This is a genomic window from Rhodococcus sp. NFXS4 (genome assembly GCF_058139645.1).
The window spans coordinates 2,649,716-2,765,058 of the sequence record NZ_CP192221.1 but is presented as its reverse complement, the minus strand read 5'-3'; the positions used below and the strand labels follow the sequence as shown (position 1 = coordinate 2,765,058).

Annotated in this window: 105 protein-coding genes (2 of these 105 running past the window's edge); 64 read left to right on the top strand and 41 right to left on the bottom strand. The window is 69.9% G+C overall.

Annotated features, from left to right (window positions below; genetic code table 11):
* The 11 genes from J4E04_RS12910 to J4E04_RS12860 form a co-directional block, all read right to left on the bottom strand.
* Positions 1-1,480, bottom strand: the 5' portion of a protein-coding gene (locus J4E04_RS12910; protein WP_490148732.1) for an acetyl/propionyl/methylcrotonyl-CoA carboxylase subunit alpha. Its footprint begins 314 nt before the window's first position; only the first 1,480 of its 1,794 coding nucleotides appear in the window; it begins with the start codon at positions 1,478-1,480; its stop codon lies off the left edge, out of view.
* 89 nt (positions 1,481-1,569) lie between these two features.
* The gene (locus J4E04_RS12905; RefSeq protein ID WP_490148731.1) at positions 1,570-3,027 is read right to left on the bottom strand and encodes a condensation domain-containing protein; all 1,458 of its coding nucleotides are present in this window, start codon (positions 3,025-3,027) and stop codon (positions 1,570-1,572) included.
* Between the two features lie 102 nt (positions 3,028-3,129).
* Positions 3,130-3,549: a SufE family protein gene (locus tag J4E04_RS12900; protein WP_037186768.1), complete on the bottom strand. Its 420-nt coding sequence runs from the start codon at positions 3,547-3,549 to the stop codon at positions 3,130-3,132.
* On the bottom strand, positions 3,546-4,433 hold the full coding sequence (locus tag J4E04_RS12895) for a sulfurtransferase (protein ID WP_222627152.1): 888 nt from the start codon (positions 4,431-4,433) through the stop codon (positions 3,546-3,548). Before J4E04_RS12895 ends, J4E04_RS12900 begins: the two co-directional genes overlap by 4 nt.
* A gap of 82 nt (positions 4,434-4,515) precedes the next feature.
* On the bottom strand, positions 4,516-5,196 hold the full coding sequence (locus tag J4E04_RS12890) for a Maf family protein (protein WP_222638696.1): 681 nt from the start codon (positions 5,194-5,196) through the stop codon (positions 4,516-4,518).
* Complete coding sequence (locus J4E04_RS12885; RefSeq protein ID WP_027506905.1) at positions 5,193-5,450, bottom strand: acyl-CoA carboxylase subunit epsilon; 258 nt, start codon at positions 5,448-5,450, stop codon at positions 5,193-5,195. Before J4E04_RS12885 ends, J4E04_RS12890 begins: the two co-directional genes overlap by 4 nt.
* Positions 5,451-5,486: 36 nt before the next feature.
* Entirely contained in the window at positions 5,487-6,875 is a 1,389-nt protein-coding gene (locus J4E04_RS12880) for a condensation domain-containing protein (RefSeq protein WP_490148730.1), read from the bottom strand.
* A complete protein-coding gene (locus J4E04_RS12875; protein ID WP_490148729.1) occupies positions 6,866-8,296 on the bottom strand; it encodes a condensation domain-containing protein in 1,431 nt (476 codons plus the stop codon). Before J4E04_RS12875 ends, J4E04_RS12880 begins: the two co-directional genes overlap by 10 nt.
* A complete protein-coding gene (locus J4E04_RS12870) occupies positions 8,293-9,753 on the bottom strand; it encodes a condensation domain-containing protein (protein WP_490148728.1) in 1,461 nt (486 codons plus the stop codon). Before J4E04_RS12870 ends, J4E04_RS12875 begins: the two co-directional genes overlap by 4 nt.
* 58 nt (positions 9,754-9,811) lie before the next feature.
* A complete protein-coding gene (locus J4E04_RS12865; protein WP_490148727.1) occupies positions 9,812-10,687 on the bottom strand; it encodes a glycosyltransferase family 2 protein in 876 nt (291 codons plus the stop codon).
* Positions 10,684-12,021, bottom strand: coding sequence for a glycosyltransferase (locus J4E04_RS12860; RefSeq protein ID WP_490148726.1), 1,338 nt, complete (start codon positions 12,019-12,021; stop codon positions 10,684-10,686). The genes J4E04_RS12865 and J4E04_RS12860 overlap by 4 nt, the downstream gene beginning before the upstream one ends.
* A gap of 443 nt (positions 12,022-12,464) precedes the next feature.
* On the opposite strand from J4E04_RS12860, the gene J4E04_RS12855 reads away from it, so the two are divergent.
* Genes J4E04_RS12855 through J4E04_RS12845 form a run of 3 tightly spaced genes read left to right on the top strand, consistent with a single transcriptional unit; the run spans position 12,465 to position 16,487 of the window.
* On the top strand, positions 12,465-13,760 hold the full coding sequence (locus tag J4E04_RS12855; protein WP_222638691.1) for a glycosyltransferase: 1,296 nt from the start codon (positions 12,465-12,467) through the stop codon (positions 13,758-13,760).
* On the top strand, positions 13,757-15,103 hold the full coding sequence (locus J4E04_RS12850) for a hypothetical protein (protein ID WP_490148725.1): 1,347 nt from the start codon (positions 13,757-13,759) through the stop codon (positions 15,101-15,103). The genes J4E04_RS12855 and J4E04_RS12850 overlap by 4 nt, the downstream gene beginning before the upstream one ends.
* On the top strand, positions 15,090-16,487 hold the full coding sequence (locus tag J4E04_RS12845; RefSeq protein WP_490148724.1) for a hypothetical protein: 1,398 nt from the start codon (positions 15,090-15,092) through the stop codon (positions 16,485-16,487). The genes J4E04_RS12850 and J4E04_RS12845 overlap by 14 nt, the downstream gene beginning before the upstream one ends.
* Positions 16,488-16,490: 3 nt before the next feature.
* Here the strand turns inward: J4E04_RS12845 and J4E04_RS12840 are convergent, their stop codons facing one another.
* On the bottom strand, positions 16,491-18,152 hold the full coding sequence (locus J4E04_RS12840; RefSeq protein ID WP_261769639.1) for an acyl-CoA carboxylase subunit beta: 1,662 nt from the start codon (positions 18,150-18,152) through the stop codon (positions 16,491-16,493).
* A gap of 77 nt (positions 18,153-18,229) precedes the next feature.
* On the opposite strand from J4E04_RS12840, the gene J4E04_RS12835 reads away from it, so the two are divergent.
* The 5 genes from J4E04_RS12835 to J4E04_RS12815 are packed head-to-tail and all read left to right on the top strand — an operon-like array spanning position 18,230 to position 22,269.
* Positions 18,230-19,084, top strand: a complete 855-nt coding sequence (locus J4E04_RS12835; RefSeq protein WP_056448034.1) for a biotin--[acetyl-CoA-carboxylase] ligase — start codon at positions 18,230-18,232, stop codon at positions 19,082-19,084.
* A 26-nt stretch (positions 19,085-19,110) separates the two neighbouring features.
* The gene (locus tag J4E04_RS12830; RefSeq protein WP_027506896.1) at positions 19,111-19,653 is read left to right on the top strand and encodes a PH domain-containing protein; all 543 of its coding nucleotides are present in this window, start codon (positions 19,111-19,113) and stop codon (positions 19,651-19,653) included.
* A 9-nt stretch (positions 19,654-19,662) separates the two neighbouring features.
* A complete protein-coding gene (locus J4E04_RS12825; RefSeq protein WP_027506895.1) occupies positions 19,663-20,346 on the top strand; it encodes a response regulator transcription factor in 684 nt (227 codons plus the stop codon).
* Between the two features lie 12 nt (positions 20,347-20,358).
* A complete protein-coding gene (locus J4E04_RS12820; protein ID WP_027506894.1) occupies positions 20,359-21,684 on the top strand; it encodes an ATP-binding protein in 1,326 nt (441 codons plus the stop codon).
* Between the two features lie 27 nt (positions 21,685-21,711).
* The gene (locus J4E04_RS12815) at positions 21,712-22,269 is read left to right on the top strand and encodes a TetR/AcrR family transcriptional regulator (RefSeq protein WP_222650405.1); all 558 of its coding nucleotides are present in this window, start codon (positions 21,712-21,714) and stop codon (positions 22,267-22,269) included.
* A gap of 33 nt (positions 22,270-22,302) precedes the next feature.
* Here the strand turns inward: J4E04_RS12815 and J4E04_RS12810 are convergent, their stop codons facing one another.
* Both J4E04_RS12810 and J4E04_RS12805 read right to left on the bottom strand, forming a co-directional pair.
* Entirely contained in the window at positions 22,303-24,744 is a 2,442-nt protein-coding gene (locus J4E04_RS12810; RefSeq protein WP_490148723.1) for a cytochrome P450/oxidoreductase, read from the bottom strand.
* Between the two features lie 165 nt (positions 24,745-24,909).
* Positions 24,910-25,500, bottom strand: a complete 591-nt coding sequence (locus tag J4E04_RS12805) for a GtrA family protein (protein ID WP_037186749.1) — start codon at positions 25,498-25,500, stop codon at positions 24,910-24,912.
* A gap of 54 nt (positions 25,501-25,554) precedes the next feature.
* Here J4E04_RS12805 and J4E04_RS12800 point away from each other — a divergent pair, with 54 nt between their 5' ends.
* Genes J4E04_RS12800 through J4E04_RS12780 form a run of 5 tightly spaced genes read left to right on the top strand, consistent with a single transcriptional unit; the run spans position 25,555 to position 28,588 of the window.
* A complete protein-coding gene (locus tag J4E04_RS12800) occupies positions 25,555-26,847 on the top strand; it encodes a 5-(carboxyamino)imidazole ribonucleotide synthase (protein ID WP_442972991.1) in 1,293 nt (430 codons plus the stop codon).
* Positions 26,840-27,358: a 5-(carboxyamino)imidazole ribonucleotide mutase gene (purE, locus tag J4E04_RS12795; protein ID WP_490148722.1), complete on the top strand. Its 519-nt coding sequence runs from the start codon at positions 26,840-26,842 to the stop codon at positions 27,356-27,358. Before J4E04_RS12800 ends, purE begins: the two co-directional genes overlap by 8 nt.
* On the top strand, positions 27,355-27,795 hold the full coding sequence (gene crcB / locus J4E04_RS12790) for a fluoride efflux transporter CrcB (RefSeq protein WP_222650409.1): 441 nt from the start codon (positions 27,355-27,357) through the stop codon (positions 27,793-27,795). Before purE ends, crcB (J4E04_RS12790) begins: the two co-directional genes overlap by 4 nt.
* Positions 27,792-28,178 carry a fluoride efflux transporter CrcB gene (crcB, locus tag J4E04_RS12785; RefSeq protein WP_027506888.1) on the top strand — a complete coding sequence of 129 codons (387 nt, stop codon included), beginning with the start codon at positions 27,792-27,794 and terminating at the stop codon, positions 28,176-28,178. Before crcB (J4E04_RS12790) ends, crcB (J4E04_RS12785) begins: the two co-directional genes overlap by 4 nt.
* The gene (locus J4E04_RS12780; protein ID WP_490148721.1) at positions 28,175-28,588 is read left to right on the top strand and encodes a hypothetical protein; all 414 of its coding nucleotides are present in this window, start codon (positions 28,175-28,177) and stop codon (positions 28,586-28,588) included. Before crcB (J4E04_RS12785) ends, J4E04_RS12780 begins: the two co-directional genes overlap by 4 nt.
* Here the strand turns inward: J4E04_RS12780 and J4E04_RS12775 are convergent.
* On the bottom strand, positions 28,569-29,282 hold the full coding sequence (locus tag J4E04_RS12775; RefSeq protein WP_307108964.1) for a TIGR03089 family protein: 714 nt from the start codon (positions 29,280-29,282) through the stop codon (positions 28,569-28,571). The genes J4E04_RS12780 and J4E04_RS12775 overlap by 20 nt on opposite strands.
* 27 nt (positions 29,283-29,309) lie before the next feature.
* A complete protein-coding gene (locus J4E04_RS12770; protein WP_027506885.1) occupies positions 29,310-30,746 on the bottom strand; it encodes an LCP family protein in 1,437 nt (478 codons plus the stop codon).
* A 267-nt stretch (positions 30,747-31,013) separates the two neighbouring features.
* Between J4E04_RS12770 and rfbD the strand changes: the two genes are divergently transcribed.
* Genes rfbD through manB form a run of 3 tightly spaced genes read left to right on the top strand, consistent with a single transcriptional unit; the run spans position 31,014 to position 33,926 of the window.
* A complete protein-coding gene (gene rfbD / locus J4E04_RS12765; RefSeq protein WP_285188816.1) occupies positions 31,014-31,922 on the top strand; it encodes a dTDP-4-dehydrorhamnose reductase in 909 nt (302 codons plus the stop codon).
* Positions 31,923-31,932: 10 nt separating this feature from the next.
* Positions 31,933-32,823: a glycosyltransferase family 2 protein gene (locus J4E04_RS12760; RefSeq protein ID WP_222638682.1), complete on the top strand. Its 891-nt coding sequence runs from the start codon at positions 31,933-31,935 to the stop codon at positions 32,821-32,823.
* A 26-nt stretch (positions 32,824-32,849) separates the two neighbouring features.
* On the top strand, positions 32,850-33,926 hold the full coding sequence (gene manB / locus J4E04_RS12755; protein WP_027506882.1) for a mannose-1-phosphate guanylyltransferase: 1,077 nt from the start codon (positions 32,850-32,852) through the stop codon (positions 33,924-33,926).
* A gap of 55 nt (positions 33,927-33,981) precedes the next feature.
* On the opposite strand, the gene J4E04_RS12750 is transcribed toward manB, so the two are convergent.
* The 3 genes from J4E04_RS12750 to cofD are packed head-to-tail and all read right to left on the bottom strand — an operon-like array spanning position 33,982 to position 36,861.
* The gene (locus J4E04_RS12750; RefSeq protein WP_056447758.1) at positions 33,982-34,539 is read right to left on the bottom strand and encodes an NUDIX hydrolase; all 558 of its coding nucleotides are present in this window, start codon (positions 34,537-34,539) and stop codon (positions 33,982-33,984) included.
* Between the two features lie 10 nt (positions 34,540-34,549).
* The gene (locus J4E04_RS12745) at positions 34,550-35,908 is read right to left on the bottom strand and encodes a coenzyme F420-0:L-glutamate ligase (protein WP_490148720.1); all 1,359 of its coding nucleotides are present in this window, start codon (positions 35,906-35,908) and stop codon (positions 34,550-34,552) included.
* Entirely contained in the window at positions 35,905-36,861 is a 957-nt protein-coding gene (gene cofD / locus J4E04_RS12740) for a 2-phospho-L-lactate transferase (protein ID WP_027506879.1), read from the bottom strand. The genes J4E04_RS12745 and cofD overlap by 4 nt, the downstream gene beginning before the upstream one ends.
* Positions 36,862-37,464: 603 nt before the next feature.
* Here cofD and J4E04_RS12735 point away from each other — a divergent pair.
* Positions 37,465-37,695 (top strand): WhiB family transcriptional regulator, encoded by a 231-nt coding sequence (locus tag J4E04_RS12735; RefSeq protein WP_197027846.1) that lies wholly within the window; start codon positions 37,465-37,467, stop codon positions 37,693-37,695.
* A 50-nt stretch (positions 37,696-37,745) separates the two neighbouring features.
* Here J4E04_RS12735 and J4E04_RS12730 read toward each other — a convergent pair whose 3' ends face one another.
* Positions 37,746-38,168 (bottom strand): metallopeptidase family protein, encoded by a 423-nt coding sequence (locus tag J4E04_RS12730; RefSeq protein ID WP_051613606.1) that lies wholly within the window; start codon positions 38,166-38,168, stop codon positions 37,746-37,748.
* Between the two features lie 167 nt (positions 38,169-38,335).
* Here J4E04_RS12730 and J4E04_RS12725 point away from each other — a divergent pair, with 167 nt between their 5' ends.
* From J4E04_RS12725 to secA, 14 genes are all read left to right on the top strand, one after another.
* On the top strand, positions 38,336-38,743 hold the full coding sequence (locus J4E04_RS12725) for a DUF3499 domain-containing protein (RefSeq protein ID WP_222638680.1): 408 nt from the start codon (positions 38,336-38,338) through the stop codon (positions 38,741-38,743).
* A 136-nt stretch (positions 38,744-38,879) separates the two neighbouring features.
* Entirely contained in the window at positions 38,880-40,250 is a 1,371-nt protein-coding gene (locus tag J4E04_RS12720; protein WP_490148719.1) for a phosphomannomutase/phosphoglucomutase, read from the top strand.
* Positions 40,251-40,306: 56 nt separating this feature from the next.
* Positions 40,307-41,461 carry a hypothetical protein gene (locus J4E04_RS12715; protein WP_027506874.1) on the top strand — a complete coding sequence of 385 codons (1,155 nt, stop codon included), beginning with the start codon at positions 40,307-40,309 and terminating at the stop codon, positions 41,459-41,461.
* 49 nt (positions 41,462-41,510) lie between these two features.
* Entirely contained in the window at positions 41,511-42,758 is a 1,248-nt protein-coding gene (gene manA / locus J4E04_RS12710; RefSeq protein WP_222627119.1) for a mannose-6-phosphate isomerase, class I, read from the top strand.
* Positions 42,759-42,936: 178 nt separating this feature from the next.
* Entirely contained in the window at positions 42,937-44,364 is a 1,428-nt protein-coding gene (locus J4E04_RS12705) for an amino acid permease (RefSeq protein WP_222628507.1), read from the top strand.
* 155 nt (positions 44,365-44,519) lie between these two features.
* Entirely contained in the window at positions 44,520-45,680 is a 1,161-nt protein-coding gene (locus J4E04_RS12700; protein WP_490148718.1) for an alkane 1-monooxygenase, read from the top strand.
* A gap of 114 nt (positions 45,681-45,794) precedes the next feature.
* A complete protein-coding gene (gene ahcY, locus J4E04_RS12695) occupies positions 45,795-47,306 on the top strand; it encodes an adenosylhomocysteinase (protein ID WP_037186733.1) in 1,512 nt (503 codons plus the stop codon).
* A gap of 40 nt (positions 47,307-47,346) precedes the next feature.
* Entirely contained in the window at positions 47,347-48,030 is a 684-nt protein-coding gene (locus tag J4E04_RS12690; protein ID WP_490148717.1) for a dTMP kinase, read from the top strand.
* 5 nt (positions 48,031-48,035) lie between these two features.
* Positions 48,036-48,713, top strand: coding sequence for an MtrAB system response regulator MtrA (gene mtrA, locus J4E04_RS12685; protein WP_027506869.1), 678 nt, complete (start codon positions 48,036-48,038; stop codon positions 48,711-48,713).
* 28 nt (positions 48,714-48,741) lie between these two features.
* Positions 48,742-50,427 (top strand): MtrAB system histidine kinase MtrB, encoded by a 1,686-nt coding sequence (gene mtrB, locus J4E04_RS12680; RefSeq protein ID WP_307108956.1) that lies wholly within the window; start codon positions 48,742-48,744, stop codon positions 50,425-50,427.
* Positions 50,424-52,208 carry an MtrAB system accessory lipoprotein LpqB gene (gene lpqB / locus J4E04_RS12675; protein ID WP_374197706.1) on the top strand — a complete coding sequence of 595 codons (1,785 nt, stop codon included), beginning with the start codon at positions 50,424-50,426 and terminating at the stop codon, positions 52,206-52,208. Before mtrB ends, lpqB begins: the two co-directional genes overlap by 4 nt.
* 42 nt (positions 52,209-52,250) lie before the next feature.
* Complete coding sequence (locus J4E04_RS12670; RefSeq protein ID WP_056447788.1) at positions 52,251-52,919, top strand: ComF family protein; 669 nt, start codon at positions 52,251-52,253, stop codon at positions 52,917-52,919.
* 446 nt (positions 52,920-53,365) lie between these two features.
* On the top strand, positions 53,366-53,953 hold the full coding sequence (gene hpf / locus J4E04_RS12665; RefSeq protein ID WP_027506865.1) for a ribosome hibernation-promoting factor, HPF/YfiA family: 588 nt from the start codon (positions 53,366-53,368) through the stop codon (positions 53,951-53,953).
* Between the two features lie 218 nt (positions 53,954-54,171).
* Positions 54,172-57,084 carry a preprotein translocase subunit SecA gene (secA, locus tag J4E04_RS12660; RefSeq protein ID WP_490148716.1) on the top strand — a complete coding sequence of 971 codons (2,913 nt, stop codon included), beginning with the start codon at positions 54,172-54,174 and terminating at the stop codon, positions 57,082-57,084.
* Between the two features lie 30 nt (positions 57,085-57,114).
* Here secA and J4E04_RS12655 read toward each other — a convergent pair whose 3' ends face one another.
* Positions 57,115-57,666 carry an Rv3235 family protein gene (locus J4E04_RS12655; protein WP_490148715.1) on the bottom strand — a complete coding sequence of 184 codons (552 nt, stop codon included), beginning with the start codon at positions 57,664-57,666 and terminating at the stop codon, positions 57,115-57,117.
* 253 nt (positions 57,667-57,919) lie between these two features.
* Here J4E04_RS12655 and J4E04_RS12650 point away from each other — a divergent pair, with 253 nt between their 5' ends.
* From J4E04_RS12650 to J4E04_RS12630, 5 genes are all read left to right on the top strand, one after another.
* Positions 57,920-59,344: a WS/DGAT/MGAT family O-acyltransferase gene (locus J4E04_RS12650; protein ID WP_027506863.1), complete on the top strand. Its 1,425-nt coding sequence runs from the start codon at positions 57,920-57,922 to the stop codon at positions 59,342-59,344.
* Between the two features lie 24 nt (positions 59,345-59,368).
* Positions 59,369-59,908: a DUF6912 family protein gene (locus J4E04_RS12645; protein WP_442972990.1), complete on the top strand. Its 540-nt coding sequence runs from the start codon at positions 59,369-59,371 to the stop codon at positions 59,906-59,908.
* A 100-nt stretch (positions 59,909-60,008) separates the two neighbouring features.
* Entirely contained in the window at positions 60,009-61,124 is a 1,116-nt protein-coding gene (locus J4E04_RS12640) for a ferredoxin reductase (RefSeq protein WP_328809918.1), read from the top strand.
* Between the two features lie 143 nt (positions 61,125-61,267).
* Positions 61,268-62,533 carry a fatty acid desaturase family protein gene (locus tag J4E04_RS12635; protein WP_056447798.1) on the top strand — a complete coding sequence of 422 codons (1,266 nt, stop codon included), beginning with the start codon at positions 61,268-61,270 and terminating at the stop codon, positions 62,531-62,533.
* A gap of 79 nt (positions 62,534-62,612) precedes the next feature.
* Positions 62,613-63,863, top strand: coding sequence for a fatty acid desaturase family protein (locus J4E04_RS12630; protein ID WP_490148714.1), 1,251 nt, complete (start codon positions 62,613-62,615; stop codon positions 63,861-63,863).
* Between the two features lie 19 nt (positions 63,864-63,882).
* Here J4E04_RS12630 and rsgA read toward each other — a convergent pair whose 3' ends face one another.
* Genes rsgA through J4E04_RS12610 form a run of 4 tightly spaced genes read right to left on the bottom strand, consistent with a single transcriptional unit; the run spans position 63,883 to position 66,822 of the window.
* Entirely contained in the window at positions 63,883-64,860 is a 978-nt protein-coding gene (gene rsgA / locus J4E04_RS12625) for a ribosome small subunit-dependent GTPase A (protein WP_155957112.1), read from the bottom strand.
* A gap of 8 nt (positions 64,861-64,868) precedes the next feature.
* Positions 64,869-66,155: a 3-phosphoshikimate 1-carboxyvinyltransferase gene (aroA, locus tag J4E04_RS12620; RefSeq protein WP_490148713.1), complete on the bottom strand. Its 1,287-nt coding sequence runs from the start codon at positions 66,153-66,155 to the stop codon at positions 64,869-64,871.
* A gap of 2 nt (positions 66,156-66,157) precedes the next feature.
* The gene (locus J4E04_RS12615; RefSeq protein ID WP_490148712.1) at positions 66,158-66,667 is read right to left on the bottom strand and encodes an aminoacyl-tRNA deacylase; all 510 of its coding nucleotides are present in this window, start codon (positions 66,665-66,667) and stop codon (positions 66,158-66,160) included.
* A gap of 26 nt (positions 66,668-66,693) precedes the next feature.
* A complete protein-coding gene (locus J4E04_RS12610; RefSeq protein ID WP_261781656.1) occupies positions 66,694-66,822 on the bottom strand; it encodes a hypothetical protein in 129 nt (42 codons plus the stop codon).
* Positions 66,823-67,110: 288 nt separating this feature from the next.
* On the opposite strand from J4E04_RS12610, the gene J4E04_RS12605 reads away from it, so the two are divergent.
* Both J4E04_RS12605 and rsrA read left to right on the top strand, forming a co-directional pair.
* The gene (locus tag J4E04_RS12605; protein WP_037186858.1) at positions 67,111-67,737 is read left to right on the top strand and encodes a sigma-70 family RNA polymerase sigma factor; all 627 of its coding nucleotides are present in this window, start codon (positions 67,111-67,113) and stop codon (positions 67,735-67,737) included.
* Complete coding sequence (gene rsrA, locus J4E04_RS12600; protein ID WP_027506855.1) at positions 67,734-68,006, top strand: mycothiol system anti-sigma-R factor; 273 nt, start codon at positions 67,734-67,736, stop codon at positions 68,004-68,006. Before J4E04_RS12605 ends, rsrA begins: the two co-directional genes overlap by 4 nt.
* Before the next feature lie 64 nt (positions 68,007-68,070).
* Here rsrA and J4E04_RS12595 read toward each other — a convergent pair whose 3' ends face one another.
* Positions 68,071-68,145 carry a 50S ribosomal protein bL37 gene (locus J4E04_RS12595; RefSeq protein ID WP_110293457.1) on the bottom strand — a complete coding sequence of 25 codons (75 nt, stop codon included), beginning with the start codon at positions 68,143-68,145 and terminating at the stop codon, positions 68,071-68,073.
* A 139-nt stretch (positions 68,146-68,284) separates the two neighbouring features.
* Between J4E04_RS12595 and J4E04_RS12590 the strand changes: the two genes are divergently transcribed.
* Together J4E04_RS12590 and J4E04_RS12585 are read left to right on the top strand one after the other, a co-directional pair.
* Positions 68,285-68,500, top strand: coding sequence for a biotin/lipoyl-binding carrier protein (locus tag J4E04_RS12590; protein ID WP_027506854.1), 216 nt, complete (start codon positions 68,285-68,287; stop codon positions 68,498-68,500).
* A gap of 52 nt (positions 68,501-68,552) precedes the next feature.
* Positions 68,553-70,067, top strand: coding sequence for a sensor histidine kinase (locus J4E04_RS12585; RefSeq protein WP_222627108.1), 1,515 nt, complete (start codon positions 68,553-68,555; stop codon positions 70,065-70,067).
* Positions 70,068-70,142: 75 nt separating this feature from the next.
* Here J4E04_RS12585 and J4E04_RS12580 read toward each other — a convergent pair whose 3' ends face one another.
* Both J4E04_RS12580 and J4E04_RS12575 read right to left on the bottom strand, forming a co-directional pair.
* Complete coding sequence (locus tag J4E04_RS12580; protein ID WP_027506852.1) at positions 70,143-70,397, bottom strand: WhiB family transcriptional regulator; 255 nt, start codon at positions 70,395-70,397, stop codon at positions 70,143-70,145.
* A gap of 259 nt (positions 70,398-70,656) precedes the next feature.
* A complete protein-coding gene (locus tag J4E04_RS12575; RefSeq protein ID WP_027506851.1) occupies positions 70,657-71,622 on the bottom strand; it encodes a diacylglycerol/lipid kinase family protein in 966 nt (321 codons plus the stop codon).
* A gap of 87 nt (positions 71,623-71,709) precedes the next feature.
* Between J4E04_RS12575 and J4E04_RS12570 the strand changes: the two genes are divergently transcribed.
* Positions 71,710-72,132, top strand: coding sequence for a hypothetical protein (locus J4E04_RS12570; RefSeq protein WP_490150550.1), 423 nt, complete (start codon positions 71,710-71,712; stop codon positions 72,130-72,132).
* A gap of 27 nt (positions 72,133-72,159) precedes the next feature.
* Here J4E04_RS12570 and J4E04_RS12565 read toward each other — a convergent pair whose 3' ends face one another.
* Positions 72,160-72,819, bottom strand: a complete 660-nt coding sequence (locus tag J4E04_RS12565) for an acid phosphatase (protein ID WP_081821426.1) — start codon at positions 72,817-72,819, stop codon at positions 72,160-72,162.
* Between the two features lie 172 nt (positions 72,820-72,991).
* Here J4E04_RS12565 and J4E04_RS12560 point away from each other — a divergent pair, with 172 nt between their 5' ends.
* Both J4E04_RS12560 and J4E04_RS12555 read left to right on the top strand, forming a co-directional pair.
* Positions 72,992-74,563 carry a DHA2 family efflux MFS transporter permease subunit gene (locus J4E04_RS12560; protein ID WP_081821425.1) on the top strand — a complete coding sequence of 524 codons (1,572 nt, stop codon included), beginning with the start codon at positions 72,992-72,994 and terminating at the stop codon, positions 74,561-74,563.
* Between the two features lie 96 nt (positions 74,564-74,659).
* Positions 74,660-75,454, top strand: coding sequence for a ParA family protein (locus J4E04_RS12555; RefSeq protein ID WP_222627106.1), 795 nt, complete (start codon positions 74,660-74,662; stop codon positions 75,452-75,454).
* A gap of 3 nt (positions 75,455-75,457) precedes the next feature.
* On the opposite strand, the gene J4E04_RS12550 is transcribed toward J4E04_RS12555, so the two are convergent.
* Complete coding sequence (locus tag J4E04_RS12550; RefSeq protein ID WP_490148711.1) at positions 75,458-76,690, bottom strand: Rv3212 family protein; 1,233 nt, start codon at positions 76,688-76,690, stop codon at positions 75,458-75,460.
* Between the two features lie 16 nt (positions 76,691-76,706).
* Positions 76,707-78,377, bottom strand: a complete 1,671-nt coding sequence (locus J4E04_RS12545; RefSeq protein WP_037186721.1) for a DEAD/DEAH box helicase — start codon at positions 78,375-78,377, stop codon at positions 76,707-76,709.
* A gap of 320 nt (positions 78,378-78,697) precedes the next feature.
* Between J4E04_RS12545 and J4E04_RS12540 the strand changes: the two genes are divergently transcribed.
* Together J4E04_RS12540 and J4E04_RS12535 are read left to right on the top strand one after the other, a co-directional pair.
* Complete coding sequence (locus tag J4E04_RS12540) at positions 78,698-79,429, top strand: ferritin-like fold-containing protein (protein WP_051613614.1); 732 nt, start codon at positions 78,698-78,700, stop codon at positions 79,427-79,429.
* A 109-nt stretch (positions 79,430-79,538) separates the two neighbouring features.
* Positions 79,539-79,772 (top strand): DUF3107 domain-containing protein, encoded by a 234-nt coding sequence (locus J4E04_RS12535; RefSeq protein ID WP_027506844.1) that lies wholly within the window; start codon positions 79,539-79,541, stop codon positions 79,770-79,772.
* An 82-nt stretch (positions 79,773-79,854) separates the two neighbouring features.
* Here J4E04_RS12535 and fasR read toward each other — a convergent pair whose 3' ends face one another.
* Complete coding sequence (fasR, locus tag J4E04_RS12530) at positions 79,855-80,505, bottom strand: HTH-type transcriptional activator FasR (protein ID WP_027506843.1); 651 nt, start codon at positions 80,503-80,505, stop codon at positions 79,855-79,857.
* Between the two features lie 149 nt (positions 80,506-80,654).
* On the opposite strand from fasR, the gene J4E04_RS12525 reads away from it, so the two are divergent.
* The 3 genes from J4E04_RS12525 to J4E04_RS12515 all read left to right on the top strand — a co-directional run bounded on the left by J4E04_RS12525 (position 80,655) and on the right by J4E04_RS12515 (position 83,803).
* A complete protein-coding gene (locus J4E04_RS12525) occupies positions 80,655-81,668 on the top strand; it encodes a DUF3152 domain-containing protein (protein ID WP_490148710.1) in 1,014 nt (337 codons plus the stop codon).
* Between the two features lie 19 nt (positions 81,669-81,687).
* The gene (gene moeB / locus J4E04_RS12520) at positions 81,688-82,866 is read left to right on the top strand and encodes a molybdopterin-synthase adenylyltransferase MoeB (RefSeq protein WP_222647036.1); all 1,179 of its coding nucleotides are present in this window, start codon (positions 81,688-81,690) and stop codon (positions 82,864-82,866) included.
* A gap of 82 nt (positions 82,867-82,948) precedes the next feature.
* Positions 82,949-83,803: a TIGR02569 family protein gene (locus J4E04_RS12515; protein WP_027506841.1), complete on the top strand. Its 855-nt coding sequence runs from the start codon at positions 82,949-82,951 to the stop codon at positions 83,801-83,803.
* On the opposite strand, the gene J4E04_RS12510 is transcribed toward J4E04_RS12515, so the two are convergent.
* Positions 83,800-84,495: a FadR/GntR family transcriptional regulator gene (locus tag J4E04_RS12510; protein ID WP_222650431.1), complete on the bottom strand. Its 696-nt coding sequence runs from the start codon at positions 84,493-84,495 to the stop codon at positions 83,800-83,802. The genes J4E04_RS12515 and J4E04_RS12510 overlap by 4 nt on opposite strands.
* Before the next feature lie 87 nt (positions 84,496-84,582).
* Between J4E04_RS12510 and J4E04_RS12505 the strand changes: the two genes are divergently transcribed.
* The 8 genes from J4E04_RS12505 (at position 84,583) to J4E04_RS12470 (ending at position 96,279) form a co-directional block, all read left to right on the top strand.
* Complete coding sequence (locus J4E04_RS12505; RefSeq protein ID WP_490148709.1) at positions 84,583-85,899, top strand: MFS transporter; 1,317 nt, start codon at positions 84,583-84,585, stop codon at positions 85,897-85,899.
* 134 nt (positions 85,900-86,033) lie between these two features.
* Positions 86,034-87,506 carry a nitrate/nitrite transporter gene (locus tag J4E04_RS12500; protein WP_373425225.1) on the top strand — a complete coding sequence of 491 codons (1,473 nt, stop codon included), beginning with the start codon at positions 86,034-86,036 and terminating at the stop codon, positions 87,504-87,506.
* Positions 87,503-89,668 carry a molybdopterin oxidoreductase family protein gene (locus J4E04_RS12495; RefSeq protein ID WP_490148708.1) on the top strand — a complete coding sequence of 722 codons (2,166 nt, stop codon included), beginning with the start codon at positions 87,503-87,505 and terminating at the stop codon, positions 89,666-89,668. The genes J4E04_RS12500 and J4E04_RS12495 overlap by 4 nt, the downstream gene beginning before the upstream one ends.
* The gene (locus J4E04_RS12490; RefSeq protein WP_490148707.1) at positions 89,665-91,200 is read left to right on the top strand and encodes an FAD-dependent oxidoreductase; all 1,536 of its coding nucleotides are present in this window, start codon (positions 89,665-89,667) and stop codon (positions 91,198-91,200) included. The genes J4E04_RS12495 and J4E04_RS12490 overlap by 4 nt, the downstream gene beginning before the upstream one ends.
* Positions 91,201-91,247: 47 nt before the next feature.
* Positions 91,248-93,761, top strand: coding sequence for a nitrite reductase large subunit NirB (gene nirB / locus J4E04_RS12485; protein WP_490148706.1), 2,514 nt, complete (start codon positions 91,248-91,250; stop codon positions 93,759-93,761).
* Positions 93,762-93,893: 132 nt separating this feature from the next.
* Complete coding sequence (nirD, locus tag J4E04_RS12480; protein ID WP_051613601.1) at positions 93,894-94,349, top strand: nitrite reductase small subunit NirD; 456 nt, start codon at positions 93,894-93,896, stop codon at positions 94,347-94,349.
* The gene (locus J4E04_RS12475; RefSeq protein WP_490150549.1) at positions 94,349-95,554 is read left to right on the top strand and encodes a uroporphyrinogen-III synthase; all 1,206 of its coding nucleotides are present in this window, start codon (positions 94,349-94,351) and stop codon (positions 95,552-95,554) included. The genes nirD and J4E04_RS12475 overlap by 1 nt, the downstream gene beginning before the upstream one ends.
* Entirely contained in the window at positions 95,551-96,279 is a 729-nt protein-coding gene (locus J4E04_RS12470) for a sirohydrochlorin chelatase (protein WP_082544648.1), read from the top strand. Before J4E04_RS12475 ends, J4E04_RS12470 begins: the two co-directional genes overlap by 4 nt.
* Here the strand turns inward: J4E04_RS12470 and J4E04_RS12465 are convergent.
* On the bottom strand, positions 96,221-98,017 hold the full coding sequence (locus J4E04_RS12465; protein ID WP_490148705.1) for an NTP transferase domain-containing protein: 1,797 nt from the start codon (positions 98,015-98,017) through the stop codon (positions 96,221-96,223). The genes J4E04_RS12470 and J4E04_RS12465 overlap by 59 nt on opposite strands.
* A 33-nt stretch (positions 98,018-98,050) precedes the next feature.
* Positions 98,051-98,185, bottom strand: coding sequence for a hypothetical protein (locus tag J4E04_RS12460; RefSeq protein WP_261769634.1), 135 nt, complete (start codon positions 98,183-98,185; stop codon positions 98,051-98,053).
* Positions 98,186-98,260: 75 nt separating this feature from the next.
* Here J4E04_RS12460 and J4E04_RS12455 point away from each other — a divergent pair, with 75 nt between their 5' ends.
* On the top strand, positions 98,261-99,742 hold the full coding sequence (locus J4E04_RS12455; RefSeq protein ID WP_490148704.1) for an aminotransferase-like domain-containing protein: 1,482 nt from the start codon (positions 98,261-98,263) through the stop codon (positions 99,740-99,742).
* 7 nt (positions 99,743-99,749) lie between these two features.
* Here J4E04_RS12455 and J4E04_RS12450 read toward each other — a convergent pair whose 3' ends face one another.
* The gene (locus J4E04_RS12450) at positions 99,750-100,052 is read right to left on the bottom strand and encodes an MGMT family protein (protein WP_222638660.1); all 303 of its coding nucleotides are present in this window, start codon (positions 100,050-100,052) and stop codon (positions 99,750-99,752) included.
* Positions 100,049-100,870: an alpha/beta fold hydrolase gene (locus J4E04_RS12445; RefSeq protein WP_490148703.1), complete on the bottom strand. Its 822-nt coding sequence runs from the start codon at positions 100,868-100,870 to the stop codon at positions 100,049-100,051. The genes J4E04_RS12450 and J4E04_RS12445 overlap by 4 nt, the downstream gene beginning before the upstream one ends.
* A gap of 112 nt (positions 100,871-100,982) precedes the next feature.
* On the opposite strand from J4E04_RS12445, the gene J4E04_RS12440 reads away from it, so the two are divergent.
* Together J4E04_RS12440 and J4E04_RS12435 are read left to right on the top strand one after the other, a co-directional pair.
* Positions 100,983-104,372, top strand: a complete 3,390-nt coding sequence (locus J4E04_RS12440) for an ATP-dependent helicase (protein ID WP_490148702.1) — start codon at positions 100,983-100,985, stop codon at positions 104,370-104,372.
* A complete protein-coding gene (locus J4E04_RS12435) occupies positions 104,369-107,725 on the top strand; it encodes an ATP-dependent helicase (RefSeq protein WP_490148701.1) in 3,357 nt (1,118 codons plus the stop codon). The genes J4E04_RS12440 and J4E04_RS12435 overlap by 4 nt, the downstream gene beginning before the upstream one ends.
* Here the strand turns inward: J4E04_RS12435 and J4E04_RS12430 are convergent, their stop codons facing one another.
* Entirely contained in the window at positions 107,726-108,157 is a 432-nt protein-coding gene (locus tag J4E04_RS12430) for a DoxX family protein (protein WP_285188878.1), read from the bottom strand.
* A 159-nt stretch (positions 108,158-108,316) separates the two neighbouring features.
* Here J4E04_RS12430 and J4E04_RS12425 point away from each other — a divergent pair, with 159 nt between their 5' ends.
* Both J4E04_RS12425 and nudC read left to right on the top strand, forming a co-directional pair.
* Positions 108,317-109,387, top strand: a complete 1,071-nt coding sequence (locus tag J4E04_RS12425; RefSeq protein WP_027506830.1) for a potassium channel family protein — start codon at positions 108,317-108,319, stop codon at positions 109,385-109,387.
* Between the two features lie 87 nt (positions 109,388-109,474).
* Positions 109,475-110,350: an NAD(+) diphosphatase gene (gene nudC / locus J4E04_RS12420; RefSeq protein WP_490150548.1), complete on the top strand. Its 876-nt coding sequence runs from the start codon at positions 109,475-109,477 to the stop codon at positions 110,348-110,350.
* 20 nt (positions 110,351-110,370) lie between these two features.
* Here the strand turns inward: nudC and J4E04_RS12415 are convergent, their stop codons facing one another.
* Positions 110,371-110,598, bottom strand: coding sequence for a mycoredoxin (locus J4E04_RS12415; RefSeq protein ID WP_037186837.1), 228 nt, complete (start codon positions 110,596-110,598; stop codon positions 110,371-110,373).
* 136 nt (positions 110,599-110,734) lie between these two features.
* Between J4E04_RS12415 and J4E04_RS12410 the strand changes: the two genes are divergently transcribed.
* The 3 genes from J4E04_RS12410 (at position 110,735) to J4E04_RS12400 (ending at position 113,707) form a co-directional block, all read left to right on the top strand.
* On the top strand, positions 110,735-112,864 hold the full coding sequence (locus J4E04_RS12410) for an ATP-dependent DNA helicase UvrD2 (RefSeq protein WP_490148700.1): 2,130 nt from the start codon (positions 110,735-110,737) through the stop codon (positions 112,862-112,864).
* An 89-nt stretch (positions 112,865-112,953) separates the two neighbouring features.
* A complete protein-coding gene (locus J4E04_RS12405; RefSeq protein WP_490148699.1) occupies positions 112,954-113,211 on the top strand; it encodes a hypothetical protein in 258 nt (85 codons plus the stop codon).
* 151 nt (positions 113,212-113,362) lie between these two features.
* Positions 113,363-113,707, top strand: coding sequence for a WhiB family transcriptional regulator (locus J4E04_RS12400; protein WP_156380535.1), 345 nt, complete (start codon positions 113,363-113,365; stop codon positions 113,705-113,707).
* Positions 113,708-113,730: 23 nt separating this feature from the next.
* Here the strand turns inward: J4E04_RS12400 and J4E04_RS12395 are convergent, their stop codons facing one another.
* Complete coding sequence (locus tag J4E04_RS12395) at positions 113,731-115,041, bottom strand: ABC1 kinase family protein (RefSeq protein ID WP_027506825.1); 1,311 nt, start codon at positions 115,039-115,041, stop codon at positions 113,731-113,733.
* 83 nt (positions 115,042-115,124) lie between these two features.
* A protein-coding gene (locus J4E04_RS12390) for a hypothetical protein (RefSeq protein ID WP_490148698.1) crosses the window boundary here: on the bottom strand, positions 115,125-115,343 show its end. 663 nt of this gene lie beyond the right edge of the window; 219 of the gene's 882 nt are visible here — the last part of the coding sequence; its start codon lies beyond the right edge, outside the window; it ends in the stop codon at positions 115,125-115,127.

Genomic DNA, 115,343 nt, shown 5'->3' with positions numbered 1-115,343 from the left:
CGGGCAGGGACACCTCGACACGGCGGCCGCCGACCTCGACGACGACGTTCTGGCGGGGTCCGTTCTCGTCGTCCTCGATGGGGGCGCCGGCGGTGAACGGTTCGACGGTGTTGTCCCACTCGGTCTCGATCCACCGGGTGTGGACGTCGAAGGACTGACCGTCGCCGATGAAGGCCGGGTCGGAGACGACGGCGCGGTGGAACGGGATGACGGTGGCGAGGCCCTCGACGCGGAACTCGGCGAGGGCGCGGCGGGAGCGGGCGAGGGCTTCCTCGCGGGTGGCGCCGGTGACGATGAGCTTGGCGAGCATGGAGTCGAACTGGCCGCCGATGACGGAGCCGGACTCGACACCGGAGTCGACGCGCACGCCGGGGCCCTCGGGGGCGATGAAGGTGGTGACCGGTCCGGGGGCGGGGAGGAAGCCGCGGCCGGCGTCCTCACCGTTGATGCGGAACTCGAAGGAGTGTCCGCGCGGTGCCGGGTCCTCGGTGATGGAGAGTTCGTCGCCGTTGGCGATGCGGAACTGCTGCAGCACCAGGTCGATGCCGGAGGTCTCCTCGGTGACGGGGTGTTCGACCTGCAGGCGGGTGTTGACCTCGAGGAAGGAGACGAGTCCGTCCTGGCCGACGAGGTACTCGACGGTGCCGGCGCCGTAGTAGCCGGCTTCCTTGCAGATGGCCTTGGCGGAGGCGTGGATCTCGGCGCGCTGGTCGTCGGTGAGGAACGGTGCGGGAGCTTCCTCGACGAGCTTCTGGAAGCGGCGCTGCAGGGAGCAGTCGCGGGTGCCGGCGACGACGACGTTGCCGTGCTGGTCGGCGATGACCTGCGCTTCGACGTGGCGGGGCTTGTCGAGGTAGCGCTCGACGAAGCACTCGCCGCGGCCGAAGGCGGAGACGGCTTCGCGGGTGGCGGAGTCGAAGAGCTCGGGGATCTCCTCGCGGGTGCGGGCGACCTTCATGCCGCGTCCGCCGCCGCCGAAGGCGGCCTTGATGGCGATGGGGAGGCCGTGCTCGTCGGCGAAGGCGAGGATCTCGTCGGCGTCCTTGACTGGCTCGGACGTGCCGGGCACGGAGGGGGCCTTCGCGCGGGTGGCGATGTGGCGGGCGGTGACCTTGTCGCCGAGGTCGCGGATGGACTGCGGGGACGGTCCGATCCAGATCAGGCCGGCGTCGAGGACGGCCTGGGCGAAGTCGGCGTTCTCGGAGAGGAAGCCGTAGCCGGGGTGGATCGCATCGGCGCCGGACTTGGCGGCGGCGTCGATGATCTTGTCGATCGCGAGGTAGGACTCGGCGGAGGTCTGACCGCCGAGGGCGAAGGCTTCGTCGGCGAGGCGGACGAAGGGCGCGTCGGCGTCGGGTTCGGCGTAGACCGCGACGGAGGTGTAGCCGGCGTCGGCCGCTGCGCGGATCACACGTACCGCTATCTCACCGCGGTTCGCGACGAGAACCTTGCTGATGCGGGCAGTGGCGTGGCTGGGCACGAAGCCTCCTGTGAGGTCGGGTGGGCCGTCGCGTGGTGTCGCTCCGGCGGACGAGCACGGGCCTTCGCCCGCGCCATCGGTTGGTCATCCTAGTTTCGGAGTGTAGGGGTGAGGTCACTCCGGGCCCGCACGAGGTGTGTCCCGGTGGTCACGACGTCGCTGAGCACGGTCCGCAGTTCTGCCACGAACCGGTGGACGGCAGCGGTGGCGACCTCGCTGCTGGGGAACCGGGCCGAGATGTTGACGCCCTGCGGAGTGCGATGCACCCACAGGTAGACGTCGTGGTCGTACTTCCTGCTCCGCAGTGCGCGCGCGTTGACGTCGGGCCACGTCCGCGCGTCGGGTGCGAAGCGCACGTCCATGAAGGAGACGACGAAACGCGGGGTGTCGTGCAGGTCGATCGCCTCGGCGACGAGATCGAGGGGGACGCGCGAGATCGGACGAGTGCGTGCGATCTCGGCTCCGGCGCGCACGACGACGTCTCCGAACGACTCGCCGTCCGCGACGTCGAACGCGAGGGGAGCCACGCCGACGAACCAGCCGAGGGACGCGGCCCACGACGGGTCGTGACGGGTGTGCATCGGGGTGACCGTGCGGAAGCGCCCGGCACCGGACACGGCAGCCGCCGCAGCGCCCATCGAGGCCATGAGGCCGGCGGAGAAGCCCGGACCGGCGCGGCGGCACGCCACGGTGAACGCGTCCGCCTCCTCGGGCGAGAGGATCCACGCGGACAGTCCGGCCTGCGGGATCGGCACCTCCGGGACAGGTCCGATGTCGAGCGGGAAGGACGGGAATCGTCCCCCGTCCTCGGCGAGGAAGTTCGCCCACTCCACGGCGGCGTCGTGCGTCCGGTCGACCCCGCTGCAGAGGGTGCGCTCGAGTTCGCCGAAATCGAGGTAACTGCCGGTGGGGAAGAGCCCTGCCGGGGCGCCGGTGGTCTCCTGCTCGTAGAGGCGGGTGAGTTCGTGCGCGATGAGCACGATGGACAGCCCGTCGATGATCGAGTGATCGGCGGCGAAGAACACGGTGAAGTGGTCCGGTGCCGCGTCGCCGCCGGAGTGTCCGGTGGGTTCGAGAGTGACGAACGCGTACGACGGCCACACCAGCGGCGACGTGTACTCGTCGAACAGGTGCTGAAGATGCTGGTACACCTCGCCGGCCTGCGTGCACGCGTCCTGCTGGATGACCCAGATGTCGGTGGCACCGACCGGGGCCGTCACGCGCGAGAGCAGGCCCGTGTCGGGGTCGACGGTGGCGTTGGACCGCATGCCCTCGTGCCGGTCGATCCACGCCAGCACCGCGCGCCGGAACGCGGCGGTGTCGAGCGGGCCCGCGATGTCGAACGCGGTGCCGAGCCACGACTCGCGACCGGCGGACGGCCGGGCCAGGGTGCGACGCAGGTGCGCCTCGTGCACGTAGGAGGTGGGCCGATCGTCGGGCAGCCACCCCGCGTCCTCCGGCGTCGATGCGTGCGGACCGACACTCGGGATCCATTCGGTGAGGGTGCCTGCCGGAATCGGGTAGTCGACCAGTTCGGTGAACTCCACGATTCGGCTGTCCTTCCACACCGGCGCGACGCCCCGTCCGGACGCCGCTCTCGGTACCTCAGTCTACCGCCGAGAGCGACATTGTCCGAACAAAGCGGCGAGTCAGGACCGCAGGTGCTGTTTGACGCGGCTGAGCATCGCCGACATCCCGCGCAGCCGTAGCGGACTCACGGCCGCCGCGAGTCCCAGCTCGGTGTAGAAGTCGTCCGGGACGTCGAGGATGTCGTCGGCGGGAAGACCGTCGAGCCCCTGCGCCAGGATCGACGCGAAGCCGCGCGTGGTCGGTGCCTCCGGCGGGGCGCTGAAGTACAGGCGCACCGCAGACCGGTCGGACGAGTCCACCGACAGGAACAGCGGTGACTGGCACTCCGGGACGGGCTCCATCGCGGCCTGCTCGAGACCTGCGGGCAAGGCCGGCAGCTCCTTGCTGAACTCGAGCAGCATCGTGATCTTGTCCTGGCCCTCGACGGCCGCGAAGTCGTCGACGATCTCGGCCAGCGGCGCGGGCAGTGTTCCGCTCATTGCAGGGCTCCGGGCTCCTCGCCGCGCGCGATCGGTGTGCGCACGGCGTTGCCCCACTCGGTCCAGGAACCGTCGTAGTTCCGGACGTTCTCGTAGCCGAGCAGATGCGTCAGCACGAACCACGTGTGCGACGACCGCTCGCCGATGCGGCAGTACGCGATGACGTCGGCGTCGGAGGACACGTCCCCGTAGACCTCGTCGAGCTCGGTGCGGGACTTGAACCGGCCGTCGGGTGCCGCGGCCTTCGCCCACGGGATGCTCAGCGCTGTCGGGATGTGTCCACCGCGCAGCGCGCCCTCGTCGGGGTAGTCGGGCATGTGGGTGCGCTCGCCGGTGTACTCGGCGGGGGACCGCACATCGACCAGCGGGCCGGATCCGAGGTGTGCGAGGACGTCGTCCTTGAACGCACGGATGGCTGCGTCGTCGCGCTCGACGACGGGGTAGTCCGCCCCGGAGATGTCGGGGACGTCGAGTGTGGTGTCGCGGTTCTCGGCGAGCCAGGCGTCGCGTCCACCGTCCAGCAGGCGCACGTCCTCGTGGCCGAACAGAGTGAAGACCCACAGCGCGTACGCGGCCCACCAGTTGCTCTTGTCGCCGTAGATGACGACGGTGTCGTCGCGCGAGATGCCCTTGCGGTTCATCAGGTCGGCGAACTTCTCGCCGTCGACGTAGTCGCGCGTGACGGGGTCGTTCAGGTCGAGATGCCAGTCGATCTTGACCGCGCCGGGGATGTGGCCGACGTCGTAGAGGAGCACGTCCTCGTCGGACTCGACGACCTTGAGTCCGGGTGTGCCGATGTTGGCGGAGAGCCACTGCGTCGTGACGAGTCGTTCGGGGTGCGCGAACGACGCGAAGGCGGGGTGGGGATCTGGCGCGACGGACACGTGCGTCTCCTGAGGTTGTCAGACGGGGGGTCGAACTGATTGTGCGTGACCACACGATCCTAGGGCGCGCGTCGGGACGGCGTCAGACGCTGGTGTCGTCGATCCCGTCACGATGCGCCGCGGCGCTCTCCCACAGATCGGCGATGCCGACACCCACCTCGGCGAGCAACCGGCGTACCAGCGGCAGCCCGATACCGATGACGGACGACGGGTCACCCTCGATGCCGTCGACGAACCAGCCACCGAGACCGTCGAGGGTGAACGCGCCCGCGACGGCGAGTGGCTCGCCCGAGCGAAGGTATGCCTCGAGGTCCCGCTCGGTCGGCGAGGAGAAGTGCACCGTGGTCCCGCAGTGGGCCGCGCCGCGTGCGGTCACCCGGCCGTCGTCGAGCCGTAGGACGCAGTGACCGGTGAGCAGGTCACCGCTCGCACCGGCCATCGCCGCCCAGCGTTCGCGAGCGACGGCGACGTCTCGTGGTTTGCCCACGAGGTCGCCGCCGATCGACAGCATGGAGTCGCAGCCCACGACGACGACGGTGCCGGTCGACAGCTCCGGATCGTGGGCGAGAGCCTCTGCGATCACGGCCGCCTTGGCCGCGGCCAGCTCGGTGACCACCACCTCGTGGGGGGAGTCGGAGGGCAGTGCTGCGGCGACCGCGTCCTCGTCGACGTCCGAGACTCGGACGATCGGATCCACCCCGGCTGCCCGCAACACGGACAGGCGGGCGGGCGAGCGCGACGCGAGTACGAACCGGACCGTCACCGCGGTCCGGTGACCCCGGTGGTGAACGAGTAGGGCGAGAAGGCCGTGCCCGCGCGGTGCATGGTGGACGGGCGACCCCAGTGATCGAGCACGGGGATCTCGGTCGGCCCGGCGTCGGCCGTGGCGGCGGACAGGACGGCCACGAGGGCGGCGATCTCCTCGTCGGTCGGGTTGCCCGACTCGACGCGCAGGAAGGGCGCCGAGGGAGCGGTCTCGTCCGTACCGGACTCGGTCCGGTCGTCGGCTGATGTCACGAAGCGTCTCCTCCAGGTGCAGGTGTTCCCCGAACTCTAGGGGACGGTGACCGACGCGTCGGCCGCGGTCCGGGTGTCCACCGCGAACCGTAGGGCGGCCTCGCACGGCTGGGCGACGAGTGCGAGGTGGTCCGTGACGGCGGCCACGAAGGCCTCGATCGTGGTGCGGGCGGTCGGGTTGTCGGGGAACCGGCTCCGCAGTGCGAGACCGTCCGCGGTGCGGGAGATCCAGAACTGCGCGTCGTCGGAGACGGTGACGTTGGAGATGTGGTGGGCGTCGATGCTGCGCAGCAGGTCGTGTCCGGGGGCCGACCGGTAGTCGACGTAGGACACCATGAAGACGTCCTTGCGCGGGCGCCGGAGTCCGCCCGCGGCCTCGACCACGCGGGCGATGGGCACCTCGCCCAGCGCGACCGCGCGTCGCACCGCCGGACCGGCCGAGCGGATCGTGGCCCTCAGGTCGCTCTCGGTGACCACCTCGAGCGGCGCGTTGGTGACGAACCAGCCGACGGACGACCGCCACGCCGCGGATCGACGGGTGTGCAGCGGGAACAGCAGGGGAACCGTGGCGCCACCACCGAGGTCGCGTACCGCGTGCGCCATGGCCGCGAGCACACCGGCGTAGAGGCTGGCCCCGTCGGCCCGGCACCCGGTCTCGGCCGCGTCGGCCTCCCGTGCGGTGAGCAGGGTGTCGACGCGGACCGCACAGCGGTCCGTGCGCCCGTGCGGGACTCCGAGATCGAGAGGGAACTGCGGCGGAGCGCCGGCGCCCGCGTGCAGGAAGTCGACCCACGTGCGGAGCCGGTCGTCCTCGAGGTCGATCGGCGTGCCCGCGGACTCGGCTGCGCAGTAGTCGACGAAGTCACCCGGATCCGGCGCGGTCTCCGGCTCGCCGAGATAGCCCCGACGGACGTCGTCGATGACGACCGCCAGCGAATACGCGTCGACGTGCGCGTGATCGAACCCGCACACCACCGTGGAGACGTCCGGACGATCGATGGCGAGGAAGGTGTAGGCCGGTGCGGAGAAGGGAGCGCACGCGGCGTCGAGCGCGCCGCGCACGACGCGGTGTGCCTCCGGGACGGACGGGACCGCGATGTCCGGTCGTCGTCGGAGGGTGAGCGCACCCTGCGGATGGTTCACGCGTGACGGACCGGAGTCGGACCGCACGAACCCGGTCCGGAGCGAACCGTGGCGTGCGACCAACCGCTCGAGAGAACGCTCCAGGGCATCGGTGTCCAGCGGCCCCGGGACGTCGAACGATGCTGCGAGCCACGTGCTGCCGTCGTCGACGTCGGCGAGGTGCGCACTCTGGTTGAACGACGGCGGGACCGTCGACGGGACGGGTTCGGCGTCGGAACGCACGAGCCACTGCAGGACGACGCCGGGGCGCGGGGCCCAGGCGTCCACTCCGATCACGTGCACGCGCCACCACCGACGACGCGGTTCCCGTCCCGCGCGACCGTCTGCAGGACCTCCCGCAGGTGCTGGTGGTATCGCGCCACCTGCCGCTGAGCCTTGGGCGTCGCGGGAGTCTGCGACCCGAGATAGAAGTGGCGATCGTCCCGGTTGAACCACATGGACGCGTTCGCGGTGCGGCCCTCGCCGGTGAACAGGATCGCGTCGTCGTCGGCCTCGGAGGCGTGTCCGGGGAACCAGCGGAAATCGATGTAGGACAACAGGTGCGGGCTCGATGCCAGTCCGGCGCCGCCGACGCCGGACTCGAAGAGCAGCTGCAGCACCTTCCCGATCGGCGCTGCCGCGGTGGCCTTCGTGCGGGCGTAGGCCTCGCTCGCTCGACCGACGAGGGTGCGGAAGTCGCCGACGCCCGCCACGGGGAACGTCACGGGCGCGAAGTTGCAGAACCAGCCCTGGGACAGGGCGAAGTCCCCGAGATGGCGGGTACCGAGCACGGTGATGCCGGCGTAGTCGTCGCGGCCCGCGAGCTCGTGATCGGTGATCGCGACCGCGGCGAACAGGCCCGTGACGAACTTCCCACCCGCCTCCCGGCACGCGGCGTCGAAGGCCGCGGTGTCGTCCGCGCCCAGCAGGTCCATCTCGATCGGTTCGACGGGAGCGGTCTCACCCGGTGCGAGTCCGAGGTCGAGCGGGAAGGACGGCATCGCGCCGCCGTGGGCTCGCACGACGTCGATCCACTCGGCCAGCTCGGGGGAGTCGGCGTCGACGGCCTCGGCCCTCTCGTTCTCGATCGCGACGTGCTCGAGGAAGCTTCCGGTCCACGCCGAGATGTCGGTGGGTGCACGGTTCGACTGCGCCGCGCGATAGAGATCGATCAGCTCCGCCAGGACCAGGACCTGAGAGGCGCCGTCGGAGAACGCGTGGTCCGCACCGTAATAGAGCGTGAATCCCCCCGGTCGCGCCACCGCCCCGAACGCCACGGCGGGCCAACTCAGGGGTGTGGCGTCCCGCGAGAGCCGATCGCGCACGTAGTCGAGGAACTGGTCGGGCGCCGAGCACTCGCCCGCGGAGACGGCCCGCAGGCGCGCGGCCGCCGGGGGAACGCGGCGCCGCACGACCGCGGCGCCGTCCGTCTCGAACCACGTCTGCAGTCCCTCGTGGCGCAGGAGGAACTGCTCGAAGGCGAGGGTCAACGCGGCGACGTCGAGATCTCCGGCGACCTCGGTCGCGGAGCCGAGGTACGCGGTGTGCGTGCCTCCCCGGTCCGCCACCGCGCGCACACCGCGAACATGGTTCTCCTGCAGGAACGACGGCGGGGTGGGATCGACCGGTGCGGACTCGACGAGCGGCCGTGCGTCGTCGACCGGATGCCACTCGAGCAGTTCGCCGGGTGCGGGTTTCCAGTTGCGCATCGCCGTGATGATCATGCGTGCACCGTCCTGTCCGCCCCGCTCTCGACGACGGCGCCGGCGGACTCGCGCAACACCTCCTGGAATCGGGCGAGGTAGGCGTGCACGTTGCGGACCGCCTCCTCGTGGCCGGGGAACCGGGCCGCGATGCTGAGGCCGAGCGGCGTGCGGAGAATCCAGAAGTAGACCTCGTCGCGGGAGGCGGTGGCACTGCGGAGTGTGCGCGTGTTCCACAGCGGCCACGACTCGGCATCGGGGGTGTGACGCAGATCGAGGTAGGACACCACGAACTGCGGCACCGAGTCCACGTTCAGCAGCCGCGCGACACGGGAGTACGGCTGGCGTGCATAGCCCTTGACGGCGTCCAGGCCGGCGGCGGCGCGGCGCACGGCGTCGTCCACGTCCGAGGCGGGGTCGACGTGGACGTCGACCGGCACCACTCCCACGTACCAGCCGACCGATTCGGCGTACTGGGGCTCGAAGCGCGTGTGCATGGGCATGGTCACTCGCAGTCGGCGTTCACCCGCGAGGTCGCGGGAGGTCAGTGCCAGCGCACCGACCACGGCCGCGGTCATGGACGCACCCCGCGCGCGGGTGTGTGCGGCGAGCGCGTCGGTGTCCGCCGCACTCAACAGGTACCGGGAGAGACTGCTCTGCCGCTCGGGACCGTGCTCGTCGTCGGCGCCGACCGGGAGGGGGAACGGGGGGAAGCTGCCGTCGGAGAGGAAGGACGACCAGGTGCGGACCACCTCGTGGTCCGGGGTCAGGCAGTCACCGGTCTCCCGGTCGACGACGCTGAAGTCGAGATGACTGCCGATCGCCGCCAGCCGTGGATCGCGCGCGTGGATCTCGAACTCGTACAGCCGGCGGAGTTCGCTGACGGCCAACAGCATCGAGTACGCGTCCATGACGGAGTGGTCGGCTCCGAAGACGAGCAGGAACCGGTCCGTCTCGTCGTCCTCCTCGGTCGACGAACCCGGGGCGATGTCCTCGACCGTGGCGACCACGCAGTGCGGCCACCGGAACGGCGACAGGGTGCGGGCGAAGAAGTCCGAGACGTCGGCGTGCACGTCGGATCCCGTGCGCCGACGCCCGAGTACACGCGGAACCACGTCCACCGCATCCTCCGGGACGGTGGAGCGGGCGAGACGGGCGCCGCCGTCGGCGTCGACGCCGTCCGTCGTGACCGTCGAGCGGAAGGTCTCGTGGCGAGAGGTCCAGGCGCGCAGAGCACGACGCAGCGCCTCGGCGTCGTACCGGTCGTGGATCTCGAACACCGCCCCGATCCAGGCTGCGCCGATCTCGTCCGAGGATCCCGTGGCAGCCTTGGCGAGGCTGTGACGGCAATGTTCCTCGTGCGTGTAGGCCAGTGGTCGGTCGTCCCGATACCAGCGGTCGGTCGCGGTGACGGTGGGGATCCACTCGGTCACCACGCCCCGGGGGAGCGGGTGATCGGCGAGCTCGGTGAATTCCATCTTCGGTCTCACGTCCGTTCGGGTCGAGATCGCAGGGTCGGGAAGTGGAGCGGTGCGCTCAGGGCATTCCGCGATCGGTGCGGGGGCGCAGGAGATGTCGCGCGGAGAAGGATCCGCTGTCGCTGTCGTAGGCGCGGATCATCACGAGTCGGCAGGCGTGGAGCACGGACACCCCCGGCACGTACAGCACGAGCGCTGCCGCCGCGAGCGCGTGGCGTCGATGCAGTCGTAGGGTTCGGGGGAGGCACGCCATGTAGCGGACGAATGACCGCATTCCCGATTCCATTCGGCGCGGCGACACTCCCACGGTGAGGGAGGGCAGAAAGGCGTTGCGCCCGCCCGACTCCTGGACGCAGAGCCCCATGTCGACGTCCTCGAAGACGTCGCGGCGCAGCGAGACGTCCTCGCGGATCAGCTTCCACGTCTCGCGGCGCAGGATCATGTTCGAGCCGTACAGGACCGGAACGTCGCGGACCTCCGGGGTGGACGGCGACCGCCGGGCGAGCGGTGACCACCGCGCCTTGATGCGGGCGGCCGCGTCGCCGTAGGGCAGCTCGTACGCCTCACCGCGTCCGCACGCGGCGGCCCAGTGCTGATGGACGTCGGCGGCGAAGAAGTCGAGAATCGTTGACGCCCAGTCATCGGGCACGCGGGTGTCGGCATCGATCCGGGCGACGAGATCCCCGGACGCCGCATCCATACCGGCGTTCCGGGCGAAGACGAGACCCTGCTGCTTCTCGGTCACCACGCGGATCTCGGGGTGGTCCGTGGCATGTCGTCGCACGATGTCACGGGTGCCGTCCGCGGAGTTGTTGTCCACGACGATGATCTCGGTGATGCAGTCGAGCTGGGTGCACAGCAGGTCCAGGCACGCGCCGATGCACTCCTCCTCGTCGAATGCCGGGACGACGACGGACAGGGACAGTCGGTTCATCGGGAGGTCTCCGTTCGCGAGGCGGTCGGGTGCAGCGGGGCCGTGCGGCGCTGCGCTGCCGCCTCGACGAGGTCGGCGCACCGCCGGACCGCATCGGTGGGCGAGACGAGGGAATTCGAGAGACGCTCTGCAGCAGAACGTGTCCGTGGGTGGAGCACCCGAGCCAGAGCGGCATCGAGCGAGGCGGAGGACGCCGATCGTGCGGCGACGCTCGCGCCGACTCGCGAGGCGACGACGCGTCGTCCCCACAGGGGTTGATCGGCACCGACGTGACACACGAGGGTGGGTCGACCGGCGCGCAGACCGGCGGCGGTGGACCCGGCGCCGCCGTGGTGGACGACGGCCTCGCACTGCGGGAGCACCGCGGTGTGGTCGACGGCCGACACCGAGAGGACATCGTGCCCGAACTCGCTGGAACCGGGGGCGTTCTCGCGCAGCAGCCGGTCGTCCCAGCCGCCGACGAGCAGAACGCGTCTCCCGGCACGCCGAACGGCAGCGACGAGTTCGTCGAGAAGAGCCGCGCCGCCGGGGACCGTCATGCTGCCGAACCCGATGTACACCGGTGGTGTGCCCGCGCGGAGCCAGGAATCGAGACCGTCGGTGACCGGGGCAGCTCGCTGCACCGCGGCGCGAGTGCGGGCGTCGGGATGCAGGAAACCGGTGAGAGGTCGCGCCGGGCCCCATTCCTCCGTGAGCCCGGGGAACAGCGCCGCGTCGTACGCCTGGATCTCGGTGACGCCGGAACGCGCCAGCGCCCCAGCGACACTGGATGTCATGGGCGGAAGTCCGAGTTCTGCTCGGAGGGTGGTGTGCGCACCACGGGAGGCGCGCCACAGTGTGGTGTCGAGCGCCCACCACGCCGCGCGGTGCACGAACCCCGGGAGGGCCGACGGTACCGGGACGACGGAGGCGACGCCGTTGCTGCGAACCGGGCAGAAGTGCAGGGGTACGTAGGGGATCGAGTGCACCTCGGCCACGTCGTACGCGCTCTCCTGACCGACGGACGACCCCACGAGGACATCGCTGCCGGCGGCCAGGTCGGTCAGCGCGGCTCGCGCGGCGCGACCTCCCGCGACGGTGACGGCCGTGACGGCTGCCAGCCGGCGGCGCGGGTTGCGCGAGGCCATGTCTCGGGTCACGAGGGGCGAGGTGAGCAGCTCCGCGGTGTCCACACCGCACGGGCGAGCATCGAGGCCGGCGGACGCGGCGAAGGCGACGAGGTTCGGCGGAACGGCGAGCACCACACGGTGTCCACGTCGTTCCAGCTCGGTGGCCAGGACGACGCCGGGCTGCACGTCGCCTCTACTTCCCTGAAATGCCAACGTGACCTGCATGTCTCACCCCCTCGAGCGTTGCTCCGCGACCCCCGCGCGCCGAGCGTCCGCAACTGATGACCTCCGCGAACTGTTCGTGGAACGACCATTGCAGACATGGTGGGACTCCGCCAATCGTGACGTCCTACGCCACACCGACACGCCAGGGTGACGAGTGTCTCGCTGTCCGAGTTGCGATCGGGCCCGTCGTGACATCCCACGCCGCTGCGCCGACCCGACCTCCTTGTTCGGCGTATTCGGCTGTCAGCCTTGACAAGTCGACTGCGACGCTGCTTGTGACCAGCGTGCGTTCCCGACCTCGAGGTCTGTCCGTGGTCCAGTTCTCGGATCGGCACCACGACATGCCGTCCCGTGCGTCGAATGGTACGAACAAGTGACACAAGCGGACGAGACGCCATTTCCGGCGCACTCCACATCAGGTATGTCCGAGGGGGAATCGAGTCGTGCGCATCGTCATGGCCGTCAGCGGAACGCGAGGCGACGTACAACCTGCCGTCGTCCTGGGTTCGGATCTGGCGGGCCGGGGCCACCACGTGGTCATGGCAGTTCCGCCCAACCTCGTGCACCTGGCCCGCGGGGTCGGACTCGAGACGGTGCCGTTCGGGTACGACACCCGCGAGCACATGAACTCGGACCTGGTCCGTCACGGCCTGTCCCGCGGGTCGGTCGCCGACCGTGCGCGGGCGCTCGCCGCACTGTGGAACTTCGGGTGGGACCAGATGGTGACGGAACTGCGCGACGTCGTCGACACCACGGCGCCGGACGTGCTGCTCACCGGCATCACCACCGAACAGATCGCGCTGCCCCTCGCCGAGGCGCGCGGGATCGGTCTCGTCGCGCTGCATCACGCGCCGGTGCGCTCCAACCCGCGGTATTCACCGGTGCCCGGCATCGACGGTGCGCCGGCTGCGGTCGTCGGACTTGCCTGGACCGTGCTGGACCATGTCCTGTGGACGGCGACCCGGCGGCGCGAGAACACGCTGCGCCGCTCCCTGGGCATCCCCACGGTGTCGTCACCGCTTCCCGGTCGCATGGCCCGTCGCCGGACCGTCGAGATCCAGGCCTACGACCGGGTGTTCTGCCCCGAACTCGCCGTCGACTGGGACGGCACGCGTCCCCTCACAGGTTTCCTCGAGGTGTCCCCGGAGCTGCGGGCACGGATGGATCCGCAGCCGTCCGACCCGTCCCTGGACGAGTGGATCGACGACGGCCCCCCGCCCGTCTACGTCGGCTTCGGATCCATGCCGGTGACGAACCCGGCGGCCGTCCTGGCCGCCGTCGCGGATGCCGCGGCGCGCGTGGGCGAACGGGTTCTGCTGTGCGCCGGCTGGAACGACGTCGACTCCGCAGACGCGCTCGGTGATCACGTCCGTGTGACCGGCGCCGTCGACCACGCCGCGGTCTTCCCCCGGTGCCGCGCCGTCGTGCACCACGGCGGCGCGGGGACCACCGCGGCGGGACTGCGGGCCGGACGGCCGACGGTGGTGTGCTCGGTGTCGTCCGATCAGCCCTTCTGGGGTCGGCGGGTCGTCGCCCTGTCGTGCGGCGCCGCGATGTCCGCCTCCGACATCACGGCGCAGTCGTTGGAGAAGGCGTTGCGCCTCGCTCTGACGCCCGAGGCGGCCGCGGGCGCAGCCGCCGTGGCCGCCGCCATGACGAGTCCCGCGGAGGCGGTCCGCCGCGCGTCCGACCTCGTGGAGTCGGCCCGCCCCGCACCGACGGACGCGGTGGTCGCATGACGGCGCGGCTTCAGGATCAGGACTTCACCTACTGGTTCCTCTCCGAGGCGTTCGGGTGGGACGTGATCCTGCAACTCGTGTGGCGCTTCGACGACGCGGTGCCGGACGCTGACGTGACGGCGATGGCGGTGGGACTCGCGCGCGGAGCACTGCATCGACGCATCGTGCGACCGTCGATTCCCGTCGCCCGCCCGGGCTGGGTCCGGTCCGACCGGGATCCCGCCTTTCGGCTCGATGACGAGTCTGTGACACCGGACGAGGTCCTCGACTGGGCGACGCGCGATCTCGAGACCGTCGACCTCGACGCCGAGGCGGGGCGCTGCTGGGCGCTGCGGTCCACCCGGACGACCACCGGTGGATCGGCGCTGTCTCTCACCTGCCTGCACCTCGTCGCGGACGGCCGAGCGATGACGGCGGCCGCTGTGGCCGCCGTCGCCGACACGGCCGGGGTGCGCGACGACATCGGCGCCGCGCCGACCGGGCCGTCCGCACTCGTCGGGGACGTCGGCGACGCAGCACGTCAGGTGGTCGGAGCCGTGGCCGGCGTGGCACGGACCGCCGTCGCGGTGGTGTCCGATCTCCGCTCGACCGACTCCGGCGTCGCACGTCCGGCCTCCGTCACCCCGCGCACCCCCGCACACACCCGTGCGCCGCTGGCTCGTCCGTCCTGGGCGACGGTCACGGTGCCGGTGGCGGAGTGGGACGCCGTCGCGCAGCGTCACGGCGGGACACGGAACTCGTTGTTCGTCGCGGTACTCGCCGGTGCGCTCGTCGCCACCGGCTACGCAGACGACGGGCTGCCCGTGAAGGTCGGCATCCCGATGAGTCTGCGCCGGGGTGACGACGATCAGCGCAGCAACGCCACCGGGGGTGTGTCGATCTCACTCGCCGAGCGCGTGGTTCCGGGCTCCGATCTGGGCGGTGTCCGCGCGCTGTGCCGGGACGCGTTCGCGGCGCTGTCCGCCGGACGCCGGCCGGCGATGATTCATCTGCAGCCACTGCTCCAGGTACTCCCGCTGTCCGTCGTGACGTCCGTGGTGACGGGCGGCGGGTCCGGTATGCCCGACGTGGTCGCGTCGAATCTCGGGTCCTTCGACGGTCTCCGCCGGGTCGGCGGCCGTACCGCCACGGACGTCGCCTTCCGGGGAACAGCGCACCACGTCGACCCCGCCGGCACGCAACGCTTCGGCGAGGGCGTGCAGTCCTGGTACCTGGAGACGGACGGTGCGGCGACCTTCGCCGTGGCCGGGTTCGACGAGACACGCGTGGGTTCCGCGCAGGCGCTGACGGCAGCCCTGTCCGCGGAGCTCACCGGATGGGATGTGCCGCATGAGTTCTGGTGACGTGACCACTGCTCAGGTCCGCCCGGCAGACCGCGTGGCGGGTGCCGACGAGTCGTACGCGTTGGCGGAGCGACTCTTCGGATGGACGGCGCCGATCCAGTACCTGTGGATCTTCCCGGCCGACCCAGGTGCGGACGCCGTCGCGACGCTCGCCGACCGGCTCGCGTCGGGATCGTTCGACCGCCGGGTGGTCCCCACCTCCGTGCCGTTCGGCCACGACCGATGGGTGCGGGCCGAGCGCCCCGCCACGGTGTACACCGAACCGGGCACCATCGCGGATGACGCGGTGGGGGACTGGGTCGATGCGCGGCTCCGTGCGGCCGATCTCGACCCGTCTGCCGGACGCGGGTTCACGCTCGAGTGCGCGCACACCGATACCGGGAGAACCGTTCTGGCACTGCTGGTCTCGCACATGATCGCCGATGGCCAGGCCGTGTACGCGGCGCTCGATGCGGCTCGCCGGGGGCCGACGCGCTCGGCACTGCCCACCGGGCGTGACGTCGCCGGGTGGGCCGGCGTGCGGGGCGATCTCCGTGACGCGGGGGCGCAGATTCCGGCGGTGGCGCGGGCTCTCGCGGTGATCGGGAAGGCGGCGGCGACGGCCGGCGCGACGGCGCTGCGGACGGCGATCACGCGATCCCACGAGACTGCCCCGACTGCCGCGCCGGTCGCGGCTCGCGCGGACGAACCCACTCCGACCGAGTCCGACACCACCCTCGCCGTGGTGGATCTCGATCGCCGCGAGTGGGTCGACCGCGCGGCCGAGCACGGTGGTACGCCGAACAGCCTCTTCACGGCCGTCATGGGCGGGGTTCTGCGTGCGTCCGGCCATCCGACGGGTCCCGAGGGCACGCGCATCTGCATCGCGGTGAGCAACCGCGCCGACGGCGACGACAGAGCGAATGCGTCCGGGGGCGTGTGGATCCGGGTGCCCGGGCCGATCGGACCCGAGGTGGGGCTCGGCGAGATCCGCGCGCTGAGCAAGGCGGCGTTCGCGAAGTACGCGACCACGGACGACGCGGTCACAGACCACCTGCAGGCGGTGGCCAGGTTGCTTCCGGACCGGGTGCTCGGGCGGATGATGACGTCCATCGCCGGGCCGGACACCACCGTGTCGAACCTGGGCGCCGCGCCGCAGAGCGCTCTCGAACTCGGTGATCAGGTCGCGGAGTCGTTCGGGATCCGCGCGATCATGCAGGGCCGCGACGCGGCCGCCCGGCGTCGACAGGGACCGGCGATCGCCGCGTGGTCGGTGGAGTACGGCGACAAGGTGACGGTCACCGTGTTCGGCATCCACCCCGAGTACGCGGGAGACACCGGCCGGCTCCGCGAGACGGTGTCCGCGGAGCTCGACCGGTGGTCACTCGAGCACTCGTTCTGGTGAGGTCTAGAGCGGGATGTTGCCGTGCTTCTTCGGAGGCAGGGTGACCATCTTGCGTTCGAGCAGGCGCAGTGCGGTGACGATCTGTCCGCGGGTGTGGCTCGGAGGGATCACCGCGTCGACGTAGCCGCGTTCGGCGGCGACGTACGGGTTGACGAGGGTGTCCTCGTACTCGTTCTGCAGCTCGAGGCGCAGTGCGTCGACGTCGTCACCGTTCTTGGCGGCCTCGAGGAGACGTTTGCGGTAGACGAAGCCGACGGCGCCGGAGGCGCCCATGACGGCGATCTGCGCGGTGGGCCACGCGAGGTTGAGATCGGCGCCCATGTGCTTGGACCCCATCACGTCGTATGCGCCGCCGTACGCCTTGCGGGTGATGACGGTGATCTTGCCGACGGTGGCCTCGCCGTAGGCGTAGAGCAGTTTCGCGCCGCGGCGGATGATGCCGTTGAACTCCTGATCGGTGCCGGGCAGGAAGCCGGGGACGTCGACGAGGGTGATGATCGGGATGTTGAAGCAGTCGCAGGTGCGCACGAACCGGGCGGCCTTCTCGGAGGCGTCGATGTCGAGGGTGCCGGCGAACGCGGTGGGCTGGTTGGCGACGATGCCGACGCTGCGCCCGTCGACGCGGCCGAACCCGACGATGATGTTGCGGGCGCGCCCTTCCTGCACCTCGAGGAACTCGTCGTCGTCGAGGATGCGGCGGATGACCTCGTGCATGTCGTACGGGGTGTTCGGCGAGTCCGGGATCAGGGTGTCGAGTTCCAGATCCTCGGCGGTGAGGGAGTCGGCGATGGCCCCGTCGATGGGGTCCGAGGGGGCAAGGCGGGGCGCGGTGGCCTGGTTGTTCGAGGGGAGGTAGCCCAGGAGTTCGCGGACGTAGTCGAGGGCGTCCTGCTCGCCGGAGGCGACGTAGTGGGCGACGCCGGACTTCTCCATGTGGGTGTGGGCGCCGCCGAGGTCCTCCATGGTGACGTTCTCGCCGGTGACGGTCTTGATGACGTCGGGTCCGGTGACGAACATCTGGGAGGTCTTGTCGACCATGACGACGAAGTCGGTGAGGGCGGGGGAGTAGACGTGTCCGCCGGCGGCGGGTCCCATGATCAGGGAGATCTGGGGGACGACGCCGGACATGCGGACGTTGCGGTGGAAGATCTCGCCGTAGAGGCCGAGGGAGACGACGCCTTCCTGGATGCGGGCGCCGGCGCCCTCGTTGATGCCGACGAGGGGGCGTCCGGTCTTGAGGGCGAGGTCCATGACCTTGACGATCTTCTCGCCGTAGATCTCGCCGAGGCTGCCGCCGAAGACGGTGGCGTCCTGGGAGAACACGCACACGTCGCGGCCGTCGACGGTGCCGTAGCCGGTGACGACGCCGTCGCCGAAGGGGCGGTTGTCGGCGAGGCCGAAGTTGACGGAGCGGTGGCGGGCGAGGGCGTCGAGTTCGACGAACGAGCCCTCGTCGAGGAGCGCGGTGATGCGTTCGCGGGCGGTGAGCTTGCCCTTGGCGTGCACCTTCTCCACGGCCGCCTCGCCCATGGGCTTTTCGGCCTGGGCCTGGCGGGCGGCGAGCTCGGCCAGCTTTCCGGCAGTGGTGTGGATGTCGGGTGCGGCAGCCCCCGTCTCTTCTCGAGCCACTGATTCCTGCGCGGACGCATCCTGAACACTCGTCATAGACCAGCACTGTATCGACGCCGCGCCGCCGGACGTGGCAGGGGTGGTGCGTCGGCCGCGTCTCTATGCTCGGCCCCATGTGGGAGAACCTGGACAGACCGCCGCTCGACGGGCGTGCGCTCACGCGCGCACTCGTCGAGGGACCCCGCGGATCGTGGTCGCGTGTCGACGTCGTGGCGCGGACCGGATCGACCAACGCGGACCTGTTGGCCGTCGCCGACACCGCCGGTGACCGCACCGCGCTGATCGCCGACGTCCAGGACGCGGGCCGCGGACGGCACTCGCGGTCGTTCACCGCTCCCGCGCGGTCGCAGGTCATCGTGTCGGCGCTGGTCAAGCTGCCCGGCGTGCCGCCCGGATCGGTGGGGTGGCTCCCGCTGCTCACCGGTGTCGCGGTGGTCGACGTGCTGCGCACCGTCACCGAGGTCGACGCGGTGCTCAAGTGGCCCAACGACGTCCTCATCCGCGGCGACGAGTCGTCCGGCTACGCCGGAGGCAAGGTGGCGGGCATCCTGGTGGAGGTGGCCTCGACCCATCCCGTCGTGACGGCGGTGTCCGGAGTCGGCATCAACGTCAGCCTCACCGAGGCGGAGCTGCCCGTCCCGACGGCGACGTCCCTGCAACTCGCCGGCGCGGCGGTGATCGATCGCGGCACCGTGGTGCGCGCCTTCCTGCGGGCCATGGGTTCGGCACTGGACGAGTGGCGGGAGTCGGGGTGGGACACCGCGCCGATCGCGGAGTTGTACCGCTCCCGGTGCGATACTCTCGGCCGCCGCGTGCGGGTCACGATGCCGGGCGACACCGAGCTGGTGGGCGTCGCGACCGACATCGACGAGCACGGTCGGGTGGTGATCGTGCCCGAGTCAGGGGACACCACGCCGGTCGCCGTCTCGGCGGGCGACGTCACTCACCTCCGCGCGCTCGACGCCTGACCGCCCCTTCCCCTCAGGAGAATCGCATGTCGTTTCCGCAGGACGCACTGGGGCACGAGGAGGACCTGATCCTGCATCGGCACCCGCACTGGAAGATGCTCGTGCTGCCGGTGCTGACGTTCCTCGTCGCGACACTTCTCGCGGGCTTCCTCGTGGGTCTGATCGGACGGTCGCTGGAGTCCACGGCGCGGTCCGCCGCGCTGATCGCCGTCGCGGTGGTGTGGGTCGGGCTGATCGCCTGGCGCACCGCTGTCCCCGTACTGCGGTGGCGGTCCACACATTTCGTCGTGACCGACCGACGCGTCCTCGTCCGCCAGGGTGTGCTGTCGCACTCGGGCATCGACATCCCGGTACGCCGGGTGTCCAACGTGCAGTTCCGTCACGGTCTTCTCGACCGGCTCCTGAAGACCGGCACCCTGGTGATCGTGGCGAGCTCCGACGACCCCCTCGAGTTCGACGACATCCCCGACGTCGAGCGGGTCCACTCCCTGCTGTACCACCAGGTCTTCGACTCCCAGAATCACGGCTGGGACGACGGAGACGATCTCGGTCCCGCGCGCACTACGTAGGGTGGTCCGGTGACCGAAGTCCTGCTCGCCGAAGACGATGAAGCCATCGCGACCCCGCTGTCCCGCGCACTCGGACGAGAGGGGTACACGGTGACGGTCGAGCAGACCGGTCCGGCAGCGCTCTCGCGCGCCCTGGAAGGCTCGTTCGATCTCCTGATCCTCGATCTCGGGCTCCCCGGGATGGACGGCCTCGAGGTGTGCCGGCAGATCCGCGCCACCAGGTCCGACCTCGCCGTCCTGATGCTCACCGCACGCACCGACGAGGTCGACTTCGTCGTCGGTCTCGACGCGGGAGCCGACGACTACGTGAGCAAGCCCTTCCGCGTCGCCGAGCTCATGGCGCGGGTCCGGGCCCTGCTCCGGCGCCGCGGCGCGGCCTCCGAGGACGGCACCATCGAGGTGGGCGGCCTGCGCCTCGAACCCGCCGCACGGCGCGTCCTGCTCGACGGCCACGAGATCCCCCTGGCCAACAAGGAGTACGAACTTCTCAAGATCCTGCTCGACCATGCCGGTCAGGTGGTCTCGCGCGAGACCATTCTGCGCGAGGTGTGGGGCGACGCCGAGCTGCGCGGCTCGAAGACGCTGGACATGCACATGTCCTGGCTGCGCCGCAAGATCGGCGACGAGGGCTCGGTGGCCGAACGACGCATCGCGACCGTGCGCGGCGTCGGCTTCCGGATCAACACGGACTGACCGGGCCACCGCATGAGGCGTCGGATCCTGCAGTCGATCCTCGCGGTCGTCATCCTCACCGGCATGCTGCTCGGCATCCCGTTGACCTACACCGCCTGGCTGTGGGTCGAGGACTTCACTCGCGGCGACCTGCGCACCCGGCTCGAGCGCATGGCGTCCGAGATCATCGATCAGGAGGGCGGGGACGGCCGCGTGGACGGCGGCCTCGACACCGCCTCGCTGCGTCTCGTCGTGCCCATGGGCGGGCGCCTCGTCGTCGTCTACCCCACCCCCGAGAACCCGGCGTCCCGGATGGACATCGGCGCACCGTCCGTCGAGGATCCGATCGAGGAGTCCCTCTCGATGGGCACCTCCGGGTCGCTGCTCCTCGAAGTGCCGTCCGACGAGATGCGCACCGCCCAGAAGCAGGCCGTCGGCGCGGTGGCGCTCGTCGTCCTGGCCTCGATCGCGGCCGGCACCGTCGTCGCCGTCCTCACGTCCCGTCGACTCTCCACGCCCCTGCAGCACGTCGCGGGGCGGGCCGCCCGGCTGGCCGAGGGCGATTTCCGCAAGGACCCCACCCGCCACGGCATTCCCGAACTCGACCGGGTGTCCGACGTGCTGGACTCCGCATCGGTGGAGATCGTGGGGCGCCTGCAACGCGAACACTCCCTCGTCGCGGACGTCTCCCACCAGTTGCGCAGCCGTCTCACCGCGGTGCGCCTGCGTCTCGACGAGCTGTCCGGCCACCCCGATCCCGAGGTGGTCACCGAGGCCAACGAGGCGATGGCCCAGGTGGACCGGCTCACCACCGCGATCGACGACCTCGTGCGATCGTCCCGCAGTGACGGCGCGGCCGACGCCTCGACCGTGCGCGTACGCGGCGAACTCGAACCCGTCATCGACGACTGGCGCGGGCCGTTCGCCGATGCCGGGCGCGACCTCGAGCTGCGCGGCGACTCGTCGGTCACCGCCCTGGTCACGGGTTCCCGGCTCCGCGAGGCGGTGTCGGTGCTGCTGCACAACGCGCTGGACCACGGCGGCGGGCGCTGCGTCGTCACGGTGCGCCTCGTGGGGGAGTCGCGTGCACCCGCGCAGGACGGACCACGGCCGCCCGTGGTCGTGGAGGTCTCCGACGAGGGAACCGGCGTCAGCGACGAACTCGCGCCGCACATCTTCGACCGCGGTTTCTCCGGCGCCGGATCCACCGGGGTGGGCCTCGCCCTCGCCCGCGCGCTGGTCGAGGCGGACGGGGGACGACTCGAACTGCAGCGCCGACGTCCGGCGCTCTTCGCGGTGTTCCTGCCCGCGGCACGCGTGGACCAGGTGATCCCGGCCGGGATGTCCGAACCGCGCTGACCGGCTCGGCTCACCTAGGCTCGCGACGTGACTGCGCCCGACTTCTATTCCGAACTGCGGACTCTGCGACTCGAGCGGGTGCTCGACGCCGGGGTGGAGATCATCGCCGACCGCGGGTGGGACGGCCTGAGCATGACCGAGGTCGCGAAGCGTTCCGGGGTGCCCCGGCAGAGCCTCTACAAGGAGGTGGGCACCAAGGACGACCTCGGTCGCGCCGTCGTGGACCGCGAGGTCGAGCGATTCCTGGAGCAGGTGCGCACCGGGCTGGCAGCGCATCCCGACAGCTTCGAGGACGGCATCTCCGCTGCCGTTCGGGGCGTGCTCGAACACGGTCGGGCCAATGTCGCTCTCGCAGCCGTTCTGCGGCCGGGGCACGATTCGGGTCTGCTCGCCCTGGTCACGGTCCACCCCGACGCCGTGTTGGGCCACGCGAACGGTGCCGTCGGTGCGTTGGTGGGCGAGAGAGCGCCGGACGCGTTGGTGGACTGCGTGGTTCGACTGACGCTGAGCCATCTGGTGCAACCGTCCGTGGACGTGGACGAGGCGGTGGATCGCATCGACCGGGTGGTCCGCGGGTTCGCCTGAGCGGACTCGGCTCGGTCCCACCGGCCCGGCGCACTACAGGTCGAGCACCAGCTTCGACGACAGCGATCGCGAGACACACATCATGACCGTGTCCCCGCGTTCGCGTTCGCGACGCGACAGCACGGAGTCGCGGTGGTCGGGAGTGCCGCTCAGGACGTCGGCCTCGCACGTCCCGCAGATGCCTTCCATGCACGACCCGATGACGTCGGCGCCGGCCTTCTCGACGGCGTCGAAGATCGACGTGCCGTCGGGGACGGTGACGGTCACCCCCGAGCGCGCGCACTCGACCTCGAACGAGTCGAGCGCGTCGTCGGGTGCCTCGACGGTCTCGGCCGCGAAACGCTCCAGGTGCAGGCTCCCGTCCGGCCACGCCGCGCACGCGTTCTCCACGGCATCGAGGAGTGGGCCGGGCCCGCAGCAGTAGACCAGGGTCTCGGGCCGGGGCTCACCCAGCACGGTGTCGAGATCGACACGCTCGCCGCGTTCGTCCTTGGCCCAGACCGTCACGCGGTCGTCGCCGTCGAACTCGTCGAGGAACGCCATCGACGAACGAGATCGACCGGCGTACACCAGGTTCCACTCGGCGCCGTCGGCTCGGGCAGCGGCGATCATGGCGCGGATCGGTGTGATGCCGATCCCGCCGGCGATGAAGAGGTAGCTCGGTGCGGGATCGAGTGCGAAGTGGTTGAGCGGCCCTCGTGCTCGCAGAGTGGCTCCCTCCGGCAGGTGGTCGTGCACGTGCGCCGAGCCGCCGCGGCCGTCCGGCTCACGCAGGACAGCGATCGTCCACGAGGACTCGTCGGCGGTGTCTCCACAGAGTGAGTAGTGCCTGACCAGGTCGGGGCGCAGCATCAGTTCGACGTGCGCGCCGGGCGTCCAGGACGGCAGCGATCCGCCGGCGGCATCGGTGAGGACGAGTTCGACGACGCCCTCCGCCGCGGTACGCCGGTGTGCGACCCGCACATCGAGCTGCGTCCGCTCTGCTCCGTCGCCGTCGCGGCGCTGCCAAGGGGGCGTGACGGTGGACGTGTCCACCACGGGAGCGGCGCCGGCGGCCTTCCGGTCGGTGCGGTAGGTGCCGTGCCGTCGACGCTCCCCGCCCTTCGGTGTCGTCGTCACCATCATGGAGCTGTAGCCACGAACGAAGTTGGACTGCACGCGCGTCGGCTCCGCGAGGACCTCGATGTCGTCGAAGCGCGTCAGCAGCTCCTCCCAGAGGATCCGCAGCTGCATCTCCGCGAGCCGACTGCCCATGCAGCGGTGGGTGCCGATGCCGAACGCGAGGTGATGCCGTGCGTTGCGCCGGTCGATCACGAAGCTGTCCGGGTCGTCGAACGTGCGCTCGTCGCGGTTGGCCGAGGCGTACCACATGACGACCTTGTCGCCCTCGCGGACGAACTGACCGTTCAGGACGGTGTCTCGAGTCGCGATGCGGCGCATGTAGGCGAGGGGCGTCTGCCACCGCAGGATCTCGTGGACCATCTTCGGTACCAGGCCCGGATCGGCGCGCAGGCGATCGAACTGCTCCGGGAACTGGTTCAGGGCCAGCAGTCCGCCCGTCATCGAATTGCGGGTGGTGTCGTTTCCGCCGACGACGAGCAGGACGATGTTGCCCAGGAACTCCATCGGGCGGTCGATCAGGTCCTTCGTGTCCTCGGAGAGCTGCATGAGGGTGATGAGGTCGTACCCGGGCTTCTCGCCGGCTGCGAGGCGCGCCGCCTTGTCGTGCCACAGCGCACTGAAACTGCGCGCTGCTTCCGCCGCGGCCCGATACGCCGCGTCCGTGTCGGTGGACCCGCCGGTGGCCGACGCGCTCGCGGCCACCAGATCGGTCCACTCGACCAACTTCCGTCGTTCCTCGTACGGGAAGTCGAGCAGCGTCGCGAGCATCCGCGAGGTCAACTCGATGCTGACCCGGTCGACCCAGTCGAAGGGCTCGCCCACCGGGAGCTCGTCGAGGACCTCCGCGACCCGCGAGCGGATGAGACCCTCCATCTCCTCCAGATTCCGAGGTGCGACGACGCCTTGCACCGCGGCGCGCTGCTGATCGTGGCGCGGCGGGTCCATCGCGATGAACATCTCGATGTCGAGGCCCTCCGGCGGTGTGCCCAGGATGATCTGCGGTTCCGCCGAGAACGTCTCGAAATCCCGGTCGACTGCGACGATGTCGTCGTAGCGCGTGACGGACCAGAACGGCCCGAACGCGCTGTCGGCCCGGAAGTGCACGGGCGACTCGTCTCGCAGTCTCCGGAAATATGCCTCCCACGATCCCTGCCGCCACAGGAACGGGTTGCTGACATCGATCTCGGTCAGATCCAGCTCCGCCACGTCGGGGATCGCGGACTCACGGAAGTGCGGCTGCCCGTCGCTCACCACGAGCCTCTTCGCGCGCTGCCACAGATGCAGTCCCTGGATCTGACGCTCCATCGGGACCAGTGCCTGTGTTCTCGTGATGATCGTGTCGCGAACGCTCATGACGACTACCGCCTCGGTGCTGGGATGGTTCTGACGAGTGGGATGACAGAACTAAACCATGTGTATCCGGAGATGACAATAGTCGGCGTATTGTCGCCGCTGAGCGGCAGCGCACCAGCGGGCCCGTCGCCGGGTGAGTGAGGAGAGGGGGCCTGACGCGTCGCGTCAGCTGTGACCCATGAACTGCGTCTGCTCGTCGTCCGGGTCGACGTCGGGATCGAGATCGGGGTCCGGCTCGTCCTCGATCAGCGGATTCGCGATGATCCCGCGGCCGTTCTCGTCCGGGAACGCGAAGCGACGCAGTGCCCAGAATCGGAAGACCATCTGCAGCAGATTGCCGATGACGTAGTTGAGGACGAAGTCGATGATGATCAACGCGGTGAGGGTTGTCTGTCCCTCGCGGATGTCGAAGACGTTGTTCGCGATCCAGAGCGGAGCGGCGGCGAGGATGACGCCGATGCCACTGATGGTGAAGAACAACAGTGCCTCGTGATGACGCTCGCGGCCACCACGGTTCTTGAACGACCACTCGCGGTTGAGGATGTAGCTGAGAATCGTCGCCATCACGCCGGAGAAGATCTTGGCGACGACGGGCTTCGACTCGAGCACGGTGAGGCTCAGTGAGTAGAAGATCGCGAGGTCGAACACCATCGTGGTCGCGCCGACGATCGCGAACTTGATCAGTTCGGAGTGGCGGAGGGCGATGCTTCGGAACGGCTGCGGGATACCGGCAACCACACGGTCGATCAGAGGCACGGTGACCCACTTTACGAAGAGCAGTGACCAAACACTAATCGGACTCGTGACACGATGAGCGACGTGACAGCAGGAGACACCGTGAATTCGGACATCCCCCAGCAGACCCCGCGCACCGACCCGCCGCGGCAGCGCACCTCGTCCCTGCCCGTCGTCGCGATGGTCGGCGGAGGACAGCTCGCACGGATGACCCACCAGGCCGCGATCGAGCTGGGTCAGACCCTGCGCGTGCTCGCGGCCGGGGAGAACGATCCGGCGGCTCGGGTGAGCGCCGACGTGGTGCTCGGCGAGCACACCGATCTCGCGGCACTGCGTGCGGTCGCCGCCGGTGCCGACGCGCTGACGTTCGATCACGAACACGTCCCCACCGAGCATCTCGACGTCCTCGTCGCCGAGGGCGTCAACGTCCAGCCGCCTCCCGAGGCGCTGATCTTCGCGCAGGACAAGCTGCGGATGCGCGTTCGCCTGCGGGAACTGGGACTACCGGTACCGGATTTCACGGAGGTGGCGTCCGTCGAGGACGTCGTCGCCTTCGGTGACGCCCACGACTGGCGCATCGTGATCAAGGCCGTGCGCGGCGGCTACGACGGTCGCGGCGTCTGGATGCCCGACGACGCCGACGAGGCGCGCACCGTGGTGTCCGACCAGCTCGCCGCCGGAGTGCCGCTGATGGCGGAACAGCGTGTCGACATGGCGCGCGAACTCTCGGCGATGGTCGCGCGGTCCCCGTTCGGGCAGGGAGCGACCTGGCCCGTCGTCGAGACCGTGCAGCGGTCCGGACAGTGCGCCGTCGTCATCGCACCCGCCCCCGGCCTGTCCGAGGACCTGGCTGCGGACGCCGAGCACATCGCGCTCCGCATCGCGTCCGAGCTGGGTGTGGTGGGAGTCATGGCCGTGGAGCTGTTCGAGAAGGTCGACGGCACCCTGTCGATCAACGAACTCGCCATGCGCCCGCACAACTCGGGCCACTGGACGCAGGACGGTGCCCGGACCTCGCAGTTCGAGCAGCACCTGCGCGCGGTGCTCGACTATCCCCTCGGTGACTGCGCGCCTCTCGCGCCGGTGTCCGTCATGGCCAACGTCCTCGGCGCCGAGGAGCAGCCGTCCTCGACCATGGACGAGCGGGTGCATCACCTGTTCGCGCGGATGCCCGACGCCAAGGTGCACCTCTACGACAAGGGTGAGCGCAAGGACCGCAAGATCGGCCACGTCAACATCGTGGGCCCGCGGAACGGCTCCGCGTCTGATGCCGAGCACGTCGCCGAGGTCCGGGAGCGTGCCGAGCGTGCCGCGCACTGGCTCTCGCACGGCGTCTGGACCGACGGATGGGATCCGCATCATGGATGAGAACAGCAACAGCACGGCCGTCCGGGTCGGCATCATCATGGGCAGCGACTCGGACTGGCCGGTGATGGAGGCCGCCGCCCTGGCGGTCGCCGAGTTCGGCGTCCGCTTCGAGGTGGGCGTGGTCTCCGCGCATCGGACGCCGCAGCGCATGCTCGACTACGCGCGGGACGCGGCGGACCGCGGAATCGAGGTGATCATCGCCGGCGCCGGCGGTGCCGCTCACCTGCCGGGCATGGTGGCCTCCGCGACGCCGCTCCCCGTCATCGGTGTCCCGGTTCCCCTGAAGTACCTCGACGGGATGGACTCGCTCCTGTCGATCGTCCAGATGCCGGCGGGGGTTCCCGTCGCGACGGTCTCCATCGGCGGCGCACGCAACGCCGGTCTGCTCGCCGTGCGCATTCTCGGTGCCGCCGATCCGCAGCTGCGTGGACGGATGGCCGAGTTCCAGCGCGGACTCGAGCAGATGGTGCTGGACAAGGACGAGGCGCTGCGTCGCAGTCTGCTGGGATGACCGCGTCCGCGGACTCGGTCCGTCCTCTGCACCGCACGCCCGCTGCCCTTGCCGCGGTCGTCGTCGGCGGTGCCGCGGGGACGGGTGCCCGCTACGCGGGGGAGTCCTGGGTGCCGCACTCCGGAACGGGATGGCCGTGGGCCACGTTCCTGATCAACCTGAGCGGTGCGTTCGTCCTCGGTCTGCTGCTGGAAGCGTTGGCGCGCTCGGGACCGGACGTCGGGCGGCGTCGGTGGGTGCGCCTGGTGGCGGGCACCGGCTTCTGTGGCGCGTTCACGACCTACAGCACGTTCGCCCTCGAGACGGTCGAGCTCGTCCGGGACGGCGCCCCGACGACTGCACTGACCTACGCCGCCGTCGGAGTCGTGGCGGGACTGATCTGTGCCTGGGCGGGCATCGTGACCGGTGGCACCCTCCATCGGAGGCCACGCACATGACGGTCGCCGCGGTGCTGCTCGCGGGTGCGCTCGGGGCGGTGGTCCGCTTCGTCGTCGACGGCGAGGTGACGGCTCGGTTCGGTCGGCCGTTCCCCCTGGGGACTCTGATCGTCAACGTCAGTGGGTCGTTCCTCCTCGGCATCCTGGCCGGGCTCGTGCTGTTCGCCGGCCGACCCGCCGAGTGGCAGGCCGTCGCCGGCACCGGGTTCTGCGGCGGGTACACCACGTTCAGCACCGCGAGCGTGCAGACGGTCCGACTCGTGCAGGAGGGTCGGCACCGGGCGGCCGCGGCGAACGCGGGGACCACCGTGATCGCCTCCGTCCTGGCCTGCGCCGGTGGACTGGCTCTCGTGTGGGCGGCGTCGGGTGGGAGCTCGGTGTGACGTCCTCCGGTCCGCGGGGGTCGAGCCCGCTGCGACGGGTGTCGCGCGGCAGCACCCAGTCGCTCGTCGTGACGGCCACGGCGCTCACCTGGGCTCGTCTGTGGCGCTCGCGGATCTCGTACGACGCGTCGTCGAACTTGATCGTGTGCGAGGCGATGCGAGGCGGATACGCCCGCGGCGGAACGTGTTTCGGCGGAGCGTTCCTCACCGGACACGCGCTCGTCGATCCCCGTCGACGGCGGGCGATGCTGCGCCACGAGTCCGTGCACGCCGACCAGTGGGCCCGCCACGGGTTCTCGTTCGCGATCCGGTACCTGGTGGAGGAGATGCGCCGGCCGGGCGCCGCCAACCGCTTCGAGGTGGAGGCCGGGCTCGGCGACGGGGGCTATCTCACTCGAGGACCGTCGTGACCTTCTCCGTGGCGACGCGGCGATCGAGTGCCGCCGGGTCCAGCGCGGTCACCTGAACCAGTGACGCGCCGGCCGCGAGCACCGCGACGAGACCGTCGAGCAGTCCGTCGGCGTCGTCCCACGACCCGGTCGCGAGAACCCGGTCCGTCGCCGACAGTCCGCGCGCTGCGGCGCGGCCCTGTGCATCGGTCAGGACGTCCTGGACGGAGCGACCCTCCAGGGCCGGCCCGGCGCCGACGGGAACGAACTGATCGCCGTGCACGCGAACCGACGTCGCGTAGTCGGTGACTCCGAGGGGGAGGTCGTCGACGGGCCGACCGAACGGGTCGAGCGACAGTGCGGCCACCTCACCGGCGTCGGCGGTCTCCACACCCGAGGCGGTCACCAGGGCGACCGCCGCGTCCGGATCGGGCCGGAGAGTCACCTCGGCGCCGGCCCACCACGCGCCGAGCAGCACCGAGGCGGTCTGCCAGTGCGCGGGGAGCACGACGCTGACGACGTCGCCGGGCGACACACCGAGCTCGTCTCTGAGGAAGTTGGCCGTCTTCGCGGCCCAGTTGGCCAGAGTCAGCGCGGACAACTCGATGCGCTCACCGGTCGAGTCGTCGTAGTAGGTGATGCGCGGTCCCGCCGCGTCCGCCGCGAGGATGGGTCCGAGAAGCGCGTCCGTGAGCGTCGTGCCACCTGAGGTCATCGACGACATTCTTCCGAACGGGCCCGATCAGTTGACGCACTGGGGGCCCGTGGACCCGGCGTCGATCGGGTCTGCGGCCGCAGGAGCCGGGGTGGCGGTGTCGCCTGCGGGCGAGACACCGGCCGGAAGCGATCCCGCCGCTGCGGGAGCGGAGTAGTCGGAGGCCAGCACGACGCGCACGGTCCCGGACGGCAGCGAGTCGTCGGTCTCGGTCCGGTCGGTGCCGACCCGCGCGGCGACGGCCGCCGCGGCGTCACCGTCCGACGACGCGGCGTACACGGTGGTCCGGTCGACGCTCGCGCCCTCGTTGTTGCCGACCTCGCCCGGAACGAAGCCCTCGCCCGACAGAGTGTCGGAGACCGAGGACGCCAGACCGTCGACGCCGCTGTCGTTCGCGACGTCCACGGTGACACTCGAGGCGTCGATGTCGGGAACGGTGGGCGTCGGCGTCACGCTCTCGGACGGCGCCGCGTCGCCGATGAGGCCTCGCACCCACGTCTGGACCTCGACGGGGTCGACCGCGACGATCGACTCGCCGTAGTCGGTGACGCCGTTGATGTCCGCGACGGGAATGGTGTCGAAGGTGACCGCGCCGCCGGCGACGTCCTGCAACTTCGTGGCGAAGTCGAGGACGTCCCAGTCGTCGTCGATGGTGACGGAGCGCTGCACGGCCGACCCGAGCTGCCCCAACGTGCCGGGGTTGCTGAGCGTGCGGGCGCTGAGCACCTTGCGGACCAGCGACGCCATGAACACCTGCTGACGGACGATGCGGTCGAGATCGCCACGGGGGAGATCGTGGCGCTGGCGCACGAAGCTGAGGGCGTCGGCACCCGAGAGCGTCTGCTGCCCGGCCGCGAAGCGCGCGCCCGAGAGGGGCTCGTCGACCGGCGCGTTCAGACACACGTCGACGCCGCCGACGGCATCGGTGAGCAGGACGAATCCGAGCAGCCCGACCTCGGCGTAGTGATCGACCGTCACGCCGGTGAGGCCCGCGACGGAGTCGATGAGCGCCTTGCGGCCCGCGAGCGTCGACTCGCTGTCGGCTTCGGCGTCGGGCACCCCGCTCTCGACGAGTTCGAGGCGCTTCTCTTCCTTGGTGGCTCCGTACGCGGCGTTGATCTTGCTGTCGCCGATGCCGGGCACGTTCACGTAGGCGTCGCGCGGGATCGAGATCGCCGACGCGGACGATCCGTCGTTGGGAACGCGGATCAGAATGATGGTGTCGGTGTTGTTGGCCACCTCGTCGCCGGCGCGGAGCGAGTCGAGCTCGTTCTGCGAGAGCGCGTTGCCGTGCGCGTCGGTCCTGCTGTCGGTGCCCACGAGCAGGATGTCGACCGCACCGTCGGCCCCGTCGCCGAGATCGAGGTTCGACACCGTCGCGAGGTTGCTGCGCAGCGAGTCGATGCTCTGCCATGCCACACCCGTCACCAGCAACGCGCCGGCGGAGAACAGTGCGACGGCGATCCGGCCGGCGTTGGAGTGCCCCGGTGTCCGCGAGGGGCGGTGGCTGGTCGGAGGTCGACGCCCCCGGTCGGAGCGGGTGGAGGAGCGCCGCGCACCCGGTTCCGACTCGCGAGAATCGGGTCGCCGCTGCGCACCGCGCTGTGTCCGAGGTCTGTACGGATCGCGCGGTGTCCCGGGGCCCGTCACAGAATCCGTCACGATCCCCAGGCTAACGGCAGGGTCGCCGTGCTCCGCGCAACCCGCCACGGCGTGCCACACTCTGTCGCTGTGACCACCGACGCAGAGCAGAGTTCGGACAGGACGATCGTGGTGACCGGAGCCGGAGGTCAGCTCGGTCGCCGACTCGTCGACCGCGCGCGGGACGGGTACCGCGGGGCCCGCGTGCTCGGCTTCGGATCGGCCGACCTCGACATCACGGATCCGGAGTCGATCGCCGCCGCCGTGGTGCCGGGCACCGTGGTGATCAACTGCGCAGCGCACACGGCGGTCGACGCGGCGGAGACCGAGGAGGACCGCGCCGCACTGCTGAACGAGGTGGGACCGCGCCTGCTCGCCGAGCGGTGCGCCGAGGTCGGTGCAGGTCTCGTGCACGTCTCGACCGACTACGTGTTCGCCGGAGACGCGCGGACCCCGTACGAACCCGACGATCCCACCGCGCCGGCGACCGCCTACGGGCGCACCAAGCTGGCAGGGGAACGGGCCGTCCTGGAGGCGTTGCCGTCCGCGACGATCGTGCGGACCGCGTGGGTCTACACCGGCACCGGCTCCGACTTCGTCGCCACGATGCTCCGGCTCGAGGCCGAGCGGGAGACCCTCGACGTCGTGAACGACCAGGTGGGTTCGCCGACGTACTCGGGTGATCTCGCGGACGCGCTCCTCGAGGCGGCGACGTCGCCGCGAGCGCTGCCGCAGATCCTGCACGCCACCAACGCCGGGACGGCGTCCTGGTTCGACCTCGCTCGGGCGACCTTCGAGACCGTGGGCGCCGATCCCGACCGTGTTCACCCGTGCGGCAGTGATCGCTACGTGCGGCCGGCGCCGCGTCCCGCCTACTCGGTGCTCTCGCCCGCGGCCTGGAAGGGTGCCGGGCTGACCCCGCTGCGGCCCTGGCGCGACGCGCTGACGGCCGCGCTGGCGGCTCGGGCGGTCGCGGACCCGCCCGGAGCCGCCCAGTAGGGTGACCGGCGTGAGTGCCCCCCTGGCCGTCGTGACGGTGACCTATTCGCCCGGCGAGCACCTCGACGCATTCCTCGAGTCCCTGCGGGATGCGACGACGCGGCCGGTGTCGGTGATTCTCGCGGACAACGGGTCCACCGACGGCGCGCCCGAGGCGGCCGAGGCCGCATACGACCACGTCCGACTGCTGCGCACCGGAGCGAACATCGGCTACGGCGGCGCCGCCAATCGCGCTGTCGCCGAGGTGGATCCGGCCACCGAGTTCGTCATGGTCGTCAATCCCGACGTCCAGTTCGGCCCCGGGTCGATCGACGAGCTGCTGGCGGCCGCCGAACGGCATCCGCGGGCCGGGTCGCTCGGGCCCCTCATCCTCGAGCCGGACGGTTCGCGCTACCCGTCAGCCCGCCGCGTTCCCGATCTCACGTCCGGGTCGCTGCACGCACTGCTCGGTTCGGTGTGGCCGTCGAATCCGTGGACGCAGCGCTACCGGCAGGACAACGACGAGGTCAGCGAGCGGTCGGTCGGGTGGCTGTCCGGCTCGTGTCTGTTGCTGCGCCGTGCCGCGTTCGACTCGGTGGACGGGTTCGATTCCCGGTATTTCATGTACATGGAGGACGTCGATCTCGGAGATCGCCTCGGACGAGCGGGCTGGACCAACATCTACGTGCCCACGGCCGTCGTGACGCACGCCAAAGGTCATGCCGCGGGGCGTCATCCGGAGTCGATGCTGCCGGCGCACCACCGCAGCGCCTATCGCTTCCAAGCTGATAGACACCCGCGGAGATGGCAAGCTCCTCTCCGGTGGACGTTGCGCGCCGGACTGGCGTTGCGGTCCAGGGTGGTCGTGACTGCCGCACTGCGGCAACGCGACGACACGGTGGGGTCAGGTTCGAGCACGTGAGAAGTTTCTGAGAAAGGCGATACGCGATGACTGCTCCGGCGACCGATGCCGTAGTTCTGGTCGGAGGAAAGGGCACGCGACTGCGTCCGCTCACGCTCTCCGCCCCCAAGCCGATGCTGCCCACGGCAGGTCTGCCGTTCCTCACCCATCTCCTGGCGCGCATCAAGGACGCCGGGATCGACCACGTCGTACTCGGCACGTCCTTCAAGTCGGAGGTGTTCGAGCAGCACTTCGGTGACGGCAGCGCACTCGGCCTCGAGCTCGAGTACGTGTTCGAGGAGGAGCCGATGGGCACCGGCGGTGGCATCCGCAACGTCCTGCCCCGGCTCCGCGCCGACAACGTCATGGTCTTCAACGGTGACGTGCTGGGCGGTACCGATCTGCGCGGCGTGCTCGACACCCACCGCACCACCGAGGCGGACGTCACCCTGCACCTCGTCCGCGTCGGTGACCCGCGTGCGTTCGGCTGCGTGCCCACCGACGAGTCCGGCCGCGTCACCGCGTTTCTCGAGAAGACCCAGGATCCGCCGACGGACCAGATCAACGCCGGCTGCTACGTGTTCAAGCGGGAGATCATCGAGAAGATCCCGTCCGATCGTCCGGTGTCCGTCGAGCGTGAGGTGTTCCCCGCACTGCTGGCCGAGGACAAGCGAGTCTTCGGACACGTCGACGCCGCCTACTGGCGCGACATGGGTACGCCGGAGGACTTCGTGAAGGGCTCCGCCGACCTCGTGCGCGGAATCGCACCGTCGCCTGCGCTGACGGGGACGCGGGGCGAGTCGCTGGTCCATCCCGGCGCGGGCGTCGCGCCCGGCGCGCTGCTGATCGGCGGCACGGTCGTCGGACGCGGCGCCGAGGTGGGAGCGGGCGCCCGTCTCGACGGTGCCGTCCTCTTCGACGGTGCCGTGGTCGAGGCCGGCGCGGTGGTCGAACGATCGATCCTCGGATTCGGCGCGCGCATCGGACCGCGGGCACTCGTGCGCGACGCCGTCATCGGCGACGGAGCCAACATCGGCGCGCGGTGCGAGCTGCTCCGCGGCGCCCGGGTGTGGCCCGGAGTGACGCTGCCCGACGGTGGAGTGCGCTTCTCGACCGACGTCTGAGGATCCAGGGCGTCCGAGAATCCAGGGCGTCCGAGAATCCAGGGCGCCCGAAGGCTCAGCGAGCCGCCGCGCGGGAGATCATGTCCTGCAACGCGTCTCGTTCGGCGCCCGCCTCCCCGTCGGGGAGGTCGTCGACGGGCCACCACCGCAGGTCGTTCGACTCCGCGCTGCGGACGATGTGTGCACCGTCCGCAGCGCGTACGACGAAGCGCAGGTCGAGATGGCGCGTCGGCTCGCCGAGCGAACACGTGATCGGGTGTGTGTGAACGGAGAGCAGCTCCGGCTCGAGAACCAGGTCGTCGATGCCGCTCTCCTCACGCGCCTCGCGGAGAGCCGCGTCCCGGACGGTCTCGTCGTCGACCTCGCAGTGTCCGCCCAGTTGGAGCCATCGTCCGACCCGCGGGTGCAGCGTCAGGAGCACGTGGCACCCACTCCGATCGAGCACCAGCGCCGACGCGGTGACGTGACCGGCCACGTTCTCGCGGAGACAGCCACGCGGCGCACTGTCGAGGAACGCCAGCATCGTGTGGCGCATCGAGTCGTCGTGCGGCTCGGTGGTCGACCAGGAACGGAGCAGTTCTCTCGCGGACTCGTGGAGGCTCTCGGCGCTCACGGACGGTTCCTCACAGTTCTCGGAACGCGGAGCCGGGCGGCGTCGGCGCGCGGGGCGACGGGGGAGTGAGCGGGTGTCCGACGGCGACGGCCCCGACGGGATGCCAGTCGGCGGGTAGATCGAGCGTCTCGCGCACGGTGTCGGCGGCGAAGATGGTCGACCCGACCCAGCAACTGCCGAGGCCGCGCGCCGCGAGGGACACCAGGAACGCCTGTACCGAAGCGCCGGCCGCCACCGTGAACATGACGGTCTCCGCGGACTGCCGTTCCGCGTCCGGATAGTCGTGCGCCTCGTCGAGCACCGCGAACGCCAGAATCAGTTCCGGCGCGGTGCGCAGCAGATCACCGCGTGCCAGACGGGCTTCGATCGAGTCCGCGGTCCGTCCGTCTCGCTCGAGATCGGCGCGCCACCGCGTTGCCATCGCATCGAGCAGTGCGGTGCGCACCGCCGGTGTCCGGACGGCGACGTAGCGCATCGGGTGGGAGTGATGGGGAGCCGGCGCGGTGACGGCGTCCGCCACGGCGGCCTCGACGACAGCGGGATCGACCGGGGCCGAGTCGAACTCGCGTACCGAGCGACGGGCGGGTACCGCGCCGAGTGCACCTCGTCGCAGCGCCTCCTGCGTTCCCAACCAGAAGAGGTCGTCCTCGCCCGGCCGCACCAGATCGCGGGCGGAGGAGCCGTCGTCGGCGTAGTGCAGACCCCGGACCACGGCGACGGGAACCGAGCCGAGCTTGCCCTTCACCAGATCCCCAGCGGACGCCAGCTCGTCCGCGAGCGCGACCTCGGTGACCATCAGCTCGTTGCCCTGCGCGTCGCGACCACCGGCGTACGCGTGCAGGACGGGCAACCCGGCTGATCCGATCGCGTTGTCCGTCTGGCCGTTCCGCCACGCGCGGCCCATCGTGTCGGTGACGACGACGGCGACGGCCACGCCCAGCGAACGGCGTACACCGTCGCGCAGTGCCCGGGCGGACGCGTCGGGATCCTCGGGGAGCAGGGCCAACTCGTCCGTCGACACGTTGGATCCGTCGATGCCGGACGCGGCCTGCACGATGCCGAGGCGGTTCTCGGTGATGAGCGTGCGACCGCGCTGGGCGAGGACGCGCACGGCCTCCTGCTCGACGAGGATGCGGCGCAGTGCGTCCCGCGCCTCCGGGTCGGTCGGCGCGGTCACCAGGCGTCCCTCGACCTTGGAGACGATCTTGCTCGTGACCACCAGGACGTCGCCGTCGGCGAGCCACGGTGCTGCCGTGACGACTGCTGCCACCAGGTCGTCGCCCGGCCGGAACTCGGGGAGTCCCGCGACGGGAATCACCTCGATCGAACCGCCCGGTGCATGATCGCCGGGACCGTCGGATCGGGTCACAGGACGCCCGCTGCCTCGAGCGCGGCGCGCGCCATCCGTGCGGTCACCGCGGGCTCGGTCATGAGCAGAGGTACCGCGCGCACGTCCACGCCGGGAACGTCGGCGGTGTCGGTCTCGTGGATCAGCCAGGCGTCGAGGATGCCCGCCGCCGAGCGGGCGCCGTAGTGGCGGCCGATGGCCTCGGCCGTCGTCTCCACACCGATGACGGACAGGCACTCGTCGGCCATGCCGCGCAACGGCTTGCCGTCGATGACGGGGGAGAGCCCGACGACCTTCGCGGGTGTGGTGCGCAGTGCGGAGCGGATGCCGGGCACCGCCAGGACGGCGCCGATGCTGACCACCGGGTTGGACGGTGCGAGCAGTACCGCGTCCGCGGTCTCGATCGCCTCGACGACGCCGTCCGCCGGGGTCGCCTTGTCCGCTCCGACGTACGCGAAACTGTGAGTCGTCACAGCAGCGCGGTAGCGCACCCACCACTCCTGGAAGTGAACGGCCTTGTCGGTGCCGTCGTCGGGATCGGTGATCACCACGTGGGTCTCGCTGCGGTCGTCCGTGACGGGCAGCAGGCGGACACCCGGAGACCACCTGTCGCACAGGGCCTCCACGACTGCGGACAGCGGGTACCCGGTGCGGAGCATGCGCGTCCGGATCAGATGCGTCGCGATGTCGCGGTCCCCGAGCCCGAACCAGTCCGGGTGGGCCCCGTACGCCGCGAGTTCCTCCTTGACGCTCCACGTCTCGTCGCGTCGACCCCACCCGCGCTCGGTGTCGATGCCGTCGCCGAGCGTGTACATGCAGGTGTCGAGGTCGGGTGTGATGCGCAGGCCGTGCATCCAGACGTCGTCACCGACGTTCACCACGGCCGTGACGTCGCCGTCCGGCCCCAGCAGTTCCCGAACCCCCTGGAGGAACCGCGCGCCACCGACGCCGCCCACCACCACAGTCACCTTCATGACCCTCGACCCTAGGCGGTCGCCGTCGGCGCGATCGGGCCGGTGGGCGCGAACCACGGCGTGTCCGACGCGAAACACCGGGGAAGTCTCGCCTTCCGGGAAAACCGGAGATCGGATGGTATTGCAAATCGAGCGGTCCGCTTGACCGCGACACACCGCGGCGTGTCTAATCACAGTCATGTCATTAACGGTTCGAACGGCGGAATCGCTTGTAGCGAACCACCGTTCGAACACGTGTTCCCATGAGTCGACACGAGTTCGCGCGCTGCGTTCCGCAGCGTCACGTCCCATGGTGACACGATGCTTCGCTCTTCGATCCGGCTTCGCGGTCGATCATCGACACAAGTGACCGACAACAACTGCGCTCGAACAGGTGAGGAGGCGGACGTGATGCCGGAACAACACCACGACCTCGGTCGACAGGAGTCCCCCGTCGGGGAACTCGACGACGTACGGCACGTGGATGCCGTGACGGAGGACGCCCCGGCGGACCCCGTGGACGGGATCGACCCGGAGGACGTCTCTGTCGACGACGTCGACCCGCCGCTCACGAGCCTCGGAATGCCTGCGCCCGCACTGCATCTGAGTCTGGTGCCGGGCGACATGGATCCGCTCGAGGATCAGTGGCAGGAGCGCGCTCTGTGCGCTCAGACCGATCCCGAGGCGTTCTTCCCGGAGAAGGGCGGCTCGACGCGCGAGGCCAAGCGTATCTGCCTCGGGTGCGAGGTGAAGGACGACTGCCTCGAGTACGCCTTGGCGCACGACGAGCGGTTCGGCATCTGGGGTGGGCTGTCCGAGCGCGAACGTCGCCGCCTCAAGCGCGGCATCATCTGACGCGTCGCGTCACCGCAGCCGCCGAACGACGCGCCGCAGGCGCCGGGGTGTCAGTCGTCCTCGGTGTCGGGGTCGACCACCTCGGGCGTGACCCCCAGGTAGGTCGCCACCTGCTCCACCAACACGTCGTGCACCAGGTCCGTCAGCTCCAGCGAGTCGTGTGCTCTCCGCTCGAGGGGCCGACGGAACAGCACGATCCGAGCCCGCGTCGTCGCTCCGCGCGTGTCCACTCCCGCCGGAACGAGTCTCGACAACGGCACCGGGCCCTCGGCCACGACCTCGGGTGGCCAGTTCACCGATTCCGGGTCCACCGCACGGATCTTCGGCACGTCGTCGACGGCGATGTCCAGTTTCGTCAGCCGGTCGTGCCACTTGCGGTCTATCTCGGCGAACGCGTCCAGCACCGCCGCATCGAACTTCTCGGCGCGAGACCTGCGTGCGGGCACCGTGTCGGGGAACAGGGTGCCGCGCATTCCGCGACCCCGCCGCGCCGCGGACCGCGAGCTGGACGCCCGATGTTCCCGTCCGGGACGGCCGCCGGCGCGGCCGCGGGGTTGAGAGGATCCGGTGAACGACACGCGCCCATGCTACGACCGTGTCCTGCGAGGCACGCCGGAGGACACGCGCTAGGGTTCGACCTGTGAGAGCTGTGCGGGGATGCTGCCGACCGGGATGCAAGAGACCGGCCGTCGCGACGTTGACGTACGTGTACTCCGACTCGACCGCCGTCGTCGGACCTCTCGCCACCGTGGACGAGCCCCATTCCTGGGATCTGTGCGAGGTGCACGGTTCGTCGATCACCGCCCCCAAGGGGTGGGAGATGGTGCGCTACGAGGGTGGGTTCTCCACGTCCAGCCCCGACGAGGACGATCTGACCGCACTCGCCGAGGCCGTCCGCGAGGCCGGTGCGCGTGAGCGTCCCGCTCCGTCCCTCGGTCGACGTGGTTCGTCGTCCGACACGCGCACCTCCGCCGACGTACCGGCCGCCGCGCCGACACGCACGGGTCGGCGCGGACATCTGCGCGTTCTGCCCGACCCCACCAGCTGAACGACTGTTCCTGCGCGCGGCGTCGGGCTGCAGGACTGCTCGCGCGTCGCCCCCGGGCACTAGGCTCCCAGCATGGTCTCGCCGACTCGTCGTCGTGCGTGATCCGTCCGGTTCGTCCCAGATGCAGGAGTGTGCAGTGGCCCGACCAGCTGACCTGGTTCACAGCGTCATCAAGGCGTACGACGTGCGCGGTGTCGTCGGAGAGCAGATCGACGAGGACTTCGTCGCCGACGTGGGGGCCGCCTTCGCGAGACTCGTACGCGGCGAGGGCGTCTCGCAGCGCGTCGTGGTCGGGCACGACATGCGCGACTCGTCTCCCGCACTGTCGGCCGCCTTCGCGCGAGGGGTGACCTCGCAGGGTCTCGACGTCGTTCTCATCGGCCTCGCGTCGACCGACCAGCTCTACTTCGCCTCCGGTCGGCTCGACTGCCCCGGTGCGATGTTCACCGCCAGCCACAACCCTGCGAAGTACAACGGGATCAAGCTGTGCCGGGCCGGCGCGAAGCCCGTCGGCCAGGACTCGGGACTCGCCACCATCTCGGCCGAGATCATCGACGGCGTCCCGACGTTCGACGGTGCGCCGGGCACGATCAGCGAGCAGGACGTGCTCGAGGACTACGCCACGTTCGTGCGCGACCTCGTGGACATCAGCGACATCCGTCCGCTGTCGGTCGCGGTGGACGCCGGCAACGGCATGGGCGGGCACACGGTGCCCGCGGTCCTGGACCCGACGTCGGTGACCGTGCACCCCCTGTACTTCGAACTCGACGGCACGTTCCCCAACCACGAGGCGAACCCGCTGGAGCCGGCGAACCTCGTCGATCTGCAGAAGTTCGTCACCGAGACGGGCGCGGACATCGGCCTCGCGTTCGACGGCGACGCGGACCGCTGCTTCGTGGTGGACGAACGCGGCGAGCCCGTCTCACCGTCCGCGATCACCGCGCTGGTGGCCGAGCGGGAGCTGGGCAAGCACCCCTCCTCGACCATCATCCACAACCTCATCACCTCACGGTCGGTGCCCGAGTTGGTGGAGCAGCTCGGCGGTACCGCCGTGCGCACCCGGGTCGGCCACTCGTTCATCAAGGCACTGATGGCCGAGACCGGCGCGGTGTTCGGCGGCGAGCACTCGGCGCACTACTACTTCCGCGACTTCTGGGGCGCCGATTCTGGCATGCTCGCAGCGCTGCACGTGCTCGCCGCGCTCGGGACACAGGACGAGCCGTTGTCCGCCCTGATGCGCAAGTACGAGGTGTACGCGGCATCGGGCGAGATCAACTCGACGGTGGCCGACGCTCGTGAGCGCACCGCCGCGGTGGTCGCGGCGTTCGCCGATCGCACCGTCTCCACCGACGAACTGGACGGTGTGACGGTCGATCTCGGTGACAGCGCGTGGTTCAACCTCCGCGCCTCCAACACCGAGCCCCTGCTCCGACTCAATGTCGAGGCACGCACCCCCGATGACGTGGACCGCCTGACGACGGAGATCCTGAGCATCGTCCGCGCGTGACGGTTGCGGACTGTCATAGTGGGGGATACGGAACGAGAGAGGCGGGTGAGGTGCCCATGACTGCTCCTTCGGCGTACGTCGATCTCGACGACGCGAGCGCGATACTGGCTGCGGACTCGTTGGGCGCACTGCACTCCGCCGCGCTGGCCGGCGCACAGATCCGCGCCACCGCGTCCGCCGTCCGCGAGGGCCTGCTGGCGCCGCTGGACGGTCTGCGTCCCCGCAGTGTCGTGCTCGTCGCCGCGTCCGGTCCCGCCCGGAGGGCGTCGGCGCTGGTCGCCGCGGTCCTCGCTCCGACCGCCGGCGTGCCGGTCGTCTCGCTCCCCGCGACCCCGCCGTGGGTCGGACCCCTGGACGTCGTGGTCGTGGCCGGCGACGACGCCGGCGATCCGGCCATCGCGGAGTCCGTCGCCGCCGGGGTACGTCGGCGTGCAGAGGTCGTGGTGGCCGTACCGGACGAGGGTCCTGTCGCGGACGCCGGCGCCGGCCGGGTGGTGTCCTTCCCGCCGCGAGTCCGTGTCCTCGATCGCAACTCCTACGCCCGGCACGTCGCGGTGATGGCCGCGGTGCTCGCTGCGGTGGACCCGGCGTCGTCGGTCGGTGATCTCGACGCGGTGGCCGATGCGGTGGACGCGGAGGCCATGCGACACCACGCGTCCGTCGAGGTGTTCCAGAATCCCGCGAAAGGTCTGGCGTCCCGAATGGCGGGTCGTCGGGTCCTCATGACCGGTGACGGCGTGGTGGCGACCGAGGTTGCCCGGCACGGAGCCGCGTCCCTGCTGCGTGCCGCAGGCGTCGTGGCGGCGGCCACCGAACTCTCCGATGCCGTCGGTGTGATCCACGACCTCGGCGCGATCGGTGGGGACTCCGCCGAGAGCGGCAGTGTCGACTACGACCCGCTGTTCCACGACGACCAACTCGACGGTCCACCCCCGGCCGATCCCGTTCGGGTGTTCACCGTGTCGACCGACCCCGACGACAGTCTGGTCCGCCGGCGGGTGGCCGTCCTGGGTGAGGTCGACGTGGTGCGCGCCGACGACGACGGTGGTCCCCGCACGGATCTGGAGGCGCCCGCGCCCGCCGCGGTGCCCGGTCCCACGACGCCGGTCGGGGCGTCGCTGCGCAGGGCGCTCGTCCTGGCGGTGCGGATCGAGGCCGCGGCGGCCTATCTCCAACTCTCGAATTCTCAGGCCTCGGGAGGCAGGGAGTGACCCCAGCCGTGTCCGGGTTCGCAGCGATGACGACGGCAGGTGGTGGTCGGTGAATCTCCTCGACGGAACAGCACGGTCCTACGCGTGGGGTTCGCGCACGGCTCTCGCCGAACTGCGCGGCGTGCCCGCACCCACCCGGCATCCCGAGGCGGAGATGTGGTTCGGTGCTCATCCGGGCGACCCGGCGCATCTCGTCACGCCGCGCGGTCGGGTCTCGCTGCTCGAGGCCATCGACTCCGACCCGACCGGACTGCTCGGAACCGGTGTGGTGGAGCGGCACGGTCCGCGCCTGCCGTTCCTCGTGAAGTTCCTGGCGGCCGAGGAGCCGCTGTCGCTGCAGGCTCACCCGTCCTCGGACCAGGCGCGCGAGGGTTTCCGACGGGAGAACGCCGCGGGCGTGCCCCTCGACGCCTCCGTCCGGAACTACAAGGACGCCAGCCACAAGCCCGAGCTCGTGGTCGCCCTGACGGAGTTCGACGCGCTCGCCGGGTTCCGCAGTCCCGCCGAGACGGTGGAGCTGTTCGGTCGGCTCGATGCGGACGAGCTGCGTCCCTACACCGAGATGCTTGCCGCGCAACCGGATTCGAGCGGCCTGCGCACCCTCTTCACCTCGTGGATCACTCTGCCGCAGCGGGCGTTGGACTCCGTGCTGCCGGCCGTTCTGGACGCGTGCGTCCGCGCCCTCGAACGTGCCGAGCAGACCGGGGACCGCACCTTCGTGCCGGAACTGCGCACCGCACTGGAACTGGGGGAGTACTACCCCGGCGATGCGGGCGTGCTCGCGGCGTTGCTGCTCAACCGGGTCACGCTGCAGCCGGGCGAAGCTCTGTACCTGGACGCCGGAAACCTCCACGCGTACCTGCGCGGAACCGCGGTGGAGATCATGGCCAACTCGGACAACGTGTTGCGTGGGGGACTCACGCCCAAGCACGTCGACGTCCCGGAACTGTTGCGGGTGCTCGACTTCGAGCCGCTCGACTCACCGGTCCTCGTCGCCGACACCAGCCGTCCGCACGTGGTGCGCTATCCCACGCCGGCACCGGAGTTCGCACTCGTCGGTGTCGAATTGTCCGCGGCGTCCAGCGACGGTGAGCCGTGGACGCTCGCGCACGACGGTGACGCCGCGCCGCGCATCGTCCTGTGTGTCGACGGTCGGGTACAGGTCTCCTCGGGTGAGTCCACCCTGGTCGTGGAGCGGGGAAGTGCCGTCTGGATCGCCGCGTCCGATCCGGACCCGCAGCTGTGTGCTCTCACCGACTCGGCTCGCGTGTTCGTGGCGGGCGTCGGCGGGATCTGACGGCCCCGACACGCTGGCGGATACGTCCCGCCGAGTTCACTGTTCGTGTGACGATGACCTCGGGCGGTCGACGGCCGCCCGGAGGACGTGAGGAGTTTCGACGGTGACCATCGACGGCAAGGACGCACCCGGTTCGCGCAACACCGGTCTGCGCAGAACGAAGTCCATCGAGCAGTCGATGCGCGACACGGACGAGCCGGACACGAAACTTCGCAAGAGCCTGTCATCGTGGGATCTCACCGTCTTCGGTGTCGCGGTCGCCGTGGGTGCGGGCATCTTCACCCTGACGGCGCGCACCGCCGGGAACGTCGCGGGCCCGTCCGTCTCGCTCGCCTTCGTGTTCGCCGCGATCGCGTGCGGACTCGCCGCGCTCTGCTACGCCGAGTTCGCCTCGACGGTGCCGGTCGCGGGCAGCGCGTACACGTTCTCGTACGCCACTTTCGGCGAGTTCGTCGCGTGGATCATCGGCTGGGACCTGATCCTGGAGTTCGCGCTCGCGTCGGCCGTCGTGGCGAAGGGCTGGTCCCTGTACCTCGGTGAGGTGCTCGGGACGTCGTCGCCCGTGGTGTCCATCGGCGGACTCGACGTCGACTGGGGTGCCCTGGTCATCGTCGCGGTGCTCACCGTCCTGCTCGCGACGGGTGTGAAGATCTCCTCGCGCGTCTCCCTCGTCATCACCGCGATCAAGGTGGGCGTCGTGCTGCTCATAGTCGTGGTCGGAGCGTTCTACATCAAGGCGGCGAACTACTCGCCCTACATCCCGCCCGCCGTCCCCGCCGAGAAGGAATCGGGCCTCACCCAGTCGCTGTTCTCCTTCGTCACCGGCGCCGAGGGCAGCAACTTCGGCTGGTACGGACTCCTGGCCGCCGCGAGTCTCGTGTTCTTCGCGTTCATCGGCTTCGACGTGGTGGCCACCACGGCCGAGGAGGCGTCCGATCCGCAGAAGGCCCTGCCGCGCGGAATCCTGGGCTCGCTCCTGATCGTCACGATCCTGTACGTCGCGGTCACCCTGGTGCTGACCGGAATGGTGAAGTACACCGAACTCGGTGGCGAGGGCGCGACCCTGGCCACGGCGTTCGAACTGAACGGCATCACCTGGGCGTCGAAGGTGATCTCCTTCGGTGCGCTGGCCGGACTCACGACCGTGGTCATGGTGCTCATGCTGGGACAGTCGCGCGTGCTCTTCGCCATGTCGCGCGACGGTCTGATGCCGCGCCGTCTCGCGAAGACGGGGAGCCGTGGCACCCCGGTGCGCATCACCGTGCTCGTCGGCATCGTGGTCGGCCTTCTCGCGGCGTTCTTCCCCATCGGGACGCTCGAGGAGATGGTCAACATCGGCACCCTGTTCGCCTTCGTCCTGGTCTCCATCGGTGTCGTCGTCCTGCGTCGAACCCGCCCCGACCTGAAGCGCGGCTTCCGCGTCCCCCTGGTTCCGCTGGTGCCGATCCTCGCCGTGCTGGCCTGCGTGTGGCTGATGCTGAACCTGTCGGTGGAGACGTGGCTGCGGTTCGTCGTCTGGATGGCGCTCGGAGTCGTGGTGTACTTCGGCTACAGCCGCCGCCACTCGGTGCTCGGAGCCCGGCAGCATGCGGACGACACCCACTAGTCACCATATTTCGCGCCGATAACGGACCGATCTCACCATTCGGATCGTCGAACCGTCGCGCTACTTGCTCTACACTCGAATTCGAGACCGGAAGTTTGTTTCTGCGGTGGGCACGAGTCCGCCACGGAGTCCACTCGATGTCGAGGAGTTGACGTATGGCGCGGCGGTGGCACGACCCGAAGAAGCTGCTCTGGCTACTGGGGATGCTGGCGCCCGCCTCGGCACTGCTGCCGTCCCAACTGGTTCTGCACACGGGGGTGTCGGCCTTCTGGTGGAGCGGCGCGATGCTGTTCTTCCTGGTCATCCCCGTGGTCGACGCGCTGGCGGGGGAGGACGGCAACAATCCGTCCGACGCGCAGGTGCAGGACCTGCAGCACGACCGTTTCTACCGGTGGTGCACGTTCCTGTTCCTTCCGGTGCAGTACGCGGGGCTCGGTGTCGCGTGCTACCTCGTCACCTTCGGCACCCTGTCCGCCGTCGACAAGATCGGGTACGCGGTCAGTGTCGGTCTCGTCGCCGGCATCGGGATCAACGCGGCGCACGAGCTCGGTCATCGGGTGGAGAGCACCGAGCGCTGGCTGGCCAAGATCGCTCTGGCGCAGAGCCTGTACGGCCATTTCCACGTCGAACACAACCGCGGACACCATGCGCGTGTCGCGACACCCGCCGACCCGGCCAGCGCGCGCATGGGCGAGTCCCTCTACCGGTTCCTGTCCCGCAGTGTCAGCGGCGGCCTCGTCTCCTCCTGGGAGCTGGAGAAGCAGCGTCTCGAGCGCAAGGGCAGCGGCGTGTGGACGATCCGCAACAACGTGCTCAACGCGTGGGCGATGTCCGCTGCACTCTTCGGTGTCCTGGTCGCCGTCTTCGGCGTCGGCATCCTGCCGTTCCTCGTGCTCCAGGCGGTGGTCGGCGTGATGACCCTCGAGTCCGTCAACTACATCGAGCACTACGGGCTGCTCCGGGGACGGACACCCGCGGGCCGGTACGAGCGGTGCGCGCCACGGCACAGCTGGAACAGCGATCGGATCGTCACCAACATCTTCCTGTACCACCTGCAACGGCACAGCGACCATCATGCGAACCCGGGCCGCCGGTTCCAGACGTTGCGCACCTTCGACGAGGCGCCGCAACTGCCGGCCGGCTACGCGACGATGGTCGTCCTCGCGGCCGTCCCACCCCTGTGGCGTCGCGTGATGGACCCCAGGGTCGTCGCGCACTACGACGGAGACGTCACCCGCGCGAACCTGCAGCCGAGCGCCCGCGCTCGACTGGAACGGCGCTGGGCGACCGTTCCCGAACGCACCGCCGCCGCCTGACCCGTCGGCGCGAGACGACGGAACCGGACACGTCGTGGCCCCGACCCACCCGCGGGCAGCCGTGAGCCGATAGCCTGGAAGCCGATCATCAGCCGACAGGAGTGGCATCACACAATGACGACATCGACATCCCCCGACATTTCGAGCACCGAGGCGCTGCAGGCGGACATCCGCGGCGGCATCGAGTTCAAGGTCGCGGATCTCTCGCTGGCTGAGTACGGCCGCAAGGAGATCGGCCTCGCGGAGCACGAGATGCCCGGCCTCATGTCCCTGCGTCGCGAGTACGCCGACGTGCAGCCGCTGAAGGGTGCACGGATCTCCGGGTCGCTGCACATGACGGTCCAGACCGCCGTCCTGATCGAGACGCTGGTCTCGCTCGGAGCCGAGGTGCGGTGGGCTTCGTGCAACATCTTCTCCACCCAGGACCACGCCGCCGCCGCGATCGTCGTCGGACCCCACGGCACGCCCGAGGATCCGCAGGGAATCCCGGTGTTCGCCTGGAAGGGCGAATCGCTGGCCGAGTACTGGTGGGCCGCCGAGAAGATGCTGACCTGGCCGGTCGCCGAGGACGGCACCCCCCGCCACGCCAACATGATCCTCGACGACGGCGGAGACGCCACGATGCTTGTGCTGCGCGGTGCGCAGTTCGAGAAGGCCGGCGTCGTGCCGCCCGTCGACGAGGACCGCGACTCCGACGAGTACAAGGTCTTCCTCGGACTGCTCCGCGAGTCGCTCGCGCAGGACGCCACCAAGTGGACGAGCATCGCCGAGTCGGTCAAGGGTGTCACCGAGGAGACCACCACCGGCGTGCTGCGCCTGTACCAATTCGCCGCGGCCGGCGAGCTGACCTTCCCGGCGATCAACGTCAACGACTCGGTCACCAAGAGCAAGTTCGACAACACCTACGGCACCCGCCACTCGCTGATCGACGGCATCAACCGCGGCACCGACGTGCTGATCGGTGGCAAGAAGGTCCTGATCTGCGGCTACGGCGACGTGGGCAAGGGCAGCGCCGAGTCGTTGGCCGGCCAGGGCGCGCGCGTCCAGGTCACCGAGGTCGACCCGATCAACGCGCTCCAGGCGCTCATGGACGGGTTCGACGTCGTCACGGTGGACGAGGCGATCGGCAAGGCCGACATCGTCATCACCGCGACGGGCAACAAGGACATCATCACGCTCGACCACATGCGGTCGATGAAGGACAAGGCCATCCTCGGCAACATCGGCCACTTCGACAACGAGATCGACATGGCCGGTCTCGAGCGGTCCGGTTCGACACGCATCAACATCAAGCCGCAGGTCGATCAGTGGATCTTCTCCAGCGGCAAGTCGATCGTCGTCCTCTCGGAGGGTCGTCTGCTGAACCTCGGCAACGCCACCGGTCACCCGTCGTTCGTCATGAGCAACAGCTTCTCCAACCAGGTCATCGCGCAGATCGAGCTGTGGACGAAGCCCGACGAGTACGACAACGAGGTCTACCGCCTGCCGAAGCACCTCGACGAGAAGGTCGCCAAGATCCACGTCGAGGCCCTCGGTGGCACGCTGACCAAGCTCAGCAAGGAGCAGGCCGAGTACATCGGTGTCGACGTCGAGGGCCCGTACAAGCCCGAGCACTACCGGTACTGACACTCGGTCCCGTAGTACTCGACAGGCAGGAGTGGAGTCGATGGGCACTCTCATCGCGATCGAGGGCGTCGACGGAGCAGGCAAGTTCACGCTCTCGTCCCGCCTCACGGACGCGTGGGAGGCCGCCGGGGTGGACGCCGTCCGCGTCGGCTTCCCCCGCTACGGGGAGTCGATCCACGCCGACCTGGCCGCCGAGGCGCTGGCCGGTGAGCACGGCGATCTCGCCGCCGGGGTGAATTCGATGGCAGTGCTGTTCGCCCTCGATCGTGCCGGTGCGGTGTCCGACCTCCGTCGGATGCTGCACCGGCACGACGTCGTTCTGCTCGATCGCTACGTCGCGTCCAACGCGGCGTACTCCGCCGCGCGGGTCCACCAGGACGCGGACGGTGCGATGGTCGAGTGGGTGCGCGCGCTCGAGTTCGATCGCCTCGTCCTGCCGCGTCCCTCCGCCCAGATTCTCCTCGACGTTCCGGTCGAGGTCGCGGAGCATCGCGCGCGTGGTCGGGAGCAGGAGGATCCGTCGCGGGCCCGCGACGCGTACGAGCGCGACGGTGGTCTCCAGGCCCGTACCGCGGCGGTCTACGCGGGACTCGCGGCCTCGTCGTGGATGTCGCCGTGGTTCGTCGTGAACGGCGCGCAGGCGGACGGTGAGCAGGTCGACGTGACGAGACTCGCCGCCGAACTTCTCAATCAGACTGCGGAGTACGACGGGATGACACGATAGTCGTCATGAAGCCACGAATTCTGGTCGTCGACGACGATACGGCTCTTGCCGAGATGCTCACCATCGTGTTGCGCGGTGAGGGATTCGAGCCGTTCGTGGTGGGAGACGGCACCCAGGCGCTGTCCGCTGTCCGGGAGAACCGACCGGATCTGGTGCTGCTCGACCTGATGCTCCCCGGTATGAACGGCATCGACGTCTGCCGCGTGCTGCGGGCGGACTCCGGTGTGCCGATCGTGATGCTCACCGCCAAGACCGACACGGTCGACGTCGTGCTGGGACTCGAGTCCGGCGCCGACGACTACATCATGAAGCCCTTCAAGCCGAAGGAGCTCGTGGCCCGCGTCCGCGCGCGCTTGCGACGCACCGAGGAGGAGCCGGCCGAGCTCCTGTCGATCGGCGACGTCGTCATCGATGTTCCGGCGCACAAGGTCACCCGCGACGGCTCGCTCATCTCGCTGACGCCGCTCGAGTTCGACCTGTTAGTGGCGCTGGCCCGCAAGCCTCGTCAGGTCTTCACCCGCGAGGTGCTGCTCGAACAGGTGTGGGGATACCGGCACGCCGCCGACACCCGCCTCGTGAACGTGCACGTCCAGCGACTGCGCGCCAAGGTGGAGACGGATCCGGAGAACCCCGAGGTGGTTCTCACCGTGCGCGGTGTCGGGTACAAGGCCGGCCCGCCGTGATCGGAGCCGATCGACTGCGGGACGGTCGGTGATCTTCACGTCCCGCTCCCGTCGACGCATCAACGGAACCTTCTCGCCTCTGGTGCGATGGTCCCGGTCCATGTGGGCTGCCGCCGGTCACGCGTGGCGTCGGTCGCTGCAGTTGCGCGTCGTCGTGTCGACGCTGACGCTCTCCCTCATCGTGATCACGATCCTCGGCGTCGTGCTCACGAGTCAGATCACGGATCGACTTCTCGACACCAAGATCGACGCCGCCACGAAGGAGCTCGATCGCGCGCGTGCGTCCGTCGAGAGCCAGTTGGCGGGCGACGACTCGACGTCGATCTCGAACCGTCTGGAGCTCGCTCGGTCCGGTCTGACGAGCCGGGACACCGAGAGCGGCGCGGACAGCACGTCCGCCGGCACGTTCGACCCCGTGCTCATCGTCCCCGGCGACGGAGCCCGCGACGAGCTGTTCACCGGTCCCGCCGACCAGATCCCGCAGACGTTGCGCTCGTTCGTCCAGGCCGGCCAGGTGAGCTACCAGTACGCGACCGTGTCGGAACCGGACGGCTACTCGGGTCCGGCCCTCATCGTCGGCAGTCCCACCGCGTCGGACCTCTCCACCCTCGAGCTGTACCTGGTGTTCCCCCTCGCGGGAGAGGATCGCAGCCTCGCCCTCGTCCGCGGAACCCTGCTCATCGGCGGTGCGGTCCTGCTGGTGCTGCTCGCGGCCATCTCGATGCTGGTCGCCCGGCAGGTGGTGGTCCCCATCAGATCGGCGTCGCGCATCGCGGTGCGCTTCGCGGACGGCCGGCTCAAGGAACGGATGCCGGTGCGCGGCGAGGACGACATCGCCCGGCTCGCCATGTCGTTCAACGAGATGGCCGAGAGCCTGTCGAAGCAGATCACCCAGCTCGAGGAGTTCGGAAACCTGCAGCGCCAGTTCACGTCCGACGTCTCGCACGAGCTGCGAACGCCGCTCACCACCGTCCGCATGGCCGCCGAGCTCATCCACGACGCCAGTGAGAGTCTCGATCCGCTGCTCAAGCGCTCGTCCGAGTTGCTGGTCGCCGAGCTGGACCGTTTCGAGACACTGCTCAACGATCTGCTCGAGATCTCCCGCCACGACGCGGGCGTCGCCGAACTGGCGTCCGAGCAACTCGATCTCCGTATGTGCGCCCGCGCCGCGGTGTCCACCGTGCGGCACCTCGCCCGCGAGACGGGCACCGAGCTGATCGTCGACATGCCCGACGAGCCGGTCAACGCCGAGGTGGATCCGCGCCGTGTCGAACGCGTGCTGCGCAACCTGTTGGCGAACGCTCTCGACCACGGGGAGGGCAAGCCCGTCCTGCTGCGCCTGCGCGCGGACGACGACGCCGCCGCCTTCGTCGTGCGGGACCAGGGTGTGGGACTGCGCCCCGGTGAGGAGAAGCTCGTGTTCAACCGCTTCTGGCGGTCGGATCCGTCCCGCGTCCGACGTTCGGGCGGTACGGGCCTGGGGCTCGCCATCAGTCTCGAGGACGCCCGCCTGCACGACGGCAAGCTCGAGGCCTGGGGCGAACCGGGCCAGGGCGCCTGGTTCCGCTTCACGCTGCCGCGCGTGCGTGGTCGCAAGGTCGTGTCCAGCCCCCTGCCGCTGCGACCCGCGGGCCGCAGGTACGCACAGGGACAGCCGCTTCCGGCGGCGCGCCCGACGAGTGTCGGCGCCGCGGCGGGGGAGCAGCGACCGTGAGAGACCGCACTGTGCCGCGGCGACGAGCCGCCCTCGTGGCGTGCGTGGCCGCGCTCGCGCTCGTCGCGTCCGGATGCGCGTCGTTGCCCGCGTCGTCTGCGCCGCAGGCCATCGGCACCGTCGCGCGCGGGCCCGTCGAGCAGGAACTACCCGTTCCCGCCGCGGGTCGTGAACCCAATCTTCTCGTCCGCGACTTCGTCAAGGCCAGCACCGATCCGGCGGACGACCACGCGGGTGCACGTCAGTTCCTGACGGCGAACGCCGCCTCGGAGTGGAACGACGGCGCCAGCGCGATCGTCGTGGACAAGGTGGACGTCCTCGAGGACTCCCGGTCGAGTGACGCCGCGCAGTACACGATCCGAGCCAACCGGGTGGGGCAGCTCGATCAGGGTGGGCAGTACCGCGCCGAGCAGGGATCGTTCGAGACCCAGGTGACGCTGGCCCGCGAGGACGGCGAGTGGCGGATCGACGAGCTGCCGTCCGGAGTCGTCATGGACCGCACCCAGTTCCTCACCTCGTACCAGCGCAAGTCGCTGTACTTCGTCGATCCCACCGGCACCGAACTGGTGCCCGATCAGCGTTGGGTGAACACCACGCAGGACCGGATGACAGAGACCCTGACGGCACTGCTGCAGGCGGGTCCGCGACTGTCGCTGGAGCCGGCGGTGCGCAACGTGTTCAACGGTGTCACCACGGCCGGTCCCATCACGAAGGCCGACGGGCGTACCTCGGCCGTCGGCATCGGTCTCGGCGGTGTCCGCATCGACTTCCGGGGTGCCGGTGCGCTGGACCGCGCGACCCGCGAACTACTTGCCGCGCAGATCATCTGGACGCTGGCCGAGGCCGAGGTGTCGGGTCCCTACGTCCTGCTCTCGGACGGCGCGCCGTTGGACCCGAACTATCCGGACGGCTGGACCACCGCCGAGGTCGCAGAATTCGATCCGTTGGCGGTGACGGGTGCCGACGTGGGCCTGCACGCACTGCGCAACGGCGGGCTCGTCCGCATCGGAACCGACGGCGTGACACCGGTTCCCGGCTACTTCGGCACCGTCAACAACATGCGGTCCATCTCGTTGTCCAGCGACGGAACGCTCGTGGCGGCCGTGTCGGACACCGGTCGTGCGGCGCCGCAGCCGCCCGACGCGCTGCTCATCGGCTCCTACGGCGGCAACGCCTTCCCGGTCGCGGAGGGTGGCTCGATCACCCGGCCCACCTGGGGTCCCGACCGCGACGCCGTGTGGGCCGTCGTGGACGGCACCGTGGTCAAGCGCGCCGTCCGCGACCCGGCCACCGGACAGGTGTCGGTGGTGGACGTCGATTCCGCCGACATCGCCGAGCTCGGCGGCCAGATCACCGAACTGCGGCTCTCCCGCGACGGGGTGCGAGCGGCTCTCATCGTGGACGGCGCCGTCTACGTGGCGGTGGTGGTGCGGCGCGCCGACGGCACCTACGCACTCCGCGAGCCCGAGGCGGTGGCCAACGGTCTGGCGAGCGCGGCGCTGTCCCTGGACTGGAGCACCGGCGACACGGTGGTCGTGGCCCGAGCGGCGACCGACATCCCGATCGTGCAGGTGGCCGTCGACGGCTCACGTCTCGACGGGCTGCCCAGCCGCAACCTCACCGCTCCCGTCGTGTCCGTCGACGCCTCCGCGTCGAGCACCTACGTGGCCGATTCGCGCGCCGTGTTCCAGATCGACGACAGCGACCCGGCGAGTGACCGCTACTGGCGCGAGGTGCCCGGCCTGACCGGCACGAAGTCCGTGCCTGTCCTGCCGGGCTGACGAGCGGCGAACTCTGTCGGAGCCCCGCGACACAGTGTGCCGGTGCCGACGACCCTGCTGGACCTCATCCTGCCCCGCGAGTGCGGCGGCTGCGCCCGTGTCGACGCGTCGTGGTGCCCCGCCTGCGCCTGCGCGCTCGACGCGGCGCCGGGGTCGGTGCGGCCGCGTGTCGATCCCGGGGTGCCGTGCTGGGCGCTCGGCCCGTACGCCGGCCCGCACCGTGCGTCGATCCTGGCGATGAAGGAACGCGGTCGGCGGGATCTCGCGGCACCGCTCGGGGTCGCACTCGCCGCCGCCGTGACGCGCCTGCGCGACGCCGGGGAGATCGATCCACCCGAGCTGTCGCCCCTCGTGCTGGTCCCGGCCCCGTCCCGACGCCGCGCGGCACGGGCGCGCGGTGGTGATCCGATCCTGCGTACCTGCCGCCGTGTCGCGCGGGTGCTCGCACCGGAGGACGTGCGCGTCGTGTCGGTTCTGCGGGTGGACGCGCAGGTGCGTGACTCCGTCGGTCTCACCGCCGACGAGCGTGCGGACAACCTGCGGGGGCGGGTCCGTGTCCGGAGCGGGGGCATCGCCGCGATCGGTCGCGGACCGGTGCTGCTCGTCGACGACGTGGTGACCACCGGAACCACCGCCGCGGAGTCGGTGGCGGCTCTGCGACGGTCCGGTGTCGGTGTCGACGCGGTGCTCGTTCTCGCCGCCGTGCGCTGACGTCGCAGTGCCTGTCCCGGTGCCGGAAAGGGAGCCTGAAAAGGTCCCGTGAATATCCCGTGAACAGTGGCAGACCATCCGGGGAGCGACTACGGTCAGGGCCACGATCGATCCTCGCTACCGGGTCTGGAGGTGATGCCTCACCACCGAAGGCGCCGGGCGGTCCGCGCTCCGGTGTCACCGTTCTTCCGCTGCGCCAGAAGCGATCTCGGCGCGGCCTCTATCGGGAGGTACGTATGACGACAACGTCACCAGTGACGACTGCACACACGAGCACCCACCGGGTGCACGCGCATCCCCGCGAAGCTCACGCCCATGGTCCGGAGCAGAACGACTCCACCGCCCCCGACTCGACCGACACCACTGCGGATTCCGTCTACTTCGACGATGCACCCAGTGCCGTCCCGGCCGACGACAGCTCGAGCGCCGAACCCGCCGCCGAGGTCGTGGTCAAGGGTCGCAACGTCGAGATACCCGACCACTTCCGCCTGTACGTCTCCGAGAAGCTCGCTCGCCTCGAGCGCTTCGATCCCACCATCCACCTGTTCGACGTCGAGCTGTTCCACGAACGCAACCGTCGTCAGTCCAAGAGTTGCCAGCGAGTCGAGATCACCGTGCGGGGCAAGGGGCCCGTCGCGCGTGCCGAGGCCTGCGCGGACAGTTTCTACGCCGCCCTCGAGTCGGCGACCACCAAGCTCGAGAGCCGTCTCCGACGGACGAAGGACCGCCGCAAGGTCCACTACGGGGAGAAGCGGCCCGTGTCGGTGGCCGAGGCGACCGCCGCACTCGTCGAGGAGGCCGTCACTGCCCCCGTCGAGGAGGCGCCCGCCGTCGACGACCACGCCACCGAGGGCCCGGGCACCGTGGTGCGCGTCAAGGAACACCCGGCCGTGCCGATGACCGTCGACGACGCCCTGTACGAGATGGAGCTCGTGGGCCACGACTTCTTCCTGTTCCACGACAAGGAGTCCGACCGGCCGTCGGTCGTCTATCGCCGCCACGCGTTCGACTACGGACTGCTGCGTCTGTCCTGACGCTCGCACCGCCGCGCCGACCACATCGGGCGTCCGCTCCGGCGGGCGCCCGGTGTCGTGCGCGGAACATCCGGTGTGCCTCACAGCGCGCTGTCAGGCTCGACGCCTACGATGGTTCCGCCGGGAGACCGACGAGGTCTCTTCGCATCGAACTGCGCCCCCCGTGTGGACGGGCTCGGTTCACGCCCCACGTACCCGATATTGAGGACGAATAGCCCGTGCCGACGTTGTCGTTGTCCAAGTTGCTCCGTGTCGGTGAAGGTCGCATGGTCAAGCGGCTGAAGCACATCGCCGACCACGTGTCGTCCCTGTCGCCGGACGTCGAAGCCCTGTCGGACGCCGAACTGCGTGCGAAGACCGACGAGTTCACGAAGCGGCACCAGGACGGCGAGAGCCTCGACGAACTGCTGCCCGAGGCGTTCGCGGTCGCCCGCGAGGCGTCCAAGCGGGTGCTGTCCCAGCGCCACTTCGACGTCCAGGTCATGGGCGGCGCCGCGCTGCACTTCGGCAACGTCGCCGAGATGAAGACCGGTGAGGGCAAGACCCTCACCTGCGTCCTCCCGGCGTACCTCAACGCGCTGTCCGGTGACGGCGTCCACGTCGTCACGGTCAACGACTACCTGGCCAAGCGTGACTCGGAGTGGATGGGCCGCGTTCACCGCTTCCTCGGACTGAGCGTGGACGTGATCCTCTCGGGCATGACGCCCGCCGAGCGGCGCGCCGCCTACGCGGCCGACATCACGTACGGCACCAACAACGAGTTCGGTTTCGACTACCTCCGCGACAACATGACGCACTCGCTGGACGACCTGGTCCAGCGCGGACACAACTTCGCCGTGGTGGACGAGGTGGACTCGATCCTCATCGACGAGGCCCGTACCCCGCTGATCATCTCGGGCCCCGCGGACGCGTCGTCGAAGTGGTACCCCGAGTTCGCCCGCATCGCCCCCATGATGAAGAAGGACGTCCACTACGAGGTGGACATCAAGAAGCGCACGGTGGGTGTGCACGAGGCGGGCGTCGAGTTCGTCGAGGACCAGCTGGGCATCGACAACCTGTACGAGGCCGCCAACTCGCCGCTGGTTAGCTACCTGAACAACGCCATCAAGGCGAAGGAGCTCTACCAACGCGACAAGGACTACATCGTCCGAGACGGCGACGTCATCATCGTCGACGAGTTCACCGGCCGCATCCTGGTGGGGCGCCGCTACAACGAAGGCATGCACCAGGCCATCGAGGCCAAGGAGAAGGTGGAGATCAAGGCCGAGAACCAGACCCTCGCCACGATCACGCTGCAGAACTACTTCCGTCTGTACGACAAGCTCTCCGGCATGACCGGTACCGCCGAGACCGAGGCGGCCGAGCTGCACCAGACGTACTCGCTCGGTGTCATCCCCATTCCCACCAACCGCCCGATGGTGCGTGTGGACAACGGCGACCTCATCTACAAGAGCGAGGAAGCCAAGTTCAGTGCCGTCGTCGACGACGTCGTCGAGCGGCACGAGAAGGGTCAGCCGGTTCTGATCGGTACCACCAGTGTCGAGCGCTCGGAGTACCTGTCCAAGCAGTTCACCAAGCGCGGTGTCGCGCACAACGTGCTCAACGCCAAGTTCCACGAGCAGGAGGCGACCATCATCGCCGAGGCCGGCCGGTCCGGCGCGGTGACGGTGGCCACCAACATGGCGGGTCGAGGAACCGACGTGGTGCTCGGCGGCAACCCGGACATCATCGCGGACCTCGCGCTGCGCGGGCAGGGGCTCGATCCCGTCGAGTCGCCGGAGGAGTACGAGGCGGCGTGGGAGCCCACGCTGGAGAAGGTCAAGGACCAGGTCCGCGAGGATGCGGACAAGGTCCGCGACGCGGGCGGTCTCTACGTCCTCGGTACCGAGCGGCACGACTCGCGCCGTATCGACAACCAGTTGCGCGGACGCTCGGGTCGACAGGGCGACCCGGGGGAGAGCCGGTTCTACCTGTCGCTCGGCGACGAGCTGATGCGCCGATTCAACGGTGCCGCTCTCGAGTCGATCATGACGCGACTCAACCTCCCGGACGACGTCCCGATCGAGGCCAAGATGGTCTCCAAGGCCATCAAGAGCGCGCAGACGCAGGTCGAGCAGCAGAACTTCGAGATCCGCAAGAACGTCCTCAAGTACGACGAGGTGATGAACCAGCAGCGCACCGTCATCTACGAGGAGCGTCGCCGCATCCTCCGCGGAGAGGACATGGAGGGCCAGGTCGAGCAGATGATCACCGACGTGGTCACCGCGTACGTCGACGGCGCCACCTCGGAGGGCTACGTCGAGGACTGGGACCTCGAACAGCTGTGGACCGCGCTGAAGACGCTCTACCCGGTGGGCGTGCAGCACACCGACCTCGCAGCGGAGAACGAGTTCGGCGAGAAGGGCGACCTGTCGCGGGACGACCTGCGCGAGGCGCTGCTCGAGGACGCCCGCGCGGCCTACGCCACGCGTGAGGCGGAGATCAACGAGATCGCGGGCGAGGGCGGTATGCGCGAGCTCGAACGACGGGTGCTGCTGTCCGTGCTCGACCGCAAGTGGCGTGAGCACCTCTACGAGATGGACTACCTCAAGGAGGGCATCGGTCTGCGCGCGATGGCGCAGCGCGATCCCCTCGTCGAGTACCAGCGCGAGGGCTACGACATGTTCACCGGCATGCTCGACGGGTTGAAGGAGGAGTCCGTCGGGTTCCTCTTCAACCTGCAGGTCGAGGCGGCGGCGCCGAGCCCCGCGGCCTCCGCGGGCCTGCAGGTGGGCGCGGGACTGCAGTCGCCCGTCGCAGCCCGACCGGCGCCGGCAGCGCAGGCCGCCCCCGCAGCGCAGGCCGCCCCCGCGGCGCCGGCGCAGCGTCGACCCGAACCCACGCCGGAATCGGCGCCCGAACCGCGGCCCGCCGCACCTGCCGCGCTGCGCGCCAAGGGGTTGGACGACGAGTCGACCGGTCGCCTGACGTATTCCGGTCCCGACGAGACGGGCGGCACCTCGGTCCGCCGCGCCGGGTCGGGGTCGCCGACGGGCGAGTCGAGCTCCGGCACCCGACGCGAGCGCCGCGAGGCGGCTCGGGCCGGGGTCAAGCCGGTCAAGCGCGCACCGAAGGCCAAGCGGCGCAAGTGATCTGCTCGTCCGGGGGCGGCGACCGCCGCCTCAGGACAGGCGCAGGCTCGTGAGCACCCAGGCCGGACCGGTGGTGTTGCGCCGTGCCGTCAGTCGTGCCGCGACGGCGAACACGCGGTCACCACGCGAGTAGGTGCCGAAGACCTCGACGTCGCCGTGCCCGGCGCCGTCGGGCACCGGACCGGCGGCGCGCACGTGCACGGTCCGGACGACGGCGACACCGAGTGTTCGGCCCGGCACGGCCGCCGTCGACAGGGCCGTCGCCATTCCGACCATGGCCGGTGACAGCACCGCGCGCAGGGACGCCGCGGGTCGGCGGCGGTCCACCACCTCGAGTGTCAGACGCAGGACGCGATCGGCGACGTGCCGCGCCGCGGCGGCGGTGCGCGCGTCGGCCTCCGACGGTCCGACGACGGGCCGGGTCGGTCGCGAGGTCGATCGTCCCGAGTGCGGGCCGGGGCGCGGCGACGAGAGCGCTCGGCCCGCGGACCGGGTCGTCGGGCGTGCACGCGTGGGAGTCGCGCCGACCTCGGGTGGCTCGGATCTCGGCAACCGCGCCACGTGAACGACCTGCGATGTCATGCGTTCCCCTCCATGCTCGTACCTGTGCGGCCACGGCCGGTGTGCGGCGAGTGTCGCACGCACGGACGCGGTTCCGGCCCGTCGAGGCAGACGCGGGGCGTCGTCACACCGCAGCCCGTCAGGGTCGGTGAATTCCGACGAGGACGACGGGGAACCGACACGGCGCGGACCACCAGGACGATCGTGAGCGTGGTCGGTCTCATCTGTCGTGCGAGACTGGGACCCGTCACACTCGACCGAGGGGATTCGCGCGTTGGCCACCAGACTCACCACTCAGGACGCGTCCTTCTACTTCCTGGAGGCCAGTACGACTCCCATGCACGTGGGGTCGCTCGCCATCTTCCGGCTCCCGCGCGGGGGCTTCAGTTACGACGAACTGCTCACCCTCGTCGAGAGCCGGCTCGCTCTCGTTCCGCGCTATCGCCAGAAGGTGCGCGAGGTGGCCTTCGGCCTGGCTCGCCCCGTGTGGGTCGACGACCGCGACTTCGACATCACGTACCACATCCGGCGTTCCGCGCTGCCCAAGCCGGGATCCACCGAACAGCTGCACGACCTGGTCGCGCGACTCACCTCACGCCCTCTCGATCGCACGCGTCCGCTGTGGGAGATGTACCTGGTCGAGGGTCTGGCACGGAACCGGTTCGCGATCTTCACCAAGTCGCACTCGTCGATCGTGGACGGCGACAAGGCGCTCGAGATCAGTCAGGTCATCCTGGACGCCACCAAGGCTCCGACTCCGATGGCCGAGGAGCTGTGGATGCCCGCGCGGGAACCGTCGGAGAAGGCGCTCGTCGCCGGGGCGCTCGCCGAGATGGTGTCGCGGCCGGGGGAGGGCGTGGAGGCGGTGCGCGGAGCCGTCGGTGACGTCACCCGCGCCGCCGGCGAGGCGGTACGCGCCGTGGGCAAGTTCGCGGCGGTGGTCCGCACCGCGGCGCAGACGGCACCGACGAGTCCACTGAACACGACCATCTCCCGCAACCGCCGGTACTCGGTGGCCAAGACCGATCTCGACGACTACCGGATGGTGCGGTCGAAGTTCGGGGGGACGGTCAACGACGTCGTGCTGACGGTCGTGTCCGGTGCTCTGCGGAACTGGTTGCTCTCGCGCGGTGAGCCCATCGGCCCGTACACGACGGTGCGCGCGATGGTGCCCCTGTCGGTGCACGCGGCCGCCACGGGGACGGGCGACGAGGGCGACGTGCCGCCCAACGAGGTCGAGTCCTTCCTCATCGATCTGCCCGTGGGCGAACCGAACGCCGTGGTGCGGTTGTCCCACGTGTCGCACGCGACGGAGGCTCACCTGGGACAGAGTCGCGGTGTGACGGCGTCGACCCTCATCACGCTGTCCGGGTTCGCGCCGGCCACGCTGCACGCGATGGGTGCGCGCGTCGGGTCGAGCCTGTCGCAGCGCATGTTCAACATCATCGTCACCAACGCCCCCGGCCCCCAGTTCCCGCTCTACGCGGGCGGTGCACGCATGCTCGAGATGTATCCGGTGCCGCCGCTCGTGCGCAATCAGGCGCTCAGCATCGGCCTGACGTCGTACGACGGCAACGTCTACTACGGTGTGAACGCGGACCGGGCAGCGATGCCGGACATCGACGTGATCACCACGTTGCTGCACGAGGCACTCGAGGAACTGGTCGACGCGGCGCGCGACGACAAGAACGTCCGCTGACGACGGTGAGGGAATGAGGCGCAGGTGAGGGTGTTCGTTCCGGCGACCATGCGGATGTTGCAGACACTGGTGGACGAGGGTGAGTTCTCGCCTATCAGTCGGACGGCCTTCGCCGTGACGCCGACGTTGCGGGAGGCGTACGTCGCCGGTGACGACGACGAGTTGGCCGACGTCGCGCTGCGGGAGGCCGCGCGGGCGTCGCTGCGCCTGATCGGCGGTGAGCCGGAACTCGACTCCGACGATGACGGGGACGCCGACGAGGTCGCCGACGCCACTCCGAGCTTCCGCCGCGTCGTCATCGCCGCCGACGTCGATCCGGTGACTCTGCGTCCCGATCTCGACGACGCCGTGGTCCGCCTGCCGGCGCCGCTCTCCCTGACGGAGGTGGCGGCGGTCCACGTCGATCTCGCGGCGGCCGAGTCCGCCGTGAGCGCCGCTGTCGCCGCGGTGGACGCGGCCGACCTGGGGGATCCCGACGCCGAGTTCGTGCTGGGCGACGTCGAGGATCATGAACTCGCCTGGTACGCACCGCAGGAGATACCGTTTCTCCTGGAACTGCTCTGACACCGGAACTGCTCTGACACCGGAACCGCTCCGACACCGCCCTGTTTCGTCGCAGTCGTCGACTGCGTCCGTGGTGGCCGCTCGACCGAGGAGATGTGACATGGGAATCAAGGACTGGCTCGAAGCCCCGGCCGCGAGTGTGTCGTCCCCGCGGCGCCCGTCGCTGAACGTGGTGCGCGGTGCGTTCGCGCGCATCACCACGCCGTTGATTCCCGACGACTACCTGCACCTGGCCAATCCGCTGTGGTCCGCGCGCGAGTTGCGCGGCCGCATCGTGCGAATCGAGAAGGTGACCGGCGATGCCGCGACCATCGTCATCAAGCCCGGATGGGGCTTCGACTTCGACTACCGGCCGGGGCAGTACATCGGCATCGGCCTCCACGTCGACGGTCGGTGGCACTGGCGGTCGTACTCCCTGACGTCGCCGCCCGACTGGAAGGACAAGCAGATCTCCATCGCCGTCAAGGCAATGCCGGAAGGTTTCCTGTCGTCGCATCTCGTCGGCGGTGTGCCGTCGGGCACGATCGTGCGGCTCGCCGCGCCGAAGGGGAACTTCGCCCTTCCGGAGCCGCCACCCGCCAAGATCATGTTCGTCACGGCCGGCAGCGGCATCACACCGGTGATCGGCATGCTGCGCAGTCTCGACTCGCGCGGCCACATGCCCGACGTGGTGCACGTGCACTCGGCTCCCACGGCGGACGACGTGATGTTCGCCTCGGAGTTGGCGGCGCTCGACGCGAAGTACGACTCGGTCGTGTCCCACGTGCAGCACACCCGCTCGGACGGCAAGTTCGATCTGGGCTCGCTCGACGAGCACTACCCGGACTGGCGCGAGCGGCAGACGTGGGCGTGCGGTCCGGCGGCGATGCTCGACGACATCGAGAGGGTGTGGCGGGAGGCAGGCATCTCGGAGAACCTGCACACCGAGCGTTTCGAGATCGTGCGCACCGGCGCGCCGAGCGACGGCGGCACGGTCACGTTCTCCGTCTCCGACCGCACGGTGGCGGTGGACGGCGCCACCACGTTGTTGGAGGCCGGTGAGAAGGCAGGTGTGCGAATGCCTTTCGGCTGCCGCATGGGTATCTGCCAGACGTGCGTGGTGCCGCTGACCGACGGTCACGTCCGAGATCTGCGCTCGGGCAAGGAGCATGCGCACGGCGAGCGGATCCAGACGTGCATCTCCGCGGCTGCCGGGGACTGCACGCTCGAACTCTGACTTCGTCGGCCCCGGGTCGCGCCGCAGGGGTGATCGCACACACACCCTGCGCACAGGCTCGTCCGCTATTCTCGGAAAGGCCTGCCCGCCGATACCGAATCGGTGCGAGGAACGGCATACCGCGATCCGGGGAGTAGACCAGCATGGCCATCACGGACATCTTGGAGTTCGCACATCTGACCGACGAGGACATCGAGTCCCTCGGTCGTGAACTCGATGCCATCCGTCGGGACGTCGAGGACACCCGAGGACGCAAGGACGCGGAGTACATCCGCCGCACCATCGCGCTGCAGCGCGCGCTCGAGGTCGGCGGACGGCTCGCGATCATGGGTTCCCGCTGGCGCTCGGCCGCGCTGGTGGGCGCAGGTCTGCTGGCGGCCAGCAAGATCATCGAGAACATGGAGTTGGGCCACAACGTCTCTCACGGTCAGTGGGACTGGATGAACGATCCGGAGATCCACTCCACCTCGTGGGAGTGGGACCAGACCGGTCCGTCCGCGCACTGGAAGCGTGCGCACAACTACTCGCATCACACGTACACCAACATCGTCGGCATGGACCACGACGTGGGCTTCGGGATCCTCCGGATGACCCGCGACGAGAAGTGGCGGCCACGCAACCTGGTGCAGCCCCTGGGCAACCTGGTGCTGGCACTGACGTTCGAGTGGGGCATCGCTCTGCACGACCTGGACGCGGCGAAGCTCGAGGCCGGTGTTCCCGCGACGCAGCTGCTCTCGGAGCCGAACAAGGAGTTCGCTCGGAAGGTCGCGTCGCAGGTCGGCAAGGATTTCGTGCTCTTCCCGCTGCTCGCGGGTCCGGCGTGGCGTCGTGCACTCGGGGCGAACCTCACCGCCAACGTGGTGCGGAACCTGTGGGCGTACGCCGTGATCTTCTGCGGTCACTTCCCGGACGGCGCCGAGAAGTTCACGATGGGCCAGTTCGAGACGGAGACCCACGAGGAGTGGTACCTCCGGCAGATGCTCGGCAGCGCCAACTTCACGGCCGGCCCCACGATGGCGTTCATGAGCGGCAACCTCTGCTACCAGATCGAGCATCACCTGTTCCCGGACCTGCCGAGCAACCGGTACGCCGAGGTGGCCGTCCGGGTGCGCGCCCTGTGCGACAAGTACGACCTGCCGTACACCACCGGCAACCTGGCGACCCAGTACTGGAAGGCGCTGCGCACCATCTTCAAGCTGTCGCTGCCCGACCAGCTGCTTCGTCGCACGTCGGACGATGCGCCGGAGACCAGTTCGGAGCGCCGTTTCCAGAGCTCCGGCTCCTCCGTCGTGGACCGGGTGCGGTTCGATCCGGTCACCGGTCGCAAGCGCGGACTGCGGTCGGCCCTGCACGAGGCGCGGCTCGAGGCGCGTCAGGCAGTGAAGCGGGTCACAGATACGACGGCGTAACCTACGGGTGCGTAACTTCCGGTAGAGTAACCACGGTCAGGCCCACACGGGCATCGACCACCTGCCGAGGAGTGACCACATGGCGATTTCCGACGTCAAGGAATATGCCCACCTCACCGAGGCCGACGTCGAGGCGCTGGGCCATGAACTCAACGCGTTGCGTCGGGAGATCGAAGAGTCGCGCGGCGAGAAGGATGCGCGGTACATCCGCAACACCATCCGTTTCCAGCGCTCCCTCGAGGCCCTCGGCCGCACCACGATGCTCGCCAGCAACCACCGCGCCGCGTGGTGGGCCGGTAGCGCGATGCTCGGTGTCTCGAAGATCGTCGAGAACATGGAGCTCGGCCACAACGTCATGCACGGCCAGTGGGACTGGATGAACGACCCGGAAATCCATTCCACCTCGTGGGAATGGGACAACACCGGTCCGTCCGAGCACTGGAAGCAGACCCACAACTACATCCATCACAAGTACACCAACGTGCTGGGCATGGACGACGACGTGGGCTACGGCCTCATCCGCGTCACGCGTGACCGCAAGTGGGTCCCGTTCAACGCCGGCAACCTCGTCTACAACACGCTGCTGATGCTCCTGTTCGAGTACGGCGTGGCGGTACAGCATCTCGAGCTGGGCAAGGCCGTGAAAGGCCGTGTGCCCAAGGAGGAGACGCGACGCAAGCTGAAGGAGGTCGGCGACAAGGTCGGCCGCCAGATGCTGAAGGACTACGCGATCACGCCGGCCATCACGTCCCTGTCGCCCGCCGCGTCCTACCGTAAGACGTTGACCGCCAACATCATGGCGAACGTCATCCGTAACATCTGGACGAACGCCGTCATCTTCTGCGGTCACTTCCCGGACGGTGCGGAGAAGTTCACGCGCCACGACCTTCAGGACGAGACGCAGGGGCAGTGGTACCTCCGACAGATGTTGGGCAGCGCCAACTTCCACGCCGGACCGACCCTCGCCTTCATGTCGGGCAATCTCTGCTACCAGATCGAGCACCACGTGTTTCCCGATCTGCCGAGCAACCGGCTCGCCGCGATCAGTGTGCGGGTCCGCGAACTGTGCGAGAAGTACGACCTGCCTTACACCACAGGGCCTTTCCTCGCCCAGTACGGCAAGTCCTGGCGCACCATCGCGAAGCTGTCGCTTCCCGACAAGTACCTCAAGGCCACGGCGGACGACGCACCGGAGACGGCATCCGAGCGCAAGTTCGGCGGCCAGGTCACGTCCACCGTCGATCCGGTCACCGGGCGCCGTGCCGGTCTGCTGACCGCGATCAAGGAATCCAAGCGCGGCACGGGACTGCGAAAGCTGCTCTCGCGCTGATCGATCGGTCGGAGCTCCGTCAGTAGGAGTCGTTCGACATCACGGCCACCAACAGCAGGCGAACCGCGGCGACGCGGTTCGCCTGCTGTCCTGTCAGGGTGTCCAGAGCGCACTCCGGGTCGGCCGGCGGCCCGAGGTGTGTGCAGCCGCGCGGGCAGTCCTCGATGGTGACGGCGAGGTCCGAGAACGCCGCGACGACATCCTCCGGCGAGATGTGGGCCAGCCCGAAGGACCGGATACCGGGAGTGTCGATGACCCAGCCTCCACCCGGAAGATGCAGCGACACCGACTGAGTCGACGTGTGCCGTCCCTTGCCGACGCCGGAGACGATGCCGACGGCGCGATGTGCTTCCGGCACCAGCCGGTTCACCAGGGTCGACTTGCCCACCCCCGAGTGGCCGATCAGCGCGGACGACTTCCCGGTGATCATCGCCAGGAGCTCGTCCAGCGGACGGTCCCGGCCCACCAGCACCACCGGCACGTCGAGGTCGGCGAAGACGGCGGCGAACTCGTCGGACGACGCCAAGTCGTCCTTCGTCAGACACAGCACGGGTCGGAGACCACCCACGAACGCTGCCACCATCGCGCGCTCGACGAAGCCCGAGCGGGGTGGCGGGTCGGCCAACGCCACCACGATCAGCAGCTGGTCCGCGTTGGCCACCACGACACGCTCGTACGGATCCGTGTCGTCGGCGGTGCGCCGCAGCACCGTTCGTCGTTCGTCCACGCGGACGATGCGGGCCAGGGCGTCGACGCGTCCCGAGACGTCGCCGACGATGCCCACCGCGTCACCGACGACGATCGGGGTCCGGCCCAGCTCGCGCGCTCGCATGGCGACCACGAGGCGCTCTGGATCATTGTCGATCACGCAGCCCCACCGGCCGCGATCCACCGACACCACCATCGCGTCCGAGGCGTCGGCGTGGGTGGGCCGGGTCTTCGTTCGTGGGCGCGTGCCCTTGCCCGGCCGGACGCGGACGTCCGACTCGTCGTACACCCGCCGGATCAGCGTGCACCACCTCCGGCCAGCATGGCGCTCCAGAGGGTCGCGAACCCCGGCAGCGTCTTGGCGGTGGAGTCGATGTCGTCGACCTCGACGCTCGGGACGACCAGACCGATCACGGCGCCCGCCGTGGCCATGCGATGGTCGGCGTACGCCCGCCAGGGTCCGCCGCGCAGCGGCGCCGGCTCGATGATCAGGCCGTCCTCGGTCTCCTCGACACCGCAGCCCAGAGCACCGAGTTCCGCCGTGAGTGCGGCGAGCCGATCCGTCTCGTGCCCGCGCAGATGGGCGATCCCGCGCAGGCGCGAGGGGGACCCGGCCAGGGCCGCCATCGCCGCGACCGTGGGGGTCAGCTCGCCGATGTCGTGCAGGTCCACGTCGACGCCCTCGAGCTTCTCGGGCCCCCGCGCCGTGAGCGACTCGGCAGTGAGCAACACCTCGGCCCCCATCGACGTGAGGATGTCGCGGAACGCGTCACCGGGCTGCGTCGTCCGGGCAGGCCACCGGGGCACGGTCACCTCACCGCCCGTGACGGCCGCCGCGGCGAGGAACGGGGTCGCGTTGGACAGGTCCGGTTCCACGACACGGTCGACCGGAGCCACAGCGCCGGGATGCACGCGCCACCGGTTCGGAACGCCCGAGTCCTCTAGAGTCTCCACCTCGATCCCGCTCTCGCGCAGCATCTCCACCGTCATGTCGATGTGAGGCATCGACGGCACCGGGGGACCGACGTGCTCGACGACGAGGCCCTCGTCGAACCGCGCCGCCGAGAGCAGGAGCCCCGACACGAACTGGGACGACCCGGACGCGTCCAGTCGAACCGTGCCCCCGCGGACCCGGCCCGTGCCGTCGACGACGAACGGCAACCGGTCCCCGCTCACGGGAACACCGAGGGCGCGGAGCGCGTCGAGAATGGTCTGCTGCGGGCGCGAGCGGGCGTGCTCGTCGCCGTCGAAGCGCGAGCGACCGGTGGCCAGCGCGGCCACGGGGGGAACGAAGCGCATGACGGTGCCCGCCAGCCCGCAGTCCACGTCGCCGCCGCGGCCGGGTCCGGGGGTGACCCGCACCGTCGTCCCGTCGTCGTCGGGGGACTGCACGACAGCACCCAGGGTGCGCAGCGCATCGATCATCAGATCGGTGTCACGGCTGCGCAGAGCGCCGGTCACCGTCGACGGTCCGTCCGCGAGCGCCGCGAGGATCAGGGCGCGATTGGTGATCGACTTCGACCCCGGGAGGTCGACGGTCGCACGGACGGGCTGCGGGGCGAGGGGCGCGATCCAGGACGTCACGGTCACAGTCTCTCACTGGCGGACGCGCGTCGGATGTCCGCGACGGTCGCGGCGGTGGCCCGGACGAGATCCTGTGCGGAGAGTTCGATCTCCAGACCGCGCCGACCGCCGCTGCAGAAGAGGGTCGAGTGCCCGAGTGCCGACGTGTCGACGACCGTGGGCAGGGGCGTGCGCTGACCGAGCGGGGAGACGCCCCCCGGGACGTAGCCCGTCGACCGGCGCACGGCTGCGGGATCGGCCATCGACACCTTGCTCGCCCCGAGGGCGGCGGCGACGGACTTCAGGGCGAGCATGTCCGGAACGGGAAGAACCGCGACCGCCAACGAGGAGCCCGTCGACACGACCAGGGTCTTGAACACCCGATCCGCCGACACACCGAGGCCGGCGGACAGTGCGCCGACCGCCTCGTCGCCGTACTGCTCGGTGCCGCGGTCGTGCTCGTAGGTGTGGACGGTGAACTCGATTCCGAGCCGCGTCAGCATCGTCGTCGCGGGAGTAGCCGATCCGGCCATGGCGTCGTGGTCCCTTCCCACCGTGATCACCCGCCCCGCGAGTACGTCGAGAACGTCGTGATCGGCTGCTGGTACACGACATTCTGGCCGTACTCGCGGAGACGGTCCGGCAGCGGGGGGAACACGACGGCGGCCACGGCTGTTACACGCAGCATCAGGACGGCGCGCACTGTGCGCCGCCGCTCGACGGAGGAGGGCGTGTGAACGTCGTTGCACCGGAGCGCTCCGGAGCCGAGGGGCTCTCGGCGACGCTGACGAATGTGGTGGTGATCCCATCGGTAAAGTGGAGTCCGGACGACCACGGTGAGCTCACCGGTTCCCGGACGTCCGAGGTCGACACCTCGGAGGACGGGGCGGTCGCCGCGGGGCACACGAGAGGGGCCAGCGTGACGGATCAGCCACAGACCGAGACCGGCACCACGACGGGCGCCGTCGATCCTGCGATCCTCGAGACAGAGGACGGCATCCGCTCGCGGGAGAACGCTGCGGATCTGACGGCGCGGTTCGAGCGTGACGCGCTCCCGCTGCTCGACCAGCTGTACGGCGCGGCCCTGCGGATGACGCGGAACCCGTCCGATGCCGAGGACCTGGTCCAGGAGACGTACGTCAAGGCGTACACGGCGTTCAAGAGCTTCCGCGAGGGCACGAACCTCAAGGCGTGGCTCTACCGGATCCTGACCAACACCTACATCAACTCGTACCGGAAGAAGCAACGTCAGCCGGCGCAGTACCCGACGGACGAGATAACCGACTGGCAGCTCGCGGCCACCGCTGAGCACTCGTCCACCGGTCTACGGTCGGCCGAGGTCGAGGCGCTGGACGCCCTGCCCGACGACGACATCAAGGCGGCGCTGCAGGCGTTGCCCGAGGAGTTCCGCATGGCGGTGTACTACGCCGACGTCGAGGGCTTCCCGTACAAGGAGATCGCCGAGATCATGGGCACGCCCATCGGCACCGTGATGTCGCGGTTGCACCGCGGCCGCAAGCAACTGCGCAACGAACTGGCGGAGGTCGCTCGCGACCGTGGATTCAACCGGTCCGCCGCGGCGACCGAGGAGGTAGCACGATGAGCGGCAACGAGTTCGAGGACCTGGACTGCTCGGCCGTCATCGCCGACGTGTGGACGTTGCTCGACAACGAGTGCGACGAGGCCAGCAGGCAGCGCGTGCAGCGTCACCTCGACAGTTGTGGTTCGTGCCTCGCGCAGTACGGCATCGAGGAGAAGATCAAGTCTCTCGTCGGCCGCAAGTGCGGCGGCGAGCGGGCTCCGGAAGGCCTGCGGGAGCGCCTGACGCTGGAGATCCGGCGGTCGGTGACCATCACCGCCACCGAGGACTGACCGCCTACACGACGAAGGGCCGGGACGCTGTGCGTCCCGGCCCTTCGTCGTGTGGTGCTCGTGATCAGCTGTTGGGGCGCTTGCCGTGGTTGGCTGCATTTCCCTTACGGCTGCGCTTCTTGCGTCCTCGCTTGCCCATGGTGGATCTCCTTCCTGTTCCACCCAGTTTCTCACGTGTGGTTGGCTGTACGACGAGCGGCCGTGCCTCCGGCGTGGTCCGTTCACCGAACGAGTCGACACGCGCGTGCAGACGAGCGGAACGGAACAGGGGGACCGTGATGGCCGAGGACGTCCGAGCCGAGATGGTGTCGACGGTGTTCCAGATCGTCGTCGCCGAGGGTGATCACGTGAACGAGGGCGACGCCGTGGTGGTGCTCGAGTCGATGAAGATGGAGATTCCCGTGCTCGCCGAGTCCGCGGGCACCGTGACGTCCATCGGAGTCGCCGTGGGCGACGTCATCCAGCAGGGCGACCTGATCGCCGTCATCTCCTGATCCGGTCACCACTCTGATCAGCCGACGCCGCACCGGGACAGGGTGATTCGTCGTGTCCACGCTGTCCGAGATGCTCGCCGAGCACACCGACCTGCCGGGTACGGCGGTCGATCATCTGCAACGCGTCGTGGGGGAGTGGCAGATTCTCGCGGACATCTCCTTCGCGGACCTGCTGCTCTGGGTGCCCGTCGACCATCCCGGATCGCGTGCGGTGACGTCGTCGGACACGGCGACGGTGGTGTGCGTCGCGCAGTGTCGTCCGACGACGGCCCCCACGGTGATTCCGTCGGACACGGTCGGTGCGGTGGTCGGGGAGACCGAACATCCCGAGGTCGCGGAGTGCCTGCGCACGGCGTCGATCGTGCGCGGCGGAGGTCGCCTCCCCGACGATCAGGGGCCACCCCACGACGCCGTTCCCGTGCGCGTCGACGGCCGCGTGGTCGCCGTGCTGACGCGTGACTCCGCGCCGGTCTCCGGCCGACCGCCGAGCTTGCTGGAGGCCGCGTACCGCGACTGCGCCCACCACCTCTCCGACATGATCGCGGAGGGGTCGTTCCCCTCGCCGTCCGAGAAGACGGACGTCAACTCGAGCCCACGCGTCGGCGACGGGTTCATCCGCCTCGACACCGCCGGCATGGTCACCTACGCGAGCCCCAACGCGGTGTCCGCCTACCACCGGATGGGGTTGACGGCAGATCTCCCCGGCCACGACCTCGCTGCGTCGACCCGGTCGCTCGTCACCGATCCCTTCGACGCGGAGGAGATCGCCGCCACCATCGGAGCGGCCGTCACGTCCGCCGGGGGACGACGGATGGAGGTGGACGCTCGCGGTGCCACCGTGCTGCTGCGCACGGTTCCGCTGCGCCCGGCCGGCACGTCCGTGGGCGCTCTGGTACTGGTCCGGGACGTCACCGAGGTGAAGCGTCGCGATCGCGCGCTGCTGAGCAAGGACGCGACCATCCGCGAGATCCATCACCGGGTCAAGAACAACCTGCAGACCGTCGCTGCTCTCCTGCGTCTGCAAGCTCGCCGGACCGACAACGACGAGGCCAAGGTCGCGCTGAGCGAATCGGTCCGCCGGGTCACCTCCATCGCCCTCGTCCACGACGTGCTGTCGACGTCGGTGGACGAGGTCGTCGACCTGGACGAGGTGGTCGACCGCCTGGTTCCCGTCATGGTCGACATCGGCTCGCTGTCCGCGGACGTCACCGTCGGTCGCGAGGGCAGCCTGGGCGTGTTCCCGGCCGAACGGGCGACCCCGCTGGTCATGGTGCTCACCGAGCTGGTCCAGAACTCGCTCGAGCACGGGTTCGATCCGGGTGCGCGAGGCCGTGTGACCATCGAGTCCCGACGGTCCTCACGCATGCTGGAGGTCACCGTGCGCGACGACGGCCGTGGAGTCTCCGACGACTTCGACGCGTCGGCGTCCGACCGGCTGGGACTGCAGATCGTCTCGACACTCGTCACGGTGGAGTTGGGCGGCACCATCAGCGTCGCGGCCGGGCCGGACGGGGGCACCGCTGCCGAGCTCCGCGTCCCGCTCGGACGCCGAGAACCACGCGGCTGACACGGCTGCCCCGTCGGACACACAAAAGGCCCGGCACCATGCGGTGCCGGGCCTGCGTGCGTCTTGCGAGCTGTGTCAGACCGCCGAGCGTGCGCGGGTACGCGCGTTACGACGCTTCAGCGCGCGACGCTCGTCCTCGCTCATGCCGCCCCAGACACCCGCGTCCTGACCGGACTCGAGAGCCCAGGACAGGCAGTCCGCGGTGACGGGGCACCGGTTGCACACGACCTTGGCATCAGCGATCTGTGCGAGTGCCGGGCCGCTGTTTCCCACCGGGAAGAACAGTTCCGGGTCCTCGTCGCGACAGATAGCCTTGTGGCGCCAATCCATCCTCTTACTCCTCACTGAGCGCACGACGGCGCTGTCGAATAATTGATCCTGGACTCTCGTCCGGATCGTGGGCTTGTTGTCCTGCAGTTCGCGAGCGCGGCAACCAATGTTTCCGCACTGTTACTTGTGAATGCTTTCACGAACCAAGCAGAAGTCAAGAGATGACGCGGTGCGGGTGGCCAAGCTCACTGGACCCGATTTGGTTTCACACCCGACGTCTGGTACCCGGATCGGGAGATGTGAAACACAGTAGCTTGGCCTACGGGGTATCGCCAGGTAAAGGCGCCACGACGGCGAGGGCGTCCGGTGCGGACGCGAATTCGACCTCGGTGCGTTCTCCCAGGTAGTCGCCGTCGACCTGCAGGCCGGTCGGTTCCACCGAACGCACGCGAATCCATTTCACGTCGTCCTCTCGGAGAAGCGCCCGAGAATGCGGACCGGACGTTCCGGACAGCATTTGCACGACCACTCGCAACGTCGTGAACACCTTCGTGGATCGCATTGCGAATATGCCGAGTCCGCTGTCGAACGAGGTGCCGGGGTTCGTCCGGACCGGACGTGCGTCGAGGAACGTCCACGGATCGGAGTTGGTCACGAACGCGAAGTGAACGCCCGTCACGGCCTCGCCGGTGTCGGTCTCCACGGTGAGGTGCGGGTCGCGGCGCTTGCGGCGGAAGAACGTGGTGACCGCGGTCCGGACGTAGCGCGAGGGCGTGACCGCCTCGCCGCCCTTGCGGCCTCGATCGATCGCGTCGCACACGTCCGCGTCCCATCCGAGGCCGGCGTTGAACAGGAACCATGTCTTGTCGCAGTGCCCCAGGCCGATGCGCCTGCTCGTTCCCGACTCCAGCAGATCGATGAGCTGGTTGGTGGCCTCGACCGGGTCCCTCGCGATGCCCAGCGAGCGAGCGAACACGTTGGCGGATCCGCCCGGGACGACCGCCAGCAGCGGCACGGGTCCCACGGTGACCGACTGCATGGAGGTCGGGGCAGGAACACCGAGAAGTCCGTTCACCACCTCGTTGACCGTTCCGTCGCCGCCGTGCACGATCACCAGATCGATACCGGCCCGGCGGGCCTCGGTCGCGAGTTCGCTCGCGTGTCCACGGTGCGTGGTGTGGAGCACTCTGAGCGACACCCTGCTCGCGAGCGCATGCGCCACCAGGTCTCGGCCGGCAGCCGTGGTGGACGTGGCGTTCGGGTTGACGATGAGGATGGCTCGCACGATCACTCAGAGTAGACGCGAGCGGCGGCGGCTCACGACCACCGGCGCGTGACCGTCGGCCACCTCGCGCGTGTGCTCTAGGGTGGCCTGGTGCGTCCGAAGCTGCCCGATTCCGGTGTTCCGGCACCGGTGCGCGCCGCGGGCCTGTTGGTGTCCGTGCAGGGCGCCACGGCGGTCGTGGTGGCACTCGTCCTGGTGATCCGCGGCGCCGCCGGCGCCGACGCGAGCGTCATCAACGGTTTCGGCACCGCGATCTGGTTCGCCGCACTCGGGGGCGCCGTGCTCACCGGTGGCATCGCCCTGATCCTCGGGCACCGCTGGGGCCGCGCCATCGCGATCGTCGCGCAGCTGTTGTTGCTCCCGGTGGTCTGGTCGCTCCTCACCGATTCCGGGCGGCCCGTGCTGGGCTCGTTGCTCGGCATCGTCGTCATCGGCGTCCTGGTCTGTCTGTTCAGCGGCCCCGCCACGCGGTGGCTCGCCGACGACTACGTCGAGACCGACGACGCCTGAGCGGCTCTCCGACCGACGCCGGGCAGCTCAGGAACCGAGGCGAGGATCCACGTTGTGGGTGTGGATCTGCCGGTACTCGTGCTCGTACCCCAGCACGGTGAAGCCGGCGGGCGCCAGCGCGAAGCGCTTTCCCTCGGTCACCGGTTGCTCGACCCACCGCGCGATGACCGACCTGGAGAAGTGGCCGTGTCCGACGAGCACGACGTCGCGCTCGGCGAGGGTGGGAACGACGACGGACAGGACGAGATCGGCCCGTGCGGACACGGCGTCGATGGTCTCGCCGGACGGCGACGGATGCGTCCAGACGGTCCAGTGCGGCGCGGTCTCCCGGATCTGCGGAGTGGTCAGGCCCTCGTAGTCGCCGTAGTCCCACTCGACCAGCGCGTCCCACACCCGATCGACGGTCAGTCCGGCCAGCTCCGCCGTCCGCAGCGCCCGCGATCGGGGGCTGCTGACCACCAGGGGACGTTCGAGCCCGAGCGCCGCGATGCGGTCCCCGGCGGCGCGGGCCTGGTCCTCCCCGTCGGCGGTGAGAGCGATGTCCGTCCGTCCGGTGTGTCGACCGCTCGCCGCCCACTCCGTCTGACCGTGACGGATCAACACCAGTCTGGCGTCGGAGCGCCGCGGCGACGTCCCGGACCCTCCGGACGATGCGGGTGCCGGGTCACGGGGGTCGGGGTCTGCCATGGCTCGATCATGCTCCCGGGTCGCGCCGCGTCGATGACGGAGGTCGTCCCGGTGACGGAGGTCTCGTGAAATCCGCTGGTGATCGCCGCCGGTGGGGTGTTTACTTCCTTGGTCCGATCACGCGACACCCGGCCTCGATGCCGGCGGATACAGATCAGCCAGGAGACTCCGCATGACCGATCAGAGCACCGAGAAGGGCGCGCAGGGGTCCCCGAACACCCCCGGGCAGGGTGGTGTCGACACCGGTCAGGGGCTGGACGCGGCCGTCCTCAAGATCGCCGCCGTCATCGTCATCGGCGCCATCATGTCGATCCTCGACGTGACCGTCGTGAGCGTGGCGCTGCCGACCTTCGCCTTCGAGTTCCAGACGTCCTACGCCAACGTCGCCTGGACCATGACCGGCTACACCCTCGCTCTCGCGACCGTCATCCCGCTGACCGGCTGGGCCGCGGACCGGTTCGGTACCAAACGCCTCTACATCCTGGCGCTGATCCTGTTCGTCGCCGGATCGATGCTGTGCAGCGTCGCGTGGGACATCACGTCGCTGATCGTGTTCCGCGTCCTGCAGGGCTTCGGCGGCGGCATGCTCATGCCGCTCGGCATGACGATCCTGACCCGCGCCGCCGGTCCCGAGCGCATCGGTCGTGTCATGGCCGTCCTGGGCGTACCGATGCTGCTCGGTCCGATCGCGGGCCCGATCCTCGGCGGGTGGCTCATCGACGCGGCGAGCTGGCACTGGATCTTCCTGATCAACGTGCCCATCGGCGCCGTGGCGCTGGTGGCCGCGTGGGTCATCCTCCCGAAGGACGCACCCGAGCCCTCGCAGTCCTTCGACTTCGTCGGCATGCTGCTGCTGTCGCCGGGCCTCGCGCTCTTCCTGTTCGGCGTCTCCTCGATCCCCGAGACCGGAACGGTGATGTCGGCTCGCGTACTGGTCTCCGCCGTCGTGGGGCTCGTCCTGGTCGCGGCGTTCGTGCGCCACGCCCTGCGGACCGAGCACCCGCTGATCGACCTGCGGCTGTTCGCCAACCGTCACCTGTCCGTCGCGGTGATCGCGATGAGCCTGTTCGCCATCGCGTTCTTCGGCGCGGGCCTGATCTTCCCGAGCTACTTCCTGCAGGTCCGCGGGGAGACCACGCTCATGGCCGGCCTGCTGCTCGCCCCGCAGGGACTCGGGGCGATGGTGTCGATGCCCATCGCCGGACAGCTCGCCGACAAGATCGGGCCGGGCAAGATCGTGATCACCGGCATGGTGTTCGTGACGCTGGGCATGGCCGTCTTCACGCAGGTGGGATCCTCGACCTCGTACGTCGTCCTGCTCGGCGCCCTGTTCGTCATGGGGTTGGGACTCGGCGCGACGATGATGCCGATCATGACCGCCGCGCTCCAGACGTTGGACGACGCGTCCGTCGCCCGCGGTTCGTCGCTGATGAACATCATCCAGCAGTCGGCCGGGTCGATCGGTACGGCCGTGATCTCGGTGGTGCTCACCAACCAGCTGCTCGACCGGGCGGCTGCGGGACCCGCCATCGCGGCACAGCGTGACCCGGCGATCGCCGAGCAGATCGGGCCGAATGCCGTGCAGGCCGGACTGGCGCAGGCAGCCGACGCGTTCGGCGGCACCTTCCTGGTGGCCACGATCATCGTCGCGTTCACCTTCGTGCCCGCACTCCTGTTGCCGCGCAAGAAGTTCCAGCGTGCAGACCAGGGTGACGCCGTCGCGCGCGGTGCGATGCTGCACTGAGCTCGGCCTCCGTTCCACCCCGTTCGGCCCGGTGCGGCATCACGCCACGCCGGGCCGAACGTCGCTCGACACACCGAGTGATGCCAAGATCGTGCTGTGACGACGATCCTGGCAGTGGCCAACCAGAAGGGTGGCGTCGCCAAGACGACCACCGTGGCATCGCTGGGAGCGGCGCTCGTCGCTCTGGGCCGACGAGTACTCGTGGTGGACCTCGACCCGCAGGGAAGTCTGACCTTCTCGCTGGGGCACAACCCCGACAAGCTGGAGACCTCGATCCACGAGGTCCTCACCGCCGGGGTTCCCGTGGGCGACGCCGTGCTCGGCACGGACGAGGGTGTGGACCTGCTCCCGGCGACCATCGACCTGGCCGGCGCCGAGGCGCTGTTGCTCATGCGTCCAGGCCGCGAGTACACCCTCAAACGCGCCCTCGCGCCCCTCCTCGAGAACTACGACGTCATCGTGCTGGACTGCCCGCCCTCACTGGGCGTGCTCACCCTGAACGGGCTGACGGCCGCGACGAGCGTGCTGATCCCGCTGCAGTGCGAGACGCTCGCTCACCGCGGTGTGGGTCAGCTGTTGCGCACCGTCAGTGAGGTCCAGCAGATCACCAACCCCGATCTGACACTCCTGGGCGCTCTCGCGACCCTGTACGACGCCCGCACCACGCACAGCCGTGACGTCCTCGCGGACGTGTCCGGTCGGTACGACATCCCGGTGCTCGCGCCGCCGATCCCGCGCACCGTGCGGTTCGCGGAAGCGTCGGCGTCCGGCACCTCGGTGATCGCGGGACGTAAGAACAAGGGCGCTCAGGCGTACCGCGACCTCGCCGACAACCTGGCCGCGCACTGGACCGAGGGCGCACCCCTGGCCACGTACGACGCCGACGCCTGAGGCTCAGCCCAGGGCGACGGTCTCGGCACCGCGGCGCTCGAACACGCTGGTGCCGAGGACGGACAGTGCGACCGGTCCGGTGTACTCGCCGCGGTCCACTTCGATCGTGCGGGAGGCGACGCCGTTCTCCGGATCCACCACCGCGATACCGCCGGGAACCGGGACGAGGAGCTGACCGGCCATCACAGCACCCGCGCCGAGAGTTCCGGCGAGAACCCAGCGCTGTGACAGATCGGACTGCGTGAAGCCGACGGTGTCGGCGCCCGTCCACCAGGAGACGACGGAACCGGTACGCACGATGTCGGATGCGAGGGCGTCGGCGGACGGTGTGGTGACGTCGGCAGTCACGGCCTGCGCGGAGACGAAGTTGGCGGACCCGTCGAAGAGTGCCACCCGGGCGACCTCGCTCCCGGCCGGGGGGAGGTAGACCGCGAGGCGATCCCCGACCACCGCGAGGACGCGTGCTGACGCTTCGTCCGCGGGGACGTCGGCCAGGATGGTCGAGCCGTACACGTCGGGCACCGTGTTGTCCTTCGGTGCGGGGTTCATCGACGTCAGGCGCAGGCCTTCCTCACCGGGACACCGTTCCAGCACGGCGAGGCGGGTGCTCGCGGACGCGCTCGACACGAGGTCGCATCCGGTGCGGGGTTGGCTGCGCGGGTTGACCGGGGCGTCGACACGCCCGTACTCGAGTGTGCGCACGAGGTCGGAGCGCCAGAGTTCGAGGCGCGTGGCGCCGAGTTCGGTCACGTACGTGCCGTCGAACGACAACCGGACCGGGTCGTCGGCGTCGTTGGTGCGCTGGTCCTCGCGCGCTCCGGTGGACCCGTCGAGCTCGGTGACCTGGCCGCATCCCCGGCCGTCCCGGAACACCGCCACCGCCGCGTCCCACGCCCCCACGACCGAGCAGAGGGCCCGGTCACGCGTGTAGGACCAGGACGGCGAGCCGGTGGCGGGATCGAGTCCGGTCACCGCGTCGCCGGTGGAGACGACGACGGCTCCGCCGACGGTGGTCGGTGCCCCGGTTCCGGTGTCGTCGGCGCGCCAGATCTCCGAGAACGACTCGGGCACCGACAATGCCGACGCCGGGGCGGTGAGAGGCACGTCGGCGACCACGGACGTGGTGCCGCGAGCGTCGCTGCGGAACCAGATCACCGAGGCGCCCACCAGGACGACCACGACGATCACCACAGCGGCGATCACGTCGACGCGGGTGCGCCGTTCGGGAGCGAGCACGTCAGGTACGTGACGGTCAGTCGGACGTACCGGCGGACGACGAGGCCTCCGCCGACGCGCCGTTCTCACCGGCGTGCGCCGCGGACCCGGCGGACGACCGGCGTCGACGGCGACGACGGGGCTTGTCCGACGTGGATCCGTCACCGGACGCCTCGGCGGGACCTGTCGTGGCCGAACTGTCCGCGGTGGCGGCAGCGTCGGCGTGGCCCCCGCCGCGGGTGCGGCGACGTGACCGGCTCCGGCGCGACGTGGTGGTGGCCTCGCCGTCCGACGCCTGGTCCGAGTTCTCGCTCCGGCTCGAGCGGGTGTCCGTCTTCTCGGCGGCGGGAGTCTCGGCGCGCCGCTTCGCGATGCTGCCCGTGGTGCCGTGCGGGATGTTCAGCTCCGCGTACAGGTGCTCGGAGCTGGAGTACGTCTCCACCGGGTCGGGGATGTCGAGGCCGAGGGCCTTGTCGATCAGCTGCCAGCGGGGGATGTCGTCCCAGTCGACCAGCGTGACGGCGATACCGGTGCGGCCCGCACGACCCGTACGTCCGATGCGGTGGACGTACGTCTTCTCGTCCTCGGGGCACTGGTAGTTGATGACGTGGGTGACGTCGTCGATGTCGATACCGCGCGCCGCGACGTCGGTGGCGACGAGCACGTCGATCTTGCCGGAGCGGAACGCCGCGAGCGACTTCTCGCGGGCGACCTGCCCGAGATCACCGTGGACGGCGCCGACGGAGAATCCGCGCTCGGCCAGATCGTCGGCGACCTTCTGGGCAGTGCGCTTGGTGCGCGTGAAGATCATCGTGGCGCCGCGGCCCTCGGCCTGCAGCACCCGCGCGACCATCTCCGCCTTGTCCAGTGCGTGTGCCCGGTAGACGTGCTGGGCGGTGCGCTCGTGGATCGCGGAGGACTCGGCCTCCTCGGCGCGGATGTGCGTCGGCCGAGTGAGGAACGTGCGGGCGAGCGTGATGATCGGCCCGGGCATGGTCGCCGAGAACAGCATGGTCTGACGCTTCTCCGGCACCATGCTCATGAGGCGCTCGATGTCGGGGAGGAAGCCCAGGTCCAGCATCTCGTCGGCCTCGTCGAGCACCAGGACGCCGACCTTGCCCAGGACGAGGTGGCCCTGCTTGGCCAGGTCGAGAAGTCGTCCGGGGGTGCCGACGACGACGTCGACGCCGGTCCGCAGGGTCTCGATCTGGGCCTCGTAGGGCCGTCCGCCGTAGATCGACATGACCTTCACGCGACCGTTGGCCGAGTGCAGGTGCTTCGACGCGTTCTCCAGGTCGGAGGTGACCTGGACGCACAGCTCGCGCGTGGGAACGATGATCAGCGCACGCGGGGTGCCGTCCAGGACCGTGGTGCCCGAGCCGTCGGCCGGACCGGTGGCGAGACGGTGCAGCAGCGGGACGCCGAAGCCGAACGTCTTGCCCATGCCGGTGCGGGCCTGGCCGATGAGGTCGTCGCCCGCGAGTGCCAGGGGAAGCGTGAGTTCCTGGATCGCGAACGTGCGCTCGATGCCGATGTCGGTCAACCCACGGACGATCTCGGGGTGAACGCCCAGCTCGGCGAAGGTCGGGGGAGTGTGGGTGGTGTCCAGGGTGGCCGAGACGGTGGTCTCCGCCACGTCGTCGGTCTCGTGGTCCACAGTGATCTTGCTCAGTGTTTCGGCCTTTCTCGTCTCTCGCCTCGCACGCACGACGAGGGCCAGGCCGCTCCGCGGCCGGTGTCGAAACCCTCGATTCGTCGACAGGCGCGATCGGGGTCGGCCGCAGATGCGGCGACACGATCGGCGGCAGACACGAATCAGGTGCGCGCACAATGTCGTGAGCACGGCTCCCGGTGCTCGCCGCGATCGCCTCCGACGGAGGTGACCACGGTGCGTCGAGCCGGCGTGCGGACCGTCTCGGTCCCTGCTGCCGGCACCGGTGGAGCGTGCTCGCGACCTATTCTACCTGGTCGGCACCCGACTCCGCGGTTCCGCTCACGCGAGCCGTGTCGACGGTAGTCTCGGCAGCCATGCGAACAGATTCGGATCCACAGCACGGCGGGTCCACTCCGAACGTCCCGTCCGGGTCCGACGAGGGCCTTGCGACCGGGGGAACCGTGCCGGGTGATCACCCCGGAATCATCAGTCTCCTGGGCGTTCTCGCGTACGGCGAGATCTCGGCGTTCTACCGGTTGGTCGACGACGCTCGGATGGCCCCGACGCTCGGCGACCGCATCGCCATGGCGAGCATGGCAGCCGCCGAGATGAACCACTTCGAGGTGCTCGAGGCGGCCCTCGCGGAGCGCGGGCGGGACGTCCTGTCGGTCACCGAGCCTTTCGCCGCCGCTCTCGACGCCTACCATGCCTCGACGCTGCCCTCGACGTGGATGGAGGTGCTCGTCAAGACCTACGTCGCAGACGGCCTCGCCGCCGATTTCTACCGCGAGATCGCGCACAGCCTCCCGGACGACATCGCCGCCACCGTGCGCGAGGTGCTCGCCGAGACGGGCCACTCGGAGTTCGTCGTCACCGAGGTGGTGGCGCGTGTCGCGGCGAGTGCCGCGGACAAGGACCGGTTGATGCTCTGGGGACGCCGCCTGCTCGGGGAGGCCATCACCCAGGCGCAGTTCGTCCTGGCGCAGCGCGAGGAGCTGACCGAACTGGTCATGACGGCGTCGGGCGATTTCAACGGCATCGTGGCGCTGTTCGACCGCATGCAGGTCCGGCATTCCGAGCGGATGGCGATTCTCGGCCTCGTCTGACTCGTGTCGGTGTTCGCTGTGGGCGTGTGCGTCACGCACTCACCGGCGGCCGGTGCTGCTCTAACCTGAAGTGGACAGCAGGTTCGCGACAACGTTTCGGAGGTCGGCCGTGGAGGTCAAGATCGGAATTTCGGACAGCCCACGGGAATTGGTCATCAACAGCGCGCAGACGCCCGACGAGGTGGAGACCCTGGTCTCGAAGGCCTTCGGCGGCGAGGGTGTGCTGTCGTTGGTGGACGAGAAGGGCCGCAAGTTCCTGGTGCCCGCGGGCAAGCTCGCGTACGTGGAGATCGGTCCGTCCGACAGTCGTCGGGTCGGTTTCGCGTCGTCCGGCACCGCCTGACCGACGCGCCCACCGCGCACGAGGAACGGCCCCGCACCTGCTGGTGCGGGGCCGTCGTGGTCGTGAGACCGGGGTGCGTCGCCTACTGGGACTGCAGGGGGACGTGCGAGAGACCACCCCAGGCGAGGGTGACGGTGGTGTCCACCGCTTCCTCCTTGGTGATGGGACGATCCGCCTCGAGCCAGTAGCGGGCGGTGAACTGGCTCGCGCCCACGAGGCCGACGGCGAGGATGCGGGCACGGTGCGGGTCGAGTCCGGAGTCGTGGCTGACGAGGTCGAACACGGCGTCGACGCAGGCCTCGGTGGCCTGATCGACGCGGCTCTGCACCTGAGGATCGCCCATGAGGTCCGACTCGAACACCAGGCGGAATCCCTGGCTGTCGTTGTCGACGAAATCGTAGAACGCGAGCACGGCGGCCCGGACGCGCTTGTGGTTGTCCGTCGTCGACCGCAGCGCCTGGCGCAGACCCGAGATGAGGCTGTCGACGTAGTTCTGCAGCACCGCGACGTAGAGGTCGAGCTTGCCGGGGAAGTGCTGGTACAGAACAGGTTTGCTGACGCCCGCGCATTCCGCGATCTCGTCCATCCCCGCGGCGTGGTACCCGCGGGCGACGAAGATCTCCCCGGCAGCGGCGAGGAGTTGGGCGCGGCGTGCATCACGGGGCAGTCGAGCACTGCGCCGGCCACTCCCGGTCCCGCCCACGGAGGAGCTTCGGTCGGCGACGTCTGTCATGTGTTTCGTGTGTCCCATCCGCCGCGACACCGGTGGACGAGGATCACTCAGACATCGGAACTACGCGGCATGAAAGTTCTTCCGGATCGTGACGACGATACCCCGGCGCGCCGACCGGAGGCCGCAGACGCGTGTGAGAACCTGGATCGGTGAGTGACCGACGGCAACCGCAGAGAGAGCCTGCGACGCGTGACGACCGTGCGCGACGCTCGCATCAGCCTCTGCGCGCCCAGTGGGATCCCACCGCGGTCGATCCCGGACGCACACGCGCCGCACGGCCGGAGCGCAGCGCCCGGAAGCAGAGCCGGCTGGGGCGGTTCACGTCGACCTACGGTTGGCGCGCCTACGCGATCCCGATCCTCGCGGTCGTGACGGTGCTCGTGGTCGTCGACGCGATACGCGATCCCGGAACCGCGTCCACGACGGACTCGGCACCCGGATTCCCCGCGCTGAGCAACACGACCGACGACACCGGCATCATCGGTGTCCCGCCGCAGGCCGACGGGAACTTCGCCGAGACGGTGTCCAGCGGTCAGCTGCCCGACGGCGGTCAGTTCGCGGTGCAGGGCGCAGGCACGTGGCGCGTGGTGTCGGGAGTCACCGACCAGGTGGGCCAGGGCACCGAACGCACGTTCACCTACACCGTCGAGATCGAGGACGGCGTGGACACGACGGGCTTCGGAGGCGACGAGTCGTTCGGTCGCCTCGTCGACCAGACTCTCGCCAATCCCAAGAGCTGGACGAACGATCAGCGTTTCGCGTTCCGCCGCGTCGACACCGGTGATCCGGACTTCCGGGTCTCGCTGACGTCGCAGATGACCATCCGCGACGCGTGTGGGTACGACATCCAGCTCGAGGTGTCCTGCTACAACCCCGGTATCGGCAGGGTGGTGCTCAACGAGCCGCGCTGGGTGCGCGGCGCCGTGGCGTTCCAGGGCGACATCGGGTCGTATCGGCAGTACCAGATCAACCACGAGGTGGGCCACGCGATCGGGTACCAGGCGCACCAGCCCTGCGAGACCGACGGTGGCCTGGCCCCGATCATGATGCAGCAGACCTTCGGCACGGCGAACGACGACATCGCGGTACTCGATCCTGCGGGCGTGGTGCCGATGGACGGCAAGACCTGTCGCTTCAACCCCTGGCCGTACCCCAGGGCCTGACCGGGGAGGTACGAGGAGCATGACGATCGTCGACCCGGTGGTGGAACCGGGCCCGGAGCTGAGCCGCGAGCAGGTCGCTCGGTACAGCAGACACCTGCTGCTACCCGACGTCGGAGTGCTGGGCCAGCGGCGTCTGCGCAACGCGAGAATCCTGGTGATCGGTGCGGGCGGCTTGGGTTCGCCCGTGTTGCTGTATCTCGCCTCGGCGGGCGTGGGCACCCTCGGCATCGTCGAGTTCGACGACGTGGACGCCTCCAACCTGCAGCGACAGATCATCCACGGCGAGGCCGACATCGGTCGGCCGAAGTCGGTCAGCGCCCGCGAGTCGATCCGGGCTGTGGACTCCACCATCGAGGTCCGGCTGCACCAGGTCCGGCTCGAGCCCCGCAACGCGGTGAACCTCTTCCGCCAGTACGACCTGGTGGTGGACGGCACCGACAACTTCGCGACGCGGTACCTCGTCAACGACGCGGCCGCCGTCGCCGGCATTCCCTACGTGTGGGGATCCATCTATCGCTTCGACGGGCAGGTGTCCGTGTTCTGGGACGCCGCACCCGGCGGTCTCGGCGTCGACTACCGGGACCTCTACCCGGATCCGCCCGCGCCGGGCACTGTGCCGTCGTGTTCGGAGGCCGGCGTGCTGGGCGTGCTCTGCGGGGTCGTGGGCTCGATCATGGCGACCGAGGCCGTCAAGCTGGTGACGGGCATGGGCGACACGCTGCTCGGGCGTCTGCTGGTCTACGACGCGCGCACCATGACCTTCCGCACGGTCACCCTGCGCCGGGACCCCGGTCGCGTGCGGGTGTCCGAGGTGGAGGAGGACTACGAGGTGTCCTGCGGTGTGGCCTCGCCCCTGCCGTCGGTGGACTCGGTGGACGGCGACCTCGATCCGGCGGCCGTGCGCGCGCTGCTGGACGGCGGTGCCCCGGTGGCACTGATCGACGTGCGGGATCCGGTCGAGTGGGACATCGTGCACCTCGACGGCGCAACGCTGATGCCTCTGCCGACGGTGGTGGCCGGTGACGCGGTCGCGTCGCTGCCGACGGACCGGCCGGTGGTGCTCTACTGCAAGACGGGTGTCCGCTCGGCCGAGGCACTCGCGGTCCTGCGGTCCGCCGGCATGGCCGACGTCCACCACCTGCGCGGCGGACTCGAGGCGTGGGCGCGCGACGTCGACCCCACCGTCCCGACGTACTGACACCGGGTTCGGTCACGCGTGCCGGGACACGCGCTCACCGGGGTCTGCGGACTCGCACCGTGGCGGCGGTACGGTGGCCGTCATGACATCGGCGGAACCTCCCCAGCACGTCATCGGCACGTTCGGGCTCCGAGACGTCGCGCCGGTGGCTCTGGGAGCGGACTGGGACGGCGGTTGGCGTCTCGGTGACGTCGTCCTGTCCCCGGTGGCCGATCACGCCCGCGGTGCCTGGTCGGCGAAGGTGCGCGAAACCCTTGCGGTGGAGGGGGTTCGGCTCGCACGGCCGGTGCGGTCGACCGACGGCCGCTACGTCGTGTCCGGATGGCGCGCGGACACGTACATCGAGGGGGTTCCCGAACCCCGCCACGACGAGGTCGTCTCGCTGGCGACCCGGCTGCACGTCGCGACGTCGCAGCTCGAGAAACCGCGGTTCCTGACGCAGACGCCGGTCGCGCCGTGGAGTGACGTGGACGTGTTCGTCGCCGCTGATCGTGCTGCGTGGGAACAGGTTCCGTTCCGCTCCGCCCGTGCCGGGGGAGCGGTGGAGCCGACGTCGCCGGACGGTGTGCGCAGTGTCGAGGTGATCGGTCAGCTGGCCACCCTGCGTCGGCCGGTGCGCGAGCCCGACCAGTTGGTGCACGGAGATCTGTTCGGCACGGTGCTGTTCGACGGCGTGCAGGCTCCCGGTATCACCGACATCACCCCGTACTGGCGCCCCGCATCGTGGGCCGCGGCCGTGGTGGTCGTCGACGCGCTCTCCTGGGGCGGCGCGGACGACGGGCTCATCGGCCGCTGGGAGGACCTCCCCGAGTGGCCGCAGATGTTGTTGCGGGCGGTGATGTTCCGCCTCGCGGTGCACGCTCTGCATCCGCGCTCGACCGCCGAGGCGTTTCCCGGTCTGGCCCGTACCGCCGATCTGGTGCGCCTGATCCTCTAGTCGGTCGGCAGTGCGTCGGTGTCCCGATCATCGGCACCGTCCGCGGCGAGCTCGGTGAAGAAGCAGCGTGCGGCGGTGGCCGCCGCGTCGGCGTCCCCGGACACGACCGCTCGAACCAGGGCCGCGTGCTCCTCGTGGAACGCACGGTCGGAATCGGCGTCGTGGTCGAGGATGGTCTCCTCGATACTGGGGAGCAGGAAGTCGTAGACCTCCAGGTAGATGCTGTTGTGGCTGGCCGCGACGATGGCACGGTGCAGGGACACGTCGAGATGCAGGGCCCGGGTGCGGTCGACGTCCCACAGTGCGGTCCGATGCGCCAGGGTGTCCTCGAGCATCCGGACGTCCTCGTCGGTCCGCCGCTCGGCGGCCAGTGTGGCCGCGGTGATGTCGAGCGCCCGCCGCAGCTCCAGGACGTCGCGTCGCCGCGCGGACGAGAAGTACTTGCCGAGGGCCGACGGCATCTCCGACGACGCGAGCACGTAGGTGCCCGATCCCTGGCGCCGCTCGAGCATGCCCGCGTGCACCAGCGCCTGGACGGCCTCGCGAACGGTGTTGCGTCCCGTGCCGGTCAGCTCGGTCAACTCCGGTTCTGTGGGTATCCGCGTACCGACGGCCCACGTCCCGGACTCGATCTCGCCTCGTAACTGGTCGGTGACCTGCCCGATGAGGCTCTGTCGGCGTACGGGTTGCACGTCAGTGTCTTTCTCTCGTGTGGTGTCGGTCTCGGCCAGTCTAATAGTCCTTTGCCAGACAGGTCGGATCATCCTATGATTCGTCCCATGACTGCGACCGCCACCACTGCCGAGCCCGAGTCACGCTCGACACTGCAGGGACGGCTGTTGGTGTTCGCGGCACTCATCTTGTCCGCGTTCACACTTCGGGCAGCGGTCACCTCGGTGTCGCCGCTGTTCCCCCGGATCGGCGACGACCTCGGGTTCGGCGCCGGCGCCATCGGGCTCCTCGGGATGCTCCCGACCGCGATGTTCGCGCTGTTCGGCGTGCTCACCCCGGTCATCGCGACTCGTCTCGGACTCGAACGGACGGCACTCGCCGCGGCGGCTCTGACCGGTGTCGGCATCTTCGCGCGGGCGTTCGCCCCCGGGCTCGGGTCGCTGGCGCTGCTCTCGGCGGTCGCCCTGGCCGGTATGGGTATCGGCAACGTGGTCATCCCGCCGCTGGTCAAGCGCTACTTCTCCGACCGGCTCGCCATGATGAGCACCGTCTACATCTGCCTCCTGCAGCTGGGCACCATCGTCCCGTCGCTCACGGCGGTCCCCGTCGCCGACGCGGTCGGGTGGCGCTGGTCGCTCGCGATGTGGGGTGTGGCCGCCGTCGCCGCCGTGGTGCCGTGGACGGCCATCGTGCTGACGCGACGCACTCGCCCCGCCGCCCCCGCGGTGCGCGGTGCGGAGTCTCCGGCGCAGGACGCCGCCGTGGAGGCCGAGCTCGACGGGCCGCTCACCGAGCCGTCGGCCCAGCCGGTGGCGCCGCCCGTCCCGGTCTGGCGCACCTCGCTCGGCTGGGGGATGGCCGGCATGTTCGCGATGACGTCCATGGTCACGTACTCGATGCTGACGTGGCTGCCCTCCCTCCTGGTCGAGGCCGGCATCAGCGAGGGTGCCGCCGGTGCCTCGCTCGGGGTGTTCGCCGCGGTCGGTCTCGCGGGTTCCCTGCTCGCGCCGTCCTTCACCAGTCGGATGATCGACCCCTATCCCATCGTCATCGGCTGCGCGGTCTGCTATCTCGCAGGCTTCGCCGGCCTGCTGTGGGCGCCCGCGACGGGCACGGTGCTGTGGCTGGTGTTGGTCGGTGCAGGTCCGACGACGTTCCCGATGTCGCTCACGCTCATCAATCTGCGCACGCGCACGGCCGTCGGCTCGGCATCCCTGTCCGGCTTCACGCAGGGAGTCGGGTACACGATCGCCTGCGCCGGCCCCATTCTCTTCGGTGTGCTGCACGAGAACACCGGGGGCTGGGAGTGGTCGTTCGCGTTCCTCACGTGCGGCATCGCCGTGCTGCTGGTCGCCGCCAAGGCCGCCTGCCGTCCGCGCGTCCTCGAGGACGGGCCCGTCCGCCAGGCTCAGTCGCGACCCTGACCCTCACGAACCAGACCCTCACCGACCCGGAAACACGGACGTGAGGTCAAGTTCACGCACGGGTCACAGCGTGCAGCGCCCCCGCAACATGGTTTTCCTATCTTTGGGCTTCCCCAGAGATCAGGAGGCCACTCGTGACCAGCTTGTCGGATACCGGCGCTGCCACGGCGCCCACCGGTGCCCCCGGTGCAGTCGCTCGTAAGCACCACATCACGAACTGGGACGCGGAGGACGTCGAGGCCTGGGAGGCCGGCGGCAAGCACATCGCCCGCCGCAACCTGATCTGGTCCGTCGTCGCGGAGCACGTCGGCTTCTCCATCTGGTCCATCTGGTCCGTGATGGTGCTCTTCATGCCGATGGCGCAGTACGGCATCGACCCGGCCGGGAAGTTCTTCCTGGTGGCCGTGCCGACATTGGTCGGCGCCATCCTGCGGATCCCGTACACGTTCGCCACCGCGAAGTTCGGCGGCCGTAACTGGACGATCTTCAGCGCCCTCGTGCTGCTGATCCCGACCGTTCTGACGCTGTACTTCATGATGAATCCCGCCTCGTACACGACGTATCTCGTCGTGGCCGCGTTCGCGGGACTGGGCGGCGGCAACTTCGCCTCCTCGATGACCAACATCAACGCCTTCTATCCCCAGCGTGAGAAGGGGTGGGCCCTCGGACTGAACGCAGGCGGCGGCAACATCGGTGTCCCCGTCATCCAACTCATCGGGCTCCTCGTCATCGCGACGGTGGGCAACACCGCACCCGAGATCGTGTGCGCCGTCTACCTCGTCCTGATCGCGGTCGCCGCCGTGGGCGCGGCCCTGTACATGGACAACCTGGACAACCAGAAGACCAACGGCCGCTCCATGATCGACGTGCTGCGCTTCTCCGACTCGTGGTGGATCGCGTTCCTCTACATCGGTACGTTCGGGTCGTTCATCGGTTACAGCTTCGCGTTCGGGCAGATCCTGCAGATCAACTTCCTCGCCGGTCTGGCCGACGGGGGTGCGGTCACCCCGGCCATGCAGGCACAGGCCTCCCTGCACGCCGCTCAGATCGCGTTCATCGGCCCGCTCCTCGGTTCCCTGTCCCGACCGATCGGCGGCAAGTTCGCCGACCGCGTCGGCGGCGGCCGCATCACGATGTACACCTTCGTCGCGATGATCTTCTCCGCCGGCATCCTCGTCGCGACGTCGATGACGGACGACGCCACGGCCGGAGCGGCGACCGGATCGATGATGGTGTTCTACGTCGTCGGCTTCATCCTGCTGTTCGTGCTCTCGGGGCTCGGTAACGGCTCCGTCTACAAGATGATCCCGGCGATCTTCGCGTCGAAGTCGACGTTGCTGGTGGGGATGTCGGCCACCGAGCAGGCCGCGTGGTCCCGCCGGATGTCCGGTGCGCTCATCGGTATCGCCGGTGCGATCGGCGCGCTCGGTGGAGTGGGCATCAACCTGGTCCTGCGCGCGTCGTACTCGGGCGCGGAGAAGTCGGCGACGTCCGCCTTCTGGGTCTTCCTCGTCTTCTACGTCCTCTGCGCCGCGGCCACGTGGGCCGTGTACCTCCGCCGATCCGGCGCGCGTACCGCGAACGAGCAGGACGTGGTCACCGTATGACCGTCGCTGCATCCGTGCCGGAGACCCTTCGGCCACCGGCCATCCGAGCAGGAACGGCGACGCACTGCCCGTACTGCGGGCTGCAGTGCGCGATGACCGTCACCGGCACGGATGCAGCGAGCGCCGGGATCGAGGCCCGCCAGTTCCCGACCAACAAGGGTGGTCTCTGCCAGAAGGGGTGGACCGCCGCCGAGGTGCTGCGAGTGCCCGGCAGGCTCACCACACCACTGGTGCGTGTCGACGGGGAACTCGTCCCGACGACCTGGGACGCCGCACTCGACGCGGTGGCCACGACGCTTCGACGCGTCCGGGCCGAGCACGGCGCCGACGCGGTCGGGATCTTCGGGGCGGGCGGGCTGACCAACGAGAAGTCTTACATGCTCGGCAAGTTCGCCCGTGTCGCGCTGGGCACGTCGAACATCGACTACAACGGGCGGTTCTGCATGTCGTCGGCCGCGGCCGCCGGCAACAAGTCGTTCGGAATCGACCGAGGACTGCCGTTCCCGTTGGCGGACATCGGTTCCGCGCGGGCCGTGCTGGTGCTGGGCGGCAACGTCGCGGAGACGATGCCCCCCTTCGTGCAGCATCTCCGGACCGCCGCCGACGCGGGCGGGCTCATCGTCGCCGACCCACGGCGCACCGCGACGGTGGACCGGGCGGTGTCCGCCGGCGGAGTGCACCTGCAACTGTCGCCGGGCACCGACCTGGCGCTCGCACTGGGCCTGGTGCACCTGGCAGTGGTCGAGGGGTACGCCGATCGCGACTACATCGACTCACGCACCGAGGGTTTCGACGAGTTCTGGACGGCGGCGGCGCAGTGGTGGCCGGAGCGGACCGAGCGCGTCACCGGCGTTCCCGTCGCTCGCCTGCGGGAGACGGTGCGGTTGCTGGCGCAGTCACGGGACGCGGGTACGGGCGCCTACGTGCTCACCGCCCGTGGAGCCGAACAGCACGCGTCCGGAACCGACACGGTCTCGGCCGTCATCGGACTCTCTCTCGTGCTGGGGCTGTGCGGACGACACGGAACCGGATACGGCTGCATCACCGGCCAGGGCAACGGACAGGGCGGACGCGAGCACGGGCAGAAGGCGGACCAGCTTCCCGGATACCGCAAGATCACCGATCCCGCAGCGCGTGAACACATCTCCGCCCTCTGGGGTATCGAGGAGTCCGCACTCCCGGGTGCGGGACTGAGCGCCTATGAACTGCTCGACGCCCTCGGCACCCCCGGTGGTCCCCGCGCGCTCATGGTGCACGGCTCGAACATCGCCGTCTCGGCCCCGTGGGCCGGTCACGTCGTCGATCGGCTCGCCTCACTCGAGATGCTCGTCGTCACCGATTTCGTGCTCTCCGAGACTGCCGCGATGGCCGACGTGGTGCTGCCGACGCTGCAGTGGGCCGAGGAGGAGGGCACCATGACCTCTCTCGAGGGCCGCATCCTGCGCCGGCGCAGGGCCGTGGACGCTCCCGAGGGCGCGCGCGGGGAGCTCGACATCCTCGCCGATCTCGCCGTTCGCCTGGGCCAGCCCGCCGACCGCTTCCCCCGCGACGCACGGACGGTGTTCGAGGAGTTGCGCCGAGCGTCCCGCGGTGGCATCGCCGACTACTCGGGCGTGACCTACGAGCGTCTCGACGCCGGGGAGGCGCTGCACTGGCCGGTACCGTCGGAGACGCACGGCGGCACACCGAGACTGTTCCTCGATTGTTTCGAGACACCTACCGGGCGAGCACGTTTCGTCACGGTCGACCAGGTCGGGCCCGCAGAACCCACCGACGCCGACTTTCCTCTCCTCGCGACGACGGGGCGGGTGCTCACGCACTACCAGTCCGGTGCGCAGACCCGGCGCGTGCCGTCCCTGTCGGAGGCGGCAGGCCCGATGTTCGTCCAGGTCCACCCGGACACCGCCGGTCGCGCGGGGCTCGAGGACGGCGACGACGCGGACGTCGTCTCGCGCCGCGGAACGGTCGTCGCCCGCGTGCGGTGCGACGCGTCGATGCGGCTCGACACGGTGTTCCTGCCGTTCCACTTCGCCGATGCGGCGCGCGCCAACCTCGTGACCAACCCGGCACTCGATCCCACCAGCCGGATGCCCGAGTTCAAGGTCTGCGCGGTGCGCATCGCCGCGCACGTGGTCGGCGCGACGGACGGGGAGACCGCATGAGTGCACCTCATCGCGTGGTCGTGGTCGGGAACGGCCTCGCCGGTGCCCGGTTGCAGGAGGAGATCCACCGACGCGACGCGGATGCGGCCCGCGTCCAGGTGGTCGTCTACGGCGACGAGAATCACGCCGCGTACAACCGCATCCTGCTCTCCAACGTGGTCGCCGGGCACCTGACCCCGAGGGACACTCGAATCAAGCCCGAGAACTGGTGCGAGCGCAACGGTCTGGAGACGCACATCGGGGTCGCGGTCACGTCGATCGATCGCGAGCGCCGCACGATCACGCGCTCGGACGGGTCCACGGACACCTACGACACGCTCGTCCTCGCCACCGGGTCGCGGTCCTTCCTGCCGCCCGCGCCCGGCATGACCGACGCGGACGGTCACCCCGCGGACGGTGTGGTGGCGTTCCGCACTCTCGCCGACTGCGACGCCATCACCGCAGCAACGGGACCCGGTTCCCGCGTCGTCGTGATCGGCGCCGGGCTTCTCGGCATCGAAGCCGCACGCGGCGCCCTCATGCGCGGATCGGACGTCACCATCGTCCACCCCCGCGCGTATCCGATGGAGAAGCAGATGGACGCCGGTGGCGGCGCCGTACTGACCCGAGTGTTGCGAGAGCTGGGGATGGACGTGGCGCTGGGCGCTCGGGCCGAGGCTCTGCGTACCGCGCCCGACGGCGCGCGCGAACTCGTGTTGTCCGACGGCAGCGCGTTGCCCGCCGACCTGGTCGTCGTCGCGGCCGGGATCCGTCCGAACATCGACCTCGCCGTCGCGGCCGGGCTCGACGTCGACCGCGCTGTCGTCGTCGACGACGACCTGCGCACCTCCGACCCGCACATCCGCGCGATCGGCGAGTGCGCCCAGCACCGCGGTGAGGTCTACGGCCTGGTCCAGCCCGCCTGGGAGATGGCCGGGGTGGTCGCGGACCAGCTGTGCGGCAGCGCGTCCCGCGCCGAGTACCACGGCACCGCGCAGATCACCCGCCTCAAGGCGCACGACGTCGACCTCGCCTCGATGGGCGAGATCGACGTCGACCCGAACGACACCGAGTCCGAGGTCCTGGTCATGAGCGACCCCACCCGCGGCCGGTACGCGAAGGTCGTCGTCCGCAAGGACCGCCTGGTCGGCGCGGTGATGCTCGGCAACCCGGAAGTCGTCGGAACGCTCAGCCAGTACTTCGACGGCGGATCGCTCGTCCCCGTCGACCGTATGACCCTGCTGCTCGGGCACCTCGTCGGTGGACCCACCGAGAGCGCCAACCCGTCGACAATGCCCGACGCAGCCGTGATCTGCCGCTGCAACACCGTCACCAAGAAGCACTTGGTCAGCGCGTGGCGCGGCGGTGCCCACACCCCCGAGGCCATGGCCGAGAAGACCCGCGCCACCACCGGTTGCGGTAGCTGCGTGGGCGTCGTCGACGGCCTTTGCGACTGGCTGCACCGAGCGGATCCCGTCCCCGACAACGACCGGCCTCCGGCCTTCCCGGTCCCCGACAACGACCGGCCTCCGGCCTTCCCGGTCACCGCATGACCGACCCGAGTCACACCACCCGTTCACCGTTTCCCGAGGAGATTGTCATGACCGACCAGACCGCTCACCGCACAGCCGTGGTGGTGGGACACGGAATGGTGGGCCACCGGTTCGTCGAGGCGCTGCGCGCACGCGACACGGCCGGCGAGTGGTCCGTCACCGTCCTGTGCGAGGAGGCCCTCCCCGCCTACGACCGCGTCGGGCTCTCGTCCTACGTCGGCGCCTGGGACCACAAGGAACTCGCGTTGGCGGGCAACGACTATGTCGCGGACACCGCGGTGACCCTCCGTACCGGCGTGCGGGCCGAGTCGATCGACCGCGAGGCTCGGGTGGTCACCACCTCGGACGGTGCAGCGGTGCCGTACGACGCGCTGGTCATGGCCACGGGGTCCTACCCGTTCGTCCCGCCCATCGCGGGGCACGACCTCGATCGCTGCTTCGTCTATCGCACGATCGACGACCTGGATCGCATCCGCACCTGCGCCGACGCGGCCGGCCCCGGCGCGGTGGGGGTGGTCGTCGGCGGCGGCCTGCTCGGTCTCGAGGCCGCGAACGCCCTGAAGCAGATGGGCATGACGCCGCACGTGGTGGAATTCGCGCCGCGACTGATGCCGCTGCAGGTCGACGAGGGCGGCGGTGCGGTCCTGGCGAAGCTCGTCACCGAGCTCGGTGTCACTGTCCACGCGGGTGTCGGCACCTCGGCCATCGCCGAGAACGATCACGGCATCGACGTCACTCTGGCGGACGGCAGCGTCATCGACGCCGCCCTGCTGGTGTTCTCGGCGGGTGTCCGCCCGCAGGACGCTCTCGCTCGCACCAGCGGCCTCCCGGTCGGCGAGCGTGGTGGCATCCTCACCGACATCGGTTGCCGTACCGAGGATCCCGCGATCTACGCCATCGGCGAGTGTGCGGCCATCGAGGGCCGGTGCTACGGCCTCGTCGCTCCGGGGTACTCCAGCGCGGAGGTCGTCGCCGATCGGCTCGTCGGCGGTACCGCCGAGTTCCCGGGCGCGGACCTCTCGACCAAGCTCAAACTGCTCGGTGTCGACGTCGCCAGTTTCGGGGACGCGATGGGCGCCACCGAGGGCGCACTCGAGGTGGTACTCAACGATGCCGCGAAGGGCACCTACGCCAAGCTCGTGCTGTCGGACGACGCGAGGACTCTGCTCGGCGGCATCCTCGTGGGGGACGCGTCGGCGTACGCGACGCTGCGCCCGCTCGTCGGCCGCGAACTCCCGGGCGATCCGGCTGCACTGATCTCGCCGAGCGGCGAGAAGCTCGGCGCCGGAGCGCTTCCCGACGATGCCGAGGTGTGCTCGTGCAACGGTGTGGACAAGGGGACCATCTGCTCGGCCATCGCTGCGGGCGCCTGCGACATCGCCTCGGTCAAGTCCTGCACCGACGCCGGCACCACGTGCGGTGGCTGTCTCCCCACGATCAAGCAGTTGCTCGCCGCGTCGGGCGTGGTCATGTCGAAGGCCCTGTGCGAGCACTTCTCCCAGTCGAGGCGAGAACTGTTCGAGATCGTCGCCGGCGCGGGCATCCGCACGTTCTCCGGTCTCGTCGCCGCTCACGGCCGCGGCGCCGGCTGCGACATCTGCAAGCCGGTCGTGGCCTCGATCCTGGCGTCCACGTCCTCGGAACACATCCTCGACGGTGAGCAGGCTGCACTGCAGGACACCAACGATCACTTCCTCGCCAACATCCAGAAGAACGGCACCTACTCCGTCGTGCCGCGGATGCCGGGTGGAGAGTGCACTCCCGAACAATTGATCGTCATCGGTGAGGTGGCACGCGACTTCGGTCTGTACACCAAGGTGACGGGTGGTCAGCGCATCGACATGTTCGGCGCGCGCGTGGAGCAGCTCCCCGCCATCTGGAAGCGACTGGTCGACGCCGGCATGGAGTCGGGTCAGGCCTACGGGAAGTCGTTGCGCACCGTGAAGAGTTGCGTCGGGTCGACATGGTGTCGCTATGGCGTGCAGGACTCCGTGGGCATGGCCGTCGACCTCGAGAAGCGCTACCGGGGTCTGCGGTCCCCGCACAAGATCAAGTTCGGTGTGTCCGGCTGCGCCCGCGAATGCGCCGAGGCGCGCGGCAAGGACGTCGGCATCATCGCGACCGAGAGTGGGTGGAACCTGTACGTCGGCGGCAACGGTGGGCAGTCGCCCAAGCACGCGCAACTCCTCGCGTCGGGGCTGGACGACACCACCCTCGTCCGGTACATCGACCGGTACCTCATGTTCTACGTGCGCACGGCGGACCGCCTGCAGCGCACGGCGCCGTGGGTCGAGAGTCTCGAGGGCGGACTCGACCACCTGCGCGCCGTCGTGTGCGAGGACAGCCTGGGTATCGCCGCGGACCTCGAGGCAGCGATGGCGTCGCACGTCGAGGGCTACAGGGACGAGTGGCGGGGTGTGTTGGAGGACGAGACCAAGCTCGCGCGCTTCGTCTCGTTCGTCAACGCCCCGGAGGAGTCCGACCCTACCGTCTCGTTCGACGAGTCCGGTGCCCGCAAGGTTCCGGTCCTGATGGGGATGCCGTCCGTTCCGGTCGGGTGAGTGGCCGGGAAGGCCGGAGGCCGGCCGAGATGTGGCCGGGAAGGCCGGAGGCCGACCGAGATGTGGCCCGTCATGTCGCCGTAACGGCCGAGTAACACCAGCCCCGTAGAACTGTCCCCAGGGAGGACCACCATGACTGTCATCGACTCAGCACCTCGCCATTCCACGACCGTGACCAGCGGCGACACCGACGAGTGGATCACCGCGCTCGCACTCTCGGAACTCACTCCGGGTCGGGGAGTCGCCGTGTTGCTGCCCTCCGGGGCGCAGGTGGCGTTGTTCCGCACCGGCGACGAGGAGCTGTTCGCCGTGAGCAACATCGACCCCTTCGGACGGGCCGCCGTGATGTCGCGCGGACTGGTCGGGGACCGCGGCGGCGAGCCGACCGTCGCGTCGCCGTTGCTCAAGCAGGTATTCTCGCTGGTGGACGGCCGTTGCCTCGACGACCCGGACACGACCTTGGCGGTACACGAGGTCACCGTGATCGACGGCGTCGTCGCAGTGTCCGCCCAGCCCTCGGGCGCATCGACCCAGACCTCGGGCACATCCGTCCGGCCGAGAAGTGGAACGGAGACGACATCCCCGTGATCGATCAGCCGACCTCGTCCGACGCTCCCCTCGCGGGGTTCACCGTGGGCGTCACCGCGGCTCGACGCGCCGACGAACTGGCCTCGCTGCTGGTGCGGCGCGGAGCGAACGTGGTGCACGCCCCGGCGATCAGGATCATTCCGCTGTCGGACGATGCGGAGCTCGGTCGTCGTACCCACGAGATCATCGAGTTTCCGCCGGCTGTCACCGTGGCCACCACGGGCATCGGTTTCCGTGGCTGGATGGAGGCAGCCGACGGGTGGGGCGACGCCGAGGAGCTCACTCGGGCCCTCGAAGGCACCCGCATCCTCGCCCGTGGGCCGAAGGCCAAGGGAGCCATCCGTGCAGCAGGTCTGCGCGAGGAGTGGTCACCGGAGTCCGAGTCGTCCGCGGAGGTGCTGGAACATCTGTTGGCGGAGGGTGTGGACGGCGTCCGCGTCGCGGTGCAACTGCACGGCGCCACCACCGAGTGGGAGCCGGTTCCGGACTTCTGCGAGGTGCTGCGGGAGGCCGGCGCGACGGTCATCCCGGTTCCGGTCTACCGCTGGGTGCAACCCGACGACTCGGCACCGATGGACCGCATGATCGAGGCCGTACTGTGTGGTGACCTCGATGCGGTGACCTTCACCAGTGCCCCCGCCGTGGCCTCGATGTTGATGCGCGCCAAGGAGAACGGTGTGCTGGAACCGATGCTGCAGTCGTTCCGCGATCGGGTGCTCGCCGTGTGCGTCGGGCCCGTGACCTCCGCTCCGCTCGACGTACTGGGTGTTCCCACGACGGCGCCCGCGCGGGCGCGTGTCGGAGCTCTCGTGCGCCACGTCGCCGACGAACTTCCGCGTCGAGCGGGCATCGTCCGGGCCGGCGGTCACGAGTTGCGCGTTCTCGGCGCGTGCGTCGTCGTCGACGGCACACCCAAGGCTCTGTCACCCGCGGGCATGGCCGTGCTGAAGACTCTCGCTCGCCGTCCCGGACAGGTGATCTCCCGCGAGGACCTGCTCGCCGCTCTGCCGGGTGGGGGCGGCGACACCCATGCCGTCGAGACGGCCATGGCGCGAGTGCGGTCCGCGCTCGGCGCACCCAGAGCGATCCAGACCGTCGTCAAGCGGGGATACCGCCTCGCCGTCGACGACAGCGCGGACGACCTGATCGACGCCGTGTCGAGTGCTCCGGGCGGCGGCCTCGGCCGGACGGGGGAGGCATCGTGAGCGATCCTCGACTCGTCCTCGTCGCGCACGGCACGCGCAACCCCGCCGGCGTCGAGGTGATCGCCGCGCTGGCCGACGCCGTGGCTCCGCACGTGGGCCCGGTGCGGGTCGCCTTCGTCGACGTGCTGGGACCCACTCCATCGGAGGTTCTGCGCGATGTCGACGGTCCCGTCGTGGTCGTGCCCGCCTTCCTGGCCTCGGGCTATCACGTGCACGCGGACGTGCCCCGCGAGATCGCCGAGAGCGGTCACGACGACGTCCACGTCACCCGCGCACTGGGCCCGGATCTCGACCTGGCGCGGGTACTGCGTGACAGGCTCGAGCAGATCGGATGGACGACCGGCGATCGCATCGTCCTCGCCGCGGCGGGCTCCTCCGACGTGCGGGCCCTCGACGACGTGCACACCGCGGCGGATCAGCTCGCCGCCGTCACCGGATCGGCGGTCACCGTCGCCTACGTCGCCACGGGCGAGCCGCGCGCGGCAGACCTGGTCCCCACTCTGAAGGCAACCGGGGAGAAGGTCTTCGTCGCCTCGTACCTGTTGGCGCCCGGTCTCTTTCACACGAGGTTGCGGTCCGCTGGAGCGGACGGTGTCACCGAACCGCTGGGGCTGCACGGGGGAGTGGTGCAGCTGCTCGTCGATCGCTACCGCGAGGGTGCCGACGTCATCTCTGCGGCAGCGGCACGATCTCGACGGGAGCGCCCGGACTCCGGCCTGCAGTGACGACGGCGATGCCGTCACGGCCCACCAGCGCCGCGAGATGTGCTGTACGCACAGAGCTCTCGCACCGCCAGGTACCCGCACCGAGGTAGGACGCGGGCAGGGCTCGAGTGACGTCACCGGCATCGACCTCGGTTGCCAGTGTTCCGGTCAGCGGTATCGGGACGGACCGTCCGGTCAAGGCCGCGGCGATGGCGGGCCCGAGCAGCATCACCGTGGTGACGGCGGCATACGGATTGCCGGGAACACCCAGGACCACGCGATGACCGGGCAGCTCCGAGACGGAGGCGGAACCGCCGGGGCGACAGGCGAGTCCGTCGACGACACGGTGTGCTCCGGCACGTCGAAGTGCGTCGTCCAGTCGATCCGCGGCGCCGCCGCCGGTCGCGCCGATGATGACGACGACGTCCGGCGGTGCGGAGTCCGCACCGCCGTGGATCGCCGCGTCGAAGGCATCGTCGGTGTCGGCGCAGTGCGCGACGTCGGCGAGTGCGAACCCGCACGACCGTAGGTACGTCGGCATGACCGGCCCGATGGTGTCGCGGATGCGCCCGGCCACCGGCGCGGTGTCGTCGCCGATCTCGTCGCCCGTGAGAACGAGTCGGACGGTCGGGGCGGGGCGCGTCGACGCCCGGATCACGCCGGCAGAGAGCGCGGCCGACACGACGGCGGGGGAGATGACGGTGCCCGCCGGCGCGAGTTCGCTTCCGCCGTCCCAGTCCTCGGCGACACTGCGGGCGTCGTCGCGCACGGGTGCGCCGTCCGACCGGTGGAGCAGACCGTCGTCGTCGAGAACGACGAACTCGTCGCGTACCACGCCCGCCTCCGCCGGAACCGCTGCGCCGGTGGCGATGCGCACCGCGTGGCCGGTGTCGAGGACGACGTCGTCGGTGGCGCCGGCGACCACCACGGCGTCGTCGACGTGCCAGGGTCCGTCGCCGCGCACGGCGTAGCCGTCCATCGCGGACGTGACGAAGCTCGGAAACGGGCGCGCGGCGATCAGCGGCTCCGCGAGCGTGCCGCCGAGGCTGTCGGCCAGGGACGCGGTACGAGGTGTGATCGCGGTGAGTCTGCTCCCCACGAGGACGCGCGCCACCTCGACGGAGGGGCGTCTCGACGCGGTGCGGACGGCCGCGAGTTCGGTGGGCGTGTCCACGTCGTCGATGCCGGTGAGCGCCACGGTGCCCACGACGTCCGGCAGGGCGTGGCGGATGGACGGGCCGCGCTCGGCGTCCGCCGGACAGCGTGCGAGCGCGGCGGTGACGCCTCGAACGAGGGCGTCGCGACGCCAGGCGCCCACGAGGTACTGGGTGCGACCGGTCGAGTCGGTTCCGAACACTGCTTCGACTGTCGTGTCTCGCAGCAGTTCTCGCACGAGCAGTCGGAGTGCAGGCTCGGTGATGTACGGCAGGTCGGCGGACAGGGTCAACACGACGTCGTTCTCCCGCGGACCGTCACCGTCGTCGACGGTGACGGCCAGCCCGGCCGCCAACGCACGTACCGGGCCTCCGAACGGCGGGTCCTCGCGGGTGCGGCGGACACGCCTCGGTCCCGGCGGGTCGGCAGTCACGTCGTCCGGTCCGACGAGGACGGTGACGGTGCAGAACGACGTCGCTCCCAGCACCCGATCGACGAGGGTGACTCCGTCCACGAGCGCGGCAGGCTTGGTGGTTCCCTGCATCCGTGAGCTGCGTCCGCCGGCGAGTATCAGCGCGTCCGTGCGCGCTGTGCGTCCCGACATGTGATCCACAGTAGTGGAGGCGACGCGGCAGCCTCATCGACCGGTGGTGGACACGGGCCGACTGCGCGGTGGGCCCTCGAGAGAGTGGCGACCGCCGCCCGCGACGGCGACGGCGCCGAACCCGATGCTGAGAGTGGACAGGGCCAGAAGTGTTCCGATGACGATCATGGACAGAGTCTCGACCGGCGATAGGCCTGGTGGAGCAGTCCACTGGACTCGAGTGGACTGTGGCATAGTGGCGGCATGGCATCCACTCCCGCACGGCTGCGCGACGGGTTGTCGGCGCGCGCACTCGCCGCCGCGATCGACATGACCGCCGTCGCGCGGGACACTCGGTCCCTGTACCTCGGACTCGCGCAGGAACTGCACCGTCTCGTCGAGGAAGGCGCGGTGGCCGCCGATGCCCGCCTGCCCGCGGAGCGCGTCCTAGCGTCGGTGCTGGGGGTCAGCCGTGTGACGGTCGCGTCGGCCTATCGCGAACTCCGTGAACACGGCATCGCGGTGTCGGTGCACGGGGCGGGCACCTTCGTCGTTCCGCGCGGGGACAGTCAGCCGTGGGGCGGCATCCTGCGCGGCACCCAACCGGGCGTGCTCGAGTTCGTCAACGCCGCACCGCCGGCCTCGGCCCTGCTGGGACCCGCTTACGACGCTGCTGCCCGCGCGCTGAGTACGACGGGACTGCACGTCGGCTACGTACCCACCGGCGAGGGCCGACTGCGCGAGGCGATCGCCCGGTACTACTCCGCTCGCGGGCTCCCCACCAGCGCCGACCAGATTCTCGTGACCGCGGGCGCCAGCGATGCGTTGCACGCCGTGATCGACACCTTCGTCGAACAGGGCAATCGTGTGCTGACCGAACACCCGACCTACCCGGGCGCCATCGACATGGTGCGAGCCGTGGGTGGCAAGTGTGTTCCGGTGGCCATCGATCCGGATGATCCCGACACGTTCGTGGAGAACATGGACAGGGCTGCGCGGCAACATGATCCGGTACTGGCCTACCTGATGCCCGACCACTCCAACCCGTCCGGAGCGGTGTTGCCCGAGACGTCCCGGCGTCGGCTCGCGGCCACGCTGCATCGGCACGCCGTGGTGACCGTGGTGGACGAGGCGTCGGCCGACCTCCGTCTCGACGGCGACGCCGACGTCGAGCCGTTCGGCGCACCGGTCCCGGACCGCGCCTGCATCACCGTCGGATCGTTGAGCAAGACCGTGTGGGGCGGGCTGCGGGTGGGGTGGGTGCGCGCGGACCCGGTGCACCTGGCGCGCGTGGCCACGACCTACGCGAGGCGGCAGCTCTCGGTGTCGATGATGGATCAGTACACGGCCGTGGAACTGTTCGGCGAGTACGACGCGGTGGTGGCGCACCGCGCCGATCAGCTGCGGGCGGGTCGCGACACGGCGATGGCGGCCGTGACGCGGTCGCTGCCGGGCTGGACGTTCCACCGGCCGCGCGGCGGACTGTCGCTGTGGTGCACGCTGCCATCGGGCGTCCGGTCCACGGACCTGGTGGAATCGGCCCGCGGTCGCGGACTGCTGCTCGCCCCCGGATCACGCTTCGGGACGGGATACGCCTTCGACGAGTGCCAACGCATCCCGTTCTCCCGCAGCCCCGAGGAGATCGAGGACGCGGTCGCCGTCCTCGCGGAACTGGTGGGAGCGGGAGTCGATGCCGGGCCCCGCGAGAGCGTTCCGTCGCACGCCGTCCCCGAAGCGATGGTCTGACACTCGATCAGGGCTCGTGGCGGTACCGGACCGACGCCAGAGCGATGCGGCCGTCGACGGACGACACCCCCTCCTCGGCCAGCGCCGCGAGTTGACGTGTCACGAGGTGGGGAGCCGGGCGGCCGTCGGCACGGATGACCCGGTGCCACGGCAGATCGGAGGAGTCCGTCCGCATGATCCACGCGACGATGCGTGGGCTTGGCAGTCCGACGACCCGGGCGATGTCGCCGTACGTGGTGACACTGCCCGCGGGGACTGCGGCCACGACGGCGCGCACGGCCTCGACCTGTTCGTCGGTGATGCGGCTCACGACGTCGTCACGCGTCGGATCATCTCGTCGACCAGAGCTGCCGATTCGGGACCCTTCGCCTGCGGCACCATGTGGTCGCAGTCCAGGTCGACGATCCGCACGTCCGGCGACGAGCGGACGAGTGCGTCCCGGAACTCCGGTGTGAGGTACGGCGGGTCCACCCGCGCGGCGCGCACGACGGTGACCGGAATGTCACTGGGCGGCAGCACGAACGGGCGCGCGAGCTCGCCCCACGACGCGACGACGGCGGCCGTCGACGTCCGCCATCGCACTCGCCCGTCGTCGGTGTCCACCAGGTGCTCGGCGATCTCCTCGTCGACGAGAGCCGGGTGGACGTCGGACCACGCACCGTGGAGCTTCTCCGAGCGTGCCTCCGCGGCATCGGTGTAGTCGTCGTACATCACCGTCGACTGCGCCGTCTCCAGCATCGAGTCCGGCGGCAGGCCGATGGCGGGATCGAGCAGCACCAGTCCCGCGACGAGCGACGGGAACGACCTCGCGAGATGGATCGCGAGCGCGCCCCCGTAGGAGTGGCCGACCACGACGACGGGCCCGGCCGAGTGGGCCCGTAGGACGTCGGCCAGCCGATCGACCTGGCGCTCGATCGACCACGGCGGAGTCCACGGTGCCCTGCCGTGACCCACCAGGTCCGGAGCGACGACGCGGGCCTCGGGCAGGTGCTCGCTCCACCGATGCCAGCGCCTGCCGTGGCCGGTCATGCCGTGGATCGCCAGGACCACCGGTCCGGACGCCGGGCCGTACACGGCGACGTCGTCGGCATCCGTCGTGGGGGCGGGGGATTCGGAGGTCGTCGGCATGGGGTCTCCTGAGCGGTCGAGTGTCGACGCGGTGGCGGAACCGAGTCGGTCTCGGAGAGGGGGCTGTGTGGGAACTGGGGGTGTGTCGGACTCCCATGATGCAATGCGCCTCATGAACGACGACGGCGCGGGCACCACCGGAGACGCGGCTGTCACCCGTGGCGGTATCCGGCTGGTGCGCCGGACGCACCGTGTCGCGCAGGTGCGCACGTGGCCGCAGGAGTGTGCGCCGCTGGTCGCGCCGAGTGAGCCCGGCGACTCCCGGCCGTGGCAGGTTCTGGGCGGTCCGGGCACCGGGAAGACCGCGCTCGTCGCCGATGTGGCGGTGGCGCGGATGACGGCGCCGGGAAGCGATCCGGAGTCGGTCCTGGTGCTCACGCACTCGCGTCAGGCGGCCGTCGACATGCGCGAGCAGATCACCGCCGGGCTGTTGGGCGTGTCCTCCGAGCCCCGCGCGACACGCGAGCCACTCGTACGCACGGTGCACTCGTACGCCTTCGCCGTGCTGCGGTTGCAGGCGTCCGCCTACGGCAATCCGCCGCCGCGTCTCCTCACCAACGCGGAGCAGGACTCCGTGATCCGCGAGATGCTCCGCGGTGAGATTGCGGACGGCGCCGCCCGGTGGCCGGAGCGCGTGCGCCCGGCGCTCGGACTGATGGGCTTCGCGTCCGAGCTCCGTGATCTCGTCCTGCGCGCCGCGGAACGCGGGCTCGGTCCGGAGGACCTGATCGCGTGGGGGCGGAAGCACTCTCGGCCCGAGTGGGTAGCTGCGGGCAAGTTCGCCGCACAGTACGAACAGGCGATGTTGCTTCGAGGATCGGTCGGCGTCGAGACTCCGGAGGCCACGTCGCCCGGACTGGACGCGGCCGAGCTCGTGGGTGCAGCGCTCACGGCGTTCGCGACGGATCCGGACCTGCTCGTCTCCGAACGTCGGCGCATCCGCCACGTGCTGGTGGACGATGCCCAGCACCTCGATCCGCAGGCGGCCCAGCTGGTGCGGCTGCTCTCCGCCGGTGCGTCGTCCACCGTCGTCGCCGGCGATCCCGATCAGGCGGTCTTCTCCTTCCGCGGCGCGGACGCGCACTTCCTCACCGATCTGGACGACGGGCACGGTGGTCGTCGTGTCGTGTTGTCCCGCAACCACCGTTCGGACTCCGGTGTCGGCTCGGTGCAGCGGGCGATCACCGCGCACCTGTCCGGTCGGGTCGCACACCGTGTCGGCACGCAGTTCCGCGACGACAGGGCGGAGGACGAACACCCGTCGGCCGAGGAGGAGACCCGCGCGGTTCCGCCGGTGCGGGTGGTCGTCGCGTCCTCGACGGCGAAGGAGGCCACCGCCATCGCCGACACGTTCCGCCGCGCGCATCTCGCCGACGGCGTGCCCTGGTCGGAGATGGCCGTCGTCGTCCGCTCCGTTCCGCGGTCGCTGCCGTCCCTGCGTCGCGCGCTGCACGCCGCGGGGGTGCCGGTGGTGTCGTCCGCCACGGCCGTGCCCCTGCATCGGCACCGTGGTGCGGCTGCCCTGCTGCTCGCGATGCGTGCGGTCGCCGCTGCCCGGTGCGCACCCGAGCGGTCGGCGGCGGTGTTCTCCGACGACGCTGCGTTGGCACTGCTCGAAGGTCCCATCGGAGGGGCGGATCCGCTCGCCGTCCGCAGACTGCGTCGCGGGCTACGGCGGGGCGACGTGGCCGAGGGCGGCGAGCGGGACTCGTCCGTGCTGCTGCGCGCCGCGATGATCGGCTCCTCGGTCGACCCGCTCGTCGCACGTCTGTCCGACGTCGAGAAGGCACCGCTCACCCGCGTCCGTGCCGTGGTCACGGCCATCGCGAAGGCGGTGGGCCCGGCCGGTCGTCGCGTCGAGGACGCACTCTGGGCCGGGTGGCGGGCCACCAGGCTCGAACGCCGGTGGGTGGCGTCGTCCGCCCGGGGTGGGCCTCTCGGCGTGCAGGCAGATCGGGATCTGGACAGCGTCGTCGCGTTGTTCGACGCCGCGGCCGCGTACGTCGACGCACTCCCGCGCGGCACCCTGGAGGGGTTCGTCGAGTACGTCACCGACCAGGAGGTTCCCGTGGGCGACGGGCGGCGTCCCGCGATCGTTCCCGACGCGGTGCGGATTCTGAGTGCCCATGCCGCGGTCGGGCGCGAGTGGGACGTCGTCGCGGTGGCGGGCGTACAGGAGGGACTGTGGCCCGCGCTGCGCCCGCGCGGATCGCTGCTCGGGGTCGAGGCCCTGGTGGATCTCGCCGCGGGTGTCTCCGACGGCGATCGCGAGTTGGACGATCGGGTCTCGCGGACCGCACCGTTGCTCGCGGAGGAACGTCGCCTGTTCCTGGTGGCGTGCAGCCGCGCACGGTCGAGCCTGCTCGTCACCGCCGTCGACTCGGTGACCGGTGGCGCGGACACCGTGCGGTCGAGGTTCGTGGACGACCTGCTCGCGTCCGATGCCGTGCGGTACTCGGACGTCGACGAGAGCGACTCCGGTGCCGGCCCCACCGCGCCTCTCGGCCGGGTGCTCGCGTTGCCCGCTCTGGTCGCCGAGCTGCGTGCGGTCGTGTGCGACCGTCGTGTCGCGGAGAACGACCCCGACCGCCGTGCGCGCGCCGCACGGCACCTGGCGCGACTGGCGAGGGAAGGGGTGCGCGGCGCCCACCCGGACGAGTGGTACGGGCTGTCCGGAACCAGTACCGAGTTGCCGCTGTGGGATCCGGCGGACGGGCCGGTGTCGTTGTCGCCGTCCACGGTGGAGGTGCTCACCGCGTGCCCGCTGCGGTGGGCGCTCGAACGCAACGGGGGCACCGACGGCGACACCGTGCACGCGGTCACCGGAACGCTGGTGCACACGCTGGTGCAGGCAGTGGCCGGCCGGGTGCCGCCGGACGAGGTGCGCAGAGAGCTGGAGAAAGCCTGGGTGGCAGTCGATCTCGGATCTGCGTGGTTCTCGCGCAAGGAGCTCGCACGTACCGCCACCATGATCGAGACGTTCCAGGAGTGGATGTCACGCTCACGCGGCGAGCTGACGGAGGCCGGTGTCGAGGTGCCGGTGGACGGGGTGTTGGAACCGCGCACGCCGGACGAGCCCGCCGTCGCGCTGCGCGGACGGATCGATCGGCTCGAACGTGACCCCGACGGACGACCCGTGGTCGTCGACGTCAAGACCGGTAAGAACGCGGCGACGGCCGCGGCGACGGCCGAGCACGCGCAGCTCGCGACGTATCAGGTGGCACTCGCCGCCGGTGCGGTCGAGGGCGAACCGGCCGGCAGTCCCGGCGGCGGGCGGTTGGTCTACGTCGCCAAGCCGCACACCAGGACCGGTGCCACCGAACGAGCGCAGGCAGCACTCACGGGGGAGACCCTCGAGCAGTGGCGCACCGTCGTCGTCGACGCGGCGCGTGCCACGCGGGGCCCGGTGTTCGAGGCTCGCGTCAACGACGGCTGTCGGCACTGCCCGATAGCGTCGTCCTGCCCGGCACAGGACAGAGGCAGGCAGGTGACCGAAGGATGAGAGACGTGGCCCGAGTGAGCCCCGCCGAGGTCGCCGTCGCTCTCGGCCAGTTCCCGCCCACCGACGAGCAGTCGGAGATCATCGCGGCTCCGCGCGGTCCGTTGCTGGTCGTCGCCGGCGCCGGCGCCGGCAAGACGGAGACCATGGCGGCGCGAGTGGTCTGGATGGTGGCCAACGGTCTGGTCCGGCCGGAGGAGGTGCTGGGCCTGACCTTCACGCGCAAGGCCGCTCAGCAGCTCACCACGCGCATTCGCCAACGACTGGCCCGATTGGCCGGGTCCGACCTGCTGCGGCGTCTCGATGCGTCCGGTGAGCTGCGGCGCACCGTCTTGTCGGGCGAGCCCGAGGTGAGCACGTACCACTCGTACGCGGGCCGACTACTCCAACGCCACGGCATGGTGCTGCCGCTCGAACCGTCCACGACCCTCGTGTCGGAGACCGAGCTGTGGCAGCTGGCCCACCGCGTGGTGGCCGCATGGGACGGCGACGTCCCACTGGACCGGGCACCGGCGTCGATCACGGAATCCGTGCTCGCCCTGTCCGGTCAGCTCGCCGAGCACCTGGTCGAACCGGGCGACCTGGGAGAGGCCCACACAGAGCTCGAGAAGCTGATCCACCATCTGCCACCGGGCCCGAAGCAGAAGAGCGGCGGTCCCACCAAGGACCTGCTGGGCATACTGCAGGTGCAGGAACACCGGCTCGATCTGCTGCCCCTGGTGGCGCGGCTCCACGAGGTCATGACCCGTGACGGACTGCTCGACTTCGGGCGGCAGATGTCCCTGGCCGCCCGTGTCGCGGCGGACCACCCGGACGTGGGCCGCGACGAGCGCACGCGGTGCCGGCTGGTGCTGCTGGACGAGTACCAGGACACCGGTCACGCGCAGCGCGTCCTGCTGTCCTCGCTGTTCGGGGGTGGCCGTGACTCCACTCTGACGGTTACGGCCGTCGGCGACCCGATGCAGTCGATCTACGGCTGGCGCGGTGCGTCCGCCGCGAACCTTCCCCGGTTCGCTACCGACTTCCCACGCTCGGCGCGCTACCCGGCCCCGGTGCGTCAGTTGTCGACCAGCTGGCGCAACCCGCCCGAGGCGCTCGCGCTGGCCAATGCGGTGGCTGCCCCGTTGCGCATGCGCGGTGTCGCGGTGGACGAGTTGCGCGCGCGTCCCGGTGCGGTGCCCGGCGATGTCCGGCTCGCGCTGACCACCACGGTGGACGACGAGCGCCGGTGGATCGCCGAGGCGATCGCGCGGGAGTACCGCACGGCGCGGGAGGACGGGCGCACTCCGCCCACCGCGGCGGTCCTGGTGCGGCGCAACGCCGATGCGGGGCCGATGGCCGAGGTTCTGCGCGGCGCAGGCCTGCCCGTCGAGGTCGTCGGACTCGGTGGGCTGCTCCGGACGCCCGAGGTCGCCGACCTCGTGGCGATGCTGCGGCTGGTGAGCGACCCGCTGGCCGGCAGCGCCGCCATGCGCGTGCTCACCGGCTCGCGCTGGCAACTGGGTGCCGCCGATCTGCGTGCCCTGTGGAGGCGAGCGCGGGAGATCGCGGCGCACACCGGCCGCGGGCGGACGGGCACGGTCACCGACGCCGATGAGTTGGGGCGCGCGCTCGAGGACGGCATGCCCGGGGAGCGATCGGAACAGTCCGGGCTGGTGGACGCCCTGGCGGATCCGGGCGACCCGTCGCGCTACTCCGAGGCGGGACATCGGCGCATCCTCGCCCTCGGCGGGGAACTGCAGTCACTGCGCCACCGGCTCGGTCAGCCACTTCCCGATCTGGTCGCCGACGTCGAGCGAGTGCTCGGGATCGACGTGGAGGCGGGGGCACGTCGTCCGTCGGGGGACGCGGGCGGGCGCGAGCATCTCGACGCCTTCGCCGAGGTGGTCGCGGAGTACGGCGATCAGCAGACGGCGACTCTCACCGGACTGCTGTCCTTCCTGTCCGCCGCCGAGTCCGTGGAGGACGGCCTCGCGCCCGGCGAGGTCGACGTCGACCCGCACCGGGTGCAGGTGCTCACCGTGCACTCCGCCAAGGGTCTGGAGTGGGAGGTCGTGGCGGTACCGCACGTCTGCGAGAGCGTGTTCCCGTCCACCAGGTCGTCCGCGTCCTGGTTGGGCTCGGTGGCCGAGCTACCGCCGTCCCTGCGCGGTGACAGGGCGATTCCGGGTGACGACGCCGGGGGCGTCCCCGTTCTCGATCTCGAGGGCGCGACGCACCGCGGCGACATCGCCGACGCCGTCACCGAACACAAGGCTGCGCTCGCACGTCGCCGACTCGACGAGGACCGACGGTTGTTCTACGTCGCCCTCACGCGCACCGAGCGGGTGTTGCTGGTCTCGGCGCACCACTGGGCTCCCGGCGCCTCGTCGCCGAAGGGTCCCTCGTCGTTCCTCGCCGAACTGCACGGCCTCGTCGAGACCACCTCGGCGATCGGCGGCGCGGAGATCGGGACCGTGCAGCACTGGGAACCCACTCCGCCGGACGGAGCCGACAACCCCTACGCGACAGTCGAACTGACGGCACTCTGGCCGGCCGATCCGCTGGGTGCCCGCCGTGAGGACGTGATCATGGGGTCTGCAGCCGTGCGCGCCGCACTCGTCGAGTCGGCATCGGTCGAGGAATCGTCGTCCGAGAATCGGGACGACGACGATCCCGACGGGTGGGCGCGTGACGTCGACCTGCTTCTCGCCGAACGTGATGCGGTGTCGCGGCCGGAAACCGACGTCGTCGTGCCCGACACCATGTCGGTGAGCCAGGTGGTCCACCTGGTCGCGGATCCGGACGCCCTGGCATCGACGCTGCGGCGACCGGTCCCGTTCGCGCCCAACCCCTTGGCGCGTCGCGGCACCGCGTTCCACGCCTGGGTCGAACGACGCTTCGGGGCGACCCGCCTACTCGACCTGGACGAGCTGCCCGGCGCGGCGGACGGCGCCTCGGCCGCCGACACGGACCTCGAGGAGCTGCAGCGTGCGTTCGACGCGTCACCGTGGGCGTTGCGCAGTCCCGTCGAGGTGGAGGTCCCGTTCGAGACGTCGGTCGGTGGAGTCGTGTTGCGGGGACGGATGGACGCCGTGTTCGCGGACTCCGACGGTGGCTGGACGGTGGTGGACTGGAAGACCGGCGCGCAGCCGACACCGGCCGAGGAACGTGCGGTGGCGATCCAGCTCGCCGCCTACCGACTCGCCTGGGCGGAGCTGATGTCGGCGACCCGCTCCGAGCCGGTGCCCCTCACCACGGTGCGGGCGGCCTTCCACTACGTGCGATCGGGAGTCACCGTGTCTCCGACGGATCTCCCGGACGCGGAACGGTTGGCGGAGATCATCTCCACGGCGGGCGCGGACCCGGCGACGTGATCAGCGCGCGTCGCGGTACACCTTCCAGGACTGCGTGATCAGCGGGATCTGCAGCGGCAGTCGAGCCACGACCCCCACCTTCATCGCGGTCGAGGTCTTCTCGCTCTGCAACCACGACGCGGCCATCTGCAGGTTGGCCGGGAACACGGCCACGAAGAAGGCGGCGGCCGCGGCGCCGGCCAGGCGACGAGTGCGGGGAACGATCAGTCCGGCCGCCAGTCCGAGCTCCGCCACTCCCGACACGTACGTGTACGTCCGCGGTGATCCGGGGAGCACGTGCGGCACCTGGGAATCGAACGGCGCCGGTGTGACGAAGTGCAGGACACCGGCTCCGCCGAGGAGGACCGCGAGTCGCTGCGCCGCCCTGTCCGCCGCCCGTCGGCGCGACGGGAGTCGAACGGAATCGAGCAGCGGCAGGGTACGGAGCGTCATGGTCGCAGCCTGCACCATCGTCTGCTCGTTGCCAACAGGACGGTGGAGCACCGGAGTTCTGCAGCGACTGATGGGGGTCGGCGGCTCGATGCTCCGATACAGTCACGGCAGCCGACGAGGCGGATCGACGACCACGAGCGACGGACGAGGACCACATTCATGGCAGGACGGTTGCGGAATCGGCTGCTGAACACCGACACCGGACTCACGGATCGCCCCGACTTCGCACTGGTGGGTGTCCTGCGGATCCCGGAGTTCGAGCAGAGCCCCTGGCGGGCGATCTACCAGCGCATCATCATCGCGCTCGCCACGCTCTTCGTGGCCGCCATGGTCGTCTACGTGGACCGGGACGGGTACGCCGACAACCAGGACAATCAGCTGTCCTTCCTCGACGCTTTCTATTACACGACCGTGTCGCTGTCGACCACCGGCTACGGCGACATCGCGCCCATCACCCCGTCCGCGCGCCTGGTGAACATCCTGGTCATCACGCCGCTGCGCGTCTTCTTCCTGATCCTGCTCGTCGGCACCACCCTGTCAGTGCTCACCGAACGTTCGCGCCAGGCGTTCAAGATTCAGCGATGGAGGCGCAACGTGCGCAATCACACCGTGGTCGTCGGGTACGGCACGAAGGGTCGCACCGCGATCGCCGCGATGCTCGGAGACGGGGTGTCGGCCTCGGACATCGTGGTCGTCGACACCGATCAGTCGTCCCTGGACGCGGCGAGCAACCTGGGCCTGGTGACCGTGCAGGGCTCGGCCACCCGGTCGGACGTCCTGCGCCTGACCGGTGCTCAGTACGCCGCGTCGATCATCGTCGCGACCAACCGGGACGACACCGCCGTGCTGGTGACGCTCACGGCGCGGGAGATCGCGCCCAAGGCGAAGATCGTGGCCGCGGTGCGCGAGGCGGAGAACGTGCATCTCCTGCGCCAGTCGGGCGCCGATTCCGTGGTGGTCTCCTCGGAGACCGCCGGGCGACTGCTGGGTATCGCGACGACCACGCCGAGCGTCGTGGAGATGATGGAGGATCTGCTGACCCCCGAGGCGGGCTTCGCGATCGCCGAGCGCGAGGTCGAACGCGACGAGGTCGGCGGATCGCCCCGCCACCTGTCGGACATCGTGCTCGGTGTGGTCCGTGACGGTCGCCTGGTGCGGGTCGGTTCGCCCGAGGTCGATGCGATCGAGGCGGACGACAGACTGCTCTACATCCGACGCGTCTCCAACTGACCAGCCGCACTGCGGTGCACCGGATCTGCCGCCGTCGGACCCGGTCAGTAGGGTCGTGACGTGTCCTTCCGACTTCTGTCCGAGCCCATGCTCTCGCGTTCCCCGATCGACCGCGCCGAGGAATTGCGTCGCGACGACGCGGCACTCGCCGCAGGGTGGCCCACCGCACGGCTGTTGCGCGTGGACAGTCAGGGTCGCGTGCCGGTCGAGGACGGTCGAGTGGCGCTCGTACCGGCCGTCGACACGGCGGACTCGCCGCCGGAGGACGCGGTGTTCCTGGGAGTCGTCGACGACCACCACGTCTGGGCGGTCTCCGTCTCCGCAATCGCCGGCGAGGTGACGGATCTGCGGTCGTTCGGTGACGTCCTCACGGAGTCGTCGGCAGGGCTGGTCGTGACGGCGGTGGCGTTGTTGAACTGGCACCGGTCAGCGGCATTCAGTGCGCGCGACGGATCACCGACCGTGCTCTCGTCGGCGGGGTGGTCCCGCACCAGCACCCTCACGGGCCACGAGGAGTGGCCTCGGTCCGACCCGGCGATCATCGTCCTCGTGCACGACGGGGCGGACCGCGTCCTCCTCGCACGCCAGCCGATGTGGCCGGAGCGTCGGATGTCGGTGCTCGCCGGTTTCGTGGAGGCGGGGGAGTCGCTCGAGACGTGCGTGAGCCGCGAGGTGGGCGAGGAGGTCGGTCTCGACGTGTCCGACATCACCTATCTCGGCAGTCAACCCTGGCCGTTCCCGCGCTCGGTGATGATCGGGTTCGCGGCGCGCGCGAACGCCGCACAACCGCTGTCGTTCAACGACGGTGAGATCGCGGAGGCGCGATGGTTCACCCGTGACGAGGTACGCACCGCCCTCGCCGCCGGGGACTGGAGCGCCTCGGAGGACGCTCCGCTCCTGCTTCCGGGAAGCATCTCCATCGCCCGCGCGATGGTGGAGTCGTGGGCGGCGCTCGAGTCCTGACGAACGCGAGCGCCCGCGGCTCAGTTCAGGCCGATGGCCTTCTTGACCTGCGCGAGGCTGGGGTTGGTCGCAGTGGAGCCGTCGGCGTACTTCAGAGTCGGCACGACGTGGTTTCCGTTGTTGACGCTCCCGACGAACTCGGCGGACGCGGGATCCTTCTCGATGTCGATCTCCGTGTAGGCGATGCCGTTCTCGTCGAGCTGCGTCTTGAGACGTCGGCAGTAGCCGCACCAGGTCGTCGAGTACATCGTCACTGCGGGCACGTGGGCTGTGTCTTTCTGCTGTGCTGTGGTCACGCAACTCTCAACGCGGAGTCATCGACGGTTGTTCCGATCGGGCGGTGGGCGCGCCGGCGGTGTCGGTGCGGGCTGACATGATGGCCACGTGAACGACAGGGATGCGGTGGAGGGTCTCGACCCCGAACAGTCGGCCGCCGTGCTCGCTCCGCGAGGCCCCGTGTGTGTGCTCGCGGGTGCAGGAACCGGCAAGACCAGGACGATCACCCGTCGCATCGCCCACCTCGTCGCGGACGGGCACGTCAAGCCGAGTCAGGTCCTCGCCGTCACCTTCACCGCGCGAGCTGCGGGGGAGATGCGCGAACGGCTCCGCGTCCTCGGTATCCGGGGGCAGTCGTCCGACGGGCAGGTGCAGGCGCGCACGTTCCATGCCGCCGCGATGCGGCAGCTCAAGTACTTCTGGCCGCAGGTCGTGGGAAACACGGACTGGCGTCTGCTGGATCGCAAGTTCGGCGTCATCGGGCAGGCCGCCTCCGCTGCCGGCGTCTCGACGTCCACCGACAGTGTCCGCGACCTGGCGGGTGAGATCGAGTGGGCCAAGGCCTCGCTGATCGCGCCCGAGGACTATCCGGCCGCCGCCGCACGACTGCACCGCGACACGCCGACCGACGCGGATCGTGTCGCCGCGGTCTACGAGGGTTACGAGGAACTCAAGAACCGCGATCCCGATGCTGTGCTCCTCGACTTCGACGATCTGCTGCTGCACACGGCGGCGGCGCTCGAGAACAGCCCGTCCGTCGCACAGGAGTTCCGCGAGCGGTACCGGTGCTTCGTCGTGGACGAGTACCAGGACGTCACTCCACTGCAGCAGCGTGTGTTGGACGCCTGGCTGGGCGATCGGGACGACCTGACGGTGGTCGGCGACGCCAACCAGACCATCTACTCCTTCACCGGGGCCACACCGCGGTTCCTGCTCGACTTCTCGCGGCGGTTCCCGGAGGCGACGGTGGTGCGCCTCGAGCGCGACTACCGGTCCACTCCGGAGGTCGTCGGGCTCGCCAACAAGGTCATCGGCGCGGCGAAGGGGCGCATCGCGGGGACACGGCTCCAGCTCATCGGACAGCGCGCGGCGGGACCGGACCCCACCTTCGTGGAGTACGACGACGAGGTGTCCGAGGCAGCGGGCGTCGCGCGCACCATTCAACGCTTGATCCGTACCGGCACGGCGCCGTCCGAGATCGCTGTGCTCTATCGCATCAACGCTCATTCCGAGGCGCACGAGAAGGCGCTGACGGATCTGGCAATTCCGTATCAGATCCGCGGCGGCGAGAGCTTCTTCCAGCGGCAGGACGTCCGGTCGGCCGTCGCCGCCGTTCGGTCGAGCGCCGCCCGGGACGACCTGCCGTCCGACGCACGCAGCGGGGCCGGCCTGCCGCGGCTCGTGGAGGCGGTGCTGGCTCCCCTGGGACTGTCGGCGACGGAACCCAACGGTGCTCAGGCGCGGGAGAAGTGGGCTGCGTTGCGGGCTCTCGTCGCGCTGACCGGGGATCTCGTCGTCCAGGTACCCGATCTCGATCTCGAGGGACTGGTGCGTGAGTTCGCGATGCGCGCGGAGGCTCGGCACCCTCCGGTGGTGGAGGGGGTCACGCTGGCGTCACTGCACGCCGCCAAGGGACTCGAATGGGACGCGGTCTTCCTCGTCGGTCTCACCGACGGCACGCTGCCCATCAGTCACGCTCTGGGAGACAACAACTCGTCGCCCGACGAGGCCGCGGTGGAGGAGGAGCGTCGCCTGTTGTACGTGGGTGTGACGCGCGCCAGGGAGCACCTCGAACTGTCCTGGGCGCTGGCCCGTAACGAGGGCGGTCGCAAGTCGCGTCGGCGTTCGCGGTTCCTGGTCGACCTGGTTCCCGAGTCGTCGCCCGCATCGCGCATCGCCGCACCCACCGTCCACAAGAAGCGGCCGGTCTGCCGTGTGTGCGGCAAGCCCGTCATCGGCACGGTGGCCACCATGCTCGGCCGGTGTGAGAACTGCCCGTCCGACGTCGACATCGCTCTGCTCGAATCCCTGCGGACCTGGCGGTCGGAGACGTCGAAGGCGCTCAAGGTTCCTGCCTACGTGGTCTTCAGCGACAACACGCTGACCGCCATCGCGGAGCAACGGCCACGCGACGATCGCGGGCTCGTCGCGATCCCGGGTATCGGGGCGAAGAAGCTCGAGCGGTTCGGAGCCGACGTCCTGGCGCTCGTCGACGCCCGTCTCTCCGCCACCGAGTGAGCGCATCTCCGCAGGTCGAAAAAGGGTTGTGCGGTCTGAGGCAGCCGTTTACTGTGTATTTCGTACCGCGCGCCCCGTGGGGGTTTCCGGTGCGTGACCTGCTCGATTCCGACTCGCCGCCGAAGGAGGTGTCACCCGTGGAGATCTACACCACCGCAGCGCTTCTGCAGCAGAAGTCTGCCGTCTGCAGCACCGGCATGAACAAAGCCGGCGCAGGCGCAGTCGCCGAAGCAATCGCACTGAGCACGAACGGTTTCGGAGTGGCACCCTTGCCGCGCCTTCACCGCGAGCGCTGGGCGCATCGCGCATCCGTGGGCACCGGAGTCGATCGGGACATCACTCGATAGGCACCGCACAGCATTCCTTCGTCGAAGGCCACGGATTCGCACCTGCGAACCGTGGCCTTCGTCGTGGGACACCCCTCGACGCCGTTCACGGATCTCGCCAGATCTGTCGAGTTCGACACCACCGTGAATCGCAGCAGAAGAGGAGAACGACGTGTCACCCGCCACCACCCGGACGACATGCCGCACCGACGACACCACGACCGACCGGTCCGTGGCCGCCATCGACGACTTCGTCGCAGATCAGTTGCCGTGCCGCCGAGCCGATCCGGATCTCTGGTTCGCCGAGTCGCCCGACCGTCTCGAACGCGCCAAGCAGCTGTGCGCACACTGCCCCATCAGGTCGGGTTGCCTCGACGCGGCGCTCGATCGTGCCGAGCCGTGGGGAGTGTGGGGCGGCGAGATCTTCGATCAGGGAGTCGTCATCGCGCGCAAGCGGTCTCGCGGCCGTCCCCGCAAGAACCCGGTCACACCCGCACCGTCCGTCGTCTGTGCTTGACGGTCGGTGCGGGTGTCGCCCGGCTACTCGGCGAACCCGGGCATCCACTCGGTGAGAATCGCCATGTACGGAGCATTCGCGTCGAGCTGGGCGCAGATGCCCACCGATCCCAGGAGAACGCGGAAGATCACCGCGTACCGCGGCGGCAGATTGAGGGACCGGGCCGTACGGAACTGCGGACCGTTGAAGTCCGCGGCCTTGCCTGCCGTGCCCTGCAGCCACTTTCGAGTGAAGTGGAACGACTCGGTCTTGATCGGATCGGTGAAGGGGCGGAGATAGTCGGCGATCTCCTGCTCGGTGACCTCGCGGCCGGGAATCACGAATCCCGTCTCGCGCAGCAGTTCCGTCAGCTCGTCGAACTCCTCGTCGCGCGAGAGTCGCACCATCCGACCGAGTTCCGGGGGCAGACCGTCGGGGAGAGTGAGGCACGCACCGAAGTCGATGACGCCGAGCCTGCCGTCGGCGAGCAACTTGAAGTTGCCGGGGTGCGGATCGCCGTGGATGCGGCGGACGCGCTCCGCCGATTCGAAGTGGAAACGGGCCAGGTTCTCGCCGGCGGTGTTGCGCTGCTCCGCGGTTCCGGTGGCGATGACGGAGGAGAGGGACGTTCCTTCCATCCACTCCGTGATGACCACCTTGGGAGCACTCGCCACGACACGAGGCACGGCGAATCTCTCGTCCCCGTCGTAGACCGCGGCGAACGCACGCTGGTTCTCGCCTTCGATCCGGTAGTCGAGTTCCTCCTCCGTGCGCGCCGACATCTCGTCGAGGACGGCCTTCACGTCGGTACCCGGCACGATGGTGCCGAGGATGCCGACGAAACGCGACAGCGTCTTGAGGTCGGCCTTCAGCGCCTCGTCCGCACCCGGGTACTGGATCTTGACCGCCACGTCGCGACCGTCGGACCAGGTCGCTCGGTGCACCTGCCCGATGGAGGCCGACGCGGTGGCCGTGTCGTCGAAGTCGGAGATGCGCGAGCGCCACCCGGTGCCGAGCTGTTGATCCATCACCCGATGGACCGTCGCGATCGGCATCGGGGGCGCCTCGGCCTGCAGCTTGGTCAGCGCCTCGCGGTAGGGCTCTGCCATCTCCTCGGGTACGGCCGCCTCCATGACGCTGAGAGCCTGACCCAACTTCATCGCTCCGCCCTTGAGTTCGCCGAGGACGGCAAACATCTGCTGGGCGGCCTTGGCGCTGAGTTCGGCGTCGATCTCCGCACGATTTCCGCCCGCGAGTTTGCGTCCGAAGCCCATCGCTGCGCGGCCTGCCATCCCGAGGGGGATGCTGGCCAGCTTGGCTGTCCGGGCGGAACTGCTGCGGGGGATGTCGGGCATGACTCCATCATGTCTGACGATCGGCCGACGCGCCGCGACCGGTCGAGACCCGGCCGCGCATCCGTGACACGTCACACCGTCCGTCACCGACGAGCGCAGGTGCACAACAGGTGACGCGGCCATCGTCGACGGCGGGTGGCCGCGGCGACGAGGTCCACCTCCAGGCTGTGCCCGACGGTCATCGGTGCGGGCGAGTCCGCGTGTGCGTCGAGGAACTCGGTGACCTGCGCGACCGCGAACGCCGCGGTGGCGGCGATGGTGGCGCCGCTCGCGGACCCGACGGTGCCGAGGAGCTGCGCGGC

Excerpts from the sequence above, each read along its gene's own strand:
- J4E04_RS12900 (WP_037186768.1), bottom strand. The coding sequence starts at position 3,549 with ATGAGCGGAACACTGCCCGCGCCGCTGGCCGAGATCGTCGACGACTTC.
- J4E04_RS12875 (WP_490148729.1), bottom strand. The coding sequence starts at position 8,296 with ATGATCATCACGGCGATGCGCAACTGGAAACCCGCACCCGGCGAACTG.
- J4E04_RS12870 (WP_490148728.1), bottom strand. The coding sequence starts at position 9,753 with ATGGAATTCACCGAGCTCGCCGATCACCCGCTCCCCCGGGGCGTGGTG.
- J4E04_RS12865 (WP_490148727.1), bottom strand. The coding sequence starts at position 10,687 with ATGAACCGACTGTCCCTGTCCGTCGTCGTCCCGGCATTCGACGAGGAG.
- J4E04_RS12860 (WP_490148726.1), bottom strand. The coding sequence starts at position 12,021 with ATGCAGGTCACGTTGGCATTTCAGGGAAGTAGAGGCGACGTGCAGCCC.
- J4E04_RS12850 (WP_490148725.1), top strand. The coding sequence starts at position 13,757 with ATGACGGCGCGGCTTCAGGATCAGGACTTCACCTACTGGTTCCTCTCC.
- J4E04_RS12845 (WP_490148724.1), top strand. The coding sequence starts at position 15,090 with ATGAGTTCTGGTGACGTGACCACTGCTCAGGTCCGCCCGGCAGACCGC.
- J4E04_RS12840 (WP_261769639.1), bottom strand. The coding sequence starts at position 18,152 with ATGACGAGTGTTCAGGATGCGTCCGCGCAGGAATCAGTGGCTCGAGAA.
- J4E04_RS12835 (WP_056448034.1), top strand. The coding sequence starts at position 18,230 with ATGTGGGAGAACCTGGACAGACCGCCGCTCGACGGGCGTGCGCTCACG.
- J4E04_RS12830 (WP_027506896.1), top strand. The coding sequence starts at position 19,111 with ATGTCGTTTCCGCAGGACGCACTGGGGCACGAGGAGGACCTGATCCTG.
- J4E04_RS12820 (WP_027506894.1), top strand. The coding sequence starts at position 20,359 with ATGAGGCGTCGGATCCTGCAGTCGATCCTCGCGGTCGTCATCCTCACC.
- J4E04_RS12810 (WP_490148723.1), bottom strand. The coding sequence starts at position 24,744 with ATGAGCGTTCGCGACACGATCATCACGAGAACACAGGCACTGGTCCCG.
- J4E04_RS12800 (WP_442972991.1), top strand. The coding sequence starts at position 25,555 with ATGAGCGACGTGACAGCAGGAGACACCGTGAATTCGGACATCCCCCAG.
- purE (WP_490148722.1), top strand. The coding sequence starts at position 26,840 with ATGGATGAGAACAGCAACAGCACGGCCGTCCGGGTCGGCATCATCATG.
- crcB (WP_222650409.1), top strand. The coding sequence starts at position 27,355 with ATGACCGCGTCCGCGGACTCGGTCCGTCCTCTGCACCGCACGCCCGCT.
- crcB (WP_027506888.1), top strand. The coding sequence starts at position 27,792 with ATGACGGTCGCCGCGGTGCTGCTCGCGGGTGCGCTCGGGGCGGTGGTC.
- J4E04_RS12775 (WP_307108964.1), bottom strand. The coding sequence starts at position 29,282 with ATGACCTCAGGTGGCACGACGCTCACGGACGCGCTTCTCGGACCCATC.
- manB (WP_027506882.1), top strand. The coding sequence starts at position 32,850 with ATGACTGCTCCGGCGACCGATGCCGTAGTTCTGGTCGGAGGAAAGGGC.
- cofD (WP_027506879.1), bottom strand. The coding sequence starts at position 36,861 with ATGAAGGTGACTGTGGTGGTGGGCGGCGTCGGTGGCGCGCGGTTCCTC.
- J4E04_RS12735 (WP_197027846.1), top strand. The coding sequence starts at position 37,465 with ATGGATCCGCTCGAGGATCAGTGGCAGGAGCGCGCTCTGTGCGCTCAG.
- J4E04_RS12730 (WP_051613606.1), bottom strand. The coding sequence starts at position 38,168 with ATGCGCGGCACCCTGTTCCCCGACACGGTGCCCGCACGCAGGTCTCGC.
- J4E04_RS12715 (WP_027506874.1), top strand. The coding sequence starts at position 40,307 with ATGACTGCTCCTTCGGCGTACGTCGATCTCGACGACGCGAGCGCGATA.
- J4E04_RS12705 (WP_222628507.1), top strand. The coding sequence starts at position 42,937 with ATGCGCGACACGGACGAGCCGGACACGAAACTTCGCAAGAGCCTGTCA.
- J4E04_RS12700 (WP_490148718.1), top strand. The coding sequence starts at position 44,520 with ATGGCGCGGCGGTGGCACGACCCGAAGAAGCTGCTCTGGCTACTGGGG.
- ahcY (WP_037186733.1), top strand. The coding sequence starts at position 45,795 with ATGACGACATCGACATCCCCCGACATTTCGAGCACCGAGGCGCTGCAG.
- J4E04_RS12690 (WP_490148717.1), top strand. The coding sequence starts at position 47,347 with ATGGGCACTCTCATCGCGATCGAGGGCGTCGACGGAGCAGGCAAGTTC.
- mtrA (WP_027506869.1), top strand. The coding sequence starts at position 48,036 with ATGAAGCCACGAATTCTGGTCGTCGACGACGATACGGCTCTTGCCGAG.
- J4E04_RS12655 (WP_490148715.1), bottom strand. The coding sequence starts at position 57,666 with ATGACATCGCAGGTCGTTCACGTGGCGCGGTTGCCGAGATCCGAGCCA.
- J4E04_RS12640 (WP_328809918.1), top strand. The coding sequence starts at position 60,009 with ATGGGAATCAAGGACTGGCTCGAAGCCCCGGCCGCGAGTGTGTCGTCC.
- J4E04_RS12635 (WP_056447798.1), top strand. The coding sequence starts at position 61,268 with ATGGCCATCACGGACATCTTGGAGTTCGCACATCTGACCGACGAGGAC.
- J4E04_RS12630 (WP_490148714.1), top strand. The coding sequence starts at position 62,613 with ATGGCGATTTCCGACGTCAAGGAATATGCCCACCTCACCGAGGCCGAC.
- J4E04_RS12615 (WP_490148712.1), bottom strand. The coding sequence starts at position 66,667 with ATGGCCGGATCGGCTACTCCCGCGACGACGATGCTGACGCGGCTCGGA.
- J4E04_RS12610 (WP_261781656.1), bottom strand. The coding sequence starts at position 66,822 with ATGCTGCGTGTAACAGCCGTGGCCGCCGTCGTGTTCCCCCCGCTGCCG.
- rsrA (WP_027506855.1), top strand. The coding sequence starts at position 67,734 with ATGAGCGGCAACGAGTTCGAGGACCTGGACTGCTCGGCCGTCATCGCC.
- J4E04_RS12590 (WP_027506854.1), top strand. The coding sequence starts at position 68,285 with ATGGCCGAGGACGTCCGAGCCGAGATGGTGTCGACGGTGTTCCAGATC.
- J4E04_RS12580 (WP_027506852.1), bottom strand. The coding sequence starts at position 70,397 with ATGGATTGGCGCCACAAGGCTATCTGTCGCGACGAGGACCCGGAACTG.
- J4E04_RS12565 (WP_081821426.1), bottom strand. The coding sequence starts at position 72,819 with ATGGCAGACCCCGACCCCCGTGACCCGGCACCCGCATCGTCCGGAGGG.
- J4E04_RS12560 (WP_081821425.1), top strand. The coding sequence starts at position 72,992 with ATGACCGATCAGAGCACCGAGAAGGGCGCGCAGGGGTCCCCGAACACC.
- J4E04_RS12540 (WP_051613614.1), top strand. The coding sequence starts at position 78,698 with ATGCGAACAGATTCGGATCCACAGCACGGCGGGTCCACTCCGAACGTC.
- fasR (WP_027506843.1), bottom strand. The coding sequence starts at position 80,505 with ATGACAGACGTCGCCGACCGAAGCTCCTCCGTGGGCGGGACCGGGAGT.
- moeB (WP_222647036.1), top strand. The coding sequence starts at position 81,688 with ATGACGATCGTCGACCCGGTGGTGGAACCGGGCCCGGAGCTGAGCCGC.
- J4E04_RS12515 (WP_027506841.1), top strand. The coding sequence starts at position 82,949 with ATGACATCGGCGGAACCTCCCCAGCACGTCATCGGCACGTTCGGGCTC.
- J4E04_RS12505 (WP_490148709.1), top strand. The coding sequence starts at position 84,583 with ATGACTGCGACCGCCACCACTGCCGAGCCCGAGTCACGCTCGACACTG.
- J4E04_RS12495 (WP_490148708.1), top strand. The coding sequence starts at position 87,503 with ATGACCGTCGCTGCATCCGTGCCGGAGACCCTTCGGCCACCGGCCATC.
- J4E04_RS12490 (WP_490148707.1), top strand. The coding sequence starts at position 89,665 with ATGAGTGCACCTCATCGCGTGGTCGTGGTCGGGAACGGCCTCGCCGGT.
- nirB (WP_490148706.1), top strand. The coding sequence starts at position 91,248 with ATGACCGACCAGACCGCTCACCGCACAGCCGTGGTGGTGGGACACGGA.
- nirD (WP_051613601.1), top strand. The coding sequence starts at position 93,894 with ATGACTGTCATCGACTCAGCACCTCGCCATTCCACGACCGTGACCAGC.
- J4E04_RS12465 (WP_490148705.1), bottom strand. The coding sequence starts at position 98,017 with ATGTCGGGACGCACAGCGCGCACGGACGCGCTGATACTCGCCGGCGGA.
- J4E04_RS12460 (WP_261769634.1), bottom strand. The coding sequence starts at position 98,185 with ATGATCGTCATCGGAACACTTCTGGCCCTGTCCACTCTCAGCATCGGG.
- J4E04_RS12455 (WP_490148704.1), top strand. The coding sequence starts at position 98,261 with ATGGCATCCACTCCCGCACGGCTGCGCGACGGGTTGTCGGCGCGCGCA.
- J4E04_RS12445 (WP_490148703.1), bottom strand. The coding sequence starts at position 100,870 with ATGCCGACGACCTCCGAATCCCCCGCCCCCACGACGGATGCCGACGAC.
- J4E04_RS12440 (WP_490148702.1), top strand. The coding sequence starts at position 100,983 with ATGAACGACGACGGCGCGGGCACCACCGGAGACGCGGCTGTCACCCGT.
- J4E04_RS12435 (WP_490148701.1), top strand. The coding sequence starts at position 104,369 with ATGAGAGACGTGGCCCGAGTGAGCCCCGCCGAGGTCGCCGTCGCTCTC.
- J4E04_RS12430 (WP_285188878.1), bottom strand. The coding sequence starts at position 108,157 with ATGACGCTCCGTACCCTGCCGCTGCTCGATTCCGTTCGACTCCCGTCG.
- J4E04_RS12425 (WP_027506830.1), top strand. The coding sequence starts at position 108,317 with ATGGCAGGACGGTTGCGGAATCGGCTGCTGAACACCGACACCGGACTC.
- nudC (WP_490150548.1), top strand. The coding sequence starts at position 109,475 with ATGCTCTCGCGTTCCCCGATCGACCGCGCCGAGGAATTGCGTCGCGAC.
- J4E04_RS12415 (WP_037186837.1), bottom strand. The coding sequence starts at position 110,598 with ATGTACTCGACGACCTGGTGCGGCTACTGCCGACGTCTCAAGACGCAG.
- J4E04_RS12395 (WP_027506825.1), bottom strand. The coding sequence starts at position 115,041 with ATGCCCGACATCCCCCGCAGCAGTTCCGCCCGGACAGCCAAGCTGGCC.